We start from the raw sequence: 107134 nt of genomic DNA, 5'->3' as shown, positions 1-107134 counted from the left end.
CCCCCGCTCGAGCGAAGCCGAGAGTGGGGGAGTTTGAGGACGAGGCCGTTCAGGCCGATCGGGGCCCGGGGCGGAGCCCCGGCGGGGTCGAAGGGGCAGCGCCCCTGGGGACGGGACGGGTAGGGGCGGCGGGGGCGGAGAACAACTCGCGGTACCTTCGAGCTCACGCCGATGAGGGCCGATGAGGAGAGCCAACGTGAGCAAGTTCGTGCGGCCTGCACCAGAGGGCGCGGACCCCTTCGGAACCGCCCGCCTCAGGCGAGGCGTACTCGACGCCTGGGCCACCAGCCCCACCCGCTTCCGCGAGGACGCCAACGCCGAGGAGGACCTCGTCCTCGGCGGCTACCGCGACCGCCTCGTCGTGGAGCTCGCCCAGAACGCCGCCGACGCCGCAGCCCGCGCAGCCGTCCCCGGCCGCCTCCGCCTCACCCTCCGCGACGGCGTCCTCGTCGCCGCCAACACCGGCGCCCCCCTGGACGCAACAGGCGTCGAGTCGCTCTCCACCCTCCGAGCCTCCGCCAAACGCGACGCCCACGACACCGCAGTCGGCCGCTTCGGCGTCGGCTTCGCCGCCGTACTCGCCGTCACCGACGAACCCGCCCTGGTCGGCCGTCACGGCGGCGTCCGCTGGTCCCTCGCCGAGGCCCGGGAACTCGCCGCCGACACGGCACGGCACAGCCCCGGTCTGGGCGACGAGATCCGCCGCCGGGACGGCCACGTCCCGCTCCTGCGGCTCCCCTTCGCCGCCGAGGGCACCGCCCCTGCCCCGTACGACACCGCCGTCATCCTCCCGCTGCGCGACGCCGCCGCCACCGACCTCGCCGAACGCCTCCTGGGCGCCGTCGACGACGCTCTGCTCCTCGCCCTCCCGGGCCTCGAAGAGGTCGTCGTCGAGATCAACGGCGACAGCCCCCGCACGCTCAGCCGCCGCACCAACGGCTCCTTCACCGTCGTTGACGACTCCCTGGGCGGCACCACCCACTGGCGTACGTCCTCCGCCCACGGCCCCCTCACCCCCGACCTCCTCGCCGACCGCCCCGTCGAGGAACGCCTCCGCCCGCACTGGTCCCTCACCTGGGCCGTGCCCGTCAACGCCACCGACAGCTCACCGGCCCGCCCCCGCACCAGCGCCGTCGTCCACGCCCCCACCCCCAGCGACGAGCCCCTCGGCGTCCCCGCCCTGCTCATCGCCTCCTTCCCCCTGGACACCACCCGCCGGCACGCGGCCCCCGGCCCCCTCACCGACTTCCTCGTCCAGCGCGCGGCGGACGCGTACGCCGAACTCCTCGCCGACTGGCGCCCGGTGACCGGCGGCATCATCGACCTCGTCCCCGGCCCGCTGGGCAAGGGCGAGCTGGACGGGGCACTGCGCCAGGCGATCCTCGAACGCCTCCCGCGGACCGAGTTTCTCCCGCCCGCCCACCCGGCCTTCCCGCCGCCCGCCGCCGAACCCGGCAAGGACCAGGACGCCGACCACGACTCCGGCCTCCCGGAGTCCCTGCGCCCCCGCGACGCCGAGATCGTCGAGGGCGCGGGCCACGACACGGTGCAGGTCCTCGCCGAGGTGCTCCCGACCCTCCTGCCCGCCGGGCTCGAACGGCGCGTGGAACTGCGGACCTTGGGCGTCGCCCGGGTCCCGCTCACCGACGCGATCGACCGCCTCGCCGGTCTCGAGAAGGAACCCGGCTGGTGGCGGCGGCTCTACGACAGCCTCGCCGGCGTAGACCCGGACCGCCTCTCCGGACTGCCCGTGCCGCTGGCCGACGGCCGTACCACCATCGGCCCCCGCCAGGTGCTCCTGCCCACCGCCGACGCCGCACGCATCGACCCCGAGGTGCTCGCCCGGCTCGGCCTGAAGGTCGCCCACCCGGACGCGGCCCACCCCCTCCTGGAGAAGCTCGGCGCGCTCCCGGCGACGCCCCGCGCCGTCCTCACCACCCCGCAGGTACGGGCCGCCGTGGCCGCCTCCCTCGACGACGAGGGCGGACTCGACTGGGAGCAGGACGCGCCCGACGCCGAGGAGCTGGCCGACACGGTTCTCGCGCTCGTACGGGACGCCGGTCTGGAGCCGGGCGACGAGCCGTGGCTGGGCGCCCTCGCCCTGCCCGACGAGGACGGCGAACTCGCCCCCGCCGGCGAGCTCGTCCTCCCCGGCAGCCCCTTCCACCAGGTCATGCGGTCGGACGAACTCGCCACCGTCGACGCCGAACTGGCCGACAAGTGGGGCGAGCAGCCGCTGGCCGCCTGTGGTGTCCTCGCCAACTTCGCCCTCGTACGGGCCACGGACGTGGTGCTGGACCCCGACGAACTGGAGCCGCGCGAAGGCGACTACGCCGAACCCGACGACGCGGGGCTGCTGGACGCCGTGGACGTGTGGAGCGAGGACGTCCTCGACCGCTTCCCGGACACCCCCGTACCGCCCGTCGCCACCGAACTGGTCGCCGTACGGGACCTGGACCTGGTCGACGACGACAAATGGCCGCAGGCCCTCGCCCTGCTCGCCCAGCCACCCCTGCGCGACGCCCTCACCCAGCCGGTAAGGATCCTGCTCCCCGACGGCACGCACGAGGTCGTACGGCCCTACACGGCCTGGTGGCTGCGCGGCCACCCGGTCCTCGACGGCCGCCGCCCGGCAGGCCTGCTGGCGTCCGGCGGCGACCCCCTCCTGCGGGGTCTGTACGACGAGGCGGATGCGACCGGCTTCGACGACGAACAGGTACTGCGGGCGCTCGGCGTACGGACGTCGGTGTCGGCCCTGCTCGACGAGCCGGGCGGCGCCGCGGAGCTCCTGGACCGCCTCGCCGACCCGGAGCGCCAGGTCACGGCGGCCCAACTGCACGCCCTCTACGGTGCGTTGGCCGACCTGGACCCCGAGCAGGTGACCCTGCCGGACGAGCTGCGGGCCGTGGTCTACGGCCGGGTCGAGGTCGTGGACGCCGCCGACGCCGTGGTCGTCGACTCCCCGGACCTGCTGCCCTTCACCGAGGGCGTCCCCCTCCTGCCGGTACGCCCGGCGCGCGCCGCCGAACTGGCCGAACTGTTCCAGGTGCGGCGCCTGAGCGAGTCCGTGACGGGAGAGGTCACCTCCGAGGGCACCGAACACGACGTACCGGACGCGGTACGGGTCCTGCTGGGTGCCGGCACCCCCGCCACGTACGTCGAGCACGAGGAACTCGTCGTCGACGGCGTGGAGTTGGACTGGCGCCTGACGGCGGACGGGGTCCTGCACGCGGCCACCCTGGAGGGCGTCGCCGCCGGCCTCGCCTGGGCAGCGGGCCAGTGGCCCCGGCGCTTCGAGGTGGCGGCCCTGCTGGAGGACCCGTCCCGGACGGATGAACTGGCCCGGGACCGCTGGTTCGACTGACGTCCAGCAGCCCCGCGAAGGCTTCGGCGCCCCCGAAGCCCGCCCCGGAGGGAACTCCGGGGCGGTCGGTTGCCGATCTTGGCAGGGAATTTGCAATCCGCGTAAAAAAATCCTCTTCGGCCGTACAACTTTCCACAACTGCCACGGATCTCACCCCCTGAGCCAACAGGCTCCACGATCACTTTCTCCACCTGGGGAACACATGCGCATACGTGCCACCGTGGCCGCCGTCTCCGGCGCCCTGGCCCTTTCCACCTTCGCCCTGCCGGCCGCGCACGCCGCCGACGCCCCGTCGTACAAGACGGAGGCCGCGAAGATTCTCGCCGCGCACGGCAGGACCGCCTTCAGCAGCAGCGCCGCCGCCGCGGATCTGGGCGTCACCTTCTCCAACCTCAAGATCGCCAAGGCGATCAAGGTCGGCACCACGAACCACGTCGCCGCCACGGTCACCTACACGCTGACCCACGGGGCGAACTACGACATCAACTCCAGCGACTTCGACAGCGGCCCCATCATCTACAAGGGCAGCTCGATCACCAGCGCCCAGAACGTGCTCGGCGGCGAGCTGCCCGCCACCTGCGCGGCCACCTCGGCCACCACCGCCAGCTGCAAGGGCGACATCGACATCTTCCCGATCAACGAGGGCGGCACCGCCGGTGACCTGCTCAACTCGGACGCGGGCAAGTGGTCGGCCGGCGCGCTCGCGCTGCAGTACAGCACCGGGGACCACTCCCTGCAGGGCGACCTCGGCAGCACCCTCGTCCAGCGCAACTCCAGGCTGACGGTCAACGCCACCCCGGAGCCGGTGAGGAAGGGCAAGACCATCACCGTGGTCGGCAAGCTCTCCCGCGCCAACTGGGAGGACAACAAGTACCACGGCTACAGCACCCAGCCGGTGAAGCTGCAGTTCCGCAAGAAGGGCTCCAGCACCTACACCACGCTGAAGACCATCAAGACGAGCACCACGGGTGACCTGAGGACGACGACCACGGCCACGGTCGACGGCTACTACCGCTACTCCTTCGCGGGCACCTCGACGACCCCGGCGGTCAACGCCACGGGCGACTTCGTCGACGTGCAGTAAGTATCCGCACCCGCTAGGCAGGAAAGCGGCGGTCGACCCACTTCCACAGCAACTCCAGGGCGACCGCCGCCACCGCCGCGATGCCGACCGCGACCCCCGGCATCGTCTCGCCGACCAGCTTCAGCGCGAAGAAGTGCTGGAGCTGCGGCACGATCAGCACGAAGACGAACGCCACGCCCATCGAGGCCACCAGGGCGATCCGCCACCAGGTGTAGGGCCGGGCGATGATCGCCAGCACCCACATCGAGATCAGGAACAACGTAAGGGTCGCCGCGCTGGTCTCCGCGTCCAGCTGCCCAGGCCCGGTGTAGTAGTGACGGGCGATCAGATACATCACGAAGGTCGCCACCGCGGCCACCACCCCGCCCGGGATCGAGTACCGCATCACCCGCCGTACGAAGTGGGGTTTGGCCCGTTCCTTGTTGGGTGCCAGGGCGAGGAAGAAGGCCGGGATGCCGATCGTAAGGGTGGAGAGAAGCGTCAAGTGCCTTGGCAGGAACGGGTATTCCACCTGCCAGCACACCACCAGCACCGCCAGCAGCACCGAGTAGACCGTCTTCACCAGGAACAGGGTCGCCACCCGGGTGATGTTGCCGATGACCCGTCGGCCCTCCGCGACCACCGACGGCAGCGTCGCGAAGCTGTTGTTCAGCAGCACGATCTGCGCGACCGCCCGGGTGGCCTCCGAACCCGAGCCCATGGACACGCCGATGTCGGCGTCCTTGAGCGCCAGCACGTCGTTCACGCCGTCGCCGGTCATCGCGACCGTGTGGCCGCGGGACTGCAGTGCGCCCACCATGTCCCGCTTCTGCTGCGGGGTGACCCGTCCGAACACCGTGCCCTTGTCGAGCGACTTCGCCATTTCCTCCTGCTCGGAGGGCAGGTGCCGGGCGTCCACGGTCGTGCCGGTCAGGCCCAGCTTGGCGGCCACCGCGCCGACCGACACGGCGTTGTCGCCGGAGATGACCTTGGCGCGGACGTCCTGGTCGGCGAAGTAGCGCAGGGTGTCCGCCGCGTCCGGGCGCAGACGCTGTTCGAGGACGACGAAGGCGGCGGGCCTGGCCCCTTTCGCGGGCTCGGGATCGTCCAGGTCGCGGCCGGCCCGGGCGAGCAGCAGCACCCGTAGGCCCTGCTCGTTGAGCCGCCCGGTCTCCTTGAGGGCCGGGTCGCCGGCGGCCAGCAGCACGTCGGGCGCCCCCAGCAGCCAGGTACTCGACTCGCCGTTGCCCTCGCTGAAGGTGGCGCCGCTGTACTTGCGGGCGGAGGAAAAGGGCAGGGACTCCGTGCAGCGCCAGTCCTCGACGTCCGGGTAGGCGTCGATGATCGCCTGGAGGGAGGCGTTCGGCCGCGGGTCGGACTCGCCGAGGGCGCCGAGGACCTTGCGTACGTACGACTCGTCGGTGCCCTGCAGCGGCCTGAGCTCGGTGACGTCCATGCCGCCCTCGGTGAGGGTGCCGGTCTTGTCGAGGCAGACGGTGTCGATGCGGGCGAGGCCTTCGATGGCCGGGAGTTCCTGGACCAGGCACTGTTTTCGGCCAAGTCGTATGACGCCTATCGCGAAGGCGACCGACGTCAGCAGCACCAGCCCCTCCGGGACCATCGGGACGATGCCGCCCACCGTCCGCGCGACCGAGTCCTTGAACCCGTGCTGTTTGACCACCAGCTGGCTGATGACCAGGCCGATCGCGGTCGGGATCATCATCCAGGTCACGTACTTGAGGATCGTCGAGATACCGGTGCGCAGCTCGGAGTGGACCAGGGTGAAGCGGGAGGCCTCCTCGGCGAGCTGGACGGCGTAGGCCTCACGGCCCACCTTGGTGGCCTTGAAGGCACCGCCGCCTGCCACCACGAAGCTGCCCGACATCACCTGGTCCCCGGGCTTCTTGACCACGGCGTCGGCCTCGCCGGTGAGCAGCGACTCGTCGATCTCCAGCCCGTCGGCCTCGACGCACACCCCGTCGACCACGGCCTTGTCCCCCGGCCCGATCTCGATCAGATCGTCCAGCACGATCTGAGAGGTGCTGATCGCGGCGGCCACCCCGTCCCGCCGCACCGTGGGCCGCGCCTCCCCGATCACCGCGAGCGAGTCCAGGGTCCTCTTGGCCCGCCACTCCTGGATGATGCCGATGCCGGTGTTGGCGATGATCACGTACCCGAACAGGCTGTCCTGGAACGGCGCGACGAACAGCATGATCAGCCAGAGCACACCGATGATCGCGTTGAACCGTGTGAAGACGTTCGCCCGGACGATCTCGCCCATCGACCGGCTGCTGCGCACCGGAACGTCATTGACCTGCCCCCGCGACACCCGCTCGGCCACCTCGGCCGCGGTCAGCCCCCGCGCCGGCACCGGAAGGGGTACGGGGTGCACAGGGTCGAGCTCCGCGCCCGCGTCGATGTGCGTCATGCATTCGACGGTACGTGTGGATTTACGCCTTCACCCGCCGAGTGCCCGGAAGATCCGACCTGGGGAGGAGCGAACTCGTGCGGTGGTTGTAGCCCCCAGCAGGGCCCGCACCACCGCCGGGTGCCTATTCGGCCGCCGTCGCCCGTTCCGTCGCCCCCGTTGCGGCCGCCCGCTTGATCGCGGCGTCACGCTTCCTCACGAACCACACGCCGTACAGCCCGAGCACGCCTCCGGTCAGGCACGTCCACAGCCACCACAGATGCCCGTGGTCGTCGAACCAGCCGTAGAAGGGAAGCTGCACCAGGAAGAGGACGAACCAGAGGATCGTGCCGCCGGTGATGGTGGCGACCACGGGGCCCTCAAGGGGCTCCGGCGCCTCGTGCTGGGGGGTCCACTTCGCCATGCGCACAGCTTACGAGGCGGATGGGTCTACGCGCGGAGATAGCGCCACCGGACTCATATGTTCATACTGAAACCGTTTGCGCTCGGCGCTGTCTGCTTCTACTCGTAGGAACATCCAATGTCCACCTCGGCCCCCGCCAAGGTCCCCACCCCCGAACAGTCGGGGAAGGCGTCCGCCTCCGGCGCCCTCGACCGCTACTTCAAGATCTCCGAGCGGGGCAGCACCCTGCCGCGGGAGATCCGCGGCGGTTTCGCCACCTTCTTCGCGATGGCCTACATCATCGTGCTGAACCCGATCATCCTGGGCAGCGCGAAGGACATGTACGGGCACCAGCTGGACAACGGCCAGCTGGTCACGGCCACGGCCGTGACGGCGGCGTTCACGACCCTCCTCATGGGCGTCGTCGGCAACGTGCCGATCGCGCTGGCCGCCGGTCTCGGTGTGAACTCGGTTGTCGCGCTCCAGCTCGCCCCCCGGATGTCCTGGCCGGACGCCATGGGCATGGTGGTCCTGGCCGGCTTCATCGTGATGCTGCTGGTGGCCACCGGACTGCGCGAGCGCGTCATGAACGCCGTGCCCTACAGCCTGCGCAAGGCGATCTCCATCGGCATCGGCCTGTTCATCATGCTGATCGGCCTGGTCGACTCGGGCTTCGTCTCCCGGATCCCGGACGTCGCCCAGACCACCGTCCCGCTCCAGCTGGGCAGCAACGGACACCTCAACGGCTGGCCCGTCCTGGTCTTCATCCTGGGCGCGCTGCTCACCCTCGCGCTGATCGTCCGCAAGGTCTCCGGCGCGATCCTGATCTCGATCGTCACGATGACGGTCCTCGCGCTGGTCGTCGACGCCGTCGCGAAGGTCCCGACCTGGGGCCTGACGACGCCCAAGTGGCCCGGCAACCCGGTCGCCACCCCGGACTTCGGTCTGATCGGAAAGGTCAGCCTGTTCGGCGGCTTCTCCCACGTCGGTGTGCTGACCGGCGTCCTCTTCGTCTTCACCGTGCTGCTGTCGTGCTTCTTCGACGCGATGGGCACGATCATGGGCGTCGGCGACGAGGCCAAGCTGACCGACGCCCAGGGCTATATGCCGGGCATCAACAAGGTCCTGTTCATCGACGGCCTCGCGGTCGCGACCGGCGGCGCCAGCTCCTCCTCGGCCACCACCGCGTTCGTGGAGTCCACGGCGGGCGTCGGCGAAGGCGCCCGTACGGGCTTCGCGAACGTCGTCACCGGCGGTCTGTTCGCCGTCGCCCTGTTCCTGACCCCCGTCGCCACGATGGTCCCGTCCCAGGCGGCCACCCCGGCCCTGCTCGCGGTGGGCTTCCTGATCCTGGCCGGCTCCATCAAGGAGATCGACTGGGCCGACTACACGATCGCCATCCCCGCCTTCGTGACGATGGTGATGATGCCGTTCACCTACTCGATCACCAACGGCATCGGCATGGGCTTCATCACCTTCGCGGTGCTGCGTCTCGCGGCCGGCCGGGGCCGGGAGGTCCCGGTGGCGATGTACGTCGTCGCGGCGGTTTTCGCCTTCTACTACCTGATGCCCGCGCTCGGTCTCACGTGACGCCGTAGAACCGCTCGGTCTCCTCCACGGCGGACTGGAAGCGCTCGTCGAAGTCATCCCGAATGAGCGTCCGGACGACATAGTCCTGGACGCTCATTCCTCTTTTGGCAGCGTGGTCCCGGAGCCGTTCGAGCAGCTCTCCGTCCATCCGCAGGCTGAGCACACTGGTCCCCATGCCTACGAGGGTCGCGGCATCCTTCGGCGCGGTGTGTCACGTTCCGCGTCTCGATCACCCATATGAGTGATATTCCGATTGAGTGGCGCGTGTCACGGGCATTCGGCGCGTCCCGCATGGTCCTTAGCGAGAGTAATGAGTTACTCTAAATACATGTCGGACCTCAGCCATGGCGACGATGCTGCCGCCGTGAACTCCCTGCGATCAGCTGTCATGCGGCTGTCCCGTCGGCTCAAGCACCAGCGGGTCGACGAGTCGCTCAGCCCCACCGAGATGTCGGTGCTGGGCACCCTCTCCAACTGCGGTAGCGCCACACCGGGCGAGCTCGCCCGCAAGGAGCACGTGCAGCCGCCGTCGATGACCCGCATCGTCGCACTGCTCGAGGCCAAGGGGCTGGTCCGGCTGGAGCCGCACCCCGAGGACCGGCGCCAGAAGGTCGTCACCAAGACCGAACAGGCCGAGGCCATGCTCGCGGAGAGCCGCGCCAAGCGGAACGCGTTCCTGGCCAACCTGGTCGACGGCCTCGACGAGGACGAGTGGGCGAAACTCCGCGCCGCCGCCCCCGTGCTGGAGAAGCTCGCGCATCTGTAAGCCACATCGAGGAGGCGAACCCTTTTGAGTACGGGACCCGGAGCAGCTTCCGCCCCCGCACCGACACCTACTACCCCCGTTTCACCCCCGCTTTCCCGCAAGTCCTCGATGTTCAGCTCGCTGAAGGTCAGGAACTACCGCCTGTTCTTCATGGGCCAGGTCGTCTCCAACATAGGCACCTGGATGCAGCGCATCGCCCAGGACTGGCTGGTCCTGAGCCTCACCGGCTCCGCCACGGCCGTCGGCGTCACGACGGCCCTGCAGTTCCTGCCGATGCTCTTCCTCGGCCTCTACGGCGGCGTCCTCGTCGACCGCCTGCCCAAGCGCGGCACGCTGCTCGTCACGCAGACCTCGATGGCCGTCACCGGTATCGCGCTCGCCGCGCTCACCCTCTCCGGCCACGTCCAGGTCTGGCACGTCTACCTCGCCGCCTTCGCCGTGGGCCTCGCCACGGTCGTCGACAACCCGGCCCGGCAGTCCTTCGTCTCCGAGATGGTCGGTCCGGCCCAGCTGCAGAACGCGGTCAGCCTCAACTCCGCCAACTTCCAGTCCGCCCGCCTGGTCGGCCCCGCCGTGGCCGGCCTCATGATCACCGGGGTGGGCACCGGCTGGGCGTTCCTCTTCAACGGCCTGTCCTTCGTCGCCCCGCTCGCCGGCCTGCTGCTGATGCGGGCGCGCGAGCTGTACGTCGTCGAGCGGGCACCGCGCGGAAAGGGCCAGCTGCGGGAGGGACTCCGGTATGTCGCCGGGCGCCCCGACCTGATCTGGACGATCGTCCTGGTCGGGTTCATCGGCACCTTCGGCTTCAACTTCCCGGTCTACCTCTCGGCCTTCGCCGACGACGTCTTCCACGCGGGCGCCGGCTCCTACAGCGCCTTCAACACCGTGATGGCGGTCGGCTCCCTGGCAGGCGCACTCCTGGCCGCAAGGCGCGGTACGGCCCGGATGCGGGTGATGATCGGGGCGGCGGCGGCCTTCGGCGCCCTGGAACTGGTGGCCGCGACCGCACCCTCCCTCTGGCTGTTCGCCCTGCTGATGGCCCCGATCGGCATGTTCGGCATGACGATCAACGTCACCGCCAACACCAGCATCCAGATGGCCACCGACCCCGCCATGCGCGGCCGGGTCATGGCCCTCTACATGATGGTCTTCCTCGGCGGATCCCCGATCGGCGCACCCATCGCGGGCTGGGTCACGGACTCGTACGGCGTCCGGGCGGGCCTGGCCGTGGGCGGCGCGATCGCCACGGCGGCGGCCGTCACCATCGGCTTGATCCTGGCCAGGGTCGGCGGCCTGCGGCTGTCGGTCGGCTGGAACCACGGTCGCCCGGTCGTGCGGTTCGTGCCGCGGGAGCGGCGGGAGGAGCTGGCCGCGGCGGCGTGATGCGACCGGCCGGGTCAGTCGCGGGGGAACTCGTCCGTCCTGAGAACGAGCCCGACGACTGTCCCGGTCAGGTCGATCTCGTCGCCGAAGTCGAAGCTCACCTCGCCGTGGTAGGCGCCGTCCTTCGGCAGGGTGTGGAGATACCACTTGCCCCTGTAGGGGTCGACGATCAGATACACCGGGACCTCGGCCGAGGCGTAGGCGGTCTTCTTCGGACCGTAGTCGTTGTGAGCGGTGTCCTTGGAGATCACTTCGGCAACGAATTCGACGTCCTCACAGCGCCAGCGACGCTTGGCGTCCGGTTCCGCGTCCTCTGCCATCAGCGTGACGTCGGTGGCGAATCCGTTGAGGTGTCCCGGGTAGTCGATGCGGACATCGGACTTCAGGCGCCGGCGGGGGTACTTGGTGCGTAGCTGGTCGTAGATGGCGGCGATGATCTCCCAGTGAGTGTCCCGTTGCGGCGCCATGCAGATGCTCCCCCCGACGATCTCCGTCTTGTAACCCTCGGGGATGGGCATCTTCTCCAGCCACTCGAACATCGTGTCGAGTGTGAGCTCTTCACCGCTCTCGGCCATCGCAATCCTGTCGTCCAGGACGGTCATCGTTGGCGACCCCGATGGACGGGTGCCGCCGCGCAGTACAACGATACGCACGGCGCCCGGGGCACGCCCGGCAGACTGGGCCCATGAGACTCTTCGCCGCCGTGCTGCCGCCCGAGGACGTTGTCGGTGAACTGGCCTCCGAAGTGGCCCAGTTGAGGAAGTTGCCCGGGGCGGAGGTGCTGCGCTGGACAAGCCGTCCCGGTTGGCACTTCACGCTCGCCTTCTACGGAGAGGTCGACGACGACCTCGTACCGGAACTGTCGGCCCGGCTGGAGCGGACTGCACGGCGGTCCGAGCCCTTTGCGCTGGCCCTGCGGGGCGGTGGCCAGTTCGGGCACGGGCGGGCGCTGTGGGTGGGCGCGGAGGGGGAACTGCCGGCCCTGCGGCTGCTCGCCGACCGCGCGGAGGCCGCGGCGCGGAAGGCGGGGGTGGCCATGGGGGAGCACCGGCGGTACAAGGCGCACCTGACGGTGGCGCGGAGCCGCGACGCGGTGGACGTACGGCCGCATGTCGCCGCGCTCGGGGAGTTCACGAGCCGTACGTGGACGGTGGGGGAGCTGGTGCTGGTACGCAGCAATCTGCCTCGGTCCGGGGTGCCGGGGGAGCAGCCGCGTTACGAGGCGGTCGCCCGTTGGGCGCTCGGGGGCGCCGGTTAGGCTCGGGTACGTGGACCCGAAGACCCGGAACCGGATCATGGCCGGTGTGCTTGTGCTGTTGTTTGCTGTCGTTGCCCTGGCGGCTGCCCTCGGTAGGTAGCGGTTTGCGGGGGAGCGACAGGGAAGCGCCCACACGGCGGAGCCGCATGTCGAATGCAGCCCCGCCGCTCCTGGAGGAGCGCTACCAGGCGAAGGCCTCCGGGGCCGGCCCCGGGCCGGGGAACACCTCGTCCAGACCGGTCAGGAGCTCGTCGCTCAGTTCCAGCTCTGCCGCCCTGATCGCCGACTCCAGCTGCTGGGCCGTGCGCGGGCCCACGATCGGGCCGGTGACGCCCGGGCGGGTCAGGAGCCAGGCCAGGGCTGCCTCGCCCGGTTCCAGGCCGTGCTTGTCGAGCAGGTCCTCGTACGCCTGGATCTGGGCGCGGATGGTGGTGTTGGCGAGGGCGTCAGCGGCCCGGCCGCTCGCCCGGCGGCCGCCCTCGACCTCCTTCTTGATCACACCGCCCAGCAGTCCGCCGTGCAGCGGTGACCAGGGGATGACCCCGAGGCCGTACTCCTGCGCGGCCGGAATGACCTCCATCTCGGCGCGGCGCTCGGCCAGGTTGTAGAGGCACTGCTCGCTGACCAGGCCGATGGTGCCGCCGCGGCGGGCGGCGACCTCGTTGGCCTGGGCGATCTTGTAGCCGGGGAAGTTCGAGGACCCGACGTAGAGGATCTTGCCCTGCTGCACCAGGACGTCGATCGCCTGCCAGATCTCCTCGAAGGGGGTGCTGCGGTCGACGTGGTGGAACTGGTAGACGTCGATGTAGTCGGTCTGCAGCCGCTTCAGGCTGGCGTCGACCGCGCGCCGGATGTTCAGCGCGGAGAGCTTGTCGTGGTTGGGCCAGACCTCGCCGTCGGCGGCCATGTTGCCGTACACCTTGGTGGCGAGGACGACCTTGTCGCGGTGGGCCGCGCTCTTGGCGAACCAGTTGCCGATGATCTCTTCCGTACGGCCCTTGTTCTCGCCCCAGCCGTACACGTTGGCGGTGTCGAAGAAGTTGATGCCGGCGTCCAGCGCCGCGTCCATGATCGTGTGGCTGTCGGCCTCGTCGGTCTGCGGTCCGAAGTTCATGGTGCCGAGGACCAGTCGACTGACCTTGAGTCCCGTGCGTCCGAGCTGCGTGTACTTCATGACCACCCAGCCAACGGCTTGGAGTGCGCTCTACGCAAGGGATTCTCCAGAAAATGATCTATCCCTCCAAGTGATCTTTGCTGTGCGAGAAGAATTCAAAAGACAAACTGCTGGATTACAAACGCTCTAGTCGATGTTTTCGTCGAATTGGCCTCACTCGTTTGCCGCGCATCCGGAGGAGGGGACGCGGCGTTAGCGGAATATGGCGAAAGCAAGGTTCCTTAACCCGTACCGTTCCGGAGCGACCGCGGAGGATCTGCCCCCCACCCGTGCGGTGACAGTGGGGCGCTACACCTTCACGCCCGCCGCGGCGTACTCGGCGCCCGACGCGTGCGGCACCTTGCACGGGGACGGTGCGCGGATCGAACTGCAGGTCACCGGGACCCTCTTCAGCGAGTTCCTGGGAATCCTGGACACGGCTCAGGAGGAACTCGGGCGGCGGTGGAACGATCAGGGACGGTCCGGCTGCCACGCGGTTACATGACGGGGGCGGACCTCTATGAACGACGAATATCTGGATCTTTCCTTCACCCCGCACGAACGGTATCCCGGTGACTACCCCACCGGGCTGGCCACCGGCCGCCACCGGGGTCCTTCAGAGGACATGTACGCCACGGGCCCCCTGGTGGAGGGCTGGGACCCGGTCGAGGAACTCACGTCCCTCCTGCAGAACGCCGTGACGGCGGAGCAGGCGGGCACCGTGTCGCCGCCGCCTCGTCACGAGCCACCGCCGTCCGACCTCGACTTCACGGGCGAGTCGATGGACAACCTGGCGAGGATCACCGCCGAGTTGCCCCCCATCCGGCGCCGTACCGTCCGGCACCGGAAAGTGCGGTTCCGGCTGCGCTTCCGCTTCACATGGCTGCAGACCGTCAGCTTTCTGATCGCCGCGCTCGCCGCCGTGATCGTTTCGATGGTGAGCGTCTTCGGCGGCATGGTGGCCTATGCGCCTCTGCGGCACGTCGCGTCGGCCACACAGGGCGGGATACTGACCTGGTGGCCGCTTCTGGTCTACGGCCCCTGGATGGTTGCCTCGCTCTCCATCCTGCGCAGCGCCCTTCACCAACGCAGGGCCGTGCACTCCTGGTTCGTCGTTCTGCTCTTCTCCTTTCTTGCGATGTCACTCTGCGTGGCCGAGGCCGACAGGAGCTTCACCGGTATCGCCGCCGCTGCCCTGCCGACGCTCGCCTCCCTGGCCTGCTTCCAGCAACTGGTCCGCCAGATCACGCTGACCCGGCCCCCACGCAGAAACATCTCCCGCCACCGTCATCGCCAGACGCCCGCAACTGCGAAATCCCCCGCCTCCAAGAGCGGTTCGGCCACCTCGAAGCCGCGCCCCAGCGGTGGCGGCACGGCATCCCGAAGCTGACCGGGAATCAGGCCGGCTTCCGGTCGGCCTTCCGCGCCGCACGCTCCACCCGGTCCCGGTGGCTCTCCCACCAGGCCGCGTCGCCCGACGGCAAGCTGTCGTTGCCCCGGTTCATCCCCACCGCACCGTCCGTGAGTTCGCGGAGGATGTCGGCGTGCCCGGCATGCCGGTGCGTGTCGGCGATCACGCGCACCACGGCGTGATGCAAGGTCACCTGATTCCTGCCCTCGGGCCACCACGGCACCCTGCCGACCGCGTCCAGCGGCAGCGCGTCGATCGTCGCGTCCGCGTGCGCGCACACCCGGCGGTAGAGGTCCACGATGTACTCGCGGGACTCGTCGGCGGTGGCCCACATGTCCGCGTTGGGTTCACCGCCCGCTGCCATCCAGGGCAGCGGCCCGCCGGAGAACGGACGCCCGAAGGTGTCGCCGAGGTAGCCCAGCTCCGCGCCGGTCACGTGCTTCACCAGGCCGAGGAGGTTGGTGCCGGTCGGTGTCCGCGGGCGGCGGATGTCGTACTCCGAGAGCCCTTCGAGTTTCCAGAGCAGGGCATCGCGGGCGGACTGCAGATAGAAGTGGAGGTCGGCCTTGGCGTCAGGGGTTGGGGAGGTCATGGGGGTAGTCTGCCGCCGGCGCGATCTTTGGTCACCGGTTTTCCACCGCTCGTGGCAGTGCGCCGGGTTCAGTCGCGGGGGAAGTCGTCGGTCTTGAGAGTGAGGTCGACGATGGTGCCGGTGAGGTCGATGTCGGTGCCGAAGTCCACGGACGTCCGTACGGCGTAGTCGCCGTCCTTGGGGTCGGTGTAGACGTGGCACCGCCCCTGATAGGGATCGGCGATGACGTAGACGGGGACCTCGGCGACCGCATACGCCGTCTTCTTGGGGCCGTAGTCGTTGGCGGCGGTTGCCTTCGAGATGACCTCGGCGACGAACTCGACGTCCTGGTACCGCCAGTGGCCCGTGTCGTCCTTCTGTGCCGTGTCGCTGAGCTTGGCGAGGTCGGGGCAGAAGCCGTTCTCAAAGCCCGGGAAGTCGATGCGGACGTCCGAGAACACCCTGGTCTTCCTCCCGAAGCGGTCCACGAAGGACAAGAGGATCTCGCGGATGATTTCCCAGTGAGTGTCCCGCTGTGGCGTCATGTGGACGTTGCCCCCGACGATCTCGACCCTGAATCCCTCGGGGACGGGCATACGCTCAAGGCGCTCGAACCACTCGTCCAAACGCTTGGTGTTGGCGTCGGCGTCGGCCATCTCGATCCTGTCCTCCAGGACGGTCATCGTGGCGCTCCTCCCCGGCTGCCCACGTTCGAGTGCAGCCGCGCAGTACAACGATACGCACGGTGACCGGGAGACGCCGGAATCCGGTCAGCTTGTTCCGGCCGCGTACGGATGTCCGATTCCCCATGCCTCCCACATCGCCCCCGCGAAGGCCGCAGCGATCTTGTGCTCGCCGCTCGCGTTCGGATGCGTGCCGTCGTAGGTGTCGTGATGGATGTCGTACGACGCCGGGGGCGAGGCCGGCAGGAGCGGGGAGCGGGGCTCGTCCAGGTCTGCGACCGCCTTGGCCAGGAGTTCGTTGAAGCGGGATACCTGCGCGGCGAAGGGGGCGTCCGTGGTGGCGCGGACGTTCGGGATCACCGGCAGGACGACCAGGCGGATGCGCGGGTTGGCCGAGCGGGCCGCCGCCACGAAGCGGTGCACGTTCTCCGCCGTCTGCTCCGCGTTCGTGTAGAAGCCCAGGTCGATCAGGCCGAGGGAGACCAGCAGGACGTCCGCGCGGCAGGAGCGCACCGCCTCCCCGATCAGCGGAGCCATGTGCAGCCAGCCCTCGCCCCAGCCCGCCAGATGGGCGCGCGGGAAGTCGGGGTCGGCGTACCGGTACGACACCGGCGCGTCCGTCGCCTTGTCGTACAGCGTCTCGCGCGGGCCGACCAGGGCGAACGGGCCGCCGTACGTCTCGCGCAGGTGCTCCCACATTCGGTAACGCCAGGTGTGCTCGCCCGCGCTTCCGATCGTCATGGAGTCGCCGACCGGCATGAACCTAAGCATCCGCTCATGATGGACGATCGGGTAGGGATCAGGGAGGGACCAATGGGACGCGTGGGTGTGAGGCCTGCCACGCGCCCCTCGCCGTCACCCGTCCGTGAACACGGGGCCGGGATGGCAGGCTTGGGACATGCGCCGACCGTTCGCTCTCCTCGCCGGGGTCCTTCTCGTGGGCGCGTTCGCCGTACCCGCATCCGCCGCAGACGGCGACGGCAAGGGTGACCAGGGGTTCACCATCAAGGACTCGCGCATCGCCGAGTCCAGCGGACTGGCCGCCTCCCGCCTGCACCCCGGCATCTACTGGACCCACAACGACAGCGGCGACGGCCCGTACATCTACGCCGTGGACAGCAGCACCGGGAAGACGGTCGCCCGTGTCACCCTCAGTGGCATCGGCGCCCCCCGCGACACCGAGGCCATCTCCATCGGCCCCGACAACCAGATCTACGTCGGCGACATCGGCGACAACCTCGGCGGCAAGTGGCCGTATGTGTGGATCTACCGGCTGCCCGAGCCGAAGAAGCTGGTCGACCAGACCGTGCGGGCCACGCAGTACGTGGTGAAGTACTCGGACGGGGCGCGCAACGCCGAGTCGCTCGTCATCGACCCGAAGACCGGGCGCGCCTACATCATCGACAAGAACGAGAACGGCGGGCACCTGTACGAGGGGCCGGCCAGGCTCTCCAGCTCCGGCACGAACTACTTCAAGCCCGTCGCCACCGTCGACCTCTGGGCCACCGACGCCGCCATCTCCCCGGACGGCAAACAGCTCGCCGTGCGCGGCTACTTCGGCGGGATCTACTACGACTGGAACGGCGGCAGGATCAAACGCAAGGGGCGGCTGAACGTTCCGCTGCAGGGGCAGGGCGAGTCCATCACCTACACCGTCGACGGCTCGAAGCTCATGTACGGCACCGAGGGCGCCGACAGCTCCGTGCAGGCGCAGGACGTGCCGGGCGGGAGCTCCAATTCATCCTCGGGCAGCGGGAGTTCGAGTGCCTCGGGCGGGAGCGGTGGCGGTGTGGGCGGCAACCTCAAGGTCGGTGCGCTCGCCGTCGCCGTCGCGTCGGCGGTCCTCTTCGGAATCCGGCGGCTGCTGCGCCGCTGACCGATGCCGTAGTACTTGACGTGTCCATGTGGCATGGCTTCCATGGAGGTGCCGGGTTGTGGGAGCGCTCCCACTCGTTCCGGGCCCGCGCCTCCCGAGAGGAAGCAGCGACATGTTCCGCAGCCTGCGAAGAGCGCTGTGCACTGTTGCAGCGGCGCTCCTGTTACCGCTGGGGGCCGGTGCGCACACCGCGCACGCGGCCGCCGTCCCCGGCGCCGGCCACTGGCACACCAGCGGCCGTCAGATCCTCGACGCGGCAGGGCAGCCGGTCCGGATCGCCGGGATCAACTGGTTCGGCTTCGAGACCGCCAACCACGTCGTCCACGGTCTCTGGTCCCGCGACTACAAGTCCATGATCGACCAGATGAAGTCGCTGGGCTACAACACCATCCGGCTGCCCTACAGCGACGACATCTTCAAGCCCTCCACCGTCCCCAACAGCATCGACTTCAGCAGCGGCAAGAACGCCGATCTGCAGGGACTGAGCTCCCTGCAGGTCATGGACAAGCTCGTGGCGTACGCCGGTCAGGACGGCCTCAAGGTCATCCTCGACCGGCATCGGCCGGACTCGGGCGGGCAGTCGGCGCTCTGGTACACGGCGGCCGTCCCCGAGTCGACGTGGATCGCCGATCTCAAGGCGCTGGCGGCCCGTTACCAGGGCCAGGACACCGTCATCGGCATCGACCTGCACAACGAGCCCCACGATCCGGCCTGCTGGGGCTGCGGCGACCCGGCGACCGACTGGCGGCTGGCCGCCGAGCGGGCCGGCAACGCGGTGCTCTCCGTCAACCCCGACCTGCTGATCTTCGTCGAGGGCGTGCAGACGTACGGCGGTGTGTCGGGGTGGTGGGGCGGCAACCTGATGGGCGTCGCCCAGTACCCGGTGCGGCTCGACGTGGCGGGCCGGGTCGTGTACTCCGCCCACGACTACGCGACCAGCGTCGCCCAGCAGCCCTGGTTCAGCGATCCGGCGTTCCCCGCCAACATGCCGGGCGTGTGGGACAAGTACTGGGGCTACATCTTCAAGCAGAACATCGCGCCCGTGTGGGTCGGCGAGTTCGGTACGACACTGGCCTCGACCGTCGACCAGAAGTGGCTGGCGGCGCTGGTGGGTTATCTGCGGCCGACGTCGACGTACGGGGCCGACTCCTTCCACTGGACGTTCTGGTCCTGGAACCCCAACTCCGGTGACACGGGCGGGATCCTGAAGGACGACTGGACGACCGTCGACACGGTGAAGGACGGCTATCTGGCGAGCATCAAGGCGCCGCTCTTTCCCGGCACCGGCACGGGTGGCGGGGGCGGCGGCGGAGGTGGCGGGAGCACGGCCGCGTGCTCGGCCTCCTACACCGTCAGCAGCGACTGGGGCAGCGGCTTCAACGCCGAGGTGAAGGTGACCAACACCGGGACGAGCGCGATCAGTTCCTGGAAGGTGACCTGGACCTGGAGCGGGTCACAGCAGGTCACGAACATGTGGAACGCGTCGTACACCCAGAGCGGTGCGACCGTGACCGCGGTGAACGCCGCGCACAACGGTGCGATCGCGGTGGGCGGTTCGGCCGACTTCGGGTTCGGGGGCGCGCCCGGGGGCGGAGGTGTGCCGAGCGTGACGTGCACGGCGGCATGAACAAAGGGCGCCTGGTACCTGCCGGGCGCCCTTGTCGCCGTACTCGGACGGTTCAGCCGCGCACGGGAATGATCCCGTGGATCCGGCGTGGTTTGGGGGCGTCGAGCATGCTGACGCCGTTGTAGCGACGGCCGCGGAGGAAGAGCACGGGAGTGGCGACGAAGGTGACGAAGATCGAGACGACACTGACCGGGAACAGGACCGGCAGCGACTGGCCCTCGGGCAGTGTCCTGCCACCCTCGTGAATGGCGTAACCGAACGCCAGGAAGAAGACGAGCACGGACAGGGCTGCCAGGGCCAGCAGGATGGTCGCGGTCCGGCGGGTGCGGGCCTCGTCGCGGACCTCGGCCAGCAGGGAGGCGTCGCACTGGGGGCAGGTCAGTTCCACGGTCTGCTTGCCGGACGGCGGCCGACGTACCCGGTAGAGGCTGTCCCGCCAGGTGATCCGACGGGTCCGGGTGAGGAAGCCGGTCGTCCTGTCGCTGAGGATGTGGCGCACCGCGACCTGCACGGTGCCCGGTATCGGTCTGTTCATGCCACCGCCGTACCCAAGGAACAGGGCCCTGTCACTGACAGGGCCCTGCAACAAGGTGCGGAACTACGGGGTTTGACGCAGGAGTTACAGCTTCTCGATCACGTAGTCGATGCACTTCGTCAGCGCCTCGACGTCCGCCGGGTCGATCGCCGGGAACATCGCGACGCGCAGCTGGTTGCGGCCGAGCTTGCGGTACGGCTCGGTGTCGACGATGCCGTTGGCGCGCAGCACCTTGGCGACGGCCGCCGCGTCCACCTCGTCGGTGAAGTCGATCGTGCCGATGACCGCCGAGCGCTTGGCCGGGTCGGTGACGAACGGGTTGGCGTACTTGATGTCCTCGGCCCAGCCGTAGAGGGTGCGGGCGGAGGTCGCCGTGCGGCGCACCGACCAGTCCAGGCCGCCCTGGCCGTTGAGCCACTCCAGCTGCTGGTTCAGCAGGAAGAGGGTCGCGAGGGCCGGGGTGTTGTACGTCTGGTTCTTGCGGGAGTTGTCGATCGCCGTGGGGAGGCTGAAGAACTCCGGAACGTGGCGGCCGGACGCGTGGATGCGCTCGGCGCGCTCGATCGCGGCCGGGGAGAAGACGCCGATCCACAGGCCGCCGTCGGAGGCGAAGGACTTCTGCGGGGCGAAGTAGTAGACATCCGTCTCGGACACGTCCACCGGGAGGCCGCCGGCGCCGGAGGTGGCGTCGACCAGGACCAGTGCGCCCTCGTCGGCACCGGCCACGCGCTTGATCGGCATGGCGACACCGGTGGAGGTCTCGTTGTGGGTGAAGGCGTAGACGTCCACGCCCGCTTCGGCGACCGGCTCCGGGTGCGTGCCCGGCTCGGAGACGATGACGTCCGGCTCGGCCAGCCACGGGGCCAGCTTGGCGGCCTTCGCGAACTTCGAGCTGAACTCGCCGAAGTTGAGGTGCTGCGACTTGTTCTCGATCAGGCCGTGCGTCGCGATGTCCCAGAACGCGGTGGAGCCGCCGTTGCCGAGGATCACCTCGTAGCCCTCGGGGAGGGAGAACAGCTCACTGATGCCCTCGCGCACCTTGCCGACCAGGTTCTTGACCGGGGCCTGGCGGTGGGAGGTGCCGAGGAGGGAGGTACCGGTCGCGGCCAGCGCGTCCAGCGCTTCCGTCCGCACCTTGGAGGGGCCCGCGCCGAAACGTCCGTCGGCGGGCTTGATGTCAGCGGGAATCTGGATCTCAGCCACGGGGTGAGGTTAGCCGTTTCGGGAAACCTGGGTGAAACGTCGTCCGTCGGGTGAGACGGCGGTGTCGTGGCCGTAGCTGGGGGCTGCCGCCCCCAGACCCCCGCCTTTCGGCCTGAACGGCCTCGTCCTCAAGCGCCGGACGGGCTGGTTCGTGTCGGCCGTGGCTGATTTGCTGGCTCCATGGCGGATCTCGAGGCACGTTTGCGCGAGGTCGTCCGGGGCGAGGTGCGGTTTGACGTTGCCGCCCGGGCGCTGGTCACGATGGATGCGTCCAACTACCGGCGTGTCCCGCTGGGGGTGGTGGCCCCGAGAGACGCCGACGACGTGGCCGCCGTGCTGGAGGTCTGCCGGGCGCACGGTGTGCCCGTCGTGCCGCGCGGTGGCGGCACCTCCATCGCCGGGCAGGCCACCGGTACCGGTGTCGTGCTGGACTTCACCCGCCATATGAACCGGATCGTGTCGCTGGGCCCCGAGACCCGTACCGCCGTCGTCCAGCCGGGGCTCGTTCTGGACCGGCTGCAGGAGGCCGCCGCGCCGTACGGGCTCCGTTTCGGGCCCGATCCGTCGACGCACAGTCGTTGCACGCTCGGCGGGATGATCGGGAACAACTCGTGCGGTTCGCACTCGGTGGCGTGGGGGACCACCGCGGACAGTGTGCGGGAGCTGGGCGTGGTCACCGGGCGCGGGGAGCGGTTGCGGCTCGGGCAGGGGTGGGCCGGGGCGCCGGACGGGCTGCGGGGACTGGTCGAGGGGGAGTTGGCGCGGCTGCGGACCGGCTTTCCGGAGCTGCCCCGGCGGATCTCCGGGTATGCGGTGGACGCGCTGCTGCCGGAGAAGGGGGCCGATGTCGCCCGTTCCTTCTGCGGAAGCGAGGGCACGCTGGGGGTGCTGACCGAGGCCGTCGTACGGCTTGTCGAGGCGCCACGCGCGCGTGCGCTGGCCGTGCTGGCGTACGCCGACGAGAGCGCCGCCGCCGAGGCCGCGGCCGGACTGCTGCCGTACGGGCCGCTGACCGTGGAGGGCATGGCGGCCGATCTGGTGCCGTCCACGGCGGGGCTGCCGCGGGGCGGGGCCTGGCTGTTCGTGGAGACCGGCGGGGAGACGGAGGCGGAGGCACGCGCGCGTGCGGAGGCGGTCGTGCGGGCCGCCGACGTCGTCGACTCGCTCATCGTCACCGATCCGGGCGGGCAGCGGACGCTGTGGCGGATCCGCGAGGACGCCAGTGGTACGGCGACCCGGATGCCGGACGGGAGCGAGGCCTGGCCCGGGTGGGAGGACTGCGCGGTCCCGCCCGCGCGGCTCGGTGCCTACCTCAGGGACTTCAGGCGGCTGCTGACCTCCCACGGTCTGCGCGGCACCCCGTACGGGCACTTCGGGGACGGCTGCATCCATGTCCGTATCGACTTCGACCTGCTGAGCGAGGCGGGAGTCGGCCGGTTCCGGCGCTTCTCGGAGGAACTCGCCGACGTGGTCGTGGCGCACGGCGGATCGCTGTCCGGGGAGCACGGGGACGGGCAGGCGCGGGCGGAACTGCTGCCGAAGATGTACGGCGAGGAGATGGTCGCCCTCTTCGGGCGGGTGAAGGGCGTCTGGGACCCGGACGACCTCCTCAACCCCGGCATGCTGGTCCGCCCGGCCCCGCTCGACTCCGACCTCCGCTTCTCCGTGCTGCCGCGCGAGCCCGTCGACGTGGCCTTCGGGTACCCGGCGGACGGTGGCGACTTCTCCGCGGCCGTACGGCGGTGCGTGGGCGTCGCCAAGTGCCGTACGACCTCCGCGTCCGGCCAGTCCGTCATGTGCCCGTCCTTCCGGGCGACCGGCGAGGAGGAGCACTCCACGCGCGGGCGTGCCCGGCTGCTGCACGAGATGCTGGCCGGCGAGGTCGTCACCGACGGCTGGCGGTCGGCGGAGGTGCGGGACGCGCTCGACCTGTGCCTGTCCTGCAAGGGCTGCCGGTCCGACTGCCCGGTCGAGGTCGACATGGCCACGTACAAGGCGGAGTTCCTGCACCACCACTACGCGGGGCGGCGCCGCCCGGCAGCGCACTACAGCATGGGATGGCTGCCGGTGTGGCTGCGGCTGGTGGACCGCACCCGCACCGCCCGGCTGGTCAACTTCCTCGCCTCCATGGGGCCGTTGGCGGCGCTGGCCAAGCGGCTGGGCGGGATCGCGCCCGAGCGGCGGATCCCGCGGGTGGCGACCGAGACGTTCACCCGGTGGTTCGGGCGCCGGGCCAGGGCGCGGGAGCGGCGGATGATCCGCGAGCCGGGACCGGAGTACGAGGAGTCCTTCGGCCGGCCTGTCCTGCTGTGGCCGGACACCTTCACGGAGCACCTCTCGCCGGAGGTGGGAAAGGCGGCCGTGCGGGTCCTGGAGGCGGCCGGACTGACGCCGGTCCCGCTGCCCAAGCTGCCCCGGCACCGCCCCGTCTGCTGCGGGCTGACGTACCTCTCGACCGGTCAACTCGACCGTGCCCGCGAGGTGTTGCGCCACACCCTCGACCAGCTCGACGTCCTGGTCTCCCCCGAGGCGGCCGAGACCTTCGCGCCCCTCGTCGTCCTGGAGCCGAGCTGTGCCGCGGCCCTGCGCACGGACCTGCCGGAGCTGCTCCACGACGATCCGCGCGCCGCCCGCCTCGCCGCCTCGGTCCTGACCTTCGCGGAGGCACTGGAGCGGTACGCCCCCGACTGGGTGCCGCCCGCCCTCGACCGTCCGGTCACCGGGCAGACCCACTGCCACCAGCACGCGGTCCTCGGCGACACGGCGGACCGGTGGCTGCGTGCGGCGGCCGGGCTGACGGGCGAGTTGACCGGCGGCTGCTGCGGCCTCGCGGGCAACTTCGGCTTCGAGAAGGGCCACTTCGAGGTGTCGCAGGCATGCGCGGAGGACCAGCTGCTGCCGGCGGTGCGGCAGGCCTCCGAGGGCGCGGTGGTCCTGGCGGACGGCTTCTCGTGCCGGACGCAGCTGGAACAGCTGGCGGGGGCGCGGGGGCGGCACCTGGCGGAGGTACTGGCGCAGGGGCTGGAGGAGCGACTTCTCAAAGGGTCTTCCCAGGATTCATAAGCCGGCTCGCAGGTTCAGGGCCGCCTGTGTCCACCATTCAGGACAGCTGCAAAACAGGTTCACACGCCTGACCGAGTGCACTACCCTGGACCTGGCAGTGCATCAAGATGAACACGTCGTGAACCCCGAGCCGAGCACCTGGACCGCCCGTGACCAGCCCCAGCACCACCACCTCGCCCTCAGCGGTGGACCCCGCCGCGGCCCCGCACCGCCGAGGCTCCCTCGGGCCGGTCGGCCTGGTCCTGTCCGGCGGTGTCTCGGTGCAGTTCGGTGCCGCGCTGGCGGTGAACCTGATGCCGCGGGCGGGCGCGCTCGGCGTGGTCACCCTCCGCCTCCTCGCCGCGGCCGTGGTGCTGCTGCTGGTCTGCCGGCCCCGGCTGCGCGGCCACTCGCGCACCGACTGGGGCACGGTGATCGTCTTCGGAATCACCCTGGGCGCGATGAACGGCCTCTTCTACCAGGCCGTCGACCGCATCCCGCTCGGCCCGGCGGTCACCCTGGAGGTCCTCGGCCCGCTCGCCCTGTCGGTCCTGGCCTCGCGCCGCGCGGTCAACCTCGTCTGGGCCGGACTCGCCCTCACCGGCGTCTTCCTGCTCGGCGGCGGAGGCTTCGACGGCCTCGACCCGGTGGGCGTCGCCTTCGCGCTGGGCGCGGGCGCGCTGTGGGCGGCGTACATCGTGTTCAGTGCGCGTACGGGCCGACGGTTCCCGCAGGCGGACGGGCTGGCGCTGGCCATGGCGGTCGGGGCGCTGCTCATGCTGCCGCTGGGGATCGCCGAATCCGGCGCGAAGCTCACCGATCCGACGACGATCGCGCTGGGCTCGGCGGTGGCCATCATGTCCTCGGTGCTCCCGTACACCCTGGAACTCCTGGCCCTGCGTCGCCTCCCCGCATCCACCTTCGCGATCATGATGAGCCTGGAACCGGCCCTCGCCGCGACCGCCGGCTTCCTCATCCTGGGCCAGTCACTCTCCGCCTGGCAGGCCGCCGCGATCGCCCTGGTCATCGGGGCGAGCATGGGGGCGGTGCGGACGCAGGTGGGGCGGGGGAAGGCGCCGGTGCCGGAGGCGTGACGGCCGGTGCCGGTTGCGCTCAGTCTGCGGGCTTCTCCCAGACCGACACATGCTGCCGGCTGTCGCTGGTGAAGGGTTCGCGGGTCCAGCCGTCCCACCGGTCGCGCAGCCGCATCCCGGCCAGCCGGGCCATGAGGTCGAGCTCCGAGGGCCAGACGTAGCGGAAGGGGACGGCGAGATACGAACCGTGGCCCTCGCCGTCGATCCGCACGTGGTGCGAGCTCATCGACTGGGTGGCGACGTCGTACAGATCGAAGCCGAGCCGTCCGTCCTCCACCCGGAACGGCACGGCGTTCTGCCCGGGCGGCAGCCGGCGCAGATCGGGGACGCCCACCTCGATCACGAAGTGGCCGCCGGGTTCCAGATGCTCGGCGACATTGCGGAAGCAGTCGACCTGGGCGTCCTGCGAGGTCAGGTTGTTGATCGTGTTGAAGACGAGGTACGCCAGCGAGAACCGGCCCTCGGCCTTGGCCGTCGCGAAGTCCCCGATCGTCACACCGATCGAGTCACCCCCGGGCTTGGCCCGCATCCGCTCGACCATCGCCCGGGACATGTCGATGCCGTGCACGTCCACACCGCGCCGCGCGAGCGGCAGAGCGATACGTCCCGTCCCGATGCCGAGTTCGAGAGCGCGCCCGTTCCCGCTCCCGGCAAGCTCCGCCAGCAGGTCGACCGCCGGATCCAGTGTGTCCGCCGCGAACATCTCCGCCGTCGACTCGTCGTATCCCGCCGCGACGGATTCCCCGAAGTAACCGTCCTCATCGATCACCCGGGGACCGTACTGCGGGGGTGGTGGGCGGCGCGCCTCAATTTCAGCGGTTCGTGTTCAGCAGGGCGCGTTCAGCAGTTCGCGCTGTAACGGACGCAACCGGATGGCGGGGAGTGGTCGTGGTTCCACTCCTGCCGCGCGGCCGTCAGCGCTCCACCGGCCAGGAGGGCCACCAGCAGGTGCGTGACCACGGTCCAGCGGGCACGGAAGACTCCCGCGGCGACCGCCAGGACGAGTACGGCGATCAGCAGTTCCCGTAACCGTTCCATGTGCGCGAGGCCGGCCGCGTCGATCTCTGCCCGGTCGCCCTGCGCCGCCCATACCGCCAGGCCGTAGCCGTATGTCCAGTCCAGCACGAGCCACCCGGTCTCCAGCAGGAACAGGGGGATCGCGAGGGCGAGATCCACGCCCAGCCGCGTTCTGCGCGACCAGGGCCACCGGCGGCCCGGGCGTACGAGGGTGTCGGTCATGGGTGCAGCGTGCCGCGCCGGGCGGTGGCGCGCATGAGCACCCGTACTCAGCCGCGAGGATTCTCGACGGCACCCCGGAGGAAGGCGGAGAAGGCGGCCGGGCTGAGCGTGAGGACCCCTGCCGGGGGGTTCTTGGAGTCGCGGACGGCTATGAGGGCTGTGTGGGGGGCGAGGTCGGCGACCTCCACGCAGTCACCTCCGGTGTCGCCGCTGTACGACGACTTACGCCACCGTGCTCCGGTCAGGTCCTGATGGTTCTGCATACCGTTCCTCCCGTACACCGGCGATCAGCGCTGCCGAGTCCTCGACCGAGAGGGCCGCGGCCTGAAGATGATCGTAACGGGCCGAACCTTCCTTGAAAGCTTCCGTGTTGGCCGTCATGTGCCCCTGGATGAAGTCCTCCGTGTAGACGATGTCCGGGTCGTTCGCGAAGCGCAGGAGGTTGAACGAGCCCAGCAACCCCGTGTGCGCGCCCGCCTCGAACGGCAGCACCTGGATGTGCAGCCACTTGCGTTTCTGCATGGTCAGCAGATGCGTCAGTTGCTCCTGCATGACCTCCCGGCCACCGACCTCCTGATGCAGCACCGCCTCGCTCAACACCACCCACATCACGGGCGGTTCGTCCCGGTCCAGGATGCGCTGCCGATCCAGCCTCGCCGCCACCTTGGCATCGAGGTCGCCGTCCTCGCGGGCCCCGAGGAGCGCCCGCGCGTACGCCGAGGTCTGCAGCAGCCCGTACACCACCTGAGCCTGGAACGCGGAGATGTACGCCGCCTTCGCCTCCATCTCCGCATACGGCTGAAACCAACTCGGCAACTGGTTGCGCAGAACCAGCCCCACCAACCGCGAAAACGTCCCGTCCGTCCCCAGCGCCGCATCCAACCGCTCGGAGAACTCCCGCGTCGGCACCCTCAGCGTCGTCTCGACCTGGCCGATCAGCGACCCCGTGCAGAACACGATCGAACCGAGCGCCTGTTGGGTCAGCCCCGCTGTCTCCCGGGCACGCCGTAGCTCGAAGCCGTAGTAGTTCAGCGGCGACGCGCTGGGATCAAGTTCGCGGATGTGCACTGCGACCATCTCCCTTCACCGAGAGTAGCCAAACGAACGCGTACGGATCCCCGCCTGTGGAAAACAAATTAATGCAAGCACGCTTGCTTGTTTCTGGTGGCGCTGCCATGCTCGCCCCATGGCTGACCCGACGCCCGTGATCGACGATCTCTGCGCGGAGAGCGAGGAACTCGACCTGCTCGTGGCCGAGTTGAGTCCGGAGCAGTGGGCGCTCGCGACCCCGGCGCCAGGCTGGACCGTCGCCCACCAGATCGCGCATCTCGCCTGGACCGACCACTCCTCCGTGCTGGCCGTGACCGACCAGGAGGCCTTCGCCCGCGAGGTCGAGAAGGCGCTGGCCGAGCCCGGGGACTTCGTGGACAACGGCGCGGAGGAGGGGGCGGGGAAGCCGCCGCATCAGTTGCTCGCGGACTGGCGGGCCGGGCGCAGGGCGCTGGCCGACGCGCTGCGGGCCGCACCCGACGGAGCCCGCTTCCCCTGGTACGGCCCGCCCATGTCCACCGCCTCCATGGCCACCGCCCGCCTCATGGAGACCTGGGCGCACGCCGGGGACGTGGCGGACGCGCTGGGCGTGGCACGCACCCCCACCGACCGGCTCCGGCACATCGTCCGCCTCGGCGTCCGCACCCGCGACTTCGCCTTCGGCGTGCACGGACTGACTCCGCCGTTCGAGGAGTTCCGTGTCGAACTGACGGCGCCTTCCGGCGAGTTGTGGTTCTACGGCCCCGAGGACGCCACGGACCGCGTCACCGGCCCCGCCCTCGACTTCTGCCTCCTGGTCACCCAGCGGGCCCACCGCACCGACCTCGCCCTGCACGCAGAGGGCTCCGACGCCGACCGCTGGCTGGACATCGCCCAGGCATTCGCCGGCCCACCGGGTGACGGACGCCCGCCGAAGGGCGGCGCCGCATGACGGCCCTCCGCATCGGCAACGCCTCCGGCTTCTACGGCGACCGTTTCGACGCCATGCGCGAGATGCTCACCGGCGGTGAGCTGGACGTGCTGACCGGCGACTATCTCGCCGAACTGACCATGCTGATCCTGGGCCGCGACCGCCTGAAGGACCCCGCGGCCGGATACGCCCGCACCTTCCTGCGCCAGCTGGAGGAGTGCCTCGGCCTCGCTCACGAGCGCGGAGTGCGGATCGTCGCCAATGCCGGTGGTCTCAATCCCGCCGGACTCGCCGACGCCGTACGGCAGTTGGCCGACCGGCTCGGCAGTCCCGTCCGCGTCGCGCATGTCGAAGGCGATGACCTCAAGGACCGCTACCCGGACAGCCTCGCCGCCCACGCCTACCTCGGGGGCTTCGGCATCGCGGCCTGCCTCCGGGAGGGCGCGGACGTGGTCGTCACCGGGCGCGTGACGGACGCGGCGCTGGTCACCGGGCCCGCCGCCGCGCACTTCGGGTGGGGGCCCGGGGCGTACGACCGGCTCGCGGGAGCCGTCGTCGCCGGGCATGTACTGGAGTGCGGGACGCAGGCCACCGGGGGCAACTACGCCTTCTTCACCGAACGCGCGGGTGACCTCCGGCGCCCCGGCTTCCCCCTCGCCGAGATCAACGAGGACGGCAGCTGCGTCATCACCAAGCACCCCGGCACCGGCGGTTTCGTCGACGTCGGCACGGTCACCGCGCAACTGCTGTACGAGACGGCCGGCGCCCGGTACGCGGGGCCGGACGTGACGGCCCGCCTGGACACGATCCGCCTCACCCAGGACGGCCCCGACCGCGTCCGGGTCGAGGGCGTGGGCGGCGAGGCCCCGCCGCCCACCCTCAAGGTCGGCCTCAACCGCCTCGGCGGCTTCCGCAACGAGGTCGCCTTCGTCCTCACCGGCCTCGACATCGAGGCCAAGGCCGCGCTGGTGCGGGGGCAGATGGAGACCGCCTTCGCGGAGGCCAAGTCCACACCGGCAGAGGTCAGTTGGGACCTCGTACGCACCGATGCCCCCGACGCCCCGACCGAGGAGACGGCGAGCGCGCTGCTCCGGCTCGTCGTACGGGACCCGGACGAGCGGCTCGTCGGGCGGGCGCTGAGCGGAGCCGCCGTAGAACTGGCACTGGCCAGCTACCCCGGCTTCCATGTGCTGGCGCCACCTGGGAAGGGCGCGCCTTATGGGGTCTTCGAGGATGTGTACGTGCCCCATGGTGACGTCGACCATGTCGCGGTCCTCCACGACGGGCGCCGGGTTCCGGTGGCCCCGGCACACGACATCCTCGTACTCGAAGACCTCCCGAGCCCCGAGTTGCCCGAACCGCTCCCGGGCGGGCCCGCACGGCGCGCCCCGCTCGGCCTCGTCGCCGGTGCCCGCAGCGGGGACAAGGGCGGGAACGCCAACGTGGGCGTGTGGGTGCGGACGGACGAGGCGTGGCGGTGGCTCGTCCACGAGCTGACGGCGGACCGTTTCCGCGAGCTGCTCCCGGAGAGCCGCGACCTGCCCGTCACCCGGCACGTCCTGCCGAACCTGCGCGCCCTCAACTTCGTCGTCGAGGGCATCCTCGGCGCGGGCGTCGCCTCCCAGCACCGTTTCGACCCGCAGGCCAAGGCCCTCGGCGAATGGCTGCGCTCCCGCCACCTGGACATCCCGGAGGCCCTCCTTTGACTGCTTCCCCCGAAAATTCCAGGGAAATTCCTGGCTCAGGCCGCCTCTTGGAGCGGCGCCCCAAGAGGTCTTACGCCCTCGACACCAGCCGGGGCCAGACCAGCCCGGACCAGCATCACGCGGGCGGAGTTCTTGTCCCTGGGGGAGACGGCTCCGCACGCGGTGCAGGTGTAGGTACGTTCGGACAACGGCAGTGCGTGCTTGGTTCTCGCTCCGCACGATGCGCAGTCCCTGGTGGTGTGCGAGGGGTGCACCAGGCGGACGTCCCGCCCGTGCTTGCGGCCCATCTCCAGCAGCGCCTGCTTGGTGGCGCCGATGGCAGCGTCTGCAGCCTTGCGTGCCATCGATGTCTTGGAGAGGAACCTGGGCTTGAAGTCCTCCACAGCGATGACGTCATGGTCCCGCACGGCCCGCTTCGCCCACTTGCGGGCGGCGTCCTGTCGCTGGCGGGCGATCTTCTGGCAGGTCTTCGCCCGCCACTTCTTCGCTTCCTTGTAGCCCCTCGACGACGCCTGCCCCTTGGCGGGTTTGCGGCGGGCCATCATCCGGTCATAGCGCGACAGCTTCGCTTTGGTCTTTCGGCCGTATTCGGGGTGGGGGAGGTCGTGGGCGTCGCTGGTGGTCGTCGCGATCTCCCTTACGCCCCAGTCCACACCAAGCGCCTGACCGGTCTTTGGCATCGGTTCGACCGGGGCGGTGACGACGAACGAGGCGTACCAACCACCCACGCCGTCCCGGTATACCCGCACCGACGACGGGTCGCAGGGCAGCTTCCGCGACCACACCACGGTCAGGACGATCCCGCCTGCCAGATGCAACCGCCCGCCCTTGAGCCGAAACCCTCGCCGCGTGTAGTTGAGACTCGGATCAGCCTCGCCCTTCTTCTTGTAGCCGGGCATGCCCGCCCGCAGCCTCAAGGGCAGCCGGTCCTTGAGGTCCTTCAGTGCTTTCGCACGGGACTTGCCGAAATCGCGAATCAGTTGCTGCTGCGGAACCGAAGCCCCCTGGGCCAGCCACGGTGTGAGCGCGCGGGCCTCAGTCAGCATCCGATCCAGCCTGGCCGGACCGCACTCCTCGCCCTCCGCATGTGCCTTCTTGGAGCGGGCCACGCACTCGTTCCACAGCCACCGACACCGACCCCGCTCGACGATCAGCGCTGCACGGGCAGTGGCCGACAGCCGCAACCGGTACGTGTGTACCGAATTTGCCTCGCCCCAACCACTTGTTCCGCCACTGCTCCGTCACCTCCACCCTGACATTCGGCCCCGCCCAGCTGGATCACTCGGCCTTCTTGATTGGACCGTACGTGCGACCACCGCACATCCGTACCGCGATTCCACAGTTGTCACCCGAACAGGCGAACCACTGCAGGCGGGTTCGCCCTGCCGGGTCCCGTGGAGGCAGCCGATGACGACTCTTTCCTCCAGCTTGGACGTCACAAGCGGCGACTACCGCGCCCACCGCGAGGCCATGCTCAACAAGCTCGCCGACCTCGACGCAGAGCACGCCAAGGCCCTCGCGGGCGGCGGCGAGAAGTACGTCGAACGGCACCGGAAGCGCGGCAAACTGCTCGCCCGCGAGCGCATCGAACTGCTCCTCGACCCGGACACGCCCTTCCTGGAACTGTCACCGCTCGCCGCCTGGGGCAGCGAGTACGCGGTGGGCGCCTCGCTCGTCACCGGCATCGGCGTGGTGGCGGGCGTGGAGTGCCTGATCACCGCCAATGACCCGACCGTGCGCGGCGGCGCCAGCAACCCCTGGTCGCTGAAGAAGGCTCTGCGCGCCAACGACATCGCACTCGCCAACCGCCTCCCCTGCATCAGCCTGGTGGAGTCGGGCGGCGCCGATCTGCCCTCCCAGAAGGAGATCTTCATCCCCGGTGGTGCCATCTTCCGGGACCTGACGAGGCTGTCGGCGGCCGGGATCCCCACCGTCGCCGTCGTCTTCGGGAACTCGACCGCCGGAGGCGCGTACATCCCCGGCATGTCCGACCACGTGATCATGGTCAAGGAACGCGCCAAGGTCTTCCTCGGCGGTCCGCCCCTGGTCAAGATGGCGACCGGCGAGGAGAGCGACGACGAGTCGCTGGGCGGCGCCGAGATGCACGCGCGCGTGTCGGGTCTCGCCGACTACTTCGCCGTCGACGAGCCGGACGCGCTGCGCCAGGCCCGCCGGGTGGTCGCCCGCCTCAACCACCGCAAGGCGTACGACGATCCCGGACCGGCCGAACCCCCCAAGTACCCGGCCGAGGAACTCCTGGGCATCGTCCCGGGGGACCTGAAGATCCCCTTCGACCCGCGCGAGGTCATCGCCCGGATCGTCGACGCCTCCGACTTCGACGAGTTCAAACCGCTGTACGGGACGAGCCTGACGACGGGCTGGGCCACGCTCCACGGCTATCCCGTGGGGGTGCTGGCGAACGCCCAAGGGGTGCTCTTCAGCGAGGAGTCCCAGAAGGCCGCCCAGTTCATCCAGCTGGCCAACCAGCGCGACATCCCGCTCCTCTTCCTCCACAACACCACCGGCTACATGGTCGGCAAGGAGTACGAGCAGGGCGGCATCATCAAGCACGGCGCGATGATGATCAACGCGGTCTCCAACTCGAAGGTGCCCCATCTGTCGGTCCTGATGGGCGCCTCCTACGGTGCCGGTCACTACGGCATGTGCGGCCGTGCCTACGACCCCCGCTTCCTCTTCGCCTGGCCCAGCGCCAAGTCCGCCGTCATGGGCCCGCAGCAGCTCGCCGGCGTCCTGTCCATCGTCGCCCGGCAGTCGGCGGCCACGAAGGGGCAGCCGTACGACGAGGACGGCGACACCGCCCTGCGTGCCATGGTGGAGCAGCAGATCGAGTCCGAGTCGCTCCCGATGTTCCTGTCCGGGCGGCTCTACGACGACGGCGTCATCGACCCCCGCGACACCCGCACGGTCCTGGGCCTGTGCCTGTCGGCCATCCACACCGCGCCGTACGAGGGTGCGCGCGGCGGCTTCGGCGTATTCCGGATGTGAGGCTCATGATCAGTTCTGTCCTGGTGGCGAACCGCGGCGAGATCGCCTGCCGTATCTTCCGCACCTGCCGTGAGTTGGGAATCCGGACGGTCGCGGTGCACTCCGACGCCGACGAAAACGCGCTCCACGCGCGCGTGGCCGACACAGCGGTACGGCTGCCCGGCGCGGCGCCCGCGGAGACGTACCTGCGCGGCGACCTGATCGTGAAGGCCGCCGTCGCCTCCGGCGCGGACGCCGTCCACCCCGGCTACGGCTTCCTCTCCGAGAACGCCGACTTCGCACGCGCCGTCATCGACGCCGGCCTGACCTGGATCGGACCGCCCCCCGAGGCGATCGAGGCGATGGCCTCCAAGACACGCGCCAAGGACCTCATGGGCATCGCGTCCCTGGAACAAGGGCGGATCACCGAGGCCGACCTGCCCGTCCTGGTGAAGGCGGCCGCGGGCGGCGGAGGACGCGGCATGCGCATCGTGCGCCGCCTGGAGGACCTCGACGCCGCCCTGGAGGGCGCACGGGCCGAGGCCGCGAGCGCCTTCGGCGACGGCGAGGTCTTCGTCGAGCCGTACCTGGAGCACGGCCGCCACGTCGAGGTCCAGGTCCTCGCGGACACCCACGGCACGATCTGGACCCTCGGCACCCGCGACTGCTCCCTCCAGCGCCGCCACCAGAAGGTCATCGAGGAGGCCCCGGCACCCGGCCTCTCGGACAGCCTCACGGAGGACCTGTACGCGCTGTCGACACAGGCCGTGTGCGCCGTCGCCTACGAGGGTGCCGGCACCGTCGAGTTCCTGGTCGCCGACGGCCGCGCCCACTTCCTGGAGATGAACACCCGCCTCCAGGTCGAACACCCCGTCACGGAGGCGGTCTTCGGCATCGACCTGGTGGCCCTGCAGATCCGCGTCGCCGAAGGCCACCGCCTGGAAGACAACCCTCCACGCGCGCGTGGCCACGCGATCGAGGCCCGCCTCTACGCCGAGGACCCGGCAAACGACTGGACCCCGCAGACCGGCACCCTGCACCGCCTGACCGCCCCCGAAGGCATCCGCCTGGACACCGGCTACGGCGACGGAGACGACATCGGCGTCCACTACGACCCCATGCTCGCCAAGGCCGTCGCCCACGCCCCCACCCGCGCGGAGGCCGTCCGCAGACTGGCGGGCGCCCTGGAGCGCACCACGATCCACGGCCCCACCACCAACCGTGACCTCCTCGTCCGCTCCCTGCGCCACCAGCAGTTCACCTCGGCCGCCATGGACACGGCCTTCTACGACCACCACCTCCCCGAACTGACCACCCCGCCCCCCGACCCGTACGCCCCCCTGGCCGCCGCCCTCGCCGACGCCCAGTCCCACCCCTCCCGCTTCGGCGGCTTCCGCAACCTCCCCTCCCAACCCCAGACCAGGCGCTACGCGACAGCAGGCGAGGAACACGAGGTCCACTACCGCCACACACGGGCGGGCCTGGAGGCGGACGGGGTACGGGTCGTACACGCGGACGCGCGTCTTGTCGTACTCGAAGTGGACGGCGTACAGCAGAAGTTCGAGGTGGCACGGTACGGCGACGACGTGTACGTGAACGCCACCCACCTGACCGCCCTCCCCCGCTTCCCCGACCCGACGGCCCAACACGCCCCGGGCTCCCTGCTGGCCCCCATGCCGGGCACGGTCGTGAAGATCGCCGAGGGCCTGACCACAGGAGCGCCCGTACGGGCCGGAGAGCCCCTTCTGTGGCTGGAGGCGATGAAGATGCAACACAAGATCACAGCCCCGGTCACAGGCATCCTGACGGCTTTGCACGTAGTACCTGGCCGGCAAGTGACGGTCGGCTCATTGCTGGCAGTGGTGGAGGAGCCGTAAGAGGGCGCGGGGCCGTATCGATATGCGGCTACCGCCGCTTGAGCGTGACCAGCCACATACAACCCGCACCCCGAAGGAGTCGAGATGGCCCACATCGAATCCGAAGAACAAAAAGCCCTCCGCTCAGCAGTCGCTGCCCTGGGCAAACGCCACGGTCGCGACTTCGACCGCGAGGCACTCTGGTCCGAAGCGGCCAAGCTCGGCTACCTAGGCGTAAACCTGCCGGAGGCATACGGCGGCGGAGGCGGTGGCATAGCCGAACTCTCCATCGTCCTGGAGGAACTGGGAGCCGCAGGCTGTCCCCTGCTCATGATGGTCGTATCCCCGGCGATCTGCGGCACAGTGATCGCCCGCTTCGGAACCGACGCCCAGAAACAGGAATGGCTCCCCGCCCTGGCGGACGGCACCCGAACCATGGCCTTCGGCATCACCGAACCCGACGCCGGCTCGAACAGCCACCGCATCACCACCACGGCCCGCCGCGACGGACTCGACTGGCTCCTCACCGGCCGCAAGGTCTTCATCTCAGGCGTCGACATCGCCGACGCCACCCTCATAGTCGGCCGAACCGAAGACGCCCGCACCGGAAACCTCAAGCCCTGCCTCTTCATCGTCCCGCGGGACGCCCCAGGCTTCACCCGCCAACAGATCGACATGGAACTCCACGCCGCGGAGAAGCAGTTCGAGCTGACCCTCGATGACGTACGCCTCCCCGCCGACGCCCTCGTGGGCGACGAGGACGCAGGCCTCCTCCAGCTCTTCGCCGGCCTCAACCCCGAACGCATCATGACCGCCGCCTTCGCCATCGGCATGGGCCGCTACGCACTCGCACAGGCGATCACCTACGCCCGCGACCGCACCGTCTGGAAGACCCCCATCGGCGCCCACCAGGCCATCGCCCACCCCCTCGCCCAGGCGCACATCGACCTCGAACTCGCCCGCCTGATGATGCAGAAAGCGGCACACCTGTACGACGCCGGAGACGACGTCGGCGCAGGTGAGGCCGCCAACATGGCGAAATACGCGGCCGGAGAAGCCTGCGTCAAAGCCGTCGACCAGGCCGTCCACACCCTCGGCGGAAACGGCCTCACCCGCGAATTCGGACTCGCCTCGTTGATAACTGCCGCGCGCGTGGCTCGTATTGCTCCGGTGAGCCGGGAGATGATTCTCAACTACGTCTCCCACCAGACTCTGGGCCTTCCCAAGTCGTACTAGACCGTCGTGGCCGCCTTGGAGGAACCGTGTTCCGCAGCGAGTACGCAGACGTCCCGCCCGTAGAACTCCCCATCCACGAAGCAGTTCTGGGCCGGGCCGCCGAGTACGGTGACGCGCCCGCCCTCATCGACGGAACCGACGGCACCACCCTCACGTACGACCAACTGGACCGCTTCCACCGGCGCCTCGCGGCCGCCCTCGCCGAGGCCGGCGTACGCAAGGGCGACGTCCTCGCCCTGCACAGCCCCAACACCGTCGCCTTCCCGACCGCCTTCTACGCGGCCACGCGCGCGGGAGCCTCCGTCACCACCGTGCACCCCCTGGCCACCGCCGAGGAGTTCGCCAAACAGCTGAAGGACTCGGCGGCCCGCTGGATCGTCACTGTGTCACCCCTGCTGGAAACGGCACGCAGAGCCGCCGAAATCGCCGGCGGCGTCGAGGAGATCTTCGTCTGCGACAGCGCACCCGGACACCGCTCGCTGATCGACATGCTGGCCTGCGCCGCGCCCGAGCCGGAGGTCGACATCGACCCCGCACAAGACGTCGCCGCACTGCCGTACTCCTCGGGCACCACCGGCACCCCCAAGGGCGTCATGCTCACGCACCGCCAGATCGCCACCAACCTCGCCCAACTCGAACCCGTCATGCCCACCGGCCCCGGCGAACGCATCCTCGCCGTCCTGCCCTTCTTCCACATCTACGGCCTGACGGCCCTCATGAACGCACCCCTCAGGCAGGGCGCCACGGTCGTCGTCCTCCCCCGCTTCGAACTCGAAACCTTCCTCGCAGCCATCCAGAACCACCGCATCACCAGCCTGTTCGTCGCCCCGCCCATCGTCCTGGCCCTCGCCAAACACCCCCTGGTCGCCCAGTACGACCTCTCGTCCCTGAAGCACGTCATCAGCGCCGCCGCCCCCCTGGACGCCCAACTCGCCGCCGCCTGCTCCCAGCGGCTCGGCCTGCCACCCGTCGGCCAGGCCTACGGCATGACGGAGCTCTCACCAGGCACCCACGTCGTCCCCCTCGACGCCATGCACGACGCACCCCCCGGCACCGTCGGCAAACTCATCGCAGGCACCGAGATGCGCATCGTCTCCCTCGACGACCCCGACAAGGACCTCGGCGCCGGCGAGTCCGGCGAGATCCTCATCCGCGGCCCCCAGATCATGAAGGGCTACCTCGGCCGCCCCGACGCCACCGCCGCAATGATCGACCCGGACGGCTGGCTGCACACCGGAGACGTCGGCCACGTCGACAACGGCGGCTGGCTGTTCGTCGTCGACCGCGTCAAGGAACTCATCAAATACAAGGGCTTCCAGGTGGCCCCCGCCGAACTCGAAGCCCTCCTCCTCACCCACCCGGGCATCACCGACGCCGCCGTCATCGGCGCCTACAACGACGACAACAACGAAGTCCCGCACGCCTTCGTCGTCCGCCGGCCCACCGCCACCGACCTCTCCGAAGGACAGGTCATGATGTACGTCGCCGAACGCGTCGCCCCCTACAAACGCGTCCGCCAGGTCACCTTCGTCGACAGCATCCCGAGGGCCGCCTCCGGCAAGATCCTCCGCCGCGAACTACGGGAACTGCAGGAGCGCACATGACGTTGATCGGACGTACCCGCGCGCGTGGCATCGAGACCCTCAGCCTCGACTCCCCGGCCAACCGCAACGCACTCTCCGCAGCACTCGTCGGCGAACTGGCCGACGCACTGACCGACTGCGCCAAGGACACCGACGTACGCGCGATCGTCCTCACCCACACCGGCAACACGTTCTGCGCGGGCGCCGACCTCCGCGACCCGCCGGCCCCCGACGCACTCGTCCGGCTGCTGAGGCAGATCGTCGAACTGCGCAAACCGGTCCTGGCCCGCGTGACAGGCCACGTACGCGCAGGCGGCCTCGGCCTGCTGGCCGCCTGCGACATCGCCGCCGCCTCGACACAGTCCACCTTCGCCTTCACCGAGGTACGCATCGGAGTGGCCCCCGCGGTCATCTCCCTGCCGCTGCTGCCGCGCACCGACCCCCGAGCCCTCGCCCGCTACTACCTCACCGGCGAACCCTTCGAGGCACCCGAGGCAGCCCGCATCGGCCTGCTGACCGCCACCGGCGACGACGTGGACGCCGTACTGGAACCCATCCTGGACGGACTGCGCCGAGCCGCCCCCCAGGGCCTGGCCGAGACGAAAGCGCTGCTCACAGCTAAGGTGCTCGAAACATTCGACCGGGACGCGGCCGACCTCACCGCACTCTCGGCCCGGCTGTTCGCCTCCCCGCAGGCCCGCGAGGGGATGACGGCCTTCCTGGAACGACGGGATCCCACATGGGTGCTGTGACCACCGACAACAGCGTCGACCGCGCCGACCGCGTACCCAAACAGGACCGCAGCCGAGCCACCCGGCAACGCCTCCTGGAAGCCGCCGTGGCCTGCCTCGCCGAACACGGCTGGGCAGGCTCCACGGTCTCCGTCGTAGCCGAACGCGCCGGCGTCTCCCGCGGCGCCGCCCAACACCACTTCCCCACCCGCGAAGACCTCTTCACCGCAGCAGTCGAATACGTGGCCGAGGAACGCTCCACGGCCCTCCGCGCCCTGTTCCCACAGGGAGCGGCAGGCGACCGCCGGGCGGTCGTGTCGGCCCTCGTCGACCTCTACACCGGTCCGCTCTTCCGGGCGGCACTGCACTTGTGGGTCGCCGCCTCCAACGAGGAACCGCTCCGTCCACGCGTCACCGAACTCGAAGCCCGCGTCGGCCGCGAAACCCACCGCATCGCCGTCGACCTCCTGGACGCCGACGAATCCCGCCCGGGCGTCCGCGAAACCGTCCAGGGCCTCCTGGACATGGCCCGCGGACTGGGCCTCGCCAACCTCCTCACGGACGACACCGGACGCCGGGAACGAGTCGTTGCGCAGTGGGCTGCACTGCTGGACAAGGCGCTGGACTGAACTCCCGGGCCCATGCCTCGGCCCGCACCGCCCGCGCCCCTCAGCGCGCGATGCCCTCGTATCCCTCGATCTCCGAAGGACGCCGCACACCCGGCCCCACATACCGCGCAGACGGCCGCACCAGTCGGCCCGTCCGCTTCTGCTCCAGGATGTGCGCCGACCAGCCCGCCGTACGGGCACACGTGAACATCGAGGTGAACATGTGCGCCGGCACCTCGGCGAAGTCGAGAACGATCGCCGCCCAGAACTCGACGTTCGTGGCAAGGACTCGATCCGGACGCCGCGCATGCAGCTCTGCCAGCGCCGCCTTCTCCAGCGCCTCGGCCACCTCGAACCGCGGGGCGCCCAACTCACGGGCCGTACGCCGCAGCACACGCGCGCGTGGGTCCTCGGCGCGGTACACGCGGTGCCCGAAGCCCATCAGCCGCTCGCCCTTGTCGAGGGCCTGCTTGACGTACGCCTCCGCGTCCCCGGTCCGCTCGATCTCCTCGATCATGCCGAGGACCCGGGACGGCGCACCGCCGTGCAGCGGGCCGGACATCGCTCCCACGGCGCCGGAGAGCGCCGCGGCGACATCCGCGCCGGTGGAGGCGATGACGCGAGCCGTGAACGTGGACGCGTTCATGCCGTGCTCGGCGGCGGAGGTCCAGTAGGCGTCGACCGCGGCCACATGCTTGGGGTCCGGCTCGCCCCGCCAGCGGATCATGAAGCGCTCGGTGATCGAGTGGGCCTTGTCGATCTCCCGCTGCGGAACCATGGGCCGGCCCTGGCCGCGGGCCGACTGGGCGACGTAGGAGAGGGCCATGACGGCGGCTCGGGCCAGGTCCGCGCGGGCCTGCTCGGCGTCGATGTCCAGGAGGGGCTTGAGGCCCCAGACGGGTGCCAGCATGGCCAGCGCCGACTGGACGTCCACCCGGATGTCACCGGAGTGCACGGGGATCGGGAACGGCTCGGCGGGCGGCAGGCCGGGGTTGAAGGCGCCGTCGACGAGGAGGCCCCAGACGTTCCCGAAGGAGACGTGACCGACCAGGTCCTCGATGTCGACGCCCCGGTACCGGAGGGCGCCGCCCTCCTTGTCCGGTTCGGCGATCTCCGTCTCGAACGCGACGACTCCCTCGAGCCCGGGTACGAAGTCGGACATCAGGCGGCTCCTCGTGATGTGTACGACAGATGTGCAGGGCAGGAAAACGGCGGCTCGGCCGCTGGATCCCCGGTCGTATCGTGCGACTCGTGGTCCTGGGTGGCCACCCTGGTGATGCCCCACGCGGCTGGTCGCTCAACCAGAACGCACCAGCACGATATCCCTGAGTGCCATTTTTGGGGAGGCTTCGCGGCACTCAGTGCCACAGGCGCTCATGGTCGGCGACGAGCGCCCTGCCGAAATCATGACGGACACCATGCCGAACAGCACCTGCACATACGGCAGGATGATCGGGTGACCGACCGAGACGCCGTCCCCTTCGATCCCGCCTCGATGCGCAAGCAGTACCGGGCCGAGGGCCTCGCCGAGTCCGATCTGGCCGCCACTCCCGTGGCGCAGTTCGCACACTGGTTCCAGCAGGCCGCGACTCAGGCCCACCTCTTCGAGCCGAACGCCATGGTCGTCTCCACGGCGAACGCTGAAGGCCACCCCACCTCCCGCACCGTACTTCTGAAGCACTTCGACGAGCAGGGATTCGTCTTCTACACCAACTACGACTCCCGCAAGGCCCGCGACCTCGCCGAGAACCCGTACGTCTCGCTCCTGTTCCCCTGGCATCCGATGGCCCGCCAGGTCATCGTCACGGGCATCGCGCGCCGCACCGGCCGCGACGAGACCGCCGCCTACTTCCGCACTCGCCCGCACGGATCACAGCTCGGCGCCTGGGCCAGCGCCCAGTCGAGCGTGGTTTCCACCCGCGCCGACCTGGATGCCTCGTACGCCGAACTGGCCGCCCGCTACCCGGAGGGCGAACAGGTGCCGGTGCCCCCGAACTGGGGTGGTTTCCGGGTCGCTCCGCAGGCGGTGGAGTTCTGGCAGGGCCGCGAGAACCGGCTGCACGACCGGCTGCGGTATGTGGCGGAGGCGGACGGGGGGTGGCGGGTGGAGCGGCTCAGCCCCTGAGACCGCCGGAACGCAGACGACCCGCGAGCTCGGGTTCCCCTGCCTTACGGCGGGGGAGCCGGCCGGACGTACCGGCGAGCTCGCGGGTCGGGTGACTGCTTGGGATTGGGCCGGCTGCACGGTTCTCTCCCGTGCTGGTCCGGCACCGCACTCGGTGTGGTGGCGAGCCGCTAGCCCGCAGCCACCTCGCATGTCCGGGTTTCACTCATTTACCGGATCACCTCCTTTCAGCGATGCCGACACACTAAGCATCGGGTTGGCGGCGTTCAAGCGATTTTTGGAGATACTGGCGGCGCGGCTTCAGGCCGGACGGTGTAGCCGTATCCGTCGCCCCGCTGCAGCAGCCGGAGATTCCGGTGGAGGACGTTGAATCGGCCGACCGTTGTGGTGAGGCTGTGCTGGCCCCTTGCTCGGACGGAGATCCGGCCGGTCCACGTTCCAGCCCATTTGCCGGAGGGCATGACCGCTCGCACAAGATCCCCGGTGACGTATCCGAAGTGCCGCTTCGCGCGAGCCCGCAGCAGGCGCGGGAATCCGTACCGGTCGGGGGTGGTGCGGGCATAGGAGCCCCGCCCGGTGGCCTTGGCAACGAGCACCTGCGCGGGGAACCGTACGATCGCGTCCCCGCTCTCGTGATCGAGCCGGCCGACGGACAGGGCATCCAGGGTGTGCGTTTTGCCGAGCCGCATGGCGTCGCGGTTCGACTTGGTCAGGTGGCCCGGCCAGATGTGTACGGGCCTTCCGAGACCTTCCAGTTCCCCTATGAGGAGCCGCTGGGTGCTGTTCATGACAGCGGCGTCGCGGAGCGATGCCTGGGTCTGCTCAAGGATCTTGGCCAGTCGTTCGGGGCGGTGAGCGAGGAAGGACTCGACCGATCTGCTGCCTTTGGCCTTGTTGCAGGACACACAGGCGAGGACGAGGTTGGAGATGCGGTTAGAGCCGCCTCGGCTGCGTGGCCGTAGATGCTCGATGTTCAGGGGCACGCCAGTGGCGTCGCAGTAGGCGCAGGCGCTGTTCCACTTGGCGTGGAGATAGGCGCGGACTGTGGCCCCGGCGAGCGGGCCCTGTGCGTATTCAGCCCCGTATAGAGGCCTGCCCGCACTCATGGCATGAGTGTCGAAGGAGACGCTCTCCATGTGGATCTCGGTGATGGGTGCATAGCGGCACATGCGAATTGCTTGGGACAGGGTGGTGTCGACGCGGTGGCGCAGTGAGGGCGGTAGCCATCCCTTCGGCTGGGGCCGGTTGTTGGAGCGGGGGGCTCTATACCGGCAGTTGGCCGAGCGCCTTCTGTGTCGGTATCCGGCGCGTTGTTGCATGCACATACGGATCTGGTCGCCGCGGTGCTGGAGTTCGACCGAGATCAGCCCGCGTCGGACGGTGACGGTGGCGCCTTGGGCGTTGGTCTCCTTCTTCTCGTCTGTGAGGTGGAGGCCGGTGCCTTTGGAGCCGGGGTCGATGCGTAATTGGACGCCGTCGACTTCTGAGTCGGCGCGTGTGCGGTCTTTCAGCCGGATGGTGAAGGGGATCTGCCGGGCGACCACGGCCCGTCCTTTGCGCAGGAGTTCGCGGGCGCGTGCAGGGTGGCACGGCATGAGGGGTTGCCCGTCCCTGGAGAGGACGAAGACCCTGCTTGCGCCGACACCGCCCGTGTACGACTGGTTGTGCGTAGGAGCGTCACCGCTCCCGTTCTCTGCCGCGTCCGCTGCCGAGGCAGCGTCCTTGACGTGACGCCGACGGGCTCTGGTGCTGTGCCCGCCGGTCTCCCCTCGCCCATGTTTCCTACCGGTGCCCCGCGCGGTGGCGGGGTGTCCGTGGGCCGTTTCGTCCCTGCTCCCAGGGGTGTCTGCTCCCACGGATTCCAGAGCAGGCTGCTGAGGAAGCACAGCCTGGTGGGTCTGCTCACCTGCAGGAAACGTAGTCATCGGGGCACCTCCCTGATCATTGGATCGTGATGACTGGGGCTGGTCACTCGACGACGCTGGGGTCGGGGAGCGAGTGACCTCCTCTCTCACTTATGAAGACGACGCTATTGGCCAAGCTCTGATCTGAGCGTCCAAACTGGCTCACGCCGCCCCTTCGTGCGAATTGCTCGAATTCCTCGAACATCCAGCCGATCTCGCTGCTAGCACGCCCGCCGCAATCCGCTACCACAAGTCGGCTTGATCACCTAGCTTTTCGACCATGACGGAGCGACGCGCGATCCTGAGTGGATCGACCTTCGAGGAGCAGATCGGTTACGCACGTGCCGTGGTCGACGGGGACCGGGTGCATGTGTCCGGGACCACCGGGTTCGACTACGCGACGATGACGATCTCTGACGACGTCGTCGAGCAGGCCGAGCAGTGCATACGGAACATCGGGGCAGCGCTCGCGGAGGCCGGGTGCGGGCTGGGCGATGTCGTGCGGGTGCGGTATCTGCTGGCTGAGAGGGACGATTTCGAGCCGTGCTGGCCTGTGCTGCGGGCGGCGTTCGGGGAGGTGCGGCCGGCGGCGACGATGATGGTGGTCGGGCTGGCGGATCCTCGGATGCGGATCGAGATCGAGGTGTACGCGCGGCGGCCGGTGCTGAGGATCGAGGCCGTGGGCTCCGAGGCGATGCTGGAGGAGTGGCGGTTCGTCCACAACGAGATAGTGCCGCCTGCCGCCATGTCGCTGGATGAGGCTCGGGAGCGGCTCGGGCGTTATCGGCTGGAGAACGCGTATCTGGGGGATGTTCTCGTCGGGTGTTCGACCGTGCGGCCGCCGGAGGGTGACGAGGGTGTGGCCACGGTGATCGCGCGGGTGCTGCCCGAGTTCCGGGGGCGGGGGTTCGGGCGGGCGATCTACGAGAAGGGGCTGGCGCACGCGCGTGTGCTGGGTGCCGGGGTGGTCGAGACCTGTGTGCTGGCGGCCAATGAGGGCGGGCTGCGGTTTGCCGAGAAGTGCGGGTTTGTGGAGACCGATCGGTATGTGTTGGACGGTGAGAGCGATCTGTGGATTGATCTTCGGCTGGTGATGGCCGGATCATAGGGATCGACGGGTGTTACAACGATTCCTTCAATCTTGGGGAACTCGGTGTGTGCTGCGTCACGTTCCAGTTAGATGATTGCGAGTGAGCGAACCGACGCGCCGTACGTGCGGACGCAGCTTGGCAGGGGGTCCAGGTGAGTGCTTCCCGGCGTAGTGGGACCACCGACGAGCTGGGGCCGGACGAGCCCGAGCGGGTGGGTCCGGTGGGTCCTGACGGCTCCGATCTGCTGGCCGCGCTGCTCGACGGGATGGATGCGGCGCTGTGTGCCTTCGACGCGGGCGGGGTCGTAACCCATTGGAATCGTGAGGCCGAGCGGATTCTGGGGTGGACCGCGGCCGAGGCGGTGGGCCGGCACGGGTTCGCGGGGTGGGCGGTGCGCCCTGCGGATGCCGAGGAGGTCGAGGGGCGGCTGCTGTCCGCCATGGAGGCCCCGGGGCGGCAGGTGCACGAGTTCGCGCTGCTGACGAAGGACGGCGGCCGGGTGCTGGTGCGGACGCAGTCCGCGGCGGTGCGCGGGCCCGACGGTAAGCCCGCGGGGGTGTACTGCGCCTTCAGCGAGGTGCATGCGCAGATCGATCTGGAGCGGTCGATCGCGCTGAGCGAGGCGTTGTTCGAGGACGCGAGCTGGGGTGTCGTGCTGGTCGATGCCGATCTGCGGCCCGCGGTGGTGAATGCTCATGCGGCGAGGGCGCTCGGGATCGGGCGTACGTCGGCGCTGGGGCGGCCGCTGGGGGAGTTGCTCGCCCAGGGTGTGGAGGAGCTGGAGAGCGCGCTCACGCATGTGCTGGCGGAGGGTGCGCCGCCGGCGCCGGCCGAGATCTGGGTGAGTGTGCGCGCGCCGGAGGGCGATCAGCGGCGGTGCTGGCGCTGTGGCTTCGTACGGCTGGCGTCGCCGCTTGCGGAGGAGCCGGTGCCGTTGGGTGTCGCGTGGCTCTTCCAGGACGTGACGGAGGGCAAGCAGGGCGAGCAGGAGGCGGCGCTGCTGCGGTTCCGGACCAACCAGCTGCACCGGGCGGCCCGGGCGGCCGCGGAGTGCGAGAACCCGGGTGAGGCGGCGACCGTCCATCTGGACTTTGCCCTCGCCGGGTTCGCCGACCATGCGCTGATCGACCGGGTGGCGGGCGGTGCGGTGGCCGACGGGGCGGCGGAGGGTCCCGTGCGGCTGGTGCGGGTCGCCTCGACGCCGTCGGGGGCGCCGGGGCCGAGTCTGCTGACCGGGCAGGCGGGGTTGCCGGTGCGGTACGGGCAGGGGCATCCGGCGTTGCAGTGCGTGGAGCGGGCGGGGTCCGTGCGGGCGAGCGTGGGGGCGGTGTCGGCGGAGCAGGCGCGTGAGTGGGCGCTGGCTCGGCAGTGGCCGGCGGACGCGGTGCACGCGTTGTGTGCGGTGCTGCGGAGTCGGGGGCGGACGTTCGGGGTCGTGACGTTTCTGCGGGGGAGTGGGCGGAGTCAGTTCGAGCGGGCGGATGCGGTGTACGCGGAGGATGTCGCCGTTCGGATTGCTGCGGCGTTGGATCTGGCGGGGGTTGTGGGGCGGGGATAGCGGGCGTGAGCCGCCCCAGGGGCGCGACTGCCCGCAGCTGGGGTGTCTCGGCGCCTACTGCTGGTAGAAGATTCGGTCTCCGTACTCCTGCATCACGCGGGCGTTCCATTCGTGGCCGCCGTCCACGTTCCCGGACCTCAGCAGGGGTGGCTCGATGCCCCGCTCGGCGAGTGCGCCCGCTGCCGTGGCCATGACGGCCTGGAGGATCGCGCTGGTGACGACCGTCGAGGCCGGGGCGAAGGGGGCCGGGATGGTGTCGAGGGTGAGGGCGGCGTCGCCGATGGGGATCTTGGAGTCGAGCACGATGTCGCAGTGGTCGCGCAGATAGGTGCCGGAGGTGTGGCGGGACCGGGTCTCGGTCGCGTACGCCACCGAGGTCACGCCGATGACCTTCACGCCGAGGGCGCGGGCGTGCAGGGCCATTTCGACGGGGAGGGCGTTGCGGCCGGAGAGGGAGATGATCACCAGGGCGTCCCCGGAGCGGAGCGGCGAGGAGTCGAGGACGGCGGTCGCGAGGCCGTCGACGCGCTCCAGGGCGGAGCCCAGGGTGGCCGGCATCACGTCGACGCCGACGACGCCCGGTACGGCGAGCAGGTTCATCAGGGCGAGGCCGCCCGCGCGGTAGACGACGTCCTGGGCGGCGAGGGAGGAGTGGCCGGCGCCGAAGGCGAAGAGGCGGCCGCCGTCCGTGACGGTGTCGGCGAGCAGGGTGCCGGCCGCCGTGATGGACTGTGCCTCCTCGTCCCGGACCCTTTGCAGGAGGTCGATCGCGGCGTCGAAGAACTGGTCGGCCAGTTTGCCGTCGCTCATGCGGGTCCTTCCGGGGCGGGGTGGGGGTCCGGGCGCGGATGTGTCGCGGATCACCGTGCGGTCTGGACCAGTGCCGTGTCAATACGGGGGGTGAGTGCCCGGTCGTAACGCCGTGGTTTCAGCGGCGAGGCACGGTTGTCAGTGGTATGCGTCAGAATTGAATCCAGGGCCAGCGCACACGCCGGGAAGCTGTCGTGCTTCCGGCAGATCTCATCGAGGGGCACGTATGTCCGGACTGATCGACACCACGGAGATGTATCTCCGCACCATCCTCGAGCTGGAGGAGGAAGGTGTGGTCCCCATGCGAGCCCGGATCGCCGAGCGACTGGACCAGAGCGGGCCGACCGTGAGCCAGACGGTGGCGCGGATGGAGCGGGACGGTCTCGTGTCCGTCGCGACGGACCGCCATCTGGAGCTGACGGACGAGGGCCGTCGGCTCGCCACGCGCGTGATGCGCAAGCACCGGCTCGCCGAGTGTCTGCTGGTCGACGTGATCGGCCTGGAGTGGGAGCAGGTGCACGCGGAGGCGTGTCGCTGGGAGCACGTGATGAGCGAGGCCGTGGAGCGGCGTGTGCTGGAGCTGCTGCGGCACCCGACCGAGTCGCCGTACGGCAACCCGATCCCGGGTCTTGAGGAGCTGGGCGAGAAGGACGGCGCGGATCCGTTCCTGGACGAGGGCATGGTGTCGCTGGCGGACCTCGACCCGGGCGCCGACGGCAAGACGGTCGTGGTGCGCCGTATCGGTGAGCCGATCCAGACGGATGCGCAGCTGATGTACACGCTGCGGCGGGCAGGTGTGCAGCCCGGTTCGGTGGTGAGCGTGACGGAGTCGGCGGGTGGTGTGCTGGTGGGCAGTGGCGGTGAGGCGGCCGAGCTGGAGGCGGATGTCGCCTCCCATGTGTTCGTCGCCAAGCGCTGACGCCGTCAACTTCCGTTGTTCCGGGGCGGTTTGGGGAGTCCTGCGGGCTTGTCGTCGATCTCTTCGGCCGTCTGGATCCGGTGCGTCGAATTCGCAGCGCTCGGACGTTTCGCGTGCGAGGCTGTCGCGTGGGGCATATGACTGAGGGGGCCGGGAGGATGTGCCGCAGACGTGTGGAGGGCCCCGGCGCCGTGTGGCGCCGGGGCCTGTCCTCCCCTGTGCTGACCCGGAGCCCCGAGCTCTCAGGGTCATCCCCTTCGGACCGTTTTCCCCGAGCGGTCCGCCTCCCGCTGAAGATCTCCCCTCGGCGGCGGCGATCATTCCTCGGGCGAGGTCACTCGTACGAGGGGTGTTGCCCGCGGACACAGTATTTTCGAATACCCATTCGATAGCCTTCGGTGACAGGTCACGCGGAATGTGCGCTTCAGGAGTGAGCGCACCAGCACTGAGCGCACAAGAAACTGAGCGCACAAGAAACTGAGCTCACACGAACAGGCAGCTGCACGGCACGGCAGGACACGGTTCACAGGACCGGCGGGCTCGAGTGGGAGCGAGCGGTCCGAGCGGAGCTAGGGGGGTGCCAGGACCATGGCGCGACGCATCGACGTGACGGGTGCGGGCGGCGTACGCCTCGCGGCCTGGGAGTTCGGCGACCCTCCCAAGACCGACCCGGCGCAACCCGTGCCCGAGGACACCCCGGGGGTGCTGTTACTGCACGGCCTGATGGGCCGCGCCTCGCACTGGGCGTCCACCGCCCGCTGGCTGTCCGGGCGGCACCGTGCCGTAGCACTCGACCAGCGTGGCCACGGCCAGAGCGACAAGCCCCCGCAGGCCTCCTTCACCCGTGAGGCGTACGTCGAGGACGCCGAGGCCGCGCTCGAGCAGCTGGGCCTCGCCCCGGCGGTCCTCATCGGCCATGCCATGGGCGCGCTGACGGCCTGGCAGCTCGCCGCCAAGCGCCCCGAACTGATTCGAGGTTTGGTCATCTGCGACATGCGGGCCTCCGCACTGGGTGTCGCCACGCAGCGGGAGTGGGCCGACTGGTTCAAGGCCTGGCCCGTCCCCTTCGCCACGCTCGCCGACGTACGCAAGTGGTTCGGCGAGGACGACCCGTGGGTGGAGCGGCCGAATCCGGCGCGGGGGGAGTTCTACGTCGAGGTGATGCACGAGTCGCCCGACGGCTGGCGGCCCGTCTTCGACTACGAGCAGATGCTGCGCTCCCGGGAGACCTGGGTGTACGACGCGCACTGGGAGGAGCTTGCGCAGGTGCAGTGTCCGGCACTTGTCGTGCGCGGGCTCGACGGGGAGTTGGGGCGGGCCGAGGCCCAGGAGATGGTTCGGGTGTTGCCTCTTGGTGAGTATGCGGAGGTGGCTGATGCGGGGCATCTTGTGCACTATGACCAGCCGGTGGCTTGGCGGGCGGTCGTCGAGCCGTTCCTCGACGCGGTGTTCACTGCGTGAGGCTGGGCGGGGCGCCTGATAGCTCGGCGGGTTCTGTTGTTTGGCGGGTGCTGGTCGGTGGGGGCTTGTCGCGCCCACGCGGCGGAGCCGCAAATCGACACAGCCCCGCGCCCCTGACGGGGCACTCCGGCGGCAGGGACGTACCGTCAGCCCTTGCTCACCGCCGTCAGGATTTCCGGGAGGCGGGCCGCCGTTCGTGGGGCTGCCAGGCGTAGGCCTGCCAGGGTGATGCCCGCCCCGTACGCCGCGCCGACCGGCAGCAGTAGCCAGCCCCACTGGTCGCCGTCCCTGGCGACGTTGGACCAGATCGTGGCGACGATGACGGGGGCGGACAGCAGGGCTGCGGAGACCATGCCGCCGAAGATGGAGATCCAGGCGAGGCCGGCCTGGCCGGGGGCCACGTTCTTGTAGCCCTCCTGGGGGATGGAGTACGGGAAACGGGCGGATGTCCATGCGCCGGTCGCCAGCATGGCGCCGAGCAGTGCGAGGGACAGGCCGAGCACCTCGGGCAGGCGGGGCCAGTCGCCGAGCATCGCGGTGGTCAGGACGGTCACGAGGGTGGCGTACGGCAGGGTGATCACCAGCAGGGCGAGCGCCCGGCCGCGCAGCTCGACATAGGCGTCGTGGGTGGAGGAGATGGTCGTGGCGACCATCCAGAACGCGGAGGTGTCCTGCCCGAACTGGTTGTACATCTGGATGCCGAGCATCCCCGCGGCGAAGCACGCGAAGTAGATCGAGCCGGTGCCCTGAAGGGCGTTGAACACGGGCACGATCAGGCCGATGGCGAGCGAGGTCACCCAGGCCGCCTTGGTCTTGGGGTCGCGCCAGATGTAGCGCAGGCTGCGTTCCATGACCGTGCCGGTGCGGCCAGGGGGCAGGAGGCGGGTGAGGCCGCCGGTGGTCCGTTCGCGGGCGGCGGGTTCGGCGGCCTGGAGGGTGGAGCCGTCGGGCGAGGTCATCAGCCGGGTCAGATGGCGGGACCACACGGCGAGCAGCAGCATCAGCGCGGCCACGCTCAGGAACAGTTGGAGGGCGGCGATGCCGTAGGAGCCGTTGCTCACCGAGTGCACCGCACCGATGGCCGACGCGGGCGGCACCCACTTCAGGACGTCCGCCACCGGGTCGAGCTGTGAGAGCCCGGAGGAACCCAGGTGCTGCGCCCCGAAGTTGACCAGCTGCGCTCCGACCGCGATGACCAGGCCGCTCAGCACCGCCAGGTCGCGGCCCTTGCGGCTGGTCAGCAGGCGGATGTTGGCGGCGGCGACGGCCCGCGCCAGGGCCACGCACACCAGCAGCACGAGGGCGACGGCGACGACGCCGACGGCGTAGGCCGCCCCGCCGTGCGCGACCGCGATCACCGACCCGGTCAGCAGAAGCAGCGTGAACAGCGGCCCGATGCCCACCAGGGAGGCCGCGAGCAGCGCCCGCACCAGCGGCCGGGGCCGCAGCGGCAGCATCACAAGCCGCGTCGGGTCGAGCGTCTCGTCTCCGCTGGGGAAGAACAGCGGCATCACCGCCCAGCCCAGCGCCAGTACGGCCACCAGCAGCGCGACCACGGGCAGGGTGTGTGTGTTCCCGTGCAGCGCGATCAGGCCGAGCAGCTGCAGCGCCCCGAACAGCACCACGACGACGGCCGAGACGACATAGGCGGCCCGCCGTCCGCCGGACTGCCTGAGCCCGTTGCGCAGCAGCGACAGCTTGAGCCGTACGAAGACGGGAGTGAGGCCTGCTTCGCCCGTCATCGTGCGCCGCCGCCCAGCCAGTCCAGGTTCGATCCCGTGTCGCGGCCGCCCGCGCCGACGAGTTCGAGGAAGGCCTGCTGCAGCGAAGCCGCCTCCCCGCGCACTTCGGCGAGCGTGCCGTGCGCGCGGATACGGCCGGCGGCCATCACGGCCACCCAGTCGCACAGCGACTCGACGAGTTCCATGACATGGGAGGAGAAGACGACGGTGGCGCCCGACGCCGTGTACCGCTCCAGGACGCCGCGGATGGTCTGCGCCGACACCGGGTCGACGCCCTCGAACGGCTCGTCGAGGAAGAGCACTTCGGGGTTGTGGAGCAGCGCGGCCGCAAGGCCGATCTTCTTGCGCATACCGGTCGAGTAGTCGACGACGAGCTTGTGCTGGGCGCCGGCCAGGTCGAGCACGTCGAGAAGCTGCGTGGCCCGCTTGTCGACCTCCGCCCCGGGCAGTCCGCGCAATCGTCCGCTGTACCCGAGCAGTTCACGCCCCGACAGCCGCTCGAAGAGCCGCAGCCCCTCCGGCAGCACCCCGATCCGCGCCTTCACCGCCACCGGATCCCGCCACACGTCGTGCCCGACGACCTCGACACTCCCCTGATCGGGCCGCAGCAGCCCGGTCACCATGGAGAGGGTCGTGGTCTTCCCGGCCCCGTTCGGCCCCACGAGCCCGATGAACTTCCCGGCGGGCAGTTCCAGATCAATCCCGGCAACGGCAACTTGCTGCCCGAACCGCTTCCACAGTCCCTGAACCCGTACGGCCGCTGAACTCGCCACTGCTCCCGACGTCATGCAAGAACCCTACGGTGGTACAGCGCCCCATAGGGGCGCGGGACTGTGCTGATATGCGGCTTCGCCGCGGGGCGCGAGCAACCACACACAACCCGCTGTCGCGAACCTACCGATCCCGCCCACACGCATAGGCAAGCGGCGAAATCAGTTCCTCCGCATCCGGCAGCCACCGATTGGCGGGCGTGGGCCGGCAGGCCCACTGAACGGCCCCCCGCGACCCGTACCGCGTGGGCGGCGCAGCCACGTACGCCCCCTCCCCGAGCGCAACGAGATCCAAAGAGGAGGGCGACCAGCCCAGCTTCCGCACCAGTTCGGGCATCTTCACCGCCGCCCCGGGCAGCACGAAGAAGTGCATCCGACGATCCGGCGTCAACGTCACGGGACCGAGGGTCAACTCCATGCGCTCCATGCGCGCAAGCGCGAGGAACCCCGCGGTTTCGGCGACCTCGATCGCGTCGAACGTACGCCCCGTCGGCAGCAGGATCGACGCCGTCGGATGCTTCTGCCACATCCGGCGGGCGACGGTCGCACTGCCCGTCGCCAGCGCCTCCCAGTCGTCGTCCGCCGGATGTGCGCCGCGCGCGGCGCACGCGGGGTCGCCGCAGGAGCAGTGCCACACCCCGTCGACGGCTTCCAGCCAGGTGCCGGGGAAGACGTCCCAGTGGCGCTCCTCGGCGTAGCGGACAGCGGTCTCCTGCAGCGATTCCCCACGCTGCTTCGGAATCTGAGCGGCTTCGGGGCCGGCGATCGTCTCTTCCACGGAGAACTCAACTCCCGTACCTACCTCGAGTTACGGGGGTAGCGCGCGCGGGGGAGGAGCATTGATTCCGTATCTGGGGCGCATGGATGCACGTGTGGGGGCGCGCGGGAGGAACCTCGGCGTGAGCTGGGTAGCCACCGGTGGGGTCGGCATCAGCCTTTACCCCGGCAATCCGCGCAAGCCTCGCATTTTACGTCTGTCGGCGGGGCATTGATCTTCACGGCCGGATCTTTTCGCTTCAGGGGTTGTTCCCAGGGGGTACGCCATGGCCGCAAGGCCTCTCGTCGCGCGACAGCCGAACGAACGGTTGCAGGCGCTCATCCAGGAGGCGGGGTGCTCGAACGCCGGGCTCGCCCGCCGGGTCAACATGTGCGGCGCCGAGCACGGCCTCGACCTGCGCTACGACAAGACGTCCGTGGCCCGCTGGCTGCGGGGGCAGCAGCCGCGCGGGCGCGCCCCGGCGATCATCGCGGAGGCGCTGGGCCGCAAGCTCGGCCGTACGGTCACGATCGACGAGATCGGCATGGCCAACGGCAAGAACCTCGCCTCGGGCGTGGGTCTCCAGTTCTCGCCGACGGTACTGGGGGCCATCGAGCAGGTCTGCGAGCTGTGGCGCAGTGACGTGGGGCGCCGGGACTTCCTGTCCGGTTCGTCCGTCGCCGCGTCCGCGCTGGTCGAGCCGAGCCGGGACTGGCTGATCTCCTCGCCCGACTCGCAGGTGTCGCGCTCGGCGGGGCCGCGGGTGGGGCAGTCCGACGTGGCGGCCGTGCGTGCGATGACGCAGGCGCTGGTGGACCTGGACCACCAGTACGGCAGCGGGCATGTGCGCCCGGTCGTCGTGCACTACCTCAACAGCGTCGTCTCGGGGCTGCTGGCGGGGTCGTACCGGGAGACCGTCGGCCGTGATCTGTTCGCCGCGGTGGCCCGGCTGACCGAGCTCGCCGGATACATGGCCGTCGACACCGGGCAGCCGGGCCTGGCCCAGCGCTACTACATCCAGGCGCTGCGGCTCGCGCAGGCCGCCGGGGACCGCGGCTACGGCGGGTATGTCCTCGCCGCCTCCATGAGCCACCTCGCCGCGCAGCTCGGAAACCCGCGTGAGATCGCGCAGTTGGCGCGGGCGGCGCAGGAGGGGGCGCGGGGGCGCGTGACACCGCGCGCAGAGGCGATGTTCTACGCGGCGGAGGCGCGCGGGCATGCGTTGATGGGCGATGCGCGGGCGGCCCAGGTGGCGTCCGGGCGGGCGGTCACGGCGCTGGAGTCCGCCGATTCCGCCTCCGGGGACGACCCGGCGTGGATCACGCACTTCGACGAGGCGTATCTGGCCGACGAGTTGGCGCACTGCCACCGGGATCTCGGGCAGGCCGAGGCGGCGGCGCGGCGCGCGCAGGAGTCCCTGGCAGGGCTCCCCGAGACCAAGGCGCGCAGGCGGGCCATCGGGTATGTGCTGCTGGCCACCGCGCAGGTGCAGCAGCGTGAGATCGAGCAGGCCTGCAACACCGGGCTCAAGGCCGTGGAGCTCCTGGAGTCCCTGCGCTCCAACCGGGGCGCCGAGTACCTGGAGGACTTCCAGCAGCGGCTGGAGCCGTACCGGGACGAGCCGGTGGTGCGGGAGTTCGGAGCCCGTCTTGACCTGCAGGCGGCTGCGTGAACCTGCGGGGAACGGCCGGTGTCCGTACGGGGCCGGCCGGAGCGGGTGACAGATACAGCGGTCTGTAGAGCGGTTTTGTTACTGCTGTCACAGGGAAGGAGGTTGCGCCCTGAGCTGCGTGGCACCCGGCTCGGGGGACCCGGTAGCGTGAGCCGACGATTCCGAAGGTCCCCCATTCGTAGGAGTCCCGGTGACGCAGAGTGGACAGGGCGAGGAGCCCTCGCCGCGCGAAGCGCGCGAAGGCATCGTGCTGCCCTCCGACGGCGGCGAGCCCCTGCTGCCGGGCATGCTGGGCGCCCAGGCCCCGACCGGCCCGCAGCCCGGCCCCTACGGCGGACCGCCTCCCGGTGACTCCGCCGGGCAGCAGGCAGGCCCGTACAACGGCCCGCAGGCGGGCTCCTACGGCGCTCAGCAGTCAGGCCCGTACGGCGGCCAGCAGAGCGGACCGTACGGCGGCCCGCAGGCCCCCGCCCCGCCCGGCGGTCAGGCCTGGGGCACGCCGTGGGGCCCCGACCAGCAGCAGAGCCCGACCCCGCCGCCGGGCCAGGGCTGGCCCACCCCGCCGGCCCCGGCGTGGGGGGCACCCGACCAGCAGCAGTCGCCGCCCCCGGACCAGTGGGGTGCGCCCGCGTCCGGGCCGCTGCCTCCCGAGGGCACCCCGGCCCCGCCGTACGGCGGGCAGCCCGCGATACCGCAGCCCCCGGCGAACGCACCCCTGCCGCCCGCTGCGCACGGGGCGCCGGCTGCGCCGCTGCCTCCCGCCGACCCCGGCGGCTACGGCTCTCACGCCGCCCCCGGTGGTGCTCCGCTGCCGCCCGCTGTGGACGAGGGGGCCACCCAGTACATACCGCCCGTTGCCGCTGCTTCCAGTGCTGACGGGGCGACGCAGTACATTCCGCCCGTTGCGCCGGGGGCGTTGCCGCCCGAGGTGGGTGGGGGCGGATCGGTCTCCGAGGCGACGCAGTTCCTCGGGCAGGCGCCGCATGCGGCCGGGCCCGACTCACAGGCCACCCAGTACATACCGCCCGTGACCGGGCAGGCGCCGTACGGCATGCCGCAGGGCGGGGACCGGCAGCCGCCTGCCGAGTTCGACAACCTGTTCCGCAGCGGGCCCGGTGCCGAGAGCCCCGCTCAGGCCACGCAGCAGATGCCGCGCTTCCAGCAGCCGCCCCCGCAGGCCGCGTACCCGCCGCCCGGTGACGGCGGCGGGCGCGGGGGAAGGTCGCGGGTGCCGCTCATCGCCGCGATCGGTGTCGGCATCGTCGTGCTCGGCGTCGGCGCCGGCGCGCTGCTCAACGGCGGGGGCGGGGGCGGCGGCAAGGACAAGAACCAGACCGTGTCCGCCACGGCCCCGGCGACCGACGGCTCCGCCTCGTCGGCCGGCGATCCGGCGAAGCAGCAGGCCGTCGCCCTGGACAAGCTGCTCGCCGACAGCGGTGGCAGCCGGGCCTCGGTGATCCGGGCGGTGGACAGTGTGAAGGGGTGCAAGGACCTCGGCCAGGCCGCCTCCGACCTGCGCGACGCGGCCAAGCAGCGCGCCGAGCTGGTCACCCGGCTGTCCGGCCTGTCCGTCGACAGGCTCCCGAACCACGCCGCGCTGACCGCCGCGCTCACCAGGGCCTGGCAGGCGTCCGCGGCGGCCGACAACCACTACGCGGCCTGGGCCGACCAGGTCGGCGGCAAGAAGGGCTGCAAGAGGGGCCAGGCCCGCCCCACCGGCCAGACCGCGGCCGGCAACCGCGAGAGCGGCACCGCCAGCCAGCAGAAGGTCAAGGCGGCCCAGCTGTGGAACGGCATCGCCAGGACGTACGGCCTGACCCAGCGCCAGCCGACCCAGCTGTGACGTGAGAGCGCGGCCGTGAGCCTCAGTTCACGTCCGCGCTCTGCAGCGTCCTCGTCACGTCCACGAACCCCTTGTTCGCCGCCACGAGTTGACCCTGGCGTACGACCTGGAGCGTCACGTCGGCGTTGACCATGCGGGAGAATCCGATGGTGGCCAGCGGGCCCTCGGAGGACCACTGCAGCGTCGGAGTCAGTCCGCCGGTGTCGACCTTCAGCCCGTCGTCGAGGGCCTTGCGCACCGTGTCGGCGGACACGTCGCCGCTGCCCAGCGACGCGACGACGGACCTGAACACCGTGTACGCGATCCATGTCGTCTGCACCCCGGTGTCCGAGGCGTCGATGCGGTTGTCGCCGAAGGCCTGCTCCTGGATCACCTTCTTCATGGCGTCCCAGCGCGGATCGCTCGACACCGGGTACCAGCCGGTGACGTACGACCCCTCGTACGGCCCCGACTGCCCGCCGGACTCGTTGATCACCGTCTGGTCGACGCTGTCGAGCGTGGCGGCGGTCTTCACCGCGGGGTAGGCCTCGCGGTCGCGCCGGAAGGAGTCCATGAAGGTGTCGGTGCGGTCCCCGAGCGCGGGGATCACACACCCCTGCTTGGCCCGGTTGCCGGTCGTGGCCGTCAGGGCCTGCTGCGAGGGCCCCGAGTACTCGGTGGTGTCGTCCGCCGCCCGCTGGTCGATCGCGGGGCGGTGCCCGCCCGCCTTCAGACCGGAGTCGAGCATGGCGGGCAGTTCGTCGCCCGCGATGCTGTCGGGCCGTATGAGCGCCACCGGGCCGCAGCCGCCGGCGAGTTCCCTGCCGAGGCCGGCCAGCAGGGCGGGCTGGCCGCCGTTGACCGGGTAGGACATGGGGCTGGTGAACTCGGCGGTCGTGACGCCGTAGCCGCCGATGTAGGGGATGCCGGCGCCCTCCAGCTCGGGGAGGTACGAGTCGCCGTACTGGCTGTAGGAGCCGACGACCGCGACGACGTTCTCCTTGACGGCGAGGCGGGCGCACTTGGCGGCGGCCACGCTGTCGTTGTGCTCGTTGCAGGTCAGGACGTTCAGCTTGTGGCCGTTGATGCCGCCCTGGGCGTTGATCCAGCGGGCGTAGGCCTGCGCGAAGGCCGGCATCCCGGGCTTGTTGGTCGCGCTGGTGTCCGAAGGGGCCCAGGTCATGACGGTGATCGGGGCGTCCCCGGCACCCCCCGTGGTACCAGGGATGACCCCGCAACCGGCGGCGAGCGAGGCACAGGCGACCAGCGCCCCCGCCGAGAGAGCGGTGGCTCTGAGAGGCCGGGTGCGTGTGGGGAGGAAGGTGCTGCGATTGCGTCGCCTGCCGGTCATGGGCACACACGCTTCCGCCACATCGCCAACCCGGGGGTGACCTTCGGTTATCAACCGGTGACACCAAGGTGAATTACGGGGGTCGGTGGGACGCCCGAGCGGGAGAACGTACGATCGATGACCGTGCAAGGTTCGGAGAACTCTTCCCGTCGCGGCCGTCGCTCCTCCACCATGGGCGGCATGCCACTGAACGACATGCCGTGGTGGCGCTGGCGCAGCAATGTGCGCTCCGCGCTGCACATGCTCTCCGACCCGGCGTTCCAGCAGAACGTCTGGCTGGCCGGCGTCGACGGATACGGGGACGTGACCGACGCCGTGTACCGCCTGGTCGAGGACACCTGGCTGGACAACTGGTCCGCAGAGAAGTACGTCGGCACGATATTCCGGGACTCCCAGGAGGCGGCCCTAGTCGACACCGCCGTGCTCCGGGTGCTGCGGATCATGCACCAGGTCGGTCCCGACGCGCCCGTCTCCGCGTACGTGGAGAACCAGGCCTGGCCGGATGCCGTCAAGGCGGCCCGGGACGCGCATGTGCGGATGGCGACAGCCGACGGGGAGGACCCGGACGCGCCGCCGCGCACGCTCGAGGTGCTGCGGATCATGACCAGGTCCGCGTAGCGGACTCCGGTCCGGTCCGGAGCCCGTATATGGGACCCTGTCCTGCATGAACGAGCAGTCCACCCGAGCCGCGGCGCTCGACGACCAGTACGTCCTCACGCTCTCCTGCCCCGACAAGCGGGGCATCGTGCACGCCGTGTCGAGCTATCTCTTCATGACCGGCTGCAACATCGAGGACAGCCAGCAGTTCGGCGACCACGACACGGGTCTGTTCTTCATGCGCGTCCACTTCTCCGCCGAGGAGCCGGTGACGGTGGACAAGCTGCGGGCGAGCTTCGCGGCGATCGGTGACTCCTTCCACATGGAATGGCAGATCAACCGGGCCGACGAGAAGATGCGCATCGTCCTCATGGTCAGCAAGTTCGGGCACTGCCTGAACGACCTGCTGTTCCGGGCGCGGATCGGGGCGCTTCCGGTGGAGATCGCGGCGGTGGTCTCCAACCACACGGAGTTCGCCGAGCTGGTCGGCTCGTACAACGTTCCTTTCCACCACATTCCGGTGACGAAGGACACCAAGGCGGAGGCCGAGGCGCGGCTGCTGGAGATCGTCCGCGAGGAGGGGGTCGAGCTGGTGGTGCTCGCCCGCTACATGCAGGTCCTCTCCGACGATCTGTGCAAGCAGCTCAGCGGGCGGATCATCAATATCCACCATTCCTTCCTGCCGAGCTTCAAGGGTGCGAAGCCGTATCACCAGGCTCACGCCAGGGGTGTGAAGTTGATCGGTGCGACGGCGCACTACGTCACCGCGGATCTTGACGAGGGACCGATCATCGAGCAGGAGGTGGAGCGGGTGGGGCATGACGTCACGCCGGATCAGCTCGTCGCGATCGGGCGGGATGTCGAGTGCCAGGCGCTGGCGCGGGCCGTGAAGTGGCATGCCGAGCGGCGCATCCTGCTCAACGGGCGTCGGACGGTTGTGTTCGCCTAGCAGCTCGGGGGCTTCCGCCGTCGGGCGGGTGCGGGTTGTCTGTGGCTGGTCGCGCAGTTCCCCGCGCCCCTAAGGGGCGCGGGGCTGTATCGATTTGCGGCTCCGCCGCGTGGGCGCGAGAACCTCCCACGCACCCGCAGCCATCGACGAAACCGCACCGCCCCTACATCCGGCTCAAGGAAGCTGCAGCGAACAGCACATCCCTGATCGCCTCGCGGTCACCGACCTGCCCCACCGCCGCCTCCGCCGGAGGCACATGCCCCGCTGCCAGGCGGCAGAACTCTGCGCCGTCCAGGGCCACATGGGCCACCTCGTGCGCTGCGGAGCCGACCGCCGCGGGGGAGTCGAGGGGGATCAGCCACTCGCCGCCGCCCATCCCTTCGATCTCCAGGCGCAGACTGCGGCCCGGCTCGCCCGCCGGGACCAGGTGCCGGTGGTGGGGAGGCGAGGCCAGGCCGGCCCGGCGGCGGGTCGCGAGTACGTCCGGCAGGACCCGCGCCGCGAGGTCGATCATGCGGTTCATATGGCGTGGGGCGGGCGGCTCGTACGGGTAGTCGACGGCCTCGGCGATGTCCTCGGCGTGCACCCAGCACTCGAAGGCCCGGTCCAGCATCGCGTCCCGCAGCGGCAGCTCGAAGTCGCCGTAGGAGACGGCCGGCCGGGCCGGTCCCGAGTCGCTGACGAAGGACACCGTACGGACGAGGTCGTGGGTCTGCTCGCGCCAGGGGGTCCGGACGGAACGGCCCGGCGGGAAGTGCGAGGTGCGCCAGTACGCCTCGGTGCGGGCCCTGGGGGTGGGGTCCGCCCCGGCCGCGTCGCCGAGCGGGTCGTCCATGCCGAGGGCGACCGCGACCAGTCCGTCGACCGACAGCAGATGGGCGATGACCCCGGCGACCGTCGTACGACGGGTCATCGGGCCCTCCGCCTCGAACCAGCGCAGCCGCACGGGCCTGTGCCACTCGGCGTCCCCGATGTCCTGCAGCAGCGCGTCGAGCCGGGCGGCCTCCGCGTCGTACGGAGCCGCCCATCCGGGCACCGGGATGCGGGGCGGGCGCCGGTCGAGGCAGCCGTCCAGGACGCGGGTGCGCAGGCCCGGGTCCAGGTCGAGGCTCTCCGGCTGGTGCAGCAGCCCGACCGCCTCACGCAGCCGCAGCGCCTCCTCGGCGCAGGAGCCGCAGTCGCCCAGGTGCTCCTCGACGGCCGCCGTCTCGTCCGCCGAGCAGGCGGCGAGCGCCCATGCCCCGAGGAGCGACTTCAGGACGCGGTGCTCCAGGACCAGCGGGGCGGGCCGCTGCGTCGTCCCGCCGAGGTCCTCCAGGGCGGGCAGCGGTCGTCCGCCGTCCTCGACGGACGCGCGGGGCAGCGGTATGCGGGGCGGCTGGTCGGAGTCCCGGGGCATGTCGTCGCCGTCGTTCACGGGTCCGCCCGGGATGCCGTACCCCTCCTGTTGCTCGGCCTTGTCCTGCTCGTCGTGTTTGTCGCTCTTGTCCTCGAAGCCGCCCTTGCCTGCGGGGCCGTTCCTGCCGTCGGGGTCGTCCTCGCCGTCGAAGCCCCCGGGGTCGAAGCGGTCCGTGCTGCCTGCGTCGTTCACACGACACCCCCGTGACCGGGCGGTGCGCCGGCGTCGTGGGCGGTGGACAGGAGCTGCAGGCCCAGGCGGAGCCGGCGGCGGGCCTCGTCCTCGGTGACGCCGAGGTCGGCGGCGGTCTGGCGGTAGTCGCGGCGCTGGAAGTAGGCCAGGTCCAGGGCGGCGCGCAGCGGGGCGGGCATGGACGTGACGATGTAGTCGGCGCGGGCGGCGACCGAGGCGCGGCGCACCTTGCGCTCCAGGTCCTCGGCGGAGCCGCCGGAGCCCTGGGCCAGGGCGGCGGTCTCGGTGGTGCGCAGCCGCTGCACGGCGAGGCGGTGGGTCAGCGTGGCGACCCAGGAACGCAGCGGGCCCTGCCTGGGGTCGTACGCCTCGGGGTGTTCCCACACGTGCGCGAAGACGTCACGCGTGATGCCGTCGGCCGCGCGCTCGTCGCCGAGGACGCGGTGCGCCAGGCCGTGCACGAGGGAGGCGAACCGGTCGTAGAGCTCGCCGAGGGCGGCGGCCTCACCGCGTGCGAGTCGCTGCTGCATCTTGCGGTCCCAGCGGGGCGGTGCGTCCTTCTTCGTCATACGGCCCCCTCACCCCTGCCTGTTCGTCGGCCCGGCCTGCGTCCATCGTCTCCTCGAATGTAGTCGGCACCTACGACAGTGCACGTCGCTTTGTCGCAATGTGTGCAGCCTGCGTTCTGTGCCTGCCTACCCGCGCGACCTTCGATCAGACCTGATCGAACAGGATCGAAGTCGATTAAAACAAGCCTCTTCTGATCGGTTCCCGTTTCTTGCGCTGTGTTTCAGGGAACGGCCGCTGGGCAGCCGCGCTGCAAGGAAGCGTAGGAACGGCTTCCGTTTTGCGGGGGACTCCGGCGAGCGAAGGGCATGGTGGTGGCGTTCTATGTGAACGGCGGCGAGCAGGGTGACTGGACCGTGCTCCGTGTGTCGGGCGAGCTGGACCTGGTGACGTCGCCCGTGCTGCGTCAGCGGGTGCACGACGTGGTGGCCGACGGCCGCCACGGCCTCGTCCTCGACCTCTCCGAGGTCTTCTTCTGCGACTCCAGCGGCGTCGGCGTGCTCATCGCCGCCCGCCGCCTCATCCGCTCCTGCCAGGGCACCCTGCGCCTGATACTCCCGGCGCAGGGCGCGGTCGAGGGCTCGCACGTCAACCGCGTCCTCGGCGCCCTGGGCGTGCGCCGATTGTTCGACGTGTACGCCGACGTGGCGTCGGCGGTGGCGGAAGAGGCCGATCCGCTTTCGGCCTGACCTGGGCGGAAGCTGTGCAAGGGGTCGCAGCTCAGCTCCATGTGCCACACAGTTGTCCCGAAATTCCCCCGGTCTTGGCACAAGCGCCGCTTTCCCGCGCCCGGACGGTCTCCCGCGTCGTACGCTCCGACGAGATGCACCCGAGATGACGTAAGGCGGCCCGAAAGACATGGTCAGCAGCGAGTACGAGCGCAGGATCGCCGCCCGGTTCGCCACCTTCGACCAGGACGGCAACGGCTTCATCGACCGCGAGGACTTCAGCTCAGCGGCCAAGGCGCTGCTCGCCGAGTTCGCCGTGGCGGCCCGCTCCGACAAGGGCCAGGCACTGTACGGCGGAGCCGAGGCGTTCTGGCAGGGCATGGCCGGCATAGCGGACCGGGACGGCGACCAGCGCATCGACCGCGAGGAGTTCGTGAACGGCGCGGTCAAGCGCCTGCGCGACAACCCCGAACGGTTCGCCGAGATCGCCCGCCCCTTCCTGCATGCGGCCCTCGACCTCGCCGACACCGACGGCGACGGGGCCGCCACCGTCGAGGACACCGCTCGCGTGCTGAGGATCCTGGGCGTCGACGAGAGCCTCGTCCACGCCGTCGCCGCCGCGCTCGACACCGACGGCGACGGCAAGGTCGGCGAGGCGGAGATCGTCCCGGCGTTCGCCCGCTACTTCACCGTCCCCGAGTAGGCCCCTGCCGCTGGTCGGCGCCCCGCCCGTAGCGCTCCCGCAGCTGGTACTTGAGCACCTTCCGCAGGGTCTCGTTACGCGGCAGGGCGTCCACCACCTCCAGCTGCTCCGGCAGTTTGTGCACCGACAGCCCTTCCGCGCGCAGGTACGACGTCACCGCGTCCAGGGTCAGCCCAGCGGCGCCCTCGGGCCGTGCCCCCACCTCGATCACTGCGCACACGCGCTCCCCGCGCTCGGCGTCCGGCAGCCCGATCACCGCGACGTCCCCGACCGCCGGGTGGGCGGCCAGCAGGTCCTCGATCTCCTTCGCCGAGATGTTCTCGCCCTTGCGGATGATCACGTCCTTGAGCCGCCCGGTGAGGACGAGATGCCCGCTGTCCGTCACGAACCCCAGGTCACCGGTGCGCAGAAACCCCTCCCCGTCGAAGGCCTCCGCCGTCTGCGCCGGATCCAGATAGCCCTGGCACACGGCCTCCCCGCGCAGCCGCACCTCCCCGTCCACGATCCGTATCTCCATCCCCTCCGGCGGCCGCCCCTCCGTCGTCGCCAGGTTCTCCACGGTGTCGTCCGGCGCCCCCATGGTGATCATCGGCACCTCGGTCATGCCGTACCCGTGGGTGAGCTGCACCCCCATCTCCCGTACGACGGAGTGGTACACCTCCGGCGGCTTCGGCGCCCCGCCGCCCGCGAGCAGCCGTAGCGAGGGAATGACCTTCACACCCGGCTGCTTGCGCTGCTCGGCCAGGAACATCGAGTAGAACGCCGTCGACCCGCCCGCCACGGTCACCCCGTGCCTGCGGTATCCCTCCAGGGCGTCCGGCAGCGCGAACTGCTCGAACATCACCGCCGGGAAGCCGTACAGCAGCAGCATCACCGTGTAGTCGGGCCCGGCGATATGGGCGTACGGGAAGGCCATCGAGCCCACGTCTTCCGCCGAGAGCCGCAGCGCGTGCGCGAGACAGGAGCCGCCCGCTATCAGCGAACGGTCCGTGTGCAACACGCCCTTGGGGTCGGAGGTCGTACCCGAGGTCCAGTAGATCCAGCGCACCGAGGTGCCGTCGGAGGGCGGCGGGGGCAGCACCCCCGGATCGCCGTCCGGCAGCACGTCGTACGCCTCGAAGACCCCCTTCGCGCCGAGCCGCCGCGCCATCCCGGTGTGGTCGAAGCCCCGCCACTCACCGGGTACGGCGAAGAACTCGGCCTTCGACTCCCGCAGCGCGAAGCCGACCTCGCGGTCCCGGTAGAACGGGATGACCGGAGTCTGTACGGCACCCAGGCGGGCCAGCGCGAAGGACAGCAGGGCGGTCTCGATCCGGGTGGGCAGCTGCCAGGCGACCACGGTGCCGGGACGTACGCCCATGTCGTACAGACCGGCCGCGACCCGCTCGGCACGCGCGCGTAGCTCGCCGAAACTCAGCGAGCGGTCGTCCTGGAGCAGGACCGGCCGGTCGGGGGTGAGGTCGGCGCGTCGGGCGACCAGGTCCCAGAGGGTGCGGGATGCGCTCAGTGCGTGGGCGGTGTCGTTCACGGCGGCCCCCTCGTGGAGCTGACACGGAGCTGATGCTGAACTGACGGTCAGTCAGATGGTGCGCAGAGCGTAGGGCTCGGCGCCTTGTCGGTCCAGGGGTGCGCGGCTAGCCTGCTCGATGAAGCGAATCTGACGGCCCATCAGATAACTGAGTGCCCAGTGGGGGACCCATGACCGAACTGCCCCGCATCATCAGCGTCGACGACCACGTGATCGAGCCCGCCCACCTCTTCGAGACCTGGCTTCCGGAGAAGTACCGCGACCGGGGCCCGCAGGCCCTCACCGCCGGGATCGGCGAGCTCGCCTACGTCGGCGGGAAGTACCGGATCACGATGGACCCGGAGGGCCAGCCGACCGACTGGTGGATCTACGAGGACCTGAAGTTCCCGTACAAGCGGAACATCGCCGCCGTCGGCTTCGACCGCGACGAGATGACCCTGGAGGGCATCACCCGGGAGGAGATGCGGCGCGGCTGCTGGGACCCCAAGGCCCGGCTGGAGGACATGGACCTCAACCACGTCGAGGCCAGCCTCTGCTTCCCGTCCTTCCCGCGCTTCTGCGGGCAGACCTTCGCCGAGGCGCACGACAAGGAGGTCGCGCTGGCCTGTGTGCGCGCCTACAACGACTGGATGGTCGAGGAGTGGTGCGGCGACAGCGGCGGCCGGCTCATCCCCCTGTGTTTGATCCCGCTGTGGGACGTGGAGCTGGCGGTCGCGGAGATCCGGCGCAACGCCGCACGCGGGGTGAAGGCGGTGACCTTCTCCGAGATCCCCACCTACCTGGGCCTGCCCTCCATCCACTCCGGCTACTGGGACCCGTTCTTCGCGGTCTGCCAGGAGACCGGGACGGTCGTCAACATGCACATCGGCAGCAGCTCCCAGATGCCGGCCGCCTCCCCTGACGCACCCCCCGCCGTACAGGCCTCGCTGAGCTTCAACAACGCCATGGCCTCGATGATGGACTACCTGTTCAGCGGGGTCCTGGTGAAGTTCCCGACCCTCAAACTCGCCTACTCCGAAGGGCAGATGGGCTGGATCCCGTACGCCCTGGAGCGCGCCGACGACGTCTGGGAGGAACACCGCGCCTGGGGCGGGGTGCGCGACCTGGTCCCGGAGCCGCCGTCGACGTACTACTACCGGCAGATGTTCTGCTGCTTCTTCCGCGACAAGCACGGGGTCGCGTCGCTGGACGTGGTCGGCCGGGACAACGCCACCTTCGAGACGGACTATCCGCACGTCGACTCGACCTTCCCGCACACCAAGGAGGTCGCCCTCGACCATGTGAAGGGCCTCGACGACGAGACCGTCTACAAGCTGATGCGGGGCAACGCGATCCGCATGCTGGACCTGGACTTCGACCGCTGATGGATCTTTCGTACACGCCCGAGGAGGAGGAGTTCCGGGCGGGGCTGCGGGAGTGGCTCGGCAAGGTGCTGCCGACGCTGCCCGCGAAGCCCTCCCCGGACGACTGGCCGGGGCGCAGGGCGTACGACCTCGGCTGGCAGCGGATGCTGTACGACGCCGGGTACGCCGACGTCCACTGGGACGCCTCCCCGACCACCCGGCTGATCTTCCTGGAGGAGACCGAGAAGGCCGGCGCCCCCTATGTGGGCGCGAACTTCGTCGGACTGCTGCACGCCGGGCCGACCGTCGCCGCTGAGGGGACCGACGGGCAGCGGGCGCGCTGGCTGCCGCCGATCCTGCGCGGCGAGGAGGTCTGGTGCCAGGGCTTCAGCGAACCGGACGCCGGGTCCGACCTCGCGTCGCTGCGCACGCGCGCGCGTAGGGACGGCGACGACTATGTGGTGACCGGGTCCAAGATCTGGACCTCGCACGCCGAAGTGGCCGACTGGTGCGAGCTGTTGGTCCGTACGGATCCGGCGGCGCCGAAGCATCGCGGGATCACCTGGCTGGCCATGCCCATGTCCTTGCCGGGCATCACCGTACGACCGCTGCGGACCCTCGCCGGGTCGGCCGAGTTCGCGGAGGTGTTCCTCGACGACGTACGGGTGCCGGTCGCGAACCGGGTCGGGGACGAGAACGACGGCTGGCGCGTGACCATGGTGACGCTGTCGTTCGAGCGCGGTACGGCGTTCGTGGGAGAGGTGGTCGCCTGCCGGCGGGTGCTGGGCGAACTCGCCGCGGAGGCGCGGAGGCGCGGCCGCTGGGACGACCCCCTGCTCCGGCGGCGCCTGGGGAGGCTGAATGCGGAGTTCCGGGGGCTGTGGCGGCTGATCCAGTGGAACGTGAGCGAGGCGGAGGGCGGTTCCGGGGTCCCGGGAGTCGGGGGTTCGGTTTTCAAACTGCGGTATTCGCATGCGCGGCAGGAGTTGTACGACGCCGCTGCCGCGGTTCTGGGGGCGGATGCCCTGGACCTGGACCGACCCTGGACGCTCGACCGGCTGTCGTCGCTGTCGTACACCATCGCTGCCGGGACCTCGCAGATTCAGCAGAACATCGTGGCCGAGCGGATCCTCGGGTTGCCGAAGGGGCGGTGAGCGGTGCGGTTCCAATTGACCGTTGAGCAGCGGGCTTTGCGGGACGTCGTGCGGGGTGTGATCGGTCGTGGGTACGGCGGTGCAGGACCCGGCGCTTGCCAGCCCCGTCTCGACCGGGTCCTGTGGCGCACTCTCGGAGAGCTGGGCTTTTTCTCTCTACGACTGTCCGAAGTGGACGGAGGGGCCGGACTCGGGCTGTCAGAGGCCGTGTTGGCGTTCGAGGAAGCCGGGCGGGCGCTGGTGCCCGGGCCGCTCGTGGCCACGCATCTGGCGGCCGGCGAGGTACCCGGGGCCGCCACCGGGGAAGTTGTCGTGGCCGCTGCGAACGGCCGGACCGTGGAGTGGCTGGACGAGGCGGACGTCGTACGGCCGGGCGCCGAGGGAGCCGTACCGCTGCGGTCGGTGGACCCGTTGACGCCGCTGCACCGAGTGCCCGCACCGGCAGCCCCGGACCCCGTCGCAGACCTCCTCACCGCCGCCGAGCAGCTCGGCACGGCCACGCGTGTGTGCGAGTTGGCCGTGCAACACGCCCGGACGCGTGAGCAGTTCGGGCAGCCGATCGGGGCCTTCCAGGCGGTCAAGCATCTCTGTGCGCAGATGCTGGTGCGCGCCGAAGTGGCCCGCGCCGCGGTCTACGCGGCCGCCGTCACCGCCGACCGCAGCGACATCGCAGCGGCCCGGCTGCTCGCCGACGAGGCCGCCGTGCGCGGCGCCCGCGACTGCCTCCAGGTGCACGGCGGCCTGGGCTTCACCTGGGACTCCGAGGTGCATCTGCATCTGAAGCGGACATGGGTGCGGGCGCAACGTGGCGGCGGCGTCACGGAGAGTGAGGAACTGCTCGCGGCCGATCTGGTGACCTGAACGGCGCCGGCCTGGGATGTCACGGAGGTCGCGCTCGCAGTTGTCGCGGATTGTGGCATACCGGAATTACGGAGCGTTGATATCGGGTTGTGTCCTACGCGTGACCCGTCACGTCCTGGAGTCGGCGTCCCGCTCCGGTACCTTCTGTGGGATGCGAGAGGCTGCGAGCATGAGCCGTACCGGTGTTGCCCCCGGGGTGATGCCGGAACAGGCCTGTTCGAGTCCCCGCAATGAGCGTCGCACAGTATGCCGCACGGGTACTCCTTCGCGCTGGAATATGCCCGAAGCGCTTGTTGGCGTGACTGTACGTCAACCATGCTGTCTCTTAAGGGATTCACGTTCCGTGACCCTTGCTCTGGGCTCTGCACTGGCCATTGTTCTGGTCATGCAGAAAATGGCTACGATCGTGGCCCTCGTTGCGGCGCGCGCGTGGCGCGAGGTCATGTGTCCGCCGGTTCGGATGGTGTGAGCGGTGCAGGTGCTTCAGGTGCAGCTGGAAGTCCGGCCCGACCCCGCTGAGGTGGGGCGAGCCCGGAGGTGGGCGCGTTCCCGCCTCGCCGGGTCCGGGATAGAGGCCGACGAGCCGCTCGCCGAGACGTTGATCCTGCTCGTCTCCGAACTGGTGACCAACGCCGTTGTGCACACCGGCTGTCCGGCCGTGCTCCGGCTCTCCCTGCCCGGCGTGGCCGCCGAATCGGCCACCGTCCGCCTCGAGGTGGCCGACACCAGCGACCGGGCCCCCGTGCCCCGGTGTGCCGACGGTGACGCGACCGGCGGTCGTGGCCTCGCCCTCGTCGACGGTCTCGCCGACCGCTGGGGCTGGAGCCCCGAGGGTGCGGGCAAGCGCATCTGGTGCGAACTCGACCGCTGCGCACAGACCCGGCAGACCGCACAGGCCTGCGTCGGCGGCGCAACGGCGTACGAGGGGCTGGCGTTCGAGGCGGTGTGACCAGCGCACGGGTGCGGAAGGTCCGTCAGCTCCGGTGCACGGTCGCAGAAACCGCTCTCATGCTCCTGGCCGGCTGAAGCGATGCGCCGGGATGTGCTTCCGTGCGCGCCCGCGACAAATTGGGCTTAAGTAATAAATCCCCTTACGGGTGTTGACGCATCGTGTCCGTTTGATCACGCTTGTGGTCAGCGATTCGCCGCGAGGGGACGACGAGGGCTTCGGTGACGGGAGCCCTCGACGAGTGTGGATCGTGATTCGGCGTCGGCTTCCTCGGGGCCAAGGGGAGCCGGGGCGGGTGCGCCGGAGTCGGTCGGCGGCGCGTGGTGCCGTGCTCGGGGCGGGAGCACCGCGCCGCCGGTCGACGAACCTCACAGAATGGCGACGGGGGCCACCGGAGTGCCCGTCGCACCGACGAAGGGCTCGGGCATCGCCGACAGCAGGAACGTGTACCCGCCCGCTTCTCCACAGGCTGTGGACAACTCTTCGAGATTCCAGTTCTGGCCCTGCAGCATTCCCATCTCCACCAGGTCGAGCGCGTGCACGGGCAGCCACAGGTCCTCGATCTCGGGCGGGAAGATCTCGAATGTGAGGGTGTCGTTCGCGACGGCGGCGACATCGCGCGTGTGGAACCACTCCGGGGTGCGGATCGACAGTCCCGGGGAGGGATAGCCGTACGCGTGACTGTCCCCGGCGAGGCAGACCTGGATCTGCCCGGTGCGTACGAGCACGATGTCGCCGGCACACACGCGCGTACCGGCCATTTCCTCGGCGGCCTCCAGGTCTTCGGGGGTGACCGCGTGCCCGCCCTCCAGCCGGTCGACGCCACGCGCGCGTGCCACATCCAGCAGCACCCCGCGCGAGACGATGTGCCGCGCCTTGTCGATGCCGCTGAACTCGGCGCCGCCGTGCGCGGTGACGGTGCCGGCGGGGCGGCCGTTGTAGAGCCGGCCCGAGTGCGAGACATGGGGCAGCGCATCCCAGTGGGTGGCGGCCTGCAAGCCCATGGTCACGGCGTCGTCGCTGCACGCCACCGACCCCGGGCCGAACAGCTCCTGGTTGATCTGCACCATCGCGTGCAGCGGATTGACCCGGCCCGGGATCATGCCGGTCTGCACGCCGTCCTGCTGCAGGGGCAGCGCGAGGGGGATGCGGCGGCCCGTGCGGACGGTCGCGGCGGCCTGGCGTACGACCTCGTCGGTGATCAGGTTGAGGGTGCCGATCTCGTCGTCGGCGCCCCAACGGCCCCAGTTGTTCACGCGCTTGGCGATCTCGAAGAACTCCGCGGGCATCGACATCGGCTCTCCCCGGGGCTTGTCTCCAGGTATCTGACGGGTCATAAAATCTAACGGTCCGTCAGAAACCGCGGGAAGGGGCCGGACGTGGGGAACTTCTTGGCAGGCAAGGTCGTCGCCGTGACGGGCGCCGGACGGGGCATCGGCCGTGCGGTGGCGCTGGCCGCGGCGGCCGAGGGGGCGAAGGTCGTCGTCAACGACTACGGGGTCGCCGTCGACGGGGCCTCGCCCACCAGCGAGGTCGCCGAGGGTGTCGTCAAGGAGATCGAGGCGGCGGGCGGGGAGGCCGTAGCGGTGGCCGACGACGTGTCCACGATGGCCGGCGGGCAGCGGGTGGTCGACGTCGCGGTCTCGACGTACGGGCGGCTCGACGGGGTGGTGTGCGTTGCCGGGATCCTGCGTGAACGGATGCTGTTCAACATGTCCGAGGAGGAGTGGGACCCGGTCGTGGCCACCCATCTGAAGGGTACGTTCACGGTGTTCCGGGCGGCCTCGGCGGTGATGCGGGTGCAGCGGGCGGGAACCCTGATCGGGTTCACCAGCGGCAATCACCAGGGGTCGGTCTCGCAGGCGAACTACAGCGCGGCGAAGGGCGGGATCATCTCGCTGGTGCGGAGCGCTGCGCTGGGCTTGAACAAGTACGGGGTGAGTGCCAATGCGGTGGCGCCTGTTGCCCGTACGCGGATGTCGGCGAACGTTCCCATGGAGCTGACGGAGATCGGGGAGCCGGAGGATGTGGCTGCCCTGGTGGTGTATCTGCTGTCCGACCGGGCGAAGGAGCAGGGGATCACCGGGCAGGTGTACACGATTGCGGGGCCGAAGCTGGCGGTTTGGGCTCAGCCGCGTGAGCTTCGCTCGGCGTATGCCGAGGGTTCCTGGACTCCGGAGCGGATTGCGGAGTTCCTGCCGGGGACGGTGGGGGTGGATCCGATGCCGATGCTCTTGCGGTTGGACGCGATGGAAAAGGCGGCGGCACGCGGTGACAGGCCTAACGCCTAAGAGCTCGGGGGCCTTGTGGTTTGGCGGGCGCGGGTTGTTTGTGGCTTGTCGCGCCCACGCGGCGGAGCCGCAAATCGACACAGCCCCGCGCCCCTAGGGAGCTCATGCTGACCGGGCGGTGAGAGGAGACCCCCAGTGGACTTTGGGTTCAGTGGCGAGGATGAGGCGTTTCGTTTGGAGGCGAAGGCGTGGCTGTCGGGGCACGCCGAGGCCTGGCAGGACCGTCGTGCTTGGGAGCGCACTCTCGGGAAGGCCGGCTGGATCGGGCTCGGGTGGACGGAAGCCAGGTACGGCAATCGGACTGCCACGCTCACCCAGCAAGTCGTCTGGGCCGAGGAGTACGCGCGGTCTGGAGCTCCGCCGCGGTCGGGGCATATTGGGGAGAAGTTGCTGGCCCCCACCCTTCTCGCGCACGGGACGCCGGACCAGAAGAGCCGTTTTCTTCCTCCCGTTGCCGCCGGTGACGAGTTGTGGTGCCAGGGGTACAGCGAGCCCGGTGCCGGGTCCGATCTGGCGGGGGTTCGGACCGCGGCCGTACGGGACGGGGCGGGGTACCGGATCAGCGGGCAGAAGATCTGGACCTCGCTGGCGCACGAGGCCGACTGGTGCTTTGTGCTGGCCCGGACGGAACCCGGGTCCCGTCGGCACCATGGGCTGACGTTCCTCCTCGTCCCCATGGACCAGCCGGGGCGGATCGAGGTGCGGCCCATTCGGCAGCTGACCGGGACCAGCGACTTCAACGAGGTCTTCTTCGACGGGGCACGCGCGCGCGTGGAGCACGTCGTCGGGGGCGATGGGGGCGGGTGGAAGGTCGCGATGAGTCTGCTCGGGTTCGAGCGGGGGGTTTCCACGCTGGCCCAGCAGATCGGGTTCGCCGGGGAGCTGGGGCGGGTGGTGCGGGCCGCCGTGGAGACGGGGGCGGTCACCGATCCCGTCGTACGGGAGCGGCTGGTGCGGCAGTGGGCCGAGCTGCGGGCCATGCGGTGGAACGCGCTGCGGACGCTGGGGGGTGCCGGGGATGCCGGGGCGTCCAGCGTGGCCAAGTTGTTGTGGGGCGGCTGGCATCAGCGGCTCGGGGAGCTGGCGATGCAGGTGCGCGGGGCCGCGGCGGGGGTCGGGCCGGTGGACTGGTCGCCTGCGGCGCCGTACGAACTCGACTCGTTGCAGCAGCTGTTCCTGTTCTCCCGGGCCGACACGATCTACGGCGGTTCGGACCAGGTCCAGCGCACGATCATCGCCGAGCGTGTGCTCGGCCTGCCCAGGGAGCCCAAGGGGGTCTTCTGATGCGCGGTGTGGTGTTCGACGGCAAGCGGCTCGAGGTCGTGGACGACCTGGAGGTTCGGGAGCCGGGGCCGGGGGAGGTGCAGGTCGCTATCTCGGCAGCCGGGTTGTGCCACAGCGATCTGTCTGTGGTGGACGGGACCATACCTTTCCCCGTTCCTGTGGTGCTCGGGCATGAGGGGGCGGGGGTGGTGGAGGCCGTCGGTGCCGGGGTCACGCATGTGAGAGTGGGTGATCATGTCGCGCTGTCCACGCTGGCCAACTGCGGTACGTGCGCGGAGTGCGACCGGGGGCGGCCGACGATGTGCCGGCAGGCGATCGGGCGTCCGGGGCAGCCGTTCGTGCAGGGCGGGCGGCCGGTCCACCAGTTCGCCTCCAACTCGGCGTTCGCGGAGCGGACCGTGGTGAAGGCGGTGCAGGCGGTCCGGATTCCCAAGGACATCCCCCTGCCGGCCGCCGCACTGATCGGATGCGGGGTGCTGACCGGGGTGGGCGCCGTGCTCAATCGGGCGAGGGTCGACCGTGGGGACAGCGTGCTCGTCATCGGCACCGGCGGCATCGGACTCAACGTCATCCAGGGCGCGCGGATCGCGGGCGCACTGCGGATCGTCGCCGTCGACGCGAACCCGGCGAAGGAGGCGGTGGCCCGGCAGTTCGGGGCGACGCACTTCCTGACGTCGACGCAGGCGGTGAAGGAGATCCTGCCCACGGGAGCCGACCACGCCTTCGAGTGCGTCGGGCGGGTGGAACTGATCCGGCAGGCGATCGACCTGCTCGACCGGCACGGCCAGGCGGTCCTGCTGGGCGTGCCCGCGGCGACCGCGGAGGCCTCGTTCCTCGTCTCCTCCATGTACCTGGACAAGTCCATCCTGGGCTGCCGGTACGGCTCTTCGCGCCCGCAGCGGGACATCGCGCTCTACGCCGACCTGTACCGCGAAGGACGGCTGCTGCTGGACGAACTGGTGACCGAGACCTACCCGATCGAGGACTTCGAGAAGGCGAAGGCGGACGCGGAGGCGGGGCGGGTGGCCAGGGGGGTGCTCACTTTCTGACGCGGGGCAGCCGGCGCCGGGTTGTCCACAGGCCCGTGGAAATCCGATGGGTCACTGTCAGTCTCGCCCCCTACCGTCTTCGCATGAGCTACCGCGATGTCGCCTCCAAAAAGGTCCTGGTCTGGGCCTGCACGTCCGTCGGCGCCCGTATGCCGGTGGCGATGGCGCCGCTCGCCCTGGTCTTCCTGGTACGCGGACGCCCTGGAGGGTATGCGCTGGGCGCGGCCGTCGCCGCGGTCTATGTGCTCGGCGAGATCATCGGCGCGCCTCTCCTCGGCATGCGGTTGCGCCCCGAACGTGCCCGCCCTCAACTGGCGGTGGGGCTCGGCGTCGGAGCGGGCAGTTTCGCGGGAATCGGGGTGCTTCCCGACACGCAGCCCGTGGTTCTCGGCGCGTTGGCGTTCCTCGCCGGTGCAGCGCCGGCCGCCGCGGCCGGGGGACTACGAGCGCTGCTCACCGGCCTGGTTCCCGAACGGGCCGCGTCGCAGGCGCTGTCCGCCGAGTCGATGCTGGTGTCGGGCGTATGGGCCGTCTCCCCGTCCGCCGTCACCGGCCTCGCCCTCGGTGTCGCACCGCGCGCCCCGTTGCTGCTCGCGGCCGCCCTGATGGCGTCGTCGGTCGCGGGTCTGTGCCTGCTGCCGGCCGGCTGGGACGCACAGAACACAGGGGAGGAGGACGGCGAGGGGCGGGCGGGCAAGTCCCCACTCCGGCTGCTGGCCGGTGCCTGGCCGCTGTTCGTCACGGGCGCGGCCGGTCTCGCCCTGCTCGGTCTCGCCGAGCTCGTCCTGCCCGCTCTCCTGCAACAGCGGGGTACGGGCGTCGGCTGGTCCGGGCCGATGCTGACCGGACTGGCGGTGGGCGGCGGGCTCGGCGCCTTTCTGCACGGCCTGCGCGCCTGGCCGGGGCTGCTGCGCACCCGCAGCGCCGTGCTGATGGTGGCGGTGATGATCTGCGTGACGCTCGTCGCGCTGATACCGGACCCGGCGGGGATCGCGGTCGCGCTGGTCGTCGGCGGCATGCTCCAGTCGGCGGTGCTGCTCGTCCGCACGCTGTCGCTGCGCGAGGCGCTTCCGCCCGGCGCCCAGGCGGCCGGTTACTCGGTCATGTATGCGGCTTCGGGCGCGGGTTATGCGGTCACCGGCTCTCTCGCCGGAGCCCTGCTGCGGGTGGCGGCGCCCTCCACGGCGATCCTCTGCGGTGTGGCCCTGACCCTGGTGCTCACCGCGATCGGCTGGTGGGGCGAGGTCCGCCGCGCCCGGCGGTCACCTCACGGCGCCGACACCGCCGTAATGCCCGGGACCGCTGCCGGTAGACCTCTCGCGGCCCTCCCCGGCACGGAAAGTACGGCGATACGCGGTGGGTGTGACCCCCAGGAGTGTCTGTAGGTGCTGTCGCATCGACTGGGCCGTGCCGAAGCCTGACTGCTGGGCCACCTGGTCGACGGACAGGCCGGTCGACTCCAGGAGGTGTCGGGCGCGCTCCACGCGCTGCTGGGTGAGCCACTGGCCGGGGCTGACGCCGGCCTCCTCGCGGAAGCGGCGGGTGAAGGTGCGTACCGACATGGACTCCTGCGCGGCCATGTCGCGGAGCTGGATCGGCTCGTGCAGGCGGCCCAGGGCCCAGGCGCGGGCAGCCGTCGTGGTCGCCAACTGGGGCTCGGGGAGCGGGCGTTGGATGTACTGCGCCTGGCCGCCGTCGCGGTGCGGGGGTACGACCGTAAGGCGGGCGATCTCGTTGGCGACGGCGGTGCCGTGGTCACGGCGCACCATGTGCAGGCACAGGTCGATGCCGGCCGCGACGCCGGCCGAGGTCAGGATGTCGCCGTCGTCGATGAACAGCACGTTCGGGTCGACGTCGATCTTCGGGAAGAGGCGTTGCAGCTGGTCGGTCTCCGCCCAGTGCGTGGTCGCGGGGCGGCCGTCGAGGTAGCCGGCCGCGGCGAGCACGAACACGCCGGTGCAGATGGAGGCGAGCCGGGTGCCGGGCCGGATGTGGGCGAGCGCGGCGGCCAGCTCGTCGGTGAGGACGCCCTCCTCGAAGACCGGGCCGAGTTCGTACGACGCCGGGACGACGACCGTGTCGGCGGTGGCCAGGGCCTGAGGGCCGTTCTCGATCTGGATGGTGAAGTCGGCGTCGGTCTCCACCGGGCCCGGTGGCCGGATCGAGCAGGTCACGACCTCGTACAGATGGCGCCCACGGGCGTCCTTGGGGCGCCCGAAGATGCGGTGCGGGATGCCCAGCTCGAAGGGGAGCAGGCCGTCGAGGGCCAGGACGACCACGCGGTGCGGACGGAACTCCGGGTCAGCCGGGTCACTGCTCATGGCCCGATCCTAGCGAATGCTGTCCTTCGGGCCAGTGGATGCGCTCGGTTCCGGCCTGGATCCTCTATGTCGTGACCCAGACAACCGAACCCACAGCAGTCGAAACGGCTCCCGAGTCCGGGCGATCCCCTCGCACCCGCATCCACCGGGCGTGGTTCGTCGCCGCCGTCACCTTCGTGACGATCATCGGTGCGGCCGCCTTCCGCTCGCTTCCCGGCCTGCTCATCGACCCGCTGCACCAGGAGTTCGGCTGGTCACGCGGCACGATCGGGGCCGCGGTCTCCGTCAACCTCGCGCTGTACGGCCTCACCGCCCCGTTCGCGGCGGCGCTGATGGACCGCTTCGGCATCCGCAAGGTCGTGGCCCTCGCCCTGACCGTGATCGCGCTCGGCTCGGGCCTGACGGTGTGGATGACCGCCGCCTGGCAGCTGCTGCTGTGCTGGGGTCTGCTGGTGGGTCTGGGGTCCGGGTCGATGGCGCTTGCTTTCGCCGCGACCGTGACCAACCGCTGGTTCACCGAGCGCCGTGGCCTGGTCACGGGCGTCCTCACCGCCGCCTCGGCCTCCGGCCAGCTGATCTTCCTGCCGCTGCTGTCCTGGATCGTCCAGCACCACAACTGGCGTCCGGCGGCCGTCACGGTGGCCCTCGCCGCCCTCGCGGTCGTCCCCTTCGTCTGGCTGCTGCTGCGCGACCACCCGGCGGACGTGGGCGTGAAGCCGTACGGCGCGAAGGAGTTCGTGCCGAAGCCGGAGCCCGCGGTGGGGGCCGCCCGCCGGGCCGTGAACGTCCTGTTCTCGGCGTCCCGCACCGGCACCTTCTGGCTGCTGGCCGGCACCTTCGCGATCTGCGGCGCCTCCACCAACGGGCTGATCCAGACCCACTTCGTGCCCGCCGCCCACGACCACGGCATGCCCGTCACGGCGGCGGCCTCGCTGCTCGCGGTCATCGGTGTGTTCGACGTGGTCGGCACGATCGCCTCCGGCTGGTTCACGGACCGCTTCGAACCGCGCCGGCTGCTGGCGGTCTACTACGCCCTGCGCGGCATCTCGCTGCTCTTCCTGCCGATGCTCCTGGCCCCGTCGGTACACCCCCCGATGCTGTTCTTCATCGTCTTCTACGGCCTCGACTGGGTCGCCACCGTCCCGCCGACCGTCGCCCTGTGCCGGGAGCAGTACGGCGACGACAGCGCCATCGTCTTCGGCTGGGTCCTCGCCTCCCACCAGGTCGGCGCCGCACTCGTGGCCTTCCTCGGGGGCGTCGCGCGTGACGTCTTCGGCTCGTACGACATGGTCTGGTACGCCTCCGGCGCGCTGTGCGCCGTGGCTGCGCTGATGGCGCTGGTGATCCGGCGGAGGCCGACGGTTCCCGTGCCGGCCGTGGCCTGAACCGGCTTGAAGGGAAGGGCACGTGCTTGCCGGGTGCCCAGGTCGAGGCCTGGACACCCGCCGTGCTGTCGTGCGTCCTTGGGTGGATGCCTCTAGGCCGTCACTCCCTGTCCGACGCCATCATGTCGACGCATTCAACGAGCGCCGCGTGCAACGGCGGCACGAGGGCGGCGAGTTCGGTGTCCGACGCCTTGCCCGCCTCCAATACGGCACCGACGACCGCCGCCAGGACGGCGGCGCTCTCCAGGGCGCGATCGTCGGCCAGCGCCTCAAGAAGACCACCGGGGCGCGCAATCACGAACGCCTCCTTGCCGGTGGCCGGATCGACGCCGAGGCTACGGGGATGCCGTGCGTTCATACGGCGGCCTCCCAGGGGAAGCAGCGCCATTCGTGTTGGTCACGCTCGCGTTCCCATTCGACGACGTAGGGACGGACCAGGGGCTGGCCGTCGGCGGCGACGACGTCCGTCAGGTACGGGAGCGACCGGCGTACGGGCATGGGACTGCGGGCTGGAAGGGGCGGACAGGATGTGGAAGATGGTGCTGCAGCGGCGCGGTGCGCTCCGCGCGGAGGCAGGAAGAGGCTCAGGATCGCGGCCAGTAGGCTGCGCATAGGTCGACTCCTGTTCAGTCGGCTCAGCCTCGGCATGGAAGCTCTCATCCTTCCCGCCGGGGCGTTTTCATGACGTCCCATGGCATCGACTTGTATCGACTTGATGCGAGACGTATCTCGAAGAGCGCACATCAATCCACTTGCTTAGCGTCGACTTCATGAATCCTGACGCTGAGATTGATCATGGCGCTCCGCTGACCCCGTACCGGCAACTTGCCGAGATCCTGCGTGCGCAGATTCAGCGCGGCGACTGGCAGCCGGGGCGGATGCTGCAGAGTGAGGCTCAGCTTGTGCAGCGGTACGGGATCGCACGGACGACCGTCCGGCGGGCGCTTGGTCTGCTGGCCGATGAGGGCTGGGTGTACGCCGTACCTCAGCGGGGATGGTTCGTCTCCGACCCTTTGCCGCCGTCGCCCGAAATCCCTGCGTAGCCGAGTCGGCCGTCGGCCCTCTCCGAGCCGCGTGAGCCGCCAGACTGGAGCCTATGGACCTTGATCGCAGTCGCCCGCTGTGGCGGCAGATCGCAGCGGAGATCATCCGGCGCATCAAAGACGGCATGTATCCGCCGGGAAGCCGCGTGCCGTCCACCCTGGAGATCGCGCAGGAGTTCGGCGTGGTGAACGCGACGGCGGCGAAGGCCATGCGACAACAGGGCTGGACGCGGGGCGAAGTCGGGCTGGGAACCTTCGTGGTCGACCCCTTGCCACCCTCCCCCGTAACCCCCGAATCCTCCGCCTAGTCCCGTCGGGTCTCAGCTTCCGCCGAGCCGCCCGAACCGCCCCTGATGGAAGATCAGCGGTCCGTCGGGGGCCTCGCCCGTGCCGAGGGCGTCCACCCGGCCGACCACGATCAGGTGGTCGCCACCCGTGTGCACCGCGTGGATGGTGCAGTCGATCCACGCGGGCGCACCGGTCAGGCGCGGTGCCCCGGAGACCGGGGCCGCGTCGTAGGCGACCCCCGCGAACTTGTCCGCGCCGCTCACCGCGAAGCCCCGGCACAACTCGCCCTGTCCGGCGCCCAGGACGTTGACGCAGAAGACGCCCGCGCGGGCGATGCGCGGCCACGTCGTCGACGTACGGCCGACCATGAAGGCGACCAGGGGCGGGTCGAGGGAGAGGGAGGAGAAGGACTGGCAGGCGAAGCCGGCGGGGCCGGTGGGGCCCTCCTCGTCGTCGGCCGCCGGTGCGGTGATGACGGTGACGCCCGTCGCGAAGTTGCCCAGGACGCTGCGGAACTCGGCCGGGTCGACCGGCGCCCGCTCGTCCGCCCCCACGCACCGCAGCTCCGGGCGCGGCAGCGCTTCTACGGGGGCCGGGGCGCCGGCCGACCTGAGGTAGCGGACGGCGGCGGCGGCCGCCCCTGCGTGTCCCATCACCCCTCCATTGAAGCTGACGCCTCGTCAGATGGGAAGGTCAGCGGCCCTTGTACTCCGGGATTCTGCGCTCCACGAAGCTCCGTACGCCTTCCTGGGCGTCCTCGCTCGTCATGTTGATCTCCTGGGCGGCCGCCTCGGCGGCGAAGGCCGTGGCCCGGTCGGTGTCGAGGGAGGCGTTGACCAGCTGCTTGGTGAGGGCGAGGGCGCGAGTGGGGCCGGTGGCGAGGCGTTCCGCCCATTCGCGGGCCGTCCTGTCCAGGTCGGCGTCCGGGACGACCCGGTTGACCAGGCCCAGGCGTTCGGCGTCGGCCGGGGACAGCGCGTCGCCGAAGAACATCAGCTCCTTGGCGCGGTGCGGGCCGATCAGACGGGGGAGGAGATACGCCCCGCCGCCGTCCGGGACCAGCCCCCGCCGTACGAACACCTCGATGAACCTGGCCGACTCCGCGGCCAGTACGAGATCGCAGGCGAGCGCGAGATGGGCGCCGAGGCCGGCCGCCGTGCCGTTCACCGCCGCGATCACCGGCTTCTCGCAGTCCAGCACGGCGGCGATCAGGCGCTGGGCGCCCATGCGCAGAACGCGGGCCACGTCGCCGGCGACCCGCTCACCGGCGCCCGAGCCGCCCCGCAGATCGGCTCCCGCACAGAATCCACGCCCGGTTCCGGTGATGACGACGGCTCGTACGGCCGGGTCCGCGGAGGCGTCGCCGAGCAGTCGGACGATGCGTTCGCGCTGGTCAGGAGTGATGGCGTTGAGGGCTTCGGGGCGGTTGAGGGTGATGCGGCAGACCTGGTTGTCAGTGGCGTGCTGTACCAATGACTCAGCGGAAATTTCCGGCTCGGAACTCTTCGCACCGGTACGGGGGGAATCAGGCATGTTCATCTCATTACGTATGTTCATCTCAGCGGCACACCGCCAGGGCGTCCAGTGCCACGGCCCCCTGCCCCCTGGGCAGCACCATCAGCGGGTTGATGTCGAGCTCCGCGAGGTCGTCCCCCAGTTCCAGCGCCATGCGCTGCACCCGCAGGACGACCTCGACGAGCGCGTCGAGGTCGGCCGCGGGACGCCCCCGGACCCCGTCGAGCAGAGCCCGCCCGCGCAGGTCGCAGAGCATGTCCCGGGCCTGCTCCTCACCGAAGGGCGGCACGCGCACGGCTACGTCGTGCAGCACCTCCACCAGCACCCCGCCGAGCCCGACGGTCACGGTCGGCCCGAACAGCTCGTCGTGCGTGACGCCGACGACCATCTCCACGCCCCGCTCGACCATCTGGCAGACCAGCACGCCGTCCAGGGACACGCCCTCGTAGCGCGCGATGTCGGTCAGCTCCCGGTAGGCGTCCCGGACCTGGCTGGCGGAGGTGAGCTCGATCTTGACCAGTCCCAGCTCGGTCTTGTGGGCGATCTGCCCGCCGGAGGCCTTCATCACCACCGGATAGCCCACCTGGCCCGCCGCGCGTACGGCCGCTGCCGCGCTGGTCACCAACTGCTCGCGCGGTACGCGGATTCCGTACGCCCTCAGCAGCTGTTTCGCCGCGTGTTCGCTGAGCTGCCTGCCCGGGCGCATCAGTGCCTGCGCCTTGCGGAAGGAGGGCGAGGTGGTGCGGGGGGCCTCGTCGAAGGGGGAGCGGTAGCCGGTGATGAAGCGGTGGTGGTCGAGGTAGGCGCGGACGGCGGTGATGCAGTTCGCGACGGTGCGGAAGGTGGCCACCCGGGAGGAGCCGAGAAGGACCTCGCGGTAGGCCGGCTCGGTGCCGACAGGGGAGCCCCACACGACGCAGACCAGCTTGTCCGTCCGCTCGGCGGCGTCCACCAGATCCTGGACGAGCTTGTCGCTGAGGGGAGGGAAGGGACCGGTGATCGGGCAGATCAGGACGCCGACCTCGGGGTCGTCCAGGATCGCGTCGATGATCTTCCGGCCGCGCCGGTCGCCGACCGGATGCCCACCGTTGTCGACCGGGTTGGCCACGCTCAGGTAGTCCGGTATCCACTGGTGCAGTTCGGCCTGCTTGGCCTGGGAGAGGACCGGCAGCCGCAGCCCCGCCTCGGTCGCCAGGTCGGCGAAGTGCGCGCCCGTGCCGCCCGAGATCGAATACACGACGACGCCCTCCGCGCGCGGCGGCCGGGCGCGCGCCAACAGGGCGGCGGTGTCCTGGAGTTCGTCGAGCCCGTCCACCCGGATCACGCCGAACTGCCGCATCGCCGCGTCCACCACCGTGTCCGCGCCGGTCAGCTTGCCGGTGTGTGAGGCGGCCGTGCGGGCGCCGGTCTCGGTGCGGCCCACCTTGACGGCGACGACCGGCACCCCGCGCCGTGCGGCCCGGTCGGCCGCGAGCAGGAAGGACCGGCCGTCCTTCAGTCCCTCGACGTAGCAGGCGATGGCGCCCACCTCGGGCCGTTCGGCGAAGTAGGAGATGAAGTCGGCGGTCTCCAGGTCGGCCTCGTTGCCGGTGGGTGCCCAGTGGGAGAGCCGGATGCCGAGTTCCTGGAGGGAGAAGACGGGCCTGCCCTGGTGTCCGGACTGGGTGATGAGCGCGATGGCCGGTCCGTCGAGGTCGTCCCGGAACCGCTCGAAGGCGTTGAGGTTGGTGTTGGGCCCGAGCAGCCGCATCCCGGAGCGCCGTACGGCCATCGCCAGACGCTCCTGCGCGGCCGCACCCTCCGCACCGGTCTCCGCGAACCCGGAGGCGAAGACCACCGCGAACTTCACCTTGGCCTCGGCCAGCTCCTCGAGCACCGGAAGGGGATCGGAGATCAGCAGTACGGCGAGATCGACCTGCTCGGGCAGGTCGGCGACGGAAGGGGAGCAGGGTTTGCCGAAGACCGACGGGCGGCTCGGATGGACGGGGTGCAGTCGCGCCCCGACCCGCTCGGCCCAGGCCACCAGCTGCCGGGTGATACCGGTGTTGGGCCGCCCCTCGGTGTCCGAGGCGCCGATCACGGCGACGGATTCCGGCCGGAAGAACCGGTCCAGATCGGGTACGTCGGCGTACAGGGGCAGTCCGCTGACGTCGAGGTCGTCGACTTCCGCGGGCCTGCCGTGGACGGCGGGCCCGGGTTGCTCGCCACAGGCGATGACCCGGGCCCGGCGGGAGTCGGTGGTGAGGGTGCCGTGGGTTGATCCAAGCATCGGTCCGCCCGCTCCTCTGAGAGACAGCCAATAACTGACGCTCTGTCAGATTACTGAACTGACGCCATGTCAGGAACGGGCGTGCACGCAAAGTTGAACGGGCACTCAAGGTCGAACGGGAAGCCGATCGATTCCGGTGGGGCCCTCACAGCTCCGCGAGGACCTCCTTGGCCACCCGTTCCCCCGACCGCACGGCCCCGTCCATGTACCCGTTCCAGTACGTGGAGGTCTCGGTGCCCGCCCAGTGGATGCCGCCGACCGGCGCCCGCAGGGCGGCCCCGTACTCGGTCAGGACGCCGGGCGGGGCATAGGCGACCGGACCGCCGCGGGAGAAGCCCTCGTTGTCCCAGCGCTGCAGCACGAAGGAGGTGGGCGACTTGGCCTTGTCGCCGAAGTAGTTGGCGTAGTCCTTGAGCACGGCGGCCTTGACCTCGGCGACGCTCGACGCGTCGTACGCCCGCATCTCGTCGGCCTCGATGAATCCCATCAGGGCGCCGTAGGAGGCGTCCGGCGGTGAGTTGTCGAACGTCGAGCGGACCACGCCGGAGTCGCTGACGACCTGGCCGTTGAGGCCGTCGGCCCGCCAGAAAGGGGTGTCGTAGACCGCGATCGCCTTGCCGATCGAGCCCATCGGCAGCCGCTGGCTCAACTGGTCCCGGGAGGCCGGCAGCAGCGGGTCGAAGGTGATGCGCGCGGCCAGCGGCGGCGGTACCGCGACCACGACCTTCCGGGCCGTCACCGTCACCCCGTCCGCGGTCACCACGTACTTGCCGCCCGACTGCGCGACCGACCGCACCGGCGCGCTCAGCACCACCCGGTCGCCGAGTGTGGCGGCCAGCTTGATCGGCACCTGCTGGGAGCCGCCGACGAAGCGGGACTCCTGGGCGCCGTTCGCGGTGTCGGTGAGGCGCTCCAGGGTGCCGGCGTTGGACTCGTTGCCGGCGGCGGCGATGTAGAAGAGCACGAAGAGGAGGGACAGTTCCCGGGGCTGGGCGGAGAAGATCGAGGTGCAGGCCACGTCCAGCAGGAACTTGGCGGACGGGATGACCGCGTTGGCGTTCAGCCAGCTCTCGAAGGTCTGCTTGTCCCACTCGGCGGCCTTCGCGGCCGTCCAGGGCGCGTCGACCGGCACCTGCTTGGCCATGTCGTCCAACGACGCCTGCACGATCGCGGCGTTGGCGAGGCCGACCGCGTCGACGGGCGGGACCGAGCCGAGGATGCCGTCGGTGGCGTACGGGGTCCTGGTGCCGTCCTTGTAGAGGAGGTTCTTGCCGGTGTTGTAGGTGGTGAAGGTCGCCACGTCCAGGGAGTCGGCGAGGGCCTTGATGCGGTCCTGGGTGGGTCCGATGAACTCGCCGCCGCCCTCGGAGAAACCGCCGCCCGCCAGGGACAGGTTGACCACCCGGCCGCCCACGCGGTCGCGGGCCTCCAGGACGGCGACGGTCTTGCCGCCGGCCACCAGGTCGCGGGCCGCGGTCAGCCCGGCGAGACCGCCGCCGACGATCGCGACGTCCACGTCCCGGGTGGATGCCGCGGAGGCGGTGCCCGCGGCGGTGGTGGTGAGGGTGACGGCGCCCGCCGCAGCGGCGGCACCGCCGAGCAGGGAGCGTCGGGAGAGGGCTTGCGGGTGGTGCTGTCTTTCGCGTGCCACGTGCATCCTCCGTGTGGAGAGAGTGTGGAGCCAGAAAGTGAGCAGTGTTCACATTCTGGCCCCGAGCGGCGGCACGCTTCAACGCTCCCGTCACATCTGACTCAGGCGTAACGAGAGCCCGAGAGAAGGGAGTTGAGGGTTTTGCAGGGGGTTGAGGGCTTCTATGTCATCCGGGCAGACGGGACAGCGCGTCCCCGCCGTTCTTCACGATGGTCTTCGCGATCTTCTCGGAGTCCATCGCCACCTCGCGGAGGGTGCCGCTGATGGGGGTGGTGAAGCCGGTGAAGTGCAGACCGGGGGCGTGCTGCGGGGTGCGGGCGCCGTGCGCCACGGGTCTGCCCCGCGCGTCGAGCACGTCGAGGTGGCCGACCAGGCCTTCCAGGGCGCGGACGTAGCCGGTGGCGGCGACGACGGCCTCCGGGGAGATGCGGGTGCCGTCGGCGAGGACGACCTTGCCGTCCTCGAAGCCGTCGACGGCGGCGACGACCTCGACCCGCCCTCTGCGGACGGCGTCGATGAGGCCGACGTCCTGTACCGGGATGGCGCCCTCCTTGACCCGGCTGTACAGGCCGGTGTCGGGGCGGGGCAGCCCCTGCGCGGAGAGGTCGGGGACGCTCAGCTTCGCCATCGGCCGCGCGAGCCGGTCGACCAGCCCGGTCGGCAGCCGCCGTACCAGCACGCCCGTGTACTGGGCGGCCCAGCCGGCGGTCGACCGGCGCACGATGTGCGGAGCCGTCCGCACCGAAAGCCGCACCCGCGAGGCGCCGCCCTCCACCAGGTCCACGGCGATCTCGGCACCGGTGTTGCCGACGCCGACGACGAGGACGTCACGGCCGGCGTAGGGGGCGGGGCTGCGGTACTCGCCGGCGTGCAGGAACTCGCCGGTGTAGGCGTCGAGGCCGGGCCAGTCGGGGACGCACGGCGTGTGGTTGTAGCCGGTGGCGACGACGACCGCGGCGCCGGTCAGTTCGCGGCCGCCCGTGGCGTGCAGCAGCCAGCCCTCGCCGTCGGGTGTGCGCTCGACGCGGGAGACCTCGACGCCGGTGACGATCTCCAGTGCGTGCACCTCGGCGTACTTCTCCAGGTAGTGCACCACGTCGTCCCGGCCCACCCACCGCCCGAACCGGCGCGGCATCGGCAGCCCGGGAAGGGCCGAGAGGCGGCGGGTGGTGTGCAGGTGGAGACGGTCGTAGTGCCGCCGCCAGGCCGCACCCACCGCGTCGGACTTCTCCAGGACGACGGCGCGTATGCCCCGGGCCCGCAGCGCGTACGCGACGGAGAGCCCGGCCGGGCCGCCGCCGATGACGTAGACGGGGCGGCGGCGGTCCGAGGCGATTGCGGACGGAGAGGAGTCGGCCATGAGCGCGAGCGTAATCACGCACCGGGTTGATGGGTCTCGGTCAAGCCCGGAATTGGTTTCGGATTGATCACGCCTGTAGGAGGGGTGGGTGGGACTGGTGACGTAGGCCACCCGGTTGTGGCCATTCGGCGAGCGCCCGCCCTCCCGGCCGGAGCCCGCCGCGAGGGCGGTGCCTGCTTCTTCCTGGCCGCGCGGCCAGGCCCCACGTTCGCGGGAGGTGCACGGCGCTTCCCGGATCGCGTTATCTGACGTACCGTCAGATTCATGGATGCGATCTGGCTCACGGGCGCGGAATGGCTGGCCGTGCTGCGCATGGGACTTGGGCTGTGGTGGCTGGAGAGCTGGCGGCACAAGGACCGGAAGGCCTGGTTCGAGCGCGGGACCGGCCTCGCATGGGCCGCGGGCATCGCGGCGAAGCACCGCTGGAACGCGGTCCGGTCCGGCTTCGAGGTCATGGTGGCGCCGCGCCCGCGGACGATGGCGTACGTCGTGGTGTACGCGGAGCTGGCGATCGGGCTGGGGCTGGTCGCCGGGTTCCTGAGCCCGGTCGCGCTGGCCGGGGCGCTGCTGCTGAACGTCCTCTACTTCACGCTCATGATCCACGACGTGGCCGAGCAGGGGCAGAACTCGATGATGGCGCTGATGTCGGTGGTCGCGCTGTTCGGGATGTCGTGGCAGACGTGGTCGATGGACAGCGCGTTGGGGCTGTTCTGATGGCCGGCGCCGGCGGTCCCGGTGTGCCCGGTTCTGATGCGGGCGGCCCTCGGTTCGACGTGCCGGAGGCCGACGCCTTCACGCGGACCTACTGGGACGCGGCCGCCGAGGGCAGGCTGCTGATCCGGCGCTGCGGGGCGTGCGGGCGGGCCCATCACTACCCGCGCGAGTTCTGCCCGCACTGCTGGAGCGAGGACGTGCAGTGGGAGCGGGCGAGCGGCCGGGCGGTGCTCTACACCTGGTCCGTCGTCCACCGGAACGACCTGCCGCCCTTCGGGGATCGGACGCCTTACGTGGCCGCGGTCGTCGACCTGGCGGAGGGGCCGCGGATGATGACGGAGGTGGTGAGGCGCGGGGCCGGTGAGCTCCGGGCGGGGATGGAGCTGGAGGTGGCGTTCCGGGAGGGGACGCCGGTATTCCGCCAGCGCGTGTGAGGCGTACGGGTTTGAATGGGCTGATGACCTCTGTGGACGCGCAGCACACCGACCCCCGCTCTCCCTCTCCGCTTCCCGATCTGTACGGCTACGGAGTCCGCCTGCGCCTGTGGGACGCGGAATCGGACGCCGATGTCGCGGCCTGGCTGCGCGGGCTCACGGACCCGGAGTTCCGGCGCTGGAACACCCCGCTGAAGCAGGTCGACGACCTCGCCGGCGCGCGCGAGTCGCTGCGGGGCAAGGTGCTGGCCTCGACGGACGGTTCGGGGGCGTCGTACTGCGTGACCGACGCGGCGAGCGGTGCGGTGCTGGGGCACATCGGCGTCAATGCGATCGACTCCGTCCTGAGCGTTGCCCGCGTCGGGTACTGGGTGCTGCCCGAGGCCCGCGGGCAGGGGATCGCCACCCGCGCTCTGGCCGTGGCCTCCCGCTGGGCGCTGACCGACCTGGGGATACACCGGCTGGAGCTCGGTCACGCCCTCGGTCATGAGGCTTCGTGCCGTATCGCCGAGCGGTGCGGCTTCCGTTACGAGGGGACGTTGCGGGGCGCGATGTTCGAGGCGGGGCGGTACGACGCGTTCCGGGACGAACATCTGCACGGGCGGATCGCCACGGACCCGGAGCCGCAGGTCCCGTAAATTCGAAGGCGTCGGGGCAAGGGCGCGCGGGATCATGGGGCATGCGTCCCGATGACTGGTATCTCACCGACGACCTGGACACCTTCCTGACGCGGGCCGGGGGTTTCCTCCGCTCCCGCCCGGCCCTGCACACCGTCCCGCTGACGGTGACCGAGGGACTGCGGACACACGGCTCGCGCTACTACGGCGCCGAGGCCCCCTACTTCGGCGTACTGGCGTCGGAAGGCGCCGTCCGCGCGGTCTACTTCCGCACGCCTCCCTACCGGCTGAGCGTCACGTCCCTCACGCCCGAGGAGGCCGACTCCCTTGCCGCTCACCTGGCAGGTCTGGGCCGCCCGGTCCCGGGAGTCACGGGTGAGCGCTCCACGGTCGAGGCCCTCGCACGCTCCTGGGAGGGCCGCACCGGGGCGACGGCCACGGTGCAGCAGCGGCAACGGCTCTACCGTCTCGACACGTTGACCGCCCCGCAGTCGGTGCCCGAGGGTCGGGCGCGGATCGCCGACGCCGCCGACCGGGAGCAACTGGTGCGGTGGTACGGCGAGTTCATGGAGGCCATCGGCGAGAGCCGCGCGCAGCCTGCGGAGGGGTGGGCCGACTCCCGCATCTCCTACGGCGGGACGACGTTCTGGGAGGCTGCCGACGGGACCCCCGTGGCCATGGCGGGGGTGACACCGATGGTTGCCGGGCAGGTCCGGGTCGCCCCCGTCTACACCCCCGCACCTCTGCGCGGCCGCGGATACGCCGGGGCGGTCACGGCCGAGGTCAGCCGGGCGGCACTCGCGGCGGGCGCGGCCGAGGTACTGCTGTTCACGGACCTCGCCAACCCGACCAGCAACGCCCTGTACCAGCGGATCGGGTACCGGCCGGTGGCGGAGTTCGCGGTGTACGACTTCACGGCTACGGCGTGAAGGCCATCACGCAGCGCGAGTTCCGGCCGCGCAGGCTGAAGTACGGCCCTTGGGCGCGGGAGCGCGGCTGAGCGACACCAGGAGGGTGCTCAAGACCTTGATCCGCTTCACGGCCACAGCAGCTCTTTGGCCCAACCACCCTCGTCCCACCGGTAGCTCAGCCGTACATGCCGCCGACGCTCGTCCCCCTGGAAGAACTCCACCTCGTCCGGCCGGACGCGGTACAGGGTCCAGGTCGGCACCGGAGCGTCGGGCTGCTGCTGGGCCCGTTCCCAGGCGGCCTCGGATGCCCGCGCCAACTCCTCCACGGAGCCAAGGACTTCACTCTGCCGTCCGGTGAGAGCGGCGGCGAGTGCGCCGGTCGAGCGGGCGTGCAGGTCACCCTGGGACTCTTGGGCCGGCGCGGCGGTGACCGGGCCGCGCAGCCGGACCTGGCGGCCCAGCGCGGGCCAGTAGAAGCCGAGGGCCGCATACGGCCGGGCCGCCAGCTGCCCGCCCTTGCGGCTCGTCGCATGCGTCGCGAACGCCCAGCCGTCCGCGTCCGCGCCGTGCAGCATCACGATGCGTACGTCCGGGTGGCCGTCCGCGTCGGAGGTGGCCAGGGACATGGTGTGCGGCTCCTTCTGCCCGGCCGCCACCGCCTCCGCGAACCACGCCGTGAAGAGGGACAGTGGTTCGGCGGGAGCGTTCGCCGGGTCGAAGGGGCGCAGCTCGGTGACCTCCGGGTCCCACACCCGCAGCGACCTCAGCAGTTCATGAAGATCCGTTCCCATGGGTCGAGTATCACCCGTCGGATCCGCGCATACGTCTAGCCGAACTGTTGGATGAAGGACTGCCAGCTGTCGCGGGAGACGGTGAGGAGGGGGCCGTCCTGCTGCTTGCTGTCGCGGACGGCTCGGCCGCCGGGGGCTGTGTCGGCGACCTCTACGCAAGCGTTCTCCTGCCCCGAGTACGACGACTTCCAGAAGGGGCTTACGACCTCGGTCACGATCAGGCTTCCTCGATGCTCCGGAGTATGCCCCGGATGAGCTTCGCGCTCGCGTCCGGCGCCAACGCTGACGATCGTAGTAGGTCGAACGCATTGGCGTAAGCGGCAAGGTCCTCGGCCCCTTCAAGGACCGACGTGCCTCGCAGATTGTCCATGGCGACCGCTTCGACCGTCGGCTCCTCGTCAAAGCTGAAGGAGTAGAAAGCGGAGGAGTAACCGGCCAGGATGCCCGCGCTGAACGGCAGCACCTGCACAGTGACGTTCTTCCGCTTGCCGATCTCCAGGATCGCGGACAACTGCTCCCGGTGAATCTCGACGCTCACCAGCGGCTGCGCGAGGACCGCTTCCCAGAGGATGGCCGTGTACGACGCTCCGCCCTCTTCGATCTTCGCCTGCCGCCCCAGGCGCACCTTCACCAACTGGGCGGCCCGTTCCGGCTCAATATAGTTCGGGCCGTGGGCGATAACCGCCTCCGCGTAGGCCGGGGTTTGCAGCAGCCCCGGCATCATGACCGGCTGCCACTCGCGGATGTAGGTGGCGTCGTCCTCCAGCGCGATGTGATCGACGTAGTCCGGCCGCAGGTGCTCGGCATGTTCGAGCCACCAGCCCCGGTTCTTGGAGTGCTTCGCCAACTCCTCGAGCTTGTCCCGCACTTCCGGATCCGTGACGCCGTACGCCTCCAGCAGCAGTCGTACCTCGATAACGCGCGCAGTGACGTGTCCGCTCTCAAGACGGCTGATCCTGGCCTGACTTGAGGCGATGACCTCGGCGGCCTGCGGCTGATCGAACTTGGCGGCCTGCCGGTACTGCCTGAGCGCCATGCCAAGACGCCTGCTGCGCACCGTCGGCCGTCCACCTGCGGGCATGTGGCCTCCCCTCTTCAGCGGCAACGATGCCACAGGGGCAGCGCCCCCGAGAGCGCATCACTCGATCGAGTGGACGACTGAATGTATTCACTTGGTCTGGTTGCATGTGCGCTGAATGCGGCCGTAGCTTCGTGAAGACGCCACACCAGAGCAAATCTTGACGGAAAGTCAGGAGGCTGGCACCTCTATGCCCGAAACCGAAACCTTCCGCATCCCCAAGCACAGAAGGCACGTCCCCGCCGCACGTCAGAGCGTCAGCAAGACGCTCGCAGACTGGGGGATCACCGACGAACTCGCCGATGACGTCACCCTCGCGGCGAACGAGCTCGTGACCAACGCCGTGACCCACTGCCGGGTCTCCTGCGCCCAGATCAAGGTCACCCTCACGCTTCGGGAGCCGTACCTCTTCCTGGAGGTCCACGATCCCGACCGGGACCGGATTCCCGAACCGCGGGACTCGGCTCCCGACGCCGAAGGCGGGCGCGGGCTCGCCCTGGTGGGGCTGCTGGCCCACGGCTGGGGGCACGGGCAGCTGCCGTACACGAAGTGCGTGTGGGCGCGGTTCATGCTCCCGGAGCGGCCGGAGAGGCCAGGCCATGTTCCGGCAGCTTTATGAGCGCGCGGCCCGCCTGCTCAGTCGGTCACGAGCCAAGAGCCGCCCCATGCCGTACGACTGGAACCTCGCGGCGGAGCCACGCGCACCGGACCCGTACGTCTGGCGGCTTCCGGGCCCGTACGACGCCCGCTGGCGCCGCTGGGCCAGGCGCAACCGGGCGGCCGGTTTCCGGCTGGCGCTTCCGGGCGACGAGGAATGCTGGCACATCCCCACGCGCTCCGGCACCGGCATGCCTCTCTGGGAAGCCGCCGACGACGTGGTTCGGCCGTACGTACCAAGTGGTCGGCTCCGGAAGTCCTTCGAGGGCTGACTCGAGCACTCGTCTTGGTTCCGTCCATGGTTTCCGGGCCGGCTGGCCACTGCGGGTCAGCCGCGCACCGCAGCCATGCACTCGTCGTACAGGGCCATGATTTCGCCCTTGCCGTCGTTGGCGACCCACGTCATCGACGCGGCATCCAGGCATGCGAACGCCGTCGCGATCACCGCGCGGGCCTTCGCGCCCTCGTTGCCGGTGGCTGCGTCCATACGGGTCTCGATGAGCGGCAGCAGGTTCTCCTGGAACCGCAGTCGCTTTTCGAGCCAACCGGCACGCAGCGAGGCGGTGTTGTGCAGGAGACGGAACCGCTCCAGGGCCTGCTCGCGGCTGTCGTGCAAGGCCAGTACCGCGGCAACCCCTGCGCGCAGGGCCTCCCAGACGCCGGCTTCGGCGGGCTGTTCGCTGATCGTGTCCATCAGGACCTGTCCGAACCGGTCCTGGCCGCCGCCGAGAAGGTCCTCCTTGGTGCCGAAATAGCGGAAGAGGGTGCGCTGGGAGACTCCGGCCTCCCGGGCGATCTGGGCGATGGTCGTCTCGTCGTAGCCCTGCTCGGTGAACAGACGCAGAGCCGTATCGAGGATCTCCTGAGAAGCCAGCTGCCGTGTCCGGTCCCACAGCGTGGTCGGTGCACGCGTCACTGACTTGGCTTCCTGCTTCATGCCGCCAGGTTAGCCCAGCACTGCCAGGCGGACACTCACATAAGGTCTGGCAGTCACTGCCAAACTATCGTACGCTGCCAGTGGTGGTGATGGTGGCGCAGCACCGCCCGCTGCCCAGAAGTACGCAAAGGAGCGCATCATGCCTGCACCCACAGCTTTGATCACCGGTGGAACCAGCGGCATCGGCAAAGCGACCGCCGAACTACTCCACTCCCGCGGCTACCGCGTGATGGTCACTGGCCTCGGCAATGTCGCCGGCGCCGGACTTCCCGAGGACGTCACGGCCGTCCGGGCCGACGCACGGTCCCTGCCGGACATCGACCAGGCGATCGACCAGGCAGGCCGACAACTCGGCTCCCTCGACCTGCTCTTCCTCAACGCGGGCATCTCCCGCCCCGGCCCGATCGAATCCACCGACGAAGCCGCCTTCGACGCTCTGTTCGACATCAACGTCAAGGGAAACTTCTTCACCCTGCAAAAGGCGTTGCCGCTCCTCAACAAGGGCGCCTCGGTCGTGTTCACCGTGGGCGACGCCGAAGGGCTCGGGGCCGCGATGACAGCGGCCAAGGGCGCTCTGCTGCCCCTCATGCGCTCCCTTGCGCTCGAACTCGCCCCCCGCCGCATCCGCGTCAACGCGGTCAGCCCGGGAATCATCAACACCCCTGCCTACAGCAAGCTGGGTATCTCCCAGGAAATGATCGACTCCTGGGTCCGGGACGTCCCGCTCGGCCGCATCGGCGCCCCCGCCGACATCGCCGAAGCCGTGGCCTTCCTCGCCTCCGACGCGGCCGGCTACATCACCGGCGACAACCTCACCGTCTCCGGCGGTATCGGTGTTCACTCCAACGCCTGACGAGAAGGGGTCGCAGTGGACGGACTGCGGATCACCGCAAGGTGGGTCGTGAACGGATGACGGGGGTTCGGGGTCGAGGTGGCCGCAAGTCTCATCTCGCCGGGCCCGTCGTGCACTGTCACAACAGCCCGAAGCCCCAGCCGGCGATGGCAAGACCGATCGCGAGGATCACCGGCCCGAGAACGTAGTTGCCCAACTTCTTCTGATCGCTGACGCGCCAGAGAGCGACGGTCAGGGCGGCGCCGATGACGACGATCAGGCAGCCGCCGACCCCGAGGAGTGCCCAGAAGAAGCCGGCCCAGGTGGCGGGGTGGTCCGGGTTCGGGGTCGAGGTGGCCGCCAGTCTCATCACGTCGCCGCTCACGTTCGGTTCACCACAGCCACACGCCAAGGGCGGCCACAGCGAGGCCGATCGTGATGGTCACCGGCCCGATCGCGTAACCGGCCCACTTCCGTCGACCTACGAGGTCCCGCACACCGACGGACATGGCTCCACCGACAAGGACGATCACGAACCCCGCGAGCATGACGAGCGCCGCAAAGAAGGGGAGCCAGCCGGGGTCGTAGTTCGGGTTGTTGTGTGCGACCCCGGCAAGGAGCACGCCCCCCAGCTCACCGTGCACGAATCACTCGCTCGCTTTCTTGGCGTCCTTGACCAGGTCCTGGGCATCCGACTCGATGCCGGAGCCCGCCGCGTAGACCGCCGTGTTGAGGCCGGTGCCGGCGGAGTTCTTGTATGCGGCGTCGGCGAGCCTGCCCCGGTCGCTGAGGTGTTCACCGCCGAGGCTGCCGCCTTCCTCCATGTGGTGGAAGTGGGCGTCATTGGCGGCGTTTCCGGTCGCTCCGGTCAGCGCGTTCGTCGCCGCGTCCCATCCGATCGTCGCGCCGTCCTGGCGGTTCCACACGTCAGCCGTGAGGCCGCCGCTGATGTTGCCCAGCGAGCCGTTGAGCGCGCTGCCGACCCTGCCCTCGCCGCTGAGGACCTTGCCGACCGCGCCCGTCAGGTTTGCGCCCTCGGCCAGCGCCCCGCCGCCTGCGGTGAATGCGGCCGTGCCCAGGGCCTCCTTGCCGCCGGTGGAGAAATCCTTGCCCACCGTGATCGGCTGCCCGGTGAGCGCCTGGTTGAGCATCGCGCTGCCCGAGTCCGCCACGAAGTTCGTGACGAAGCTCTCGGCGCCCTTCTTGAGGAACTTCGCGGCGAACTCGGCCACCTTCGCCAGCTTCGCCGCCCCTTCCTCGCTGAGCGCACCGAACCGCTCCAGCAGCGCCGCCACCTTCTCCGCCGCCGAGCTGAACAGCTTCACCAGGTCGAAGATCTTCGCGACCCGCGTGGCCACGGCCGTGTTCGCGACGAGGTCGGAGAGGAAGCCGGTGAAGAAGGAGAGCGCCGCGCCCGCGATCTCCATCTCGGCGATCTCGACGCAGATGTCGATGATCTCCTCGTTGATCTTGTCGATCTCGTCGGCGTACGCCCGCAGCCCGTCGGCCACCTGGTGGAAGTTGTGCGCGACGTCGTCGATGACGCGCTTCTGCTCCGCCCAGTGCTTCTCGAAGGCATCGCGGGCCTCACCGTGCCAGCCCTGCTTGTCGACGCCCTGGATTTGCACGTCGAGGGCGTGCGCGACCTCTGTCAGCTCGTTGCCCATGGTGTCCCAGGCACCGGCGATCGTGCGGAGCGTGTCGCCGTTGCCGCCCGGGAGTTCCACCCCGCAGGCCTGCAGGATGTCCAGAACCTTGCCGTCGATCCAGCTGTTGATGCTCACGCCGGGCCTCCCGCGGGCTGGGTCGCGGCACGGAGGTGGTCGACGGCGGTCTGGTCCGAGTTCTTGTAGTTGGTGGCGTTGAGACGCAGGCGGTCGCCGTCGCTGGTGAGCACCCCGGGCAACTGCCCGAGCGCCTTGAGGGTGCCGTTCAGCAGCGTCTGGTACTTCTGCGCCGCGCCGTCGCAGGCGCCGAGCAGGCCGAAGGCCTCTCCGATCTGGGACGCCGACGCCGCGAAGGCGTCGACCGGCTTCGCCAGGTCCTTCGCTTCCCTGTCGAACTTCCCGGCTAGTTCGTTCAGCGTGTCCGGGTCGACACCGAACTGGCTCATTCCCGCTCCCCCGTTGTTGAGTGCACAGACAGACACCAGCACTACCGGAGGCGGTGATCCACCGGGAAGGGCTGTTTGCGGGTTCCGGATGCGAAGATGGCGCGCCCTTTGCCTGAGACACCGGAGACCGCTTACCTCTCAGGTCATCGACCCCGCCGCGCCCGCCTGCCACGATCGTCGGCATACGGACCCCGACCGACCGGAAGGACGCCAACACACCATGACCGCCTACGCGATAGCCCACCTGCAGGAAGCCGCCCCGCACCCGGAGATCGCCGAGTACATCGAGCGCATCGGCGCGACCTTCGAACCGTACGGCGGCCGTTTCCTGGTGCACGGCGCGCAGCACGAGGTGAAGGAGGGCAGCTGGCCCGGGCACGTCGTGGTGATCGGGTTTCCCGGGATCGCCGAGGCGCGGGCCTGGTGGGACTCACCGGCGTACCAGGAGATCGCGCCGTTGCGCTCGCGGCACATCGACGGCGACATCATCCTGGTCGAGGGTGTCCCCGGGGACTACGACCCTGCCTCCACCGCACGTGCGATGCGCGAAGCCCTGCCTGCCCAGTAGCCCCAGCCGCCTGTCACCTGCCCAGCACCACCGTCCCGGAGGAGCAGAACCAGCCACCGGTGCCGGAGGCCACGCCCAGCCGAGGCACCTCCCCAGCCCGCCCGCGGACCTGCCTCGCCCCCGCCTCGCCCCGCAGCTGCCGTACCGCCTCCACCAGCAGGAACAACCCCCGCATCCCCGGGTGTTGGGCCGAGAGCCCGCCGCCGTCCGTGTTCACCGGCAGCTCCCCGCCCTCGACCCTCAGCCGCCCCTTCTCCACGAACGCACCGCCGTCCCCCTTCCCGCAGAACCCGAGATCCTCCAACGTCACCAGCGTCATGTAGGTGAACGCGTCGTAGATCTGCGCGAAGTCCATCTCCTCCGCCCGCACCCCCGCCCGCTCGAACGCCAGCCGGCCGCTCACCGCCGCAGGCGACACCGTGAAGTCGGGCCACTCCGACATCGCGGCGTGCGAGACGTGCTCCCCGGTGCCGAGCACCCAGACCGGAGCGGTACGGCAGTCCCGTACGTACTCCTCGGCGGCCAGCAGCACCGCAGCCCCGCCGTCGGAACGTATGCAGCAGTGCAGCTTGGTGAAGGGGTCCGCGATCACCGGCCCGGAGAGGACCTCGTCCACGGTGATCGGGGTGCGGAACATCGCGTCCGGGTTCAGCGCGGCGTTCGCCCTCGCCTGTACGGCGACGGACGCCAACTGCTCGATCGTCGTGCCGTGTTCGATCATGTGGCGGCGGGCCGCCATCGCGTACTTGGCGATCAGCGTGTGGCCGTACGGCACCTCGAACTGCAGCGGGCCCCGCGCGCCGAAGGAGAGGTTGCCGGTGCGGCGGCCCGCCTTGATGTCCGCGCGAGCCGTCGAGCCGTATGCCAGCAGGACCGCGTTCGCGTGGCCCGCCGCTATCGCGTCCGCCGCGTGGGCCGCCATCACCTCCCAGGTCGAACCCCCGACCGCCGTGGAGTCGACCCAGGTGGGGCGCAGGCCCAGGTACTCGGCCACCTCGACGGGCGCGAGGGTGCCCGTGCCCGCCGACGCGAAGCCGTCCACCACCTCGCGGGCCAGTCCCGCATCGGCCAGTGCGCGGCGCGCCGCCTGGGCGTGCAGGGTGTACGGGGTCGCGTCGTCCACGCGGCCGCAGTCGGAGAGGGCCACGCCGACCACGGCGACTTTCCGGCTCAGGTGCGTCGTCCGGGGAGTCATGAGCGGCCTCCTGCCTCTGTGCATATCGTTCCGTCGCTCCTAATATGACGGACCGTCAGATCTTCAGGGAAGAGAGTGGGGGACAGCCATGGACGCCGGCTTCACGGCCGAGCAGGACGGGATCCGCCGCACCCTGCGCGAACTGCTCCGCAAACGCTGCGGCCCCGCGGAACTGCGCGCCGCCCTCGACACCCCCGCCGGACACGATCCGGCCCTGTGGACCGCCCTCGCCGACCAGCTCGGCCTGGCCGGACTCGCCCTCCCGGAGGCGTACGGCGGAGTCGGCTGCTCGGCCACCGAACTCGCCCTGGCGGCCGAGGAGTCGGGCAGGACCCTTGCCCCCTCCCCGCTCCTCGCGACCTGTGTGCTCGCCGCACCCCTGATCCTCGCCCTCGGCACCGACGCCCAGCGCGCCGCCCTGCTGCCCCGCATCGCCGACGGCACCCTCACGGCCGCCCTCGCCCTTCCGGGCGCCGCCCTCGCCACCGCCCTCGCCCTCACCTCCGCGGGCGACGGCGACTGGGCGGGCGGCGGCCGTGCGGGAGGCGTCCAGGCCCGGCGGGCGGGCGAAGGCTGGCGGCTGTACGGGCAGGCCGACCAGGTGCTGGACGGCCACAGCGCGCAGCTCCTGGTGGTCGCCGCCCACACCGGCGGTTTCGCCCGCTCGCGCACCCTCCTCTTCCTCGTGCCGGGGGACGCCGCCGGGCTCGTACGCGTACGCCAGACCGCGCTCGACGCGACCCGCCCGCAGGCCCGTGTTCAACTGCGGGACGTGGCAGCCGAGTTGCTGGGCGTGGAAGGCGAGGGCGATGTCCTCGACACCCTCTCCGCCGTGGGTGACACGGCCGCCGCCGTGCTCGCCTGCGAAGCCGTCGGGGCCGCCGACCACGCACTGGAGCGGACCGTCGAATACGTCAAGCAGCGCGAGCAGTTCGGCCGGGCGATCGGCTCCTTCCAGGCCGTGAAGCACCGGCTGGCCGACGTGTACGTCCAGGTCCAGGCTGCGCGCTCGGCCGCCTACTACGCAGCCTGGGCCACCGCCCACGAATCAGGAGGTGTGGTGCGAAGCGCCTCTTTGGAAGGGCGGTGGCGGGAGACGGGTGGGCGGGTGGCCGGGCTCGCCCTCGCGCAGGCGCTGGAGGCGCTGCGCGGTGCCGCCGCCGAAGGGATCCAGTTGCACGGCGGCATCGGTTTCACCTGGGAGCACGAGGCGCATCTGTACTTCAAGCGCGCCGCGGGCGACGAGCTGCTGTTCGGGCCGGTGCACCGGCTGCGGGCGCACGCCGCCGACGCGGCGCATCTCTTCGAGCAGGGTCGCGAGGTGGCGGTGTGATCGGCGAACGGCTGGTGCAGAAGGTGTCCTCGACGAGGGGCTTCGCGAAGGTGGCGCCGCACGTCGTGCCGCCACTCGACAAGGCCGTACACCGCCTGACGCGCGGAAAGTACCTGCTCAGCGCACAGATGCTGCCCGGAGTGATCCTGACGTCCACGGGTGCGCGAAGCGGCCTCCCACGTCGTACGCCCCTCGCCTGTATGCCGGAGGAGGGCGGCTGGCTCCTCATCGGCTCCAACTTCGGCCGCACCGACCATCCGGCCTGGACGCACAACCTCCTCGCCCGTCCCGACGCCGAGATCAGCTGGAAGGGTCAGGACATACCGGTCACGGCCCGACTGCTGGAGGGTGAGGAGAGGGCGGCGGCCTGGAAGGCGTTGTTGGCCTTCTGGCCGCCGTATGCGACGTATCAGGCCCGGGTGGAGCGGGAGATACGGGTGTTCAGGGTTGCGCGGCGCTGACCACCGACGGCTCGGCGGAGCCGCAAACCGGTACAGCCGGGGCGTGCTACAAGGTCGCCAACCGCTGCACCAGCAAAAACGCCCCGATCCCCAGCATCGCCGCCCCCGATGTCCGCGTCACCGCGCGGGCCGCGGACGGGCGGGTGCCCAGGACGGCCCGGGCGCCCAGGCCGACCGTGAGGTAGACGGCGGCGCAGCTCACCATGTGGAGCAGGCCGAGGGTGGCGGTCTGGACGGGGACGGGCAGGCCGCCGTGGGTGGTCAGGAACTGGGGCAGCAGCGAGAGGTAGAGCAGCAGGCCCTTGGGGTTCAGGCCGCTGATCGTCGCGCCGCGCAGGAAGACGCGGGCGCGGGAGACCTCGGCGGGTTCGTCCGTAGGGCCGGGGCTGCCCGGGCGGCGCAGCACTCCCCAGCCCAGCCACACCAGGTACCCGGCGCCCACCACCGTCAGCGCGGTCAGCAACCGTGGCTCGCCCGCCACCAGCACCGCGAGGCCCGCCACCGCCAGCGCCGTGTGCAGTGCGTATCCGGCGACCAGACCGCCCACCGCCCAGCCGACACAACGGCCGCGCAGCCCGGCCGAGATCGCGTACGCCCAGTCGGCACCCGGCACGCACACCAGCAGCAGGTCGAGGGCGAGGAAGGAAAGCAGCAGTCCGGTGTTCATGCGAGCGACATTAGGCTCGAATGCCTCGAAAGTGTTCCCGGATTTTGCTCGACACCTCCTGCTTCATGGAAAGATCTGCCCCATGGACGACGTGGATCGGAAAATCCTTGCCGAGCTGCAGCAGGACGGGCGGCTGACCGTGACCGAGTTGGCCGGGCGGGTGCGGCTGAGTGTCTCGCCGTGCCATCGGCGGCTGCGGGAACTGGAGCGGTCGGGGGCGATCAGCGGGTACCGGGCGGTGGTGGAGCCGACCGCGGTGGGGCTGACCTTCGAGGCGCTGGTCTTCGTGTCCATGCGGCAGGAGGACCGGGACACGGTCGCCGGGTTCGAGCGGGCGCTCGCGGACATCCCCCATGTCCTGGATGCGCAGCGGCTGTTCGGTGAGCCCGACTATCTGCTGCGGGTGGCCACCGCCGACCTCGCCGCCTTCCAGCGGCTGTACGACGAGCGGCTGGCGACGCTGCCGGGAGTGCAGCGGCTGACGTCGACGCTGGTGATGAAGCATGTGGTGCGGGACCGTCCGCTGCCCGCATAGCGCAGCAGGCGGCGGCTCACCGTCGGGTGAACCACCGCCTGCCAGACAGGACTTGGGCCTGGAAAAAGAGATCTGTGAAGAGATCCGTGGAGAGACCTATTTCGTCGGCTTCTTGCCAGTCACGCCCAGGTGCACCAACAGCGCGAGATTCGGCTTGAGTTCGGCCTGCTTGACGCCCCAGGTCTGGAATCCCTTCTGGTGCGAGGCGACCGCCGCGAGCATCGCGACCAGTGAACCGGCGACCGCCGCCGGGTTCACGTCCTTGTCGACCCTTCCCTTGGACTGCAGTTCGGAGATCGAGTCGGTGAGGGAGTTGTTCACCGAGTTGAGGATCTTCATGCGGATCTTGTAGAAGCGTTTGTCGCCCTCGGCCGCACCGAGGTCGACGACGCGCAGGATCGCGTCGTTCTTGCGCCAGAACTCGAGGAAACCGTCCACGAGTTCCTGCGCGGTCTGCCAGCCGGCCTTGCCGACCCAGGAGCGGCCTTCGAGAAGCGCGGTCAACTGGCCGCCCTCGGTGGCCATTTGCTCGGCGATCTCCAGGACGGCGCCCTCGACGTCCGGGAAGTACTGGTAGAAGGTCGCGGGCGAAGTCCCTGCTTTCCGGGCGACATCGATGACTTTGACGTCCCGGTAAGGGGAGGAGCTGAGCATCTCGCTGAGGCAGTCGAGCAGCTTCTGCCGGGTCGCCTGCCCACGCCGGCCGGCCACGCGGCCGTCGACGGTACGCACTTGTCCTGTCATGTCGTCAGCTTACCGAGGGGTGATGGGAGCGCGATTCGGCCGACTGCAAATGGGGTGCACGAGAGGGCGGAGACTGGTGTGCCTGGTCCTGCGGGGTGCGTGAGTCGCCGATAGTTTGGCGGTATGGCCGAAAACAGGGCATCCGCGTACGGAGAGGGCGTCCCGTGCTGGGTGGACGCGCAGCTTCCCGATGTGGAGGCGGGCAAGCGGTTCTACGGCGAGCTCTTCGGGTGGACCTTCGAGGACCGGCCGGAGGTGCCCGGCGGCTTCGTCTGGGCCCGTAAGGAGGGGGAGCCGGTCGCCGCGCTCGCGCGCAAGACGGACGGGCGGCTGCCCACCGTGTGGACCGTGTACTTCGCGACGCCGGACGCCGAGGCGCTGGCCGACCGGGTCTGGGCGGCCGGCGGGCAGGTCGTCACGGCGCCCACGCCGGTCGCGGAGCTGGCCACGGCCGCACTGGTCACCGACCCCGAGGGTGCCGTCTTCGGCCTCTGGGAGCCGGGCAGTCACCCCGGCTTCGGCAGGCGGCACGAGCCCGGCACCTTCGCGTGGGCCGAGCTGTACGCGCGGGACGTGGAGGTCGCCAACACGTTCTACGGCGATCTCTTCCACGACGCCCTGTTCGGGCCGGACGCCAGGCCCGACTTCGGGCGGGCGGCCGTCTCGGAGGTCTTCCCGGCCGAGATGCCGCCGCACTTCCTGGTGCATTTCGGCGTCGAGGACTGTGACGCGGCACTCGGGACGGTGAGTCGTCTCGGGGGTCGGATCTGGGCGCCAGTATTCGAGACGTCGTACGGAAGGGCGGCCGTCGTCACCGACAATCAGGGGGCGTCGTTCGCGGTGCTGGAACGACGCAAGCAGACCGACTGAAAACTGCTGAAATAGACCGACTGAAACAGATCGTGCGGTGAAACATACCGTTTTGCGGTGAGGCATCCCGACTCGGTCCCGGGTTCGCAACCAGTGCCCGGGACAGGAAGAATCAGGGTGCGTGCCGCCATGGCGGTGCGGTGGTGAGACGCTGCACGGGGTCGCGTAGAGATGTGGCCGGCGCGGCCCGTACGGGGAGGTGGCAGGCAAGTGGTGGATCAGCTGACACAGCACGATCCGCGGCGTATCGGTCCGTTCGAGGTGCTGGGGCGGCTCGGTGCCGGCGGCATGGGGCTGGTCTATCTCGCACGCTCGGCGTCCGGCCGGCGCGTGGCGATCAAGACCGTCCGTACGGAGCTCGCCGAGGACCAGTTGTTCCGCGTCCGCTTCTCGCGCGAGGTGGAGGCCGCCCGGGCGGTCTCCGGCTTCTACACGGCGGCCGTGGTCGACGCCGACGCGCGCGCCGCCGTGCCGTGGCTGGCCACCGCGTACGTGCCCGCGCCCTCCCTCGAAGAGATAGTGAACGAGTGCGGGCCGCTCCCGGCCCAGGCGGTGCGCTGGCTGGCGGCGGGTGTGGCCGAGGCGCTGCAGTCGATCCACGGCGCCGGTCTGGTGCACCGGGACCTGAAGCCCTCGAACGTGCTCGTGGTCGAGGACGGCCCCCGGGTGATCGACTTCGGTATCGCGTCCGGCGTCTCGAACACTCGTTTGACGATGACGAACGTGGCGGTGGGTACGCCCGCCTACATGTCGCCGGAGCAGGCGAAGGACTCGCGGTCCGTGACCGGGGCGAGCGACGTCTTCTCGCTCGGCTCGATGCTGGTCTTTGCGGCCACCGGGCACCCGCCCTTCCACGGCGCCAACCCGGTCGAGACGGTCTTCATGCTGCTGCGGGAGGGTCCGGACCTGGAGGGGCTCCCGGACGAGCTGCGCCCGCTCATCGAGTCCTGCATGCAGATGGAGGCCACGGGCCGCCCCAACCCGGCCGACCTCCAGGCCCAGCTGGCTCCGCATCTCTTCGGCTCCGGCACCGACGACAGCGGTACGGCCTCGGCCTGGCTGCCCGAGCGTGCGGTGAGCCTGATCGAGGCGCGCCGCAACGGCCGCCCGGCGACGAAGCCGGGCCAGGGCGGCGGCCGCAGCGGGGGCGGCGCGCGCCCCGCCCCTGTACCGCCACCGCCCTCGCACGACCCCGTCGTACCGGCATCCCCCGTGTCCGTCGGCGCCCCCGACACCGGCCCCGTCCGGCTGGCCGGCGCCCAGGTGCCCATCGGGCCGGGACCGCGGGTCTCCGACGTCCGCGCCGCCGCCGTGAAGGCGCCTCCTCCGGAGGCCGCCCTGGCCGCCTCCTGGTCCAAGCCGCGCCCCGGAGTCAACGGCGCCGATCCTGTCGTACCCACGGCGCTGCCCGCCTCGCCGGAGGCCGCGGCAGGCTGGCGCCCCTGGCGTTTCCGCATGTCGAACGACGTATGGGGCACCCCGTCCGTCTCCGGCGACCTCGTCTACGTCACCTCCTTCGAGGTACACGCCCTGGACGTGGCCACCGGCCGCCGGCGCTTCAAGACGCGGGACGTGGCCTGGTCGATGGCGGTCGCCGACGGCCGTATCCACGCCTCCGACGGGCCGACGCTGTTCGCCCTGGACTGCCGTGAGGGCGCCGACCTGTGGCGGCTGTCCACGGACGCCTGGGTGTACTCCCTCAAGGCCGACCGCGGCACCGTCGTCACCGGCACCCGCGGCGGCGGCGTCCAGGCCTGGGAGGCCTCGAACGGCCAGAAGCTGTGGGAACTGACCGGGGCGCAGACCGACTTCGAGTCCCCGGAGGCCGGGCCCGCCGTCCACGAGGGCACGGTCTACGTCTGGCAGGACGCCCGGCTGCGCGCCCTGGACGCCCGCACCGGCAAGGAGCGCTGGTCCTACCCGATCGGCGACGCGGCCTCCTGCGGCGGCGTGCCGGTACGGGTGACGCAGGCGCCGGACGGATACGTGTACGTCTCCGCCGGCACCCGGGTCCTGGCGATTGACGTGGCGAGCGGCCGTGTGAAGTGGCACTTCGAGGCCCCCGCGGTCTTCCTGTGCCCGCCCACCTTCGCGCCCGGCCCCGCGGTCACCGGCGGCGGCATCTACCTGGTCGACTACCTCGGCACGGTCTACGCCCTCGACGCCACCGACGGCCGCGACCGCTGGCGCATCGCCACCGAGTCCCGGGCGTCGATCGACCCCGTTCTGGTGGCCGCCGGGCACGTCCACGTCGGCAGCGGCAAGGGCCTGTACACCCTGGACGCGGTCACGGGCACACCCAAGTGGCGCTTCCAGGCGGGCGGCGACATCGTCGGCGCCCCCGCGGTGGCGGAGGGCCGCATCCACTTCGGGTCCACCGACCACCTGCTCTACACCCTGAAGGCCGACGACGGCCGGCTGCGCTGGAAACTCGCCACCGGCGGCGAGATCACCGGCTCCCCGGTCGTCAAGGACGGCGTCGTGTACGCGTGCAGCAAGGACCGCTGCGTGTACGCGCTGGACGCGGAGAAGGGGACGGGGACCGCGCGGCCCGCATGAGCTGCGGGTGACGGCCGTCGTACCGGTGTCACGGAAGGTGTGGACGGCGGCCGTCCCACCTAGACGCTACGCCGGGTGCGCGGCGGTCGCCACGCGGTGACACACCCGTCCCGTACCACCAGCCCCCGGGGGGCGACTCAGCGTGTTCGGAACGACCTCCTGCGCCCGGCGAACAGCTCCGCCTGCCGTTCCGCCGGGAGATTCCCGAGCGCGACCAGATGGGCCGCCTGCGCGAACCCCGGGGCGACGGCGCTCTCCCGCGCCGCCCACAGGGCCCGCACGGTCCCCTGGACGCCCTCCGCCGGATACCCGGCGATCACGGTGGCGCACTCCGTCGCGGCTGCCAACGCCCCGCCTGGCTCGGTGAGTTCGGAGACGAGCCCGAGCTCGTACGCCCGTCGGGCCCCGATCCGTTCGGCCGTACCCATCAGCATCATCCGCGCCACCTCCCCGTACGGCATGCGCTGCGCCAGGAGCACGGACTCGTAGGCGCTGACCATGCCGTAGGCGGTGTGCGGGTCGAAGAAGGCTGCGGTGGTGTCGGCGACGACGAAGTCCGACTCCCCGAGCAGGTAGAAGGCGCCCCCGCAGGCCATGCCCTGTACGGCGGCGATGACCGGCTTCCACAGGTCGTTCGCCTTGGGGCCGACGCGCAGGAGCGGATCGTCGGCCATGTAGGGGGAGTCGGGCTGCGGGACGACGGCGCTCCGGTCGAGGCCCGTGCAGAAGGCGCGCTCACCGGCGCCGGTGAGGACGACGGCGCGCACCGAGTCGTCGAACCGCAACTCCCGCCAGATCTCCCGCAGTTCGTCCCGCATGGCCAGGTCGACGGCGTTGAGCCGCTCGGGCCGGTCGAGGGTGACGACCGCGACGCCGGTGTCCTTGTCGGTCAGCACCTTCACGTTCATGAGCGCTCCTGAACCCACTGCGGAAGGCCCTCACCGTCGAACACCACCTGCACCTTGGCACCGATCCGGATGCGCCCGGCCGGCACCGAGTCGAGGCGCGCACCGGCCTCGGCGACGAGGTTGCCGACGAGACGGATGCGCGGGGCGTCGGTGAGCTCCACGACGATCACGTTGTACGGGGCCTGGTCCGCGTAGTCGGACAGGAGCGGCGGGTGGGGCACGACGTACGACCAGATGCGCCCGTGACCGGCGACCTCGCGCCATTCGCTCGCGAAGGACTGGCAGTGCGGGCAGCAGGGCCGGGGCGGGAAGCGGAGCTCACCGCAGTCGGCGCAGGCCTGGACGCGGAGTTCGCCCTGGCGGGCGTAGCCCCAGAAAGGGGCGCCGTCGGAGTCGACGACGGGATCCAGCATGGTCAGCTCCTCAGCAGAAGGGCGGAGGTGGGGACGCCTTCACCGGCGGTGACGAGGCAGGTGGCGGCGTCCGGGACCTGGGCGGTGCTGGTGCCGCGGAGCTGCCGTACGCCTTCGGTGATGAGGTTGAACCCGTGGACATAGGCCTCGCTCAGCCCGCCGCCACTCGTGTTGAGGGGCAGTCGGCCGCCGATCTCCAGGGCCCCCTGCTCGGTGAACGCCCCGCCCTCGCCACGGCCGCAGAAGCCGTAGCCCTCCAGGGAGAGCGGTATGAGCGCGGTGAACGCGTCGTAGATCTGGGCGACGTCGACGTCCTGGGGTGTGAAGTCGGCGTGTTTCCACAGGTGCCGGGCGGCGGTCCAGGCGGGGCCGGTGAGCGGGTCGTCGTTCCAGTAGTTGACCATGCCGTGGTGCTGGGCGGGCAGGCCCTGGGCGGCGGAATGAACGTAGACGGGCCGTCGTCTGCAGTCGCGCGCCCGCTCCGCCGACACCACCACGCACGCCAGCGCTCCATCCGTTTCGAGGCAGTTGTCGAAGAGGCAGAGGGGCTCGCTGATCCAGCGCGAGGTCATGTACATCTCGCGGGTCAGCGGCCGCTCGTACATGACCGCGGCCGGGTTCTGGTTGGCGCGGTTACGGCAGGCGAGGGCGACGTTGAAGAGGTGGTCGCGGGTCGCGCCGTACTCGTGCATGTAGCGGCGCGTCAGCATGGCGATCTCGTCCGCGGGGCGCAGCAGGCCGAAGGGACGGGTCCACTGGGCGGGAGTGGGCAGTTGGACGGTGGTGTTCTGCCACGGGCGGGGGCCGCTGCCCCGTTTGCGTGAGCGCCAGGCGACGCCGACCGTGGCCTGACCGGCGGCGATGGCGGCGGCGAGATGGGCCACGGTGGCGCACGAACCGCCTCCCCCGTAGCCGACCTTGCTGAAGAAGGTGAGGTCACCGAGGCCGACGGCCTTCGCGAGCTCCACCTCGTCGGTCTCCTCCATGGTGTAGGAGGCGAGCGCGTCGACCTCGCCGGGCGCGATACCGGCGTCGTCCAGGGCGGCGAGGACGGCACGGCAGGCGAGGGTCCGTTCGTCCTCGCCGAGGCGTTTGGCGAAGGGGGTCTGCCCGATGCCGACGATCGCGGTGGCGTCCTTGATTCCGGCCATGCTGGTGCACCTCCGCATGCTGTCCCCTCAGCTGACAGGGCGTCAGGCTACAGCTAATCTGACGGGTAGTCAGCTAGTAGTAGGGGGCTGTTGTGCGCGGTGACGTGGAGTGGGGCAGCATTCCGGGACTCGTCCGGTCGGCGGCCGAGCGGTTCGCGGACGCAGAGGCGGTGGTGGAGGGCCGTACCCGGATCTCGTACGCCGAACTGGGCGCCCGCGTCGAACGGTCGGCGGCGGCCTGTGTCGCGGCGGGCATCGCGCCGGGCGACCGGGTCGCGATCTGGGCCCCGAACTCGCCGGCCTGGATCGTGGCGGCGCTGGGCGCGGTGTCGGCCGGGGCGGTGCTCGTGCCGGTCAACACGCGCTTCAAGGGGGCGGAGGCGGCGGACGTGCTGCGCAGAAGCGGCGCGCGGCTGCTGTTCGTGACGGGGGCCTTCCTGGGGACCTCGTATGTGGCCTCGCTGCGGCGGGCGGTCGACCGGGGGCCGGGGCTGCCGGCTCTCGACCAGGTGGTGGTGCTGGCGGACGACGCGCCCGAGGACTTCCGTTCCTGGAAGGACTTCCTCGCGGGCGGGGACGGCGTCGGACCGGCCGAGGTGCGGGCGCGTTCGGCGGCCGTGGACGGTTCCTGGCCGTCGGACATCGTCTTCACGTCCGGTACGACCGGCCGTCCCAAGGGCGCGGTGATCACGCACGCCCAGACGTTGCGGGCGTACGAGATCTGGTGCGATCTGGCGGGGCTGAGGCAGGGCGACCGCTACCTCATCGTGAACCCCTTCTTCCACACCTTCGGTTACAAGGCCGGAGTCCTGGCCTGTCTGATGCGCGGCGCGACGATGATTCCCCAGCCGGTGTTCAACATCGAAACCTGCCTCGCGAACATCGCGGCGGAACGGGTGTCGGTGCTGCCGGGCCCGCCGACCCTCCACCAGTCCCTGCTCGACCACCCCGCCCGCGACGCCCATGACCTCTCGGCGCTGCGGCTGGTGGTGACGGGCGCGGCGGTGGTGCCGCTGCAACTCGTGGAGCGGCTGCGTGGGGAGCTGGGCGTGGAGACGGTCCTGACGGCGTACGGCCTCTCGGAGGCCAGCGGCATCGTGACGATGTGCCGGCGTGGCGACGACCCCACGGTGATCGCCTCGACCTCCGGCCGGGCGATCCCCGGCACGGAGGTACGGGTCGAGGCCGAGGTCGGCGAGCCCGGCGAGGTCCTGGTCCGCGGCTTCAACGTCATGCGCGGCTACTACGAGGACGAGGCGGGCACGGCGGAGGTCCTGACGCGGGACGGCTGGCTGCGGACGGGGGACGTGGGTGTCCTGGACGCCGAGGGGAACCTGCGGATCACCGACCGGATCAAGGACATGTTCATCGTCGGCGGCTTCAACGCCTACCCGGCCGAGATAGAGCAACTCCTCGGCCTGCACCCGGATGTGGCCGACGTCGCGGTGATCGGCGTACCGGACGCGCGGCTGGGCGAGGTCGGGAAGGCGTACGTGGTGCGCCGTCCGGACTCCTCGATGACCTCGGACGACCTGATCGCCTGGGCCCGGCGGGAGATGGCGAACTACAAGGTGCCGAGGTGGGTGGAGTTCGTGGCGGAGCTGCCCCGGAACGCGAGCGGGAAGGTGGTGAAGGGGGAGCTGCGCAGACCCTGACACACCTCGGCCGCGGCAGCTCCCCTCCGGGCTGCCGCGGCCGATCCCCCTGGGGAGGAAGGACTTGGGCCTCAGGCCTTCTGGTCCGTGGCGTGCAGGTTGTCCGGCGTGACGGTGGCGGTGCCGCTGTCCGCCTTGAGCGGGTTCACCCCGGTGAGCGGTTCGCTCGTCGCGTGCAGGTTGTCCGGGCTCACCTCGGTGCCGTCCTCGACGTCCGTGGCGTGCAGGTTGTCCGTGGTGTTCTCGTCGCTCATGACGACTGCCTCCCCTGACAGTTCGGGTGTCTTGATGTGGCGGCCGGCCCGGCGGC

Annotated in this window: 104 protein-coding genes and 1 pseudogene; 56 read left to right on the top strand and 49 right to left on the bottom strand. The window is 70.4% G+C overall.

Annotated features, from left to right (window positions below; translation table 11 throughout):
• The first annotated feature begins 196 nt into the window (after nt 1-196).
• Both AB0N07_RS18775 and AB0N07_RS18770 read left to right on the top strand, forming a co-directional pair.
• Nucleotides 197-3364, top strand: coding sequence for a molecular chaperone Hsp90 (locus AB0N07_RS18775; RefSeq protein WP_365836283.1), 3168 nt, complete (start codon nt 197-199; stop codon nt 3362-3364).
• A 202-nt stretch (nt 3365-3566) separates the two neighbouring features.
• Nucleotides 3567-4448, top strand: a complete 882-nt coding sequence (locus AB0N07_RS18770) for a hypothetical protein (protein ID WP_365836281.1) — start codon at nt 3567-3569, stop codon at nt 4446-4448.
• Nucleotides 4449-4461: 13 nt separating this feature from the next.
• Here the strand turns inward: AB0N07_RS18770 and AB0N07_RS18765 are convergent, their stop codons facing one another.
• Nucleotides 4462-6855: an HAD-IC family P-type ATPase gene (locus tag AB0N07_RS18765; RefSeq protein ID WP_365836279.1), complete on the bottom strand. Its 2394-nt coding sequence runs from the start codon at nt 6853-6855 to the stop codon at nt 4462-4464.
• Between the two features lie 124 nt (nt 6856-6979).
• Nucleotides 6980-7258, bottom strand: a complete 279-nt coding sequence (locus AB0N07_RS18760; protein ID WP_365836277.1) for a DUF2530 domain-containing protein — start codon at nt 7256-7258, stop codon at nt 6980-6982.
• Between the two features lie 117 nt (nt 7259-7375).
• On the opposite strand from AB0N07_RS18760, the gene AB0N07_RS18755 reads away from it, so the two are divergent.
• A complete protein-coding gene (locus AB0N07_RS18755; protein WP_365836275.1) occupies nt 7376-8827 on the top strand; it encodes an NCS2 family permease in 1452 nt (483 codons plus the stop codon).
• On the opposite strand, the gene AB0N07_RS18750 is transcribed toward AB0N07_RS18755, so the two are convergent.
• Nucleotides 8820-9002, bottom strand: coding sequence for a ribbon-helix-helix protein, CopG family (locus AB0N07_RS18750; RefSeq protein WP_365836273.1), 183 nt, complete (start codon nt 9000-9002; stop codon nt 8820-8822). The two genes, AB0N07_RS18755 and AB0N07_RS18750, sit on opposite strands and share 8 nt — an antisense overlap.
• A gap of 153 nt (nt 9003-9155) precedes the next feature.
• Here AB0N07_RS18750 and AB0N07_RS18745 point away from each other — a divergent pair, with 153 nt between their 5' ends.
• Entirely contained in the window at nt 9156-9593 is a 438-nt protein-coding gene (locus AB0N07_RS18745; protein WP_030941110.1) for a MarR family transcriptional regulator, read from the top strand.
• 24 nt (nt 9594-9617) lie between these two features.
• On the top strand, nt 9618-10976 hold the full coding sequence (locus tag AB0N07_RS18740; RefSeq protein ID WP_365836271.1) for an MFS transporter: 1359 nt from the start codon (nt 9618-9620) through the stop codon (nt 10974-10976).
• Nucleotides 10977-10990: 14 nt separating this feature from the next.
• Here the strand turns inward: AB0N07_RS18740 and AB0N07_RS18735 are convergent, their stop codons facing one another.
• Entirely contained in the window at nt 10991-11578 is a 588-nt protein-coding gene (locus AB0N07_RS18735) for a Uma2 family endonuclease (protein ID WP_365836269.1), read from the bottom strand.
• Between the two features lie 83 nt (nt 11579-11661).
• Here AB0N07_RS18735 and thpR point away from each other — a divergent pair, with 83 nt between their 5' ends.
• Nucleotides 11662-12234 (top strand): RNA 2',3'-cyclic phosphodiesterase, encoded by a 573-nt coding sequence (thpR, locus tag AB0N07_RS18730; RefSeq protein WP_365836267.1) that lies wholly within the window; start codon nt 11662-11664, stop codon nt 12232-12234.
• A 181-nt stretch (nt 12235-12415) separates the two neighbouring features.
• On the opposite strand, the gene AB0N07_RS18725 is transcribed toward thpR, so the two are convergent.
• Nucleotides 12416-13408 carry an aldo/keto reductase gene (locus tag AB0N07_RS18725; RefSeq protein WP_365836265.1) on the bottom strand — a complete coding sequence of 331 codons (993 nt, stop codon included), beginning with the start codon at nt 13406-13408 and terminating at the stop codon, nt 12416-12418.
• A gap of 274 nt (nt 13409-13682) precedes the next feature.
• Between AB0N07_RS18725 and AB0N07_RS18720 the strand changes: the two genes are divergently transcribed.
• Nucleotides 13683-13892, top strand: coding sequence for a hypothetical protein (locus AB0N07_RS18720; RefSeq protein WP_365836263.1), 210 nt, complete (start codon nt 13683-13685; stop codon nt 13890-13892).
• Between the two features lie 15 nt (nt 13893-13907).
• Complete coding sequence (locus AB0N07_RS18715) at nt 13908-14777, top strand: DUF2637 domain-containing protein (RefSeq protein ID WP_365836261.1); 870 nt, start codon at nt 13908-13910, stop codon at nt 14775-14777.
• Nucleotides 14778-14784: 7 nt separating this feature from the next.
• Here the strand turns inward: AB0N07_RS18715 and AB0N07_RS18710 are convergent, their stop codons facing one another.
• The 3 genes from AB0N07_RS18710 to AB0N07_RS18700 all read right to left on the bottom strand — a co-directional run bounded on the left by AB0N07_RS18710 (nt 14785) and on the right by AB0N07_RS18700 (nt 16823).
• The gene (locus AB0N07_RS18710) at nt 14785-15390 is read right to left on the bottom strand and encodes a DinB family protein (RefSeq protein WP_365836259.1); all 606 of its coding nucleotides are present in this window, start codon (nt 15388-15390) and stop codon (nt 14785-14787) included.
• A gap of 68 nt (nt 15391-15458) precedes the next feature.
• Nucleotides 15459-16052: a Uma2 family endonuclease gene (locus tag AB0N07_RS18705; RefSeq protein WP_365836257.1), complete on the bottom strand. Its 594-nt coding sequence runs from the start codon at nt 16050-16052 to the stop codon at nt 15459-15461.
• An 87-nt stretch (nt 16053-16139) separates the two neighbouring features.
• The gene (locus tag AB0N07_RS18700) at nt 16140-16823 is read right to left on the bottom strand and encodes an SGNH/GDSL hydrolase family protein (protein WP_365836255.1); all 684 of its coding nucleotides are present in this window, start codon (nt 16821-16823) and stop codon (nt 16140-16142) included.
• Nucleotides 16824-16950: 127 nt separating this feature from the next.
• On the opposite strand from AB0N07_RS18700, the gene AB0N07_RS18695 reads away from it, so the two are divergent.
• Both AB0N07_RS18695 and AB0N07_RS18690 read left to right on the top strand, forming a co-directional pair.
• Nucleotides 16951-17928 (top strand): WD40 repeat domain-containing protein, encoded by a 978-nt coding sequence (locus AB0N07_RS18695; RefSeq protein ID WP_365836253.1) that lies wholly within the window; start codon nt 16951-16953, stop codon nt 17926-17928.
• A 112-nt stretch (nt 17929-18040) separates the two neighbouring features.
• Nucleotides 18041-19555 carry a cellulase family glycosylhydrolase gene (locus AB0N07_RS18690; protein WP_365836251.1) on the top strand — a complete coding sequence of 505 codons (1515 nt, stop codon included), beginning with the start codon at nt 18041-18043 and terminating at the stop codon, nt 19553-19555.
• Between the two features lie 52 nt (nt 19556-19607).
• Here AB0N07_RS18690 and AB0N07_RS18685 read toward each other — a convergent pair whose 3' ends face one another.
• On the bottom strand, nt 19608-20090 hold the full coding sequence (locus AB0N07_RS18685) for a hypothetical protein (RefSeq protein WP_365836249.1): 483 nt from the start codon (nt 20088-20090) through the stop codon (nt 19608-19610).
• Nucleotides 20091-20174: 84 nt separating this feature from the next.
• Entirely contained in the window at nt 20175-21293 is a 1119-nt protein-coding gene (gene serC / locus AB0N07_RS18680; RefSeq protein ID WP_365836247.1) for a phosphoserine transaminase, read from the bottom strand.
• Between the two features lie 180 nt (nt 21294-21473).
• On the opposite strand from serC, the gene AB0N07_RS18675 reads away from it, so the two are divergent.
• Both AB0N07_RS18675 and AB0N07_RS18670 read left to right on the top strand, forming a co-directional pair.
• A complete protein-coding gene (locus tag AB0N07_RS18675; protein WP_365836245.1) occupies nt 21474-24356 on the top strand; it encodes an FAD-binding and (Fe-S)-binding domain-containing protein in 2883 nt (960 codons plus the stop codon).
• 149 nt (nt 24357-24505) lie between these two features.
• The gene (locus tag AB0N07_RS18670) at nt 24506-25429 is read left to right on the top strand and encodes an EamA family transporter (protein WP_365836243.1); all 924 of its coding nucleotides are present in this window, start codon (nt 24506-24508) and stop codon (nt 25427-25429) included.
• Between the two features lie 19 nt (nt 25430-25448).
• Here the strand turns inward: AB0N07_RS18670 and AB0N07_RS18665 are convergent, their stop codons facing one another.
• From AB0N07_RS18665 to AB0N07_RS18650, 4 genes are all read right to left on the bottom strand, one after another.
• Entirely contained in the window at nt 25449-26198 is a 750-nt protein-coding gene (locus tag AB0N07_RS18665; RefSeq protein ID WP_365836241.1) for a class I SAM-dependent methyltransferase, read from the bottom strand.
• Between the two features lie 71 nt (nt 26199-26269).
• Nucleotides 26270-26668: a DUF6234 family protein gene (locus AB0N07_RS18660; protein ID WP_365836239.1), complete on the bottom strand. Its 399-nt coding sequence runs from the start codon at nt 26666-26668 to the stop codon at nt 26270-26272.
• 47 nt (nt 26669-26715) lie between these two features.
• Nucleotides 26716-26931 (bottom strand): DUF397 domain-containing protein, encoded by a 216-nt coding sequence (locus AB0N07_RS18655; protein ID WP_365836237.1) that lies wholly within the window; start codon nt 26929-26931, stop codon nt 26716-26718.
• On the bottom strand, nt 26891-27745 hold the full coding sequence (locus AB0N07_RS18650; RefSeq protein WP_365836235.1) for a helix-turn-helix transcriptional regulator: 855 nt from the start codon (nt 27743-27745) through the stop codon (nt 26891-26893). Before AB0N07_RS18650 ends, AB0N07_RS18655 begins: the two co-directional genes overlap by 41 nt.
• Nucleotides 27746-27854: 109 nt before the next feature.
• On the opposite strand from AB0N07_RS18650, the gene AB0N07_RS18645 reads away from it, so the two are divergent.
• Nucleotides 27855-28649: a TIGR03084 family metal-binding protein gene (locus AB0N07_RS18645; protein ID WP_365836233.1), complete on the top strand. Its 795-nt coding sequence runs from the start codon at nt 27855-27857 to the stop codon at nt 28647-28649.
• On the top strand, nt 28646-30334 hold the full coding sequence (locus tag AB0N07_RS18640) for an acyclic terpene utilization AtuA family protein (RefSeq protein WP_365836231.1): 1689 nt from the start codon (nt 28646-28648) through the stop codon (nt 30332-30334). Before AB0N07_RS18645 ends, AB0N07_RS18640 begins: the two co-directional genes overlap by 4 nt.
• A gap of 35 nt (nt 30335-30369) precedes the next feature.
• On the opposite strand, the gene AB0N07_RS18635 is transcribed toward AB0N07_RS18640, so the two are convergent.
• Nucleotides 30370-31518 carry a transposase gene (locus AB0N07_RS18635; protein WP_365836228.1) on the bottom strand — a complete coding sequence of 383 codons (1149 nt, stop codon included), beginning with the start codon at nt 31516-31518 and terminating at the stop codon, nt 30370-30372.
• Nucleotides 31519-31741: 223 nt separating this feature from the next.
• Here AB0N07_RS18635 and AB0N07_RS18630 point away from each other — a divergent pair, with 223 nt between their 5' ends.
• The 6 genes from AB0N07_RS18630 to AB0N07_RS18605 all read left to right on the top strand — a co-directional run bounded on the left by AB0N07_RS18630 (nt 31742) and on the right by AB0N07_RS18605 (nt 39354).
• Complete coding sequence (locus AB0N07_RS18630) at nt 31742-33340, top strand: carboxyl transferase domain-containing protein (protein ID WP_365836226.1); 1599 nt, start codon at nt 31742-31744, stop codon at nt 33338-33340.
• A 5-nt stretch (nt 33341-33345) separates the two neighbouring features.
• Nucleotides 33346-35196 (top strand): biotin carboxylase N-terminal domain-containing protein, encoded by a 1851-nt coding sequence (locus AB0N07_RS18625; protein WP_365836224.1) that lies wholly within the window; start codon nt 33346-33348, stop codon nt 35194-35196.
• A gap of 84 nt (nt 35197-35280) precedes the next feature.
• The gene (locus tag AB0N07_RS18620; protein ID WP_365836222.1) at nt 35281-36411 is read left to right on the top strand and encodes an acyl-CoA dehydrogenase family protein; all 1131 of its coding nucleotides are present in this window, start codon (nt 35281-35283) and stop codon (nt 36409-36411) included.
• 26 nt (nt 36412-36437) lie between these two features.
• Nucleotides 36438-38015 carry a 4-coumarate--CoA ligase family protein gene (locus AB0N07_RS18615; RefSeq protein ID WP_365836220.1) on the top strand — a complete coding sequence of 526 codons (1578 nt, stop codon included), beginning with the start codon at nt 36438-36440 and terminating at the stop codon, nt 38013-38015.
• On the top strand, nt 38012-38746 hold the full coding sequence (locus tag AB0N07_RS18610) for an enoyl-CoA hydratase family protein (RefSeq protein ID WP_365836218.1): 735 nt from the start codon (nt 38012-38014) through the stop codon (nt 38744-38746). The genes AB0N07_RS18615 and AB0N07_RS18610 overlap by 4 nt, the downstream gene beginning before the upstream one ends.
• The gene (locus AB0N07_RS18605; protein ID WP_365836216.1) at nt 38734-39354 is read left to right on the top strand and encodes a TetR/AcrR family transcriptional regulator; all 621 of its coding nucleotides are present in this window, start codon (nt 38734-38736) and stop codon (nt 39352-39354) included. The genes AB0N07_RS18610 and AB0N07_RS18605 overlap by 13 nt, the downstream gene beginning before the upstream one ends.
• Nucleotides 39355-39394: 40 nt before the next feature.
• Here AB0N07_RS18605 and AB0N07_RS18600 read toward each other — a convergent pair whose 3' ends face one another.
• Complete coding sequence (locus AB0N07_RS18600; RefSeq protein ID WP_365836214.1) at nt 39395-40495, bottom strand: citrate synthase 2; 1101 nt, start codon at nt 40493-40495, stop codon at nt 39395-39397.
• A 294-nt stretch (nt 40496-40789) separates the two neighbouring features.
• On the opposite strand from AB0N07_RS18600, the gene pdxH reads away from it, so the two are divergent.
• Nucleotides 40790-41458: a pyridoxamine 5'-phosphate oxidase gene (gene pdxH, locus AB0N07_RS18595; protein ID WP_365836212.1), complete on the top strand. Its 669-nt coding sequence runs from the start codon at nt 40790-40792 to the stop codon at nt 41456-41458.
• Between the two features lie 266 nt (nt 41459-41724).
• Here pdxH and iscB read toward each other — a convergent pair whose 3' ends face one another.
• Entirely contained in the window at nt 41725-43383 is a 1659-nt protein-coding gene (iscB, locus tag AB0N07_RS18590) for an RNA-guided endonuclease IscB (RefSeq protein WP_365836210.1), read from the bottom strand.
• A 259-nt stretch (nt 43384-43642) separates the two neighbouring features.
• Between iscB and AB0N07_RS18585 the strand changes: the two genes are divergently transcribed.
• A complete protein-coding gene (locus AB0N07_RS18585; RefSeq protein ID WP_365836208.1) occupies nt 43643-44470 on the top strand; it encodes a GNAT family N-acetyltransferase in 828 nt (275 codons plus the stop codon).
• A gap of 134 nt (nt 44471-44604) precedes the next feature.
• The gene (locus tag AB0N07_RS18580) at nt 44605-46011 is read left to right on the top strand and encodes a PAS domain-containing protein (RefSeq protein ID WP_365836206.1); all 1407 of its coding nucleotides are present in this window, start codon (nt 44605-44607) and stop codon (nt 46009-46011) included.
• Between the two features lie 54 nt (nt 46012-46065).
• Here AB0N07_RS18580 and AB0N07_RS18575 read toward each other — a convergent pair whose 3' ends face one another.
• Complete coding sequence (locus AB0N07_RS18575) at nt 46066-46821, bottom strand: SIS domain-containing protein (RefSeq protein ID WP_365836204.1); 756 nt, start codon at nt 46819-46821, stop codon at nt 46066-46068.
• 226 nt (nt 46822-47047) lie between these two features.
• Between AB0N07_RS18575 and AB0N07_RS18570 the strand changes: the two genes are divergently transcribed.
• Nucleotides 47048-47740, top strand: a complete 693-nt coding sequence (locus AB0N07_RS18570) for a metal-dependent transcriptional regulator (RefSeq protein ID WP_030941023.1) — start codon at nt 47048-47050, stop codon at nt 47738-47740.
• A gap of 588 nt (nt 47741-48328) precedes the next feature.
• On the top strand, nt 48329-49201 hold the full coding sequence (locus tag AB0N07_RS18565) for an alpha/beta hydrolase (RefSeq protein ID WP_365836202.1): 873 nt from the start codon (nt 48329-48331) through the stop codon (nt 49199-49201).
• Between the two features lie 146 nt (nt 49202-49347).
• On the opposite strand, the gene AB0N07_RS18560 is transcribed toward AB0N07_RS18565, so the two are convergent.
• From AB0N07_RS18560 to AB0N07_RS18550, 3 genes are all read right to left on the bottom strand, one after another.
• Complete coding sequence (locus tag AB0N07_RS18560) at nt 49348-50943, bottom strand: transporter (protein WP_365836200.1); 1596 nt, start codon at nt 50941-50943, stop codon at nt 49348-49350.
• Nucleotides 50940-51731: an ABC transporter ATP-binding protein gene (locus tag AB0N07_RS18555; protein ID WP_365836198.1), complete on the bottom strand. Its 792-nt coding sequence runs from the start codon at nt 51729-51731 to the stop codon at nt 50940-50942. The genes AB0N07_RS18560 and AB0N07_RS18555 overlap by 4 nt, the downstream gene beginning before the upstream one ends.
• Before the next feature lie 106 nt (nt 51732-51837).
• Nucleotides 51838-52491, bottom strand: coding sequence for a bifunctional DNA primase/polymerase (locus AB0N07_RS18550; RefSeq protein ID WP_344399693.1), 654 nt, complete (start codon nt 52489-52491; stop codon nt 51838-51840).
• 265 nt (nt 52492-52756) lie between these two features.
• Between AB0N07_RS18550 and AB0N07_RS18545 the strand changes: the two genes are divergently transcribed.
• Together AB0N07_RS18545 and AB0N07_RS18540 are read left to right on the top strand one after the other, a co-directional pair.
• Nucleotides 52757-54142 carry a transcriptional regulator gene (locus AB0N07_RS18545; protein WP_365836196.1) on the top strand — a complete coding sequence of 462 codons (1386 nt, stop codon included), beginning with the start codon at nt 52757-52759 and terminating at the stop codon, nt 54140-54142.
• Nucleotides 54143-54332: 190 nt separating this feature from the next.
• Nucleotides 54333-55985 (top strand): hypothetical protein, encoded by a 1653-nt coding sequence (locus AB0N07_RS18540; RefSeq protein ID WP_365836194.1) that lies wholly within the window; start codon nt 54333-54335, stop codon nt 55983-55985.
• Between the two features lie 22 nt (nt 55986-56007).
• On the opposite strand, the gene AB0N07_RS18535 is transcribed toward AB0N07_RS18540, so the two are convergent.
• Entirely contained in the window at nt 56008-57315 is a 1308-nt protein-coding gene (locus tag AB0N07_RS18535; RefSeq protein ID WP_365836192.1) for an ABC transporter substrate-binding protein, read from the bottom strand.
• Between the two features lie 117 nt (nt 57316-57432).
• Here AB0N07_RS18535 and AB0N07_RS18530 point away from each other — a divergent pair, with 117 nt between their 5' ends.
• Complete coding sequence (locus AB0N07_RS18530; RefSeq protein ID WP_365836190.1) at nt 57433-57933, top strand: hypothetical protein; 501 nt, start codon at nt 57433-57435, stop codon at nt 57931-57933.
• Between the two features lie 46 nt (nt 57934-57979).
• Entirely contained in the window at nt 57980-58861 is an 882-nt protein-coding gene (gene purU, locus AB0N07_RS18525; protein ID WP_365836188.1) for a formyltetrahydrofolate deformylase, read from the top strand.
• A gap of 163 nt (nt 58862-59024) precedes the next feature.
• On the opposite strand, the gene AB0N07_RS18520 is transcribed toward purU, so the two are convergent.
• A complete protein-coding gene (locus tag AB0N07_RS18520) occupies nt 59025-60260 on the bottom strand; it encodes a maleylpyruvate isomerase N-terminal domain-containing protein (RefSeq protein WP_365836289.1) in 1236 nt (411 codons plus the stop codon).
• A gap of 188 nt (nt 60261-60448) precedes the next feature.
• Complete coding sequence (locus AB0N07_RS18515) at nt 60449-61021, bottom strand: sigma-70 family RNA polymerase sigma factor (protein ID WP_365836186.1); 573 nt, start codon at nt 61019-61021, stop codon at nt 60449-60451.
• Nucleotides 61022-61327: 306 nt separating this feature from the next.
• Here AB0N07_RS18515 and AB0N07_RS18510 point away from each other — a divergent pair, with 306 nt between their 5' ends.
• Nucleotides 61328-61708, top strand: a complete 381-nt coding sequence (locus tag AB0N07_RS18510; protein WP_365836184.1) for an STAS domain-containing protein — start codon at nt 61328-61330, stop codon at nt 61706-61708.
• 169 nt (nt 61709-61877) lie between these two features.
• On the top strand, nt 61878-62390 hold the full coding sequence (locus AB0N07_RS18505) for an EF-hand domain-containing protein (RefSeq protein WP_365836182.1): 513 nt from the start codon (nt 61878-61880) through the stop codon (nt 62388-62390).
• Here the strand turns inward: AB0N07_RS18505 and AB0N07_RS18500 are convergent.
• Nucleotides 62374-63918 carry an AMP-binding protein gene (locus tag AB0N07_RS18500; RefSeq protein ID WP_365836180.1) on the bottom strand — a complete coding sequence of 515 codons (1545 nt, stop codon included), beginning with the start codon at nt 63916-63918 and terminating at the stop codon, nt 62374-62376. The two genes, AB0N07_RS18505 and AB0N07_RS18500, sit on opposite strands and share 17 nt — an antisense overlap.
• A gap of 170 nt (nt 63919-64088) precedes the next feature.
• Between AB0N07_RS18500 and AB0N07_RS18495 the strand changes: the two genes are divergently transcribed.
• The 4 genes from AB0N07_RS18495 to AB0N07_RS18480 all read left to right on the top strand — a co-directional run bounded on the left by AB0N07_RS18495 (nt 64089) and on the right by AB0N07_RS18480 (nt 68225).
• Complete coding sequence (locus tag AB0N07_RS18495) at nt 64089-65282, top strand: amidohydrolase family protein (protein WP_365836178.1); 1194 nt, start codon at nt 64089-64091, stop codon at nt 65280-65282.
• Complete coding sequence (locus tag AB0N07_RS18490; protein WP_365836176.1) at nt 65282-66415, top strand: acyl-CoA dehydrogenase family protein; 1134 nt, start codon at nt 65282-65284, stop codon at nt 66413-66415. The genes AB0N07_RS18495 and AB0N07_RS18490 overlap by 1 nt, the downstream gene beginning before the upstream one ends.
• Nucleotides 66416-66418: 3 nt before the next feature.
• On the top strand, nt 66419-67276 hold the full coding sequence (locus tag AB0N07_RS18485) for an acyl-CoA dehydrogenase (RefSeq protein ID WP_365836174.1): 858 nt from the start codon (nt 66419-66421) through the stop codon (nt 67274-67276).
• Between the two features lie 487 nt (nt 67277-67763).
• Nucleotides 67764-68225 carry an ATP-binding protein gene (locus tag AB0N07_RS18480; RefSeq protein WP_365836287.1) on the top strand — a complete coding sequence of 154 codons (462 nt, stop codon included), beginning with the start codon at nt 67764-67766 and terminating at the stop codon, nt 68223-68225.
• 368 nt (nt 68226-68593) lie between these two features.
• Here AB0N07_RS18480 and AB0N07_RS18475 read toward each other — a convergent pair whose 3' ends face one another.
• Nucleotides 68594-69520, bottom strand: a complete 927-nt coding sequence (locus tag AB0N07_RS18475) for a cyclase family protein (RefSeq protein WP_365836172.1) — start codon at nt 69518-69520, stop codon at nt 68594-68596.
• 84 nt (nt 69521-69604) lie between these two features.
• Here AB0N07_RS18475 and AB0N07_RS18470 point away from each other — a divergent pair, with 84 nt between their 5' ends.
• From AB0N07_RS18470 to AB0N07_RS18455, 4 genes and pseudogenes are all read left to right on the top strand, one after another.
• On the top strand, nt 69605-70516 hold the full coding sequence (locus AB0N07_RS18470; protein ID WP_365836170.1) for an SDR family oxidoreductase: 912 nt from the start codon (nt 69605-69607) through the stop codon (nt 70514-70516).
• Between the two features lie 135 nt (nt 70517-70651).
• Nucleotides 70652-71800 carry an acyl-CoA dehydrogenase family protein gene (locus AB0N07_RS18465; RefSeq protein ID WP_365836168.1) on the top strand — a complete coding sequence of 383 codons (1149 nt, stop codon included), beginning with the start codon at nt 70652-70654 and terminating at the stop codon, nt 71798-71800.
• Complete coding sequence (locus tag AB0N07_RS18460) at nt 71800-72849, top strand: Zn-dependent alcohol dehydrogenase (protein ID WP_365836166.1); 1050 nt, start codon at nt 71800-71802, stop codon at nt 72847-72849. Before AB0N07_RS18465 ends, AB0N07_RS18460 begins: the two co-directional genes overlap by 1 nt.
• An 83-nt stretch (nt 72850-72932) precedes the next feature.
• Nucleotides 72933-74099, top strand: a pseudogene (locus tag AB0N07_RS18455) (MFS transporter); the annotation flags it as partial.
• Nucleotides 74100-74111: 12 nt separating this feature from the next.
• On the opposite strand, the gene AB0N07_RS18450 reads toward AB0N07_RS18455, so the two are convergent.
• Nucleotides 74112-75170, bottom strand: coding sequence for a helix-turn-helix domain-containing protein (locus AB0N07_RS18450; protein WP_365836164.1), 1059 nt, complete (start codon nt 75168-75170; stop codon nt 74112-74114).
• 71 nt (nt 75171-75241) lie between these two features.
• Here AB0N07_RS18450 and AB0N07_RS18445 point away from each other — a divergent pair, with 71 nt between their 5' ends.
• Nucleotides 75242-76555 carry an MFS transporter gene (locus AB0N07_RS18445; RefSeq protein WP_365836162.1) on the top strand — a complete coding sequence of 438 codons (1314 nt, stop codon included), beginning with the start codon at nt 75242-75244 and terminating at the stop codon, nt 76553-76555.
• 100 nt (nt 76556-76655) lie between these two features.
• On the opposite strand, the gene AB0N07_RS18440 is transcribed toward AB0N07_RS18445, so the two are convergent.
• Entirely contained in the window at nt 76656-76913 is a 258-nt protein-coding gene (locus AB0N07_RS18440) for a hypothetical protein (RefSeq protein ID WP_365836160.1), read from the bottom strand.
• The gene (locus AB0N07_RS18435; RefSeq protein WP_365836158.1) at nt 76910-77053 is read right to left on the bottom strand and encodes a hypothetical protein; all 144 of its coding nucleotides are present in this window, start codon (nt 77051-77053) and stop codon (nt 76910-76912) included. The genes AB0N07_RS18440 and AB0N07_RS18435 overlap by 4 nt, the downstream gene beginning before the upstream one ends.
• Nucleotides 77054-77325: 272 nt before the next feature.
• On the opposite strand from AB0N07_RS18435, the gene AB0N07_RS18430 reads away from it, so the two are divergent.
• Together AB0N07_RS18430 and AB0N07_RS18425 are read left to right on the top strand one after the other, a co-directional pair.
• The gene (locus AB0N07_RS18430; RefSeq protein ID WP_365836156.1) at nt 77326-77598 is read left to right on the top strand and encodes a GntR family transcriptional regulator; all 273 of its coding nucleotides are present in this window, start codon (nt 77326-77328) and stop codon (nt 77596-77598) included.
• A gap of 53 nt (nt 77599-77651) precedes the next feature.
• Nucleotides 77652-77906: a GntR family transcriptional regulator gene (locus tag AB0N07_RS18425; RefSeq protein WP_365836154.1), complete on the top strand. Its 255-nt coding sequence runs from the start codon at nt 77652-77654 to the stop codon at nt 77904-77906.
• Nucleotides 77907-77918: 12 nt separating this feature from the next.
• Here the strand turns inward: AB0N07_RS18425 and AB0N07_RS18420 are convergent, their stop codons facing one another.
• The 5 genes from AB0N07_RS18420 to AB0N07_RS18400 all read right to left on the bottom strand — a co-directional run bounded on the left by AB0N07_RS18420 (nt 77919) and on the right by AB0N07_RS18400 (nt 84681).
• A complete protein-coding gene (locus AB0N07_RS18420; protein WP_365836152.1) occupies nt 77919-78539 on the bottom strand; it encodes a flavin reductase family protein in 621 nt (206 codons plus the stop codon).
• 40 nt (nt 78540-78579) lie between these two features.
• The gene (locus AB0N07_RS18415; protein ID WP_365836150.1) at nt 78580-79419 is read right to left on the bottom strand and encodes an enoyl-CoA hydratase-related protein; all 840 of its coding nucleotides are present in this window, start codon (nt 79417-79419) and stop codon (nt 78580-78582) included.
• Between the two features lie 25 nt (nt 79420-79444).
• Complete coding sequence (locus AB0N07_RS18410; RefSeq protein ID WP_365836148.1) at nt 79445-81670, bottom strand: acetate--CoA ligase family protein; 2226 nt, start codon at nt 81668-81670, stop codon at nt 79445-79447.
• A gap of 145 nt (nt 81671-81815) precedes the next feature.
• Nucleotides 81816-83327 carry an FAD-dependent oxidoreductase gene (locus tag AB0N07_RS18405; RefSeq protein ID WP_365836146.1) on the bottom strand — a complete coding sequence of 504 codons (1512 nt, stop codon included), beginning with the start codon at nt 83325-83327 and terminating at the stop codon, nt 81816-81818.
• A gap of 160 nt (nt 83328-83487) precedes the next feature.
• Nucleotides 83488-84681, bottom strand: coding sequence for an NAD(P)/FAD-dependent oxidoreductase (locus tag AB0N07_RS18400; protein WP_365836144.1), 1194 nt, complete (start codon nt 84679-84681; stop codon nt 83488-83490).
• Between the two features lie 264 nt (nt 84682-84945).
• On the opposite strand from AB0N07_RS18400, the gene AB0N07_RS18395 reads away from it, so the two are divergent.
• The 4 genes from AB0N07_RS18395 to AB0N07_RS18380 are packed head-to-tail and all read left to right on the top strand — an operon-like array spanning nt 84946 to nt 87375.
• Nucleotides 84946-85395, top strand: coding sequence for a DoxX family protein (locus tag AB0N07_RS18395; RefSeq protein ID WP_365836142.1), 450 nt, complete (start codon nt 84946-84948; stop codon nt 85393-85395).
• Nucleotides 85395-85829, top strand: coding sequence for a Zn-ribbon domain-containing OB-fold protein (locus AB0N07_RS18390; protein WP_365836140.1), 435 nt, complete (start codon nt 85395-85397; stop codon nt 85827-85829). Before AB0N07_RS18395 ends, AB0N07_RS18390 begins: the two co-directional genes overlap by 1 nt.
• Nucleotides 85830-85852: 23 nt before the next feature.
• Nucleotides 85853-86467 carry a GNAT family N-acetyltransferase gene (locus AB0N07_RS18385; RefSeq protein WP_365836137.1) on the top strand — a complete coding sequence of 205 codons (615 nt, stop codon included), beginning with the start codon at nt 85853-85855 and terminating at the stop codon, nt 86465-86467.
• A gap of 41 nt (nt 86468-86508) precedes the next feature.
• Nucleotides 86509-87375: a GNAT family N-acetyltransferase gene (locus AB0N07_RS18380; protein WP_365836135.1), complete on the top strand. Its 867-nt coding sequence runs from the start codon at nt 86509-86511 to the stop codon at nt 87373-87375.
• Nucleotides 87376-87482: 107 nt separating this feature from the next.
• On the opposite strand, the gene AB0N07_RS18375 is transcribed toward AB0N07_RS18380, so the two are convergent.
• From AB0N07_RS18375 to AB0N07_RS18365, 3 genes are read right to left on the bottom strand one after another with little or no spacing between them, the layout of a single operon-like run.
• Nucleotides 87483-88148, bottom strand: a complete 666-nt coding sequence (locus AB0N07_RS18375) for a pyridoxal 5'-phosphate synthase (protein WP_365836133.1) — start codon at nt 88146-88148, stop codon at nt 87483-87485.
• Nucleotides 88149-88183: 35 nt separating this feature from the next.
• A complete protein-coding gene (locus AB0N07_RS18370; protein ID WP_365836131.1) occupies nt 88184-88363 on the bottom strand; it encodes a DUF397 domain-containing protein in 180 nt (59 codons plus the stop codon).
• 2 nt (nt 88364-88365) lie between these two features.
• Nucleotides 88366-89229: a helix-turn-helix transcriptional regulator gene (locus AB0N07_RS18365; RefSeq protein WP_365836129.1), complete on the bottom strand. Its 864-nt coding sequence runs from the start codon at nt 89227-89229 to the stop codon at nt 88366-88368.
• Between the two features lie 187 nt (nt 89230-89416).
• Between AB0N07_RS18365 and AB0N07_RS18360 the strand changes: the two genes are divergently transcribed.
• Together AB0N07_RS18360 and AB0N07_RS18355 are read left to right on the top strand one after the other, a co-directional pair.
• Nucleotides 89417-89845 (top strand): ATP-binding protein, encoded by a 429-nt coding sequence (locus AB0N07_RS18360; protein ID WP_365836127.1) that lies wholly within the window; start codon nt 89417-89419, stop codon nt 89843-89845.
• A 46-nt stretch (nt 89846-89891) separates the two neighbouring features.
• A complete protein-coding gene (locus AB0N07_RS18355; RefSeq protein ID WP_365836125.1) occupies nt 89892-90155 on the top strand; it encodes a hypothetical protein in 264 nt (87 codons plus the stop codon).
• 56 nt (nt 90156-90211) lie between these two features.
• Here AB0N07_RS18355 and AB0N07_RS18350 read toward each other — a convergent pair whose 3' ends face one another.
• Entirely contained in the window at nt 90212-90820 is a 609-nt protein-coding gene (locus tag AB0N07_RS18350) for a helix-turn-helix domain-containing protein (RefSeq protein ID WP_365836123.1), read from the bottom strand.
• A 139-nt stretch (nt 90821-90959) separates the two neighbouring features.
• On the opposite strand from AB0N07_RS18350, the gene AB0N07_RS18345 reads away from it, so the two are divergent.
• A complete protein-coding gene (locus AB0N07_RS18345; protein ID WP_365836121.1) occupies nt 90960-91673 on the top strand; it encodes an SDR family oxidoreductase in 714 nt (237 codons plus the stop codon).
• 118 nt (nt 91674-91791) lie between these two features.
• Here the strand turns inward: AB0N07_RS18345 and AB0N07_RS18340 are convergent, their stop codons facing one another.
• From AB0N07_RS18340 to AB0N07_RS18325, 4 genes are read right to left on the bottom strand one after another with little or no spacing between them, the layout of a single operon-like run.
• Nucleotides 91792-92037, bottom strand: coding sequence for a hypothetical protein (locus AB0N07_RS18340; RefSeq protein ID WP_365836119.1), 246 nt, complete (start codon nt 92035-92037; stop codon nt 91792-91794).
• Nucleotides 92038-92044: 7 nt separating this feature from the next.
• Nucleotides 92045-92296 carry a hypothetical protein gene (locus tag AB0N07_RS18335; RefSeq protein WP_365836117.1) on the bottom strand — a complete coding sequence of 84 codons (252 nt, stop codon included), beginning with the start codon at nt 92294-92296 and terminating at the stop codon, nt 92045-92047.
• Nucleotides 92297-92299: 3 nt separating this feature from the next.
• Nucleotides 92300-93436, bottom strand: a complete 1137-nt coding sequence (locus AB0N07_RS18330) for a WXG100 family type VII secretion target (RefSeq protein ID WP_365836115.1) — start codon at nt 93434-93436, stop codon at nt 92300-92302.
• Nucleotides 93433-93765, bottom strand: a complete 333-nt coding sequence (locus AB0N07_RS18325) for a type VII secretion target (RefSeq protein WP_365836113.1) — start codon at nt 93763-93765, stop codon at nt 93433-93435. Before AB0N07_RS18325 ends, AB0N07_RS18330 begins: the two co-directional genes overlap by 4 nt.
• Nucleotides 93766-93985: 220 nt before the next feature.
• Here AB0N07_RS18325 and AB0N07_RS18320 point away from each other — a divergent pair, with 220 nt between their 5' ends.
• Nucleotides 93986-94333 carry a DUF1330 domain-containing protein gene (locus AB0N07_RS18320; protein ID WP_365836111.1) on the top strand — a complete coding sequence of 116 codons (348 nt, stop codon included), beginning with the start codon at nt 93986-93988 and terminating at the stop codon, nt 94331-94333.
• A 13-nt stretch (nt 94334-94346) separates the two neighbouring features.
• Here AB0N07_RS18320 and AB0N07_RS18315 read toward each other — a convergent pair whose 3' ends face one another.
• Nucleotides 94347-95528, bottom strand: a complete 1182-nt coding sequence (locus AB0N07_RS18315; RefSeq protein ID WP_365836109.1) for an acetyl-CoA acetyltransferase — start codon at nt 95526-95528, stop codon at nt 94347-94349.
• A gap of 88 nt (nt 95529-95616) precedes the next feature.
• Here AB0N07_RS18315 and AB0N07_RS18310 point away from each other — a divergent pair, with 88 nt between their 5' ends.
• Both AB0N07_RS18310 and AB0N07_RS18305 read left to right on the top strand, forming a co-directional pair.
• Nucleotides 95617-96861 carry an acyl-CoA dehydrogenase family protein gene (locus tag AB0N07_RS18310; protein WP_365836107.1) on the top strand — a complete coding sequence of 415 codons (1245 nt, stop codon included), beginning with the start codon at nt 95617-95619 and terminating at the stop codon, nt 96859-96861.
• Nucleotides 96858-97322 carry a nitroreductase family deazaflavin-dependent oxidoreductase gene (locus AB0N07_RS18305; protein WP_365836105.1) on the top strand — a complete coding sequence of 155 codons (465 nt, stop codon included), beginning with the start codon at nt 96858-96860 and terminating at the stop codon, nt 97320-97322. Before AB0N07_RS18310 ends, AB0N07_RS18305 begins: the two co-directional genes overlap by 4 nt.
• A 46-nt stretch (nt 97323-97368) precedes the next feature.
• On the opposite strand, the gene AB0N07_RS18300 is transcribed toward AB0N07_RS18305, so the two are convergent.
• The gene (locus AB0N07_RS18300; RefSeq protein WP_365836103.1) at nt 97369-97989 is read right to left on the bottom strand and encodes a LysE family translocator; all 621 of its coding nucleotides are present in this window, start codon (nt 97987-97989) and stop codon (nt 97369-97371) included.
• Between the two features lie 82 nt (nt 97990-98071).
• Between AB0N07_RS18300 and AB0N07_RS18295 the strand changes: the two genes are divergently transcribed.
• Nucleotides 98072-98524 (top strand): Lrp/AsnC family transcriptional regulator, encoded by a 453-nt coding sequence (locus AB0N07_RS18295; protein ID WP_365836101.1) that lies wholly within the window; start codon nt 98072-98074, stop codon nt 98522-98524.
• Nucleotides 98525-98620: 96 nt separating this feature from the next.
• On the opposite strand, the gene AB0N07_RS18290 is transcribed toward AB0N07_RS18295, so the two are convergent.
• Complete coding sequence (locus AB0N07_RS18290) at nt 98621-99256, bottom strand: TetR family transcriptional regulator (protein WP_365836285.1); 636 nt, start codon at nt 99254-99256, stop codon at nt 98621-98623.
• A 135-nt stretch (nt 99257-99391) separates the two neighbouring features.
• Between AB0N07_RS18290 and AB0N07_RS18285 the strand changes: the two genes are divergently transcribed.
• Together AB0N07_RS18285 and AB0N07_RS18280 are read left to right on the top strand one after the other, a co-directional pair.
• A complete protein-coding gene (locus tag AB0N07_RS18285; RefSeq protein WP_365836099.1) occupies nt 99392-100138 on the top strand; it encodes a VOC family protein in 747 nt (248 codons plus the stop codon).
• Nucleotides 100139-100348: 210 nt separating this feature from the next.
• Nucleotides 100349-102697, top strand: a complete 2349-nt coding sequence (locus tag AB0N07_RS18280) for a serine/threonine-protein kinase (RefSeq protein WP_365836097.1) — start codon at nt 100349-100351, stop codon at nt 102695-102697.
• Nucleotides 102698-102834: 137 nt separating this feature from the next.
• Here the strand turns inward: AB0N07_RS18280 and AB0N07_RS18275 are convergent, their stop codons facing one another.
• The 3 genes from AB0N07_RS18275 to AB0N07_RS18265 are packed head-to-tail and all read right to left on the bottom strand — an operon-like array spanning nt 102835 to nt 105169.
• Nucleotides 102835-103605 carry an enoyl-CoA hydratase/isomerase family protein gene (locus AB0N07_RS18275; RefSeq protein WP_365836095.1) on the bottom strand — a complete coding sequence of 257 codons (771 nt, stop codon included), beginning with the start codon at nt 103603-103605 and terminating at the stop codon, nt 102835-102837.
• Nucleotides 103602-104018, bottom strand: a complete 417-nt coding sequence (locus AB0N07_RS18270; RefSeq protein WP_365836093.1) for an OB-fold domain-containing protein — start codon at nt 104016-104018, stop codon at nt 103602-103604. Before AB0N07_RS18270 ends, AB0N07_RS18275 begins: the two co-directional genes overlap by 4 nt.
• 2 nt (nt 104019-104020) lie before the next feature.
• Nucleotides 104021-105169, bottom strand: coding sequence for a lipid-transfer protein (locus AB0N07_RS18265; RefSeq protein WP_365836091.1), 1149 nt, complete (start codon nt 105167-105169; stop codon nt 104021-104023).
• 92 nt (nt 105170-105261) lie between these two features.
• Between AB0N07_RS18265 and AB0N07_RS18260 the strand changes: the two genes are divergently transcribed.
• A complete protein-coding gene (locus AB0N07_RS18260) occupies nt 105262-106824 on the top strand; it encodes a FadD3 family acyl-CoA ligase (RefSeq protein WP_365836089.1) in 1563 nt (520 codons plus the stop codon).
• Nucleotides 106825-106895: 71 nt separating this feature from the next.
• On the opposite strand, the gene AB0N07_RS18255 is transcribed toward AB0N07_RS18260, so the two are convergent.
• Nucleotides 106896-107134: hypothetical protein (locus AB0N07_RS18255; RefSeq protein WP_365836087.1), on the bottom strand; the 239-nt coding region annotated here is incomplete at its 5' end.

The sequence above is a fragment of the Streptomyces sp. NPDC051172 genome, from assembly GCF_040682555.1.
In the GTDB taxonomy this organism is placed as follows: Bacteria; Actinomycetota; Actinomycetes; order Streptomycetales; family Streptomycetaceae; genus Streptomyces.
This window is presented reverse-complemented; position numbering and strand designations above follow the sequence as displayed.

What these genes read in the sequence shown, in the direction of transcription:
- AB0N07_RS18505 (WP_365836182.1), top strand. Translation starts at nt 61,878, where the DNA reads ATGGTCAGCAGCGAGTACGAGCGCAGGATCGCCGCCCGGTTCGCCACC.
- AB0N07_RS18770 (WP_365836281.1), top strand. Translation starts at nt 3,567, where the DNA reads ATGCGCATACGTGCCACCGTGGCCGCCGTCTCCGGCGCCCTGGCCCTT.
- AB0N07_RS18265 (WP_365836091.1), bottom strand. Translation starts at nt 105,169, where the DNA reads ATGGCCGGAATCAAGGACGCCACCGCGATCGTCGGCATCGGGCAGACC.
- AB0N07_RS18630 (WP_365836226.1), top strand. Translation starts at nt 31,742, where the DNA reads ATGACGACTCTTTCCTCCAGCTTGGACGTCACAAGCGGCGACTACCGC.
- AB0N07_RS18715 (WP_365836261.1), top strand. Translation starts at nt 13,908, where the DNA reads ATGAACGACGAATATCTGGATCTTTCCTTCACCCCGCACGAACGGTAT.
- AB0N07_RS18285 (WP_365836099.1), top strand. Translation starts at nt 99,392, where the DNA reads ATGGCCGAAAACAGGGCATCCGCGTACGGAGAGGGCGTCCCGTGCTGG.
- AB0N07_RS18640 (WP_365836231.1), top strand. Translation starts at nt 28,646, where the DNA reads ATGACGGCCCTCCGCATCGGCAACGCCTCCGGCTTCTACGGCGACCGT.
- AB0N07_RS18385 (WP_365836137.1), top strand. Translation starts at nt 85,853, where the DNA reads ATGACCTCTGTGGACGCGCAGCACACCGACCCCCGCTCTCCCTCTCCG.
- AB0N07_RS18410 (WP_365836148.1), bottom strand. Translation starts at nt 81,670, where the DNA reads ATGCTTGGATCAACCCACGGCACCCTCACCACCGACTCCCGCCGGGCC.
- AB0N07_RS18565 (WP_365836202.1), top strand. Translation starts at nt 48,329, where the DNA reads ATGGCGCGACGCATCGACGTGACGGGTGCGGGCGGCGTACGCCTCGCG.
- AB0N07_RS18425 (WP_365836154.1), top strand. Translation starts at nt 77,652, where the DNA reads ATGGACCTTGATCGCAGTCGCCCGCTGTGGCGGCAGATCGCAGCGGAG.
- AB0N07_RS18520 (WP_365836289.1), bottom strand. Translation starts at nt 60,260, where the DNA reads ATGCCCCGGGACTCCGACCAGCCGCCCCGCATACCGCTGCCCCGCGCG.
- AB0N07_RS18360 (WP_365836127.1), top strand. Translation starts at nt 89,417, where the DNA reads ATGCCCGAAACCGAAACCTTCCGCATCCCCAAGCACAGAAGGCACGTC.
- AB0N07_RS18660 (WP_365836239.1), bottom strand. Translation starts at nt 26,668, where the DNA reads ATGACCGACACCCTCGTACGCCCGGGCCGCCGGTGGCCCTGGTCGCGC.
- AB0N07_RS18710 (WP_365836259.1), bottom strand. Translation starts at nt 15,390, where the DNA reads ATGACCTCCCCAACCCCTGACGCCAAGGCCGACCTCCACTTCTATCTG.
- AB0N07_RS18415 (WP_365836150.1), bottom strand. Translation starts at nt 79,419, where the DNA reads ATGCCTGATTCCCCCCGTACCGGTGCGAAGAGTTCCGAGCCGGAAATT.
- AB0N07_RS18300 (WP_365836103.1), bottom strand. Translation starts at nt 97,989, where the DNA reads ATGAACACCGGACTGCTGCTTTCCTTCCTCGCCCTCGACCTGCTGCTG.
- AB0N07_RS18675 (WP_365836245.1), top strand. Translation starts at nt 21,474, where the DNA reads ATGGCGGATCTCGAGGCACGTTTGCGCGAGGTCGTCCGGGGCGAGGTG.
- AB0N07_RS18760 (WP_365836277.1), bottom strand. Translation starts at nt 7,258, where the DNA reads ATGGCGAAGTGGACCCCCCAGCACGAGGCGCCGGAGCCCCTTGAGGGC.
- AB0N07_RS18560 (WP_365836200.1), bottom strand. Translation starts at nt 50,943, where the DNA reads ATGACGGGCGAAGCAGGCCTCACTCCCGTCTTCGTACGGCTCAAGCTG.
- AB0N07_RS18605 (WP_365836216.1), top strand. Translation starts at nt 38,734, where the DNA reads ATGGGTGCTGTGACCACCGACAACAGCGTCGACCGCGCCGACCGCGTA.
- AB0N07_RS18420 (WP_365836152.1), bottom strand. Translation starts at nt 78,539, where the DNA reads ATGGGACACGCAGGGGCGGCCGCCGCCGCCGTCCGCTACCTCAGGTCG.
- iscB (WP_365836210.1), bottom strand. Translation starts at nt 43,383, where the DNA reads ATGACTACGTTTCCTGCAGGTGAGCAGACCCACCAGGCTGTGCTTCCT.
- AB0N07_RS18440 (WP_365836160.1), bottom strand. Translation starts at nt 76,913, where the DNA reads ATGAACGCACGGCATCCCCGTAGCCTCGGCGTCGATCCGGCCACCGGC.
- AB0N07_RS18625 (WP_365836224.1), top strand. Translation starts at nt 33,346, where the DNA reads ATGATCAGTTCTGTCCTGGTGGCGAACCGCGGCGAGATCGCCTGCCGT.
- AB0N07_RS18555 (WP_365836198.1), bottom strand. Translation starts at nt 51,731, where the DNA reads ATGACGTCGGGAGCAGTGGCGAGTTCAGCGGCCGTACGGGTTCAGGGA.
- AB0N07_RS18585 (WP_365836208.1), top strand. Translation starts at nt 43,643, where the DNA reads ATGACGGAGCGACGCGCGATCCTGAGTGGATCGACCTTCGAGGAGCAG.
- AB0N07_RS18310 (WP_365836107.1), top strand. Translation starts at nt 95,617, where the DNA reads ATGGACGCCGGCTTCACGGCCGAGCAGGACGGGATCCGCCGCACCCTG.
- AB0N07_RS18515 (WP_365836186.1), bottom strand. Translation starts at nt 61,021, where the DNA reads ATGACGAAGAAGGACGCACCGCCCCGCTGGGACCGCAAGATGCAGCAG.
- AB0N07_RS18690 (WP_365836251.1), top strand. Translation starts at nt 18,041, where the DNA reads ATGTTCCGCAGCCTGCGAAGAGCGCTGTGCACTGTTGCAGCGGCGCTC.
- AB0N07_RS18645 (WP_365836233.1), top strand. Translation starts at nt 27,855, where the DNA reads ATGGCTGACCCGACGCCCGTGATCGACGATCTCTGCGCGGAGAGCGAG.
- AB0N07_RS18395 (WP_365836142.1), top strand. Translation starts at nt 84,946, where the DNA reads ATGGATGCGATCTGGCTCACGGGCGCGGAATGGCTGGCCGTGCTGCGC.
- AB0N07_RS18750 (WP_365836273.1), bottom strand. Translation starts at nt 9,002, where the DNA reads ATGGGGACCAGTGTGCTCAGCCTGCGGATGGACGGAGAGCTGCTCGAA.
- AB0N07_RS18355 (WP_365836125.1), top strand. Translation starts at nt 89,892, where the DNA reads ATGCCGTACGACTGGAACCTCGCGGCGGAGCCACGCGCACCGGACCCG.
- AB0N07_RS18375 (WP_365836133.1), bottom strand. Translation starts at nt 88,148, where the DNA reads ATGGGAACGGATCTTCATGAACTGCTGAGGTCGCTGCGGGTGTGGGAC.
- AB0N07_RS18325 (WP_365836113.1), bottom strand. Translation starts at nt 93,765, where the DNA reads ATGAGCCAGTTCGGTGTCGACCCGGACACGCTGAACGAACTAGCCGGG.
- AB0N07_RS18510 (WP_365836184.1), top strand. Translation starts at nt 61,328, where the DNA reads ATGGTGGTGGCGTTCTATGTGAACGGCGGCGAGCAGGGTGACTGGACC.
- AB0N07_RS18390 (WP_365836140.1), top strand. Translation starts at nt 85,395, where the DNA reads ATGGCCGGCGCCGGCGGTCCCGGTGTGCCCGGTTCTGATGCGGGCGGC.
- AB0N07_RS18495 (WP_365836178.1), top strand. Translation starts at nt 64,089, where the DNA reads ATGACCGAACTGCCCCGCATCATCAGCGTCGACGACCACGTGATCGAG.
- AB0N07_RS18610 (WP_365836218.1), top strand. Translation starts at nt 38,012, where the DNA reads ATGACGTTGATCGGACGTACCCGCGCGCGTGGCATCGAGACCCTCAGC.
- AB0N07_RS18460 (WP_365836166.1), top strand. Translation starts at nt 71,800, where the DNA reads ATGCGCGGTGTGGTGTTCGACGGCAAGCGGCTCGAGGTCGTGGACGAC.
- AB0N07_RS18570 (WP_030941023.1), top strand. Translation starts at nt 47,048, where the DNA reads ATGTCCGGACTGATCGACACCACGGAGATGTATCTCCGCACCATCCTC.
- AB0N07_RS18735 (WP_365836269.1), bottom strand. Translation starts at nt 11,578, where the DNA reads ATGACCGTCCTGGACGACAGGATTGCGATGGCCGAGAGCGGTGAAGAG.
- AB0N07_RS18295 (WP_365836101.1), top strand. Translation starts at nt 98,072, where the DNA reads ATGGACGACGTGGATCGGAAAATCCTTGCCGAGCTGCAGCAGGACGGG.
- AB0N07_RS18350 (WP_365836123.1), bottom strand. Translation starts at nt 90,820, where the DNA reads ATGAAGCAGGAAGCCAAGTCAGTGACGCGTGCACCGACCACGCTGTGG.
- AB0N07_RS18705 (WP_365836257.1), bottom strand. Translation starts at nt 16,052, where the DNA reads ATGACCGTCCTGGAGGACAGGATCGAGATGGCCGACGCCGACGCCAAC.
- AB0N07_RS18695 (WP_365836253.1), top strand. Translation starts at nt 16,951, where the DNA reads ATGCGCCGACCGTTCGCTCTCCTCGCCGGGGTCCTTCTCGTGGGCGCG.
- AB0N07_RS18685 (WP_365836249.1), bottom strand. Translation starts at nt 20,090, where the DNA reads ATGAACAGACCGATACCGGGCACCGTGCAGGTCGCGGTGCGCCACATC.
- AB0N07_RS18650 (WP_365836235.1), bottom strand. Translation starts at nt 27,745, where the DNA reads ATGGTCGCAGTGCACATCCGCGAACTTGATCCCAGCGCGTCGCCGCTG.
- AB0N07_RS18655 (WP_365836237.1), bottom strand. Translation starts at nt 26,931, where the DNA reads ATGCAGAACCATCAGGACCTGACCGGAGCACGGTGGCGTAAGTCGTCG.
- AB0N07_RS18450 (WP_365836164.1), bottom strand. Translation starts at nt 75,170, where the DNA reads ATGAGCAGTGACCCGGCTGACCCGGAGTTCCGTCCGCACCGCGTGGTC.
- AB0N07_RS18345 (WP_365836121.1), top strand. Translation starts at nt 90,960, where the DNA reads ATGCCTGCACCCACAGCTTTGATCACCGGTGGAACCAGCGGCATCGGC.
- AB0N07_RS18755 (WP_365836275.1), top strand. Translation starts at nt 7,376, where the DNA reads ATGTCCACCTCGGCCCCCGCCAAGGTCCCCACCCCCGAACAGTCGGGG.
- AB0N07_RS18270 (WP_365836093.1), bottom strand. Translation starts at nt 104,018, where the DNA reads ATGCTGGATCCCGTCGTCGACTCCGACGGCGCCCCTTTCTGGGGCTAC.
- AB0N07_RS18700 (WP_365836255.1), bottom strand. Translation starts at nt 16,823, where the DNA reads ATGCTTAGGTTCATGCCGGTCGGCGACTCCATGACGATCGGAAGCGCG.
- AB0N07_RS18365 (WP_365836129.1), bottom strand. Translation starts at nt 89,229, where the DNA reads ATGCCCGCAGGTGGACGGCCGACGGTGCGCAGCAGGCGTCTTGGCATG.
- AB0N07_RS18380 (WP_365836135.1), top strand. Translation starts at nt 86,509, where the DNA reads ATGCGTCCCGATGACTGGTATCTCACCGACGACCTGGACACCTTCCTG.
- AB0N07_RS18320 (WP_365836111.1), top strand. Translation starts at nt 93,986, where the DNA reads ATGACCGCCTACGCGATAGCCCACCTGCAGGAAGCCGCCCCGCACCCG.
- AB0N07_RS18545 (WP_365836196.1), top strand. Translation starts at nt 52,757, where the DNA reads ATGGCCGCAAGGCCTCTCGTCGCGCGACAGCCGAACGAACGGTTGCAG.
- AB0N07_RS18400 (WP_365836144.1), bottom strand. Translation starts at nt 84,681, where the DNA reads ATGGCCGACTCCTCTCCGTCCGCAATCGCCTCGGACCGCCGCCGCCCC.
- AB0N07_RS18765 (WP_365836279.1), bottom strand. Translation starts at nt 6,855, where the DNA reads ATGACGCACATCGACGCGGGCGCGGAGCTCGACCCTGTGCACCCCGTA.
- AB0N07_RS18405 (WP_365836146.1), bottom strand. Translation starts at nt 83,327, where the DNA reads ATGCACGTGGCACGCGAAAGACAGCACCACCCGCAAGCCCTCTCCCGA.
- AB0N07_RS18530 (WP_365836190.1), top strand. Translation starts at nt 57,433, where the DNA reads ATGACCGTGCAAGGTTCGGAGAACTCTTCCCGTCGCGGCCGTCGCTCC.
- AB0N07_RS18490 (WP_365836176.1), top strand. Translation starts at nt 65,282, where the DNA reads ATGGATCTTTCGTACACGCCCGAGGAGGAGGAGTTCCGGGCGGGGCTG.
- AB0N07_RS18475 (WP_365836172.1), bottom strand. Translation starts at nt 69,520, where the DNA reads ATGTCGATGCCCGCGGAGTTCTTCGAGATCGCCAAGCGCGTGAACAAC.
- AB0N07_RS18600 (WP_365836214.1), bottom strand. Translation starts at nt 40,495, where the DNA reads ATGTCCGACTTCGTACCCGGGCTCGAGGGAGTCGTCGCGTTCGAGACG.
- AB0N07_RS18620 (WP_365836222.1), top strand. Translation starts at nt 35,281, where the DNA reads ATGGCCCACATCGAATCCGAAGAACAAAAAGCCCTCCGCTCAGCAGTC.
- AB0N07_RS18745 (WP_030941110.1), top strand. Translation starts at nt 9,156, where the DNA reads ATGTCGGACCTCAGCCATGGCGACGATGCTGCCGCCGTGAACTCCCTG.
- AB0N07_RS18430 (WP_365836156.1), top strand. Translation starts at nt 77,326, where the DNA reads ATGAATCCTGACGCTGAGATTGATCATGGCGCTCCGCTGACCCCGTAC.
- AB0N07_RS18315 (WP_365836109.1), bottom strand. Translation starts at nt 95,528, where the DNA reads ATGACTCCCCGGACGACGCACCTGAGCCGGAAAGTCGCCGTGGTCGGC.
- thpR (WP_365836267.1), top strand. Translation starts at nt 11,662, where the DNA reads ATGAGACTCTTCGCCGCCGTGCTGCCGCCCGAGGACGTTGTCGGTGAA.
- AB0N07_RS18435 (WP_365836158.1), bottom strand. Translation starts at nt 77,053, where the DNA reads ATGCCCGTACGCCGGTCGCTCCCGTACCTGACGGACGTCGTCGCCGCC.
- AB0N07_RS18535 (WP_365836192.1), bottom strand. Translation starts at nt 57,315, where the DNA reads ATGACCGGCAGGCGACGCAATCGCAGCACCTTCCTCCCCACACGCACC.
- AB0N07_RS18575 (WP_365836204.1), bottom strand. Translation starts at nt 46,821, where the DNA reads ATGAGCGACGGCAAACTGGCCGACCAGTTCTTCGACGCCGCGATCGAC.
- AB0N07_RS18275 (WP_365836095.1), bottom strand. Translation starts at nt 103,605, where the DNA reads ATGAACGTGAAGGTGCTGACCGACAAGGACACCGGCGTCGCGGTCGTC.
- purU (WP_365836188.1), top strand. Translation starts at nt 57,980, where the DNA reads ATGAACGAGCAGTCCACCCGAGCCGCGGCGCTCGACGACCAGTACGTC.
- AB0N07_RS18725 (WP_365836265.1), bottom strand. Translation starts at nt 13,408, where the DNA reads ATGAAGTACACGCAGCTCGGACGCACGGGACTCAAGGTCAGTCGACTG.